Here is a 115,067-nt window from a genome sequence, read left to right on the forward strand (position 1 = left end):
GGGCGGTGCTCTCCCAGCTGAGCTAACAATCCATGGGATAAGTCTTTTACATCAAATTTGGTGGATTGTACTGGGTTTTAATCAGTGTCCACCGTCTCGTCGTGAAGAGCGGGCGGTGCTTTTCATGATAAGACATCAAGTGGTGGATTGTACTGGGTTCGAACCAGTGACCCCCGCCTTGTAAGGGCGGTGCTCTCCCAGCTGAGCTAACAATCCACGCTGTTTGATGGCGCTCATTATAGGGAGCATGAAAAAGCTGTCAACATTATTTTGGCAATTGTGGTTTGCCTGCTGCAAAAGTAAACATTCTGCCGTGCTTTAACGCAAAACAGATGCAGCCGCTCCGCCTTAGCGGGTGCATCCGGCGCGCGGCATTGTTACAATAGCCGCCATTATTGCACTATGATGGATAAACTATGTCTCTTGTTACCCGTTTTGCTCCTAGCCCAACCGGTTATTTACACGTTGGTGGCGCCCGTACCGCCTTGTTCAGCTGGTTATATGCCAAAAAGAAGGGCGGCAAATTTATTTTGCGTATTGAAGATACCGACTTAGAGCGTTCTACCCAAGAATCGGTTGATGCCATTTTAGAAGGCATGAGCTGGCTGGGGCTGGATTACGACGAAGGCCCGTATTACCAAACCAAGCGTTTTGATTTATATAAAGAAGTGGTAGCGCAGCTGGTGGCTGACGGTAAAGCCTATAAGTGTTTTTGCACCATAGAAGAAGTTGACGCTATGCGCGAAGCGCAAACGGCCGCCGGTGAAAAACCGCGTTATAACGGTATGTGGCGTGACCGTACCGATCATCCGGCGGATAAACCCTTCGTGATCCGTTTTAAAAACCCGCAAAGCGGCACTGTGGTCATCGATGATTTAATTAAAGGCCGCATTGAAATTGCCAACAGCGAGCTGGACGATTTAATTATCGCCCGCAGCGACGGTACACCAACTTATAACCTTACCGTGGTGGTTGACGACTGGAAAATGGGCATTACCCATGTGATCCGCGGCGATGACCATGTTAATAACACGCCAAGGCAGATGAATATTCTGGCCGCGTTGGGTGCAGATATTCCCAAATATGCCCATGTGCCAATGATTCTGGGCGATGATGGCAAGCGCTTATCCAAACGCCACGGCGCTGTGGGCGTAATGCAATACCGCGACAACGGCTTTTTACCCGAGGCCTTGCTGAACTATTTAGTGCGTTTGGGCTGGTCACATGGCGACCAGGAGATTTTCAGCAAAGACGAGTTAGTGCAGCTGTTTGACCTGGATAGCTGTAACCGCGCGCCGTCGGCATTTAACACCGATAAACTGATTTGGCTAAACCAGCACTATATGAAAACCCTGCCAGCAGAGCAGGTAGCAGCGCAGCTGCAGTGGCATATTGCGGAGCAAGAGCTGGATATCAGCAATGGCCCGGCGTTAACTGAACTGGTGAAAGCTCAGGCTGAGCGGGTAAAAACACTTAAAGAAATGGTTGAAGTAAGCCGCTATTTCTATGAGGACTTCAGTGAATTTGATGCTGATGCTGCAAAAAAACATTTACGTCCGGTCGCATTGGAACCTTTGCAGGCCGTTGCAGCCAAACTGGAAGCATTAAGCGACTGGTCAGTATCGGCCATTCACGATGCGATAAACGCCACGGCGGAGCAGCTGGGTGTGGGCATGGGCAAAATTGGTATGCCGCTGCGGGTGGCGGTAACCGGTGGCGGAAATTCTCCGGCTTTGGATATTACGCTGGCGTTGATTGGCAAAACACGCAGTCTGGCGCGGTTGCAAAATGCGATTACAACTGTGCAGCAACGCGCGGCGCAAACAGAGCAATAAGCGTTAAAAGCCCGGATAACCCGGTTCAGTCTCACTGGGCAGGGTTATGTTGGCTGATACAATAAAAAAGCCGAAAGGCAGGGAACAAATAATAACAACCGGGATGGCAATATAACTCATGGGTAACTAATCATACAAAAGGAGTGACCAGACGGAATAATGCCTTCTTTTTACAAAGGTATCAGCGCTGTGCTGATGCTTTGCTTGTATGGGGTACAAGCGAGCGAAATAGAACACTTGCCCAGTAGCGAAGAGCCACTGCAGCCGATAGGCTTCTTTGGCACCGTGACAGGTGATGTGGAGCTGGGGTTTTTGCTGACATCAGGCAATACTGACTCTTTTGCTATTCGGGCAAACAGTGAACTGGTGCATGAGCTGGAATATTTTCGTAACCGGTATCAGTTGCAAAGCCTGTTGCAAAAAAATAACGTGACCAATGCCAGCACCGGTGACAAAAACCAGGTTACCACAGCCAGCCGTTATGGTTTTACCGGCCAGAGCAACTACAAAATTGTTACTGGCAGGAAAACGGTGTTTGGTCGTGGTGCTTATCTGCACGATAAGTTTGGTGCGTTTACAGAGCAGGCTTCTTTGGTGGTGGGGTATGGTAACCGGCTTTATGAAAAACAAAGCGATTACTTTGATCTGGAAACCGGCCCCGGTTTCGGTCATCAGGAAGCGGCGTCGGGTAACGCCAACACCGGCCTGATCTGGTATCTGGCGGCGAATCTGGATTATCAGTTGTACGATACCACTAAGTTTCGCCAGGCACTGGAAGGCACTATGTCACTAAATGGTGAAAACTCTACCCTGCTAAGCCGCAGCAGTTTGACTGCTCAGTTGGCAGGCAGCCTGTCAATGCGGTTTAATTTTGTGCTGAAGTTTAACTCTGATCCAGAAGGGGAGCGTAAGCAGATGGACACTGAAACGTCAGCTTCGCTGGTGTATACGTTCTGATGTAAAAAGCCGGTGAAAACCGGCTTTTTTGTCTTTGAGTTTTACTGCCGAAAAATCAGTGTAATACGCGGGCGCGTAAGGTTCCCGGTATGGTTTTTAACTCGTTCAGTGCCTGCTCTACATCGTCTGAATCAATATCAATGACGACATAACCTATATCAGCATTCGTTTGCAGGTACTGGCCGGCAATATTGATATTCAGCCGGGCAAAAGCTTCGTTAATCTTGGTCAGTACACCGGGTTGGTTTTTATGCACATGCAACAAGCGCGAACGGCCTCTATGTTCTGGCAGTGAAACTTCGGGGAAATTCACTGCAGACAGGGTTGAGCCATTGTCGCTGTATTTCACCATTTTACCGGCTACTTCAAAGCCAATATTCTCCTGTGCTTCCTGGGTTGAGCCACCGATGTGCGGTGTCAGGATCACGTTGTCAAAGGCACGCAGTGGCGAGATAAACTCTTCGTCGTTACCTTTAGGCTCAACCGGAAACACATCAATAGCGGCACCAGCCAGCTTTTTGCTATGCAGCGTCTCAGTTAACGCATCAATATCCAGCACAGTACCGCGCGAGGCATTAATTAAAATACTGCCAGGTTTCATTAACTCAAGTTCGGCTTCACCAATCATGTTTTTGGTTTGCGGGGTCTCTGGCACATGCAGGCTTATTACGTCTGATGTTTTTAGCAAGGTGCCAAAATTTACCTGAGTGGCATTACCCAGCACCAGCTTGTCTTCTATATCGTAAAACTGCACCCGCATACCGATATTCTCGGCCATAATGCTTAGCTGAGTGCCGATATGGCCATAACCGATAATGCCGAGGGTTTTACCACGCGCTTCAAAAGAGTTATTCGCCGTTTTTTGCCATTCACCACGGTGGGCGGCGGCGTTACGCTGCGGAATACCGCGCAGCAACATAATAATTTGCCCTAAAACCAGCTCGGCTACCGAGCGGGTGTTGGAGAACGGCGCATTAAATACCGGGATAGCGCGTTTTAATGCTGCGGTTAAATCTACCTGATTGGTTCCGATACAAAAACAACCAATAGCGACCAGCTTGCCGGCGGCCTCCAGTACTTTTTCTGTCAGTTGGGTGCGCGAGCGGATCCCGATAAAGTGGGCATCTTTAATGCGTTCGATCAGCTCGTCTTCCGGCAGGGAGGTTTTTAAATACTCAATATTGCTATAGCCCTGATTTTTAAAACTTTGCACGGCGCTTTGGTGCAAGCCTTCTAATAACAATATCTTAATTTTGTCTTTGGCCAGCGAAAATTTTTCCATGTCACGTCTCTTCAATAAATTAAAAATAAAATCAGTTGGTTAGTTATTGTTGTTATAGTTTTTCGTGGCCTTGAGCTGTTATTTAGCGAATAACCTGTGTACCTGTGGCACTGCCTACCAATACCATGTCGGCAGCGCGCTGCGCAAAGATGCCATTGGTGACTACGCCGACAATATTATTAATTTGTTGCTCCAATACCAGTGGCTCAGTAATAGCTAAATCGTGTACATCGAGGATCATATTGCCGTTATCGGTGATCACACCGGCACGTAATACCGGCCGGCCACCCAGCTTACTTAGCTCACGCGCCACATAGCTGCTGGCCATTGGGATCACTTCTACAGGCAACGGAAATTTACCCAGCACTTCAACCTGTTTGCTTTGATCAACAATGCAAATAAAGGTATCGGCGACAGCCGCCACGATTTTTTCACGGGTAAGGGCAGCACCGCCACCTTTAATCATATGTTTTTGCGCGTTTATTTCATCGGCACCGTCAACGTAAACACTAAAACTGTCAATGCTGTTTAAATCCAGCACCTCGATACCCAGTGCTTTGAGTTTTTCGGAAGATTGTACCGAGCTGGACACCGCACCTTTAATGTCATACTTAATGCTGGCCAGGGCGTCGATAAAATGATTTACCGTAGAGCCGGTGCCCACGCCAACCACGGTATTACGCGGGATAAACTCCAGCGCAGCCCAGGCGGCATTTTTCTTCATTTCATCTTGTGTCATCAGCTGTTCCAAATTCATTTAGCCATACAGATGGATATTATATCGAAAGGGCCTGCCGACAAAAGGGCAAAAACGGAAAAAGGCAAAACTGTTTTACAGCATGGGTTAGGTGTATATGTCGCCGGCCACAATACGCCCTCTGGCTCGCCACAGCAACTCGCCCTAATGCCTGCGGCAGGGCTCAGACACTCTGTGGCGACCAGACCGCGTTTCTGGCCTGCTTTCTTGGGTTAAGCCTTAAGCACTCAGCGAAAATCAAAATATTTCCCCGGCGTAATAATCTGCTTTAACGGAATATCCCAGGCCTCACCTGGCACGGCATCTACCTGCTGGCAGTTATGCGCCAGACCGATAACCTGACAGTGGCTTTCAGGCGGCAGTTGCGACAAAGTGCGATCATAAAAACCGCCACCCATACCCAGGCGGTTACCGGCTGCATCAAAGGCGACCAATGGCGTAAAAATAATATCCAGTTGCTGCAGCGGTATCAGTCGGTGGCAGGCTGGAAAAGGCTCTGGTATGCCAAATTTATTCGGGGAGAGCAAGGTGTCTTTATCGTAGCGCACAAACAACAAATAACCGGCTACAAACGGATGCAACACCGGCAAATACACGCTTTTGCCCAACTGCCATAGGGCCTGAATAAGCGGATAGGTATCCAGCTCGCCGTCATTGGCTAAATACAACGCTATATGCTGGCCTGGCGCAATAATATCGCTGGCGAGCACCTTTGCGGCTAAATCAGTAGCAGCTTGTTGCTGGGCCCCGGCGCTTAGCTGTTGCCGCCTTTTACGGATCAGACTTCTGAGTTGTTGGCGCTGGCTTGTTGTATCGGGCAAAACAGAGTTCAGTGTGGCGGTAGTCATATAATTGAGTATGCCTGAACGGTGGCAGAATAAAAGAGGTTCTCCAAATTGCCGTGTCTGGTGTTAGCCCTTGAACCATAGGTTCAAGGCGGGAGTCAGATGGCTGCCTCAGGCTTCCCGGTACGGGCCGGGCTTGCACACTGGCAGCGCAGAAGAATCCCTATGTAAAAACAATTATCGGCTCAGGGACATCCACCTGATCACCAACAATCCAGAGAACAGGCTTGAGTATAACACCGCAGTTTGCCTTGTATAAGGTTATTCATCGCAGTTTTGTGCCTGCGGATGTTAGTTGCATGGTTTTTCAGCAACTTTTGTTTACGCTTTACGCCATGATTAAAACTGCAGTGCGAAGGTTGGCGCTTTTTCGCCGGGGTGGTAGCATAAAGGCAGGTAATCACAGCACGAACAGTTATATGAGCAGCCCTTTTTTATTAAGCTACGACGAGTGGACCTACAAGCTGGATCAGGCTTATGTTATGGCGTCTGCAGCCGAAGTACACGGTTTAATTGCCGGTTTGTTAAGCGCCGGAGTAGAGCCCGACGCACAACAACTGCTGCCGGTGCTGCACGATTTTCTCAATGATGGCCAGGCATTACCAGCAGATGTAAAACAGCATGTGGCAAGCTTAATTGACGTTACCCACAAAGAGCTGGCGCAAAACGATTTTAGCTTCAGCATGTTACTACCAAGTGACGACGACAGCCTGCCAGAGCGCCTTGACGCCATGGTAGAATGGACCCAGGCATTTTTGGTTGGCTTTGCTGTACAGCAAACCGATTTGTCGCTGGTATCAGATGATGTGCGCGAAGCACTGGATCAACTGAGCGAAGTTACCCGTATTGATATTCACACCACCGATGATGGCAGCAGCGAGGAAAACGAAGAAGCATATTTTCTGGTGCTGGAACATATCCGTATTATGGCGCTGGCCTGCTACACCGAAGTGGGGCAGAAATTTAGCCCTAAACCGGTCGGCAATAAGACATTACATTAAATGACACAGACTGCTGTAACTTCAGATCTCCCGCTGTTTGATATAGTGATCAGTGGCGGCGGCATGGCCGGTAGCACTTTGGCCTGGGCGTTACTGCAGGCTAACCCGGCACTTAAGCTGGCAATTATTGAACAGCAGGCTGAAACAATCAGCCAGGCCAGTTTTGACAGTCGCAGCATAGCGCTGGCCGCAGCCAGTGTTAATTTGCTGCAGCAATGGGGGTTATGGGCAGACATTAAGCCCAAAGCCTGTGCTATTGAGCATATTCACGTATCTGATCGCGGCCATTTCGGTAAAACCCGGCTTGGTGCGGCGGAATATCAGCAACAGGCGCTGGGTTATGTGCTGGAAGTAGAGCATTTAGGCGCGCTGCTGTCAGAAAAACTGGCAGGCTATAAACAGTTGCAACGCTTTGCCCCCAATACCCTGACGGCAATAACGCCAACTCAACAACAGCAGGTGCTGACATTAAATGATGGCACAGTACTGCAAGCTAAATTACTGCTGATTGCCGAAGGTGGTTTATCGCCCAGCCGCAGCATGGCAGGTTTTAGTGTGCTGGAGCGTCAGTATCAGCAGCATGCTGTGATTGCCAATCTGGCATTAGCACAGGGGCACCAGCACACAGCCTTTGAGCGTTTTACTGAACATGGCCCCATCGCATTATTACCGCTTACCAGCCAGCGCTATTCGCTGGTATATACCGCCACACCGGATGAAGCAGATAGATTAATGCGGCTTAATGACACTGCTTTTGTAGCACAGGTACAGCAGGCATTTGGCTACCGCGCCGGTATCTTCAGTGGGGCAGGAAAGCGGGCTAGCTACCCGCTTAGTTTACGTGTCAGCGGCGATATAGTGCGCCATCGTACGGCGCTGTTAGGTAACAGTTTGCATAATGTGCACCCGATAGCCGGCCAGGGCTTTAACCTGGCACTGCGCGATATTGCTGAGCTGGTACGTCAGGTTAGCGCCGCGCCGCACGATATTGGCGGTTATGCTATGCTGCGCGCCTACCAGCAGGCCCGCCAGCTAGATATCAACACCGTAACCACCGCCACCGATGCTTTGGTGCGTATTTTCTCTAACCGCTCGCGCTTAATGGCGCTGGCGCGTAACACCGGTTTACTGGCGATGACACTGTGCGATGAATTAAAACGCCCTGTGGCCGAACAGGCCATGGGGCTGCGGAGCTAAAATGCAAAATGTTGATATTACTATTGTCGGAGCCGGCAGCGCCGGGTTAACCCTGGCTTTGCTGCTGGCACCGCTTGGCCTGCAAATTGTTATATTGGAGCAGGGCGATGCGCCACATAGCAGCAATATTAACCATCAGCGGGTTAGCGCGCTTAACCTGGCCTCTATGCGCGTGCTTAGCCATATTGGCGCCTGGCCAGCTATTGCCGCCACGGCACAAAGTTATAACCGTATGCAGGTATGGGATGCTGACAGCTTTGCCAGAATTGAGTTTGATGCACAAGCTGAGCGTTTATCTGAACTTGGCTGGATTTGCGACAACGAGCAAGTGCGTGTGGCGCTGTATCAGCAATTACAGCAGCACACTAATGTACGCTTAGAGTTTAACTGCACGATCAACAGCCTGGCACAAAGCGAGCGCGATGTGCTGATTAATATTAACCAGCAGCAATTACTGCTAAGCCGCTTACTGGTAGGTGCTGATGGCGTAAATTCTATGGTGCGCACAACTATGCAGCTACCGCTTACCCACTGGGATTATGAGCAGCAGGCTATTGTGGCAACCATTAACACCGCACAGCCACACGAGAGCACAGCAAGACAGGTGTTTTTACCGACCGGGCCGCTGGCGATGTTACCGCTGCCTGATCCACAGCAATGCTCTATTGTCTGGAGCTGCAACCCAGAGCGCGCTGCACAACTGCTGGCACTGGACCAGCATGGCTTTAACCAGGCCCTAACTGCTGCCAGTAACAGTGTGCTGGGTTTACTGCAACTGCATACTGAACCCAAAGCCTTTGGCCTGAAAATGCGTTATGCCAGTAGCTGGTTGCGCGGCCGGGTAGTGCTGGTAGCCGACGCCGCCCACAGTATTCATCCGTTGGCGGGGCAGGGCATGAATTTAGGCCTGATGGACGTTGCTGCATTAGCAGAACTAATCAGTGAATATGTGAGTGACAATAAAGACTTTACCGACAACCGCCTGCTGCGCCGGTATGAGCGCTGGCGTAAGGCAGAAGCGCAAACCCTGATTGCTGCGATGGAAGCTTTTAAGCGTGGTTTCAGTAATTCGCAGCCGTTGCTTAAGCTGGTAAGAGCTGTTGGCATGAGTGGTATTAATCAATTGCCGTGGTTAAAAGGTCAGATTATTGCCGCAGCCCTTGGTAACAGTGGCGACTTGCCTAAGCTTGCCCGGCCTCAGGCAAAAACTGCGCGTAGTGCCTGAGTTAGTTTTTTTGGTAATTACGGCCGTCGCATTACAAAAACTAATTAATCTGGGGCTGTTGGCAACGGAAGCCTTGCGTTATAATCCGAGCGCCTTTTTATCCGCCGATGCTGCATAAGTTAATTAAAACTAAACAGCGGCGCTGAATTTCCGGCGCCATGCGGGCCTTACATTAAGCAGGACATAACAATGGCTAATCAAACTGCGTTACATGGCAAACACCTCGAAGCGGGTGCCAAAATGGTTGACTTCTTCGGCTGGGACATGCCCATCAACTACGGCTCTCAAATTGAAGAACATCACGCGGTACGCCGCGACGCTGGTATGTTCGACGTTTCTCACATGACTATTGTTGACTTAAAAGGCGCCAGCACCCGCGCCTTTTTGCGTTATTTACTGGCCAATGATGTCGCTAAACTGACCGTGCCGGGCAAAGCGCTGTACAGTGGCATGTTAAATGAAGCCGGTGGCGTGATTGACGATTTAATTGTGTATTTTCTGCAGGAAGACTTCTTCCGTCTTGTGGTCAATTCGGCCACCCGTGAAAAAGATTTAGCCCACATCAACAACGAAGCCAAGGCTTTTGATGTAACCGTAACTGAGCGTCCTGAGTTCGCCATGATTGCCGTACAGGGCCCAAATGCCAAAGCTAAAGTCGCCACCTTATTAAGCGCTGAGCAACAAGCTGCAGTTGCTGGTATGAAGCCATTTTTTGGTGTGCAGGCTGGTGACTTGTTTATTGCTACCACCGGTTACACCGGTGAAGACGGCTACGAGATTGCCTTACCAAACGGGCAGGCCGCCGATTTCTGGCAAAAACTGCTGGATGCCGGTGTAGCCCCGGCTGGTTTAGGTGCGCGTGACACTTTACGTTTAGAAGCCGGCATGAACTTATACGGCCAGGATATGGACGAAACCGTATCGCCACTGGCAGCCAATATGGGCTGGACCATTGCCTGGGCACCACAAGAGCGCAACTTTATCGGCCGTAAAGCTATTGAACAACACAAAGCCGAAGGTACCTTTAAATTGGTTGGCCTGGTAATGGAACAAAAAGGCGTATTACGCCATGGCCAACGCGTAGTGGTAGAAGGCGGCGAAGGTGAGATTACTTCAGGTACTTTCTCGCCAACATTAGGCTACAGTATTGCCATGGCCCGCGTACCTGCGACTGCAGGCGATACAGCCGAAGTGGATATTCGCGGTAAGATGGTTGCGGTTAAAGTAGTAAAGCCTGCCTTTGTTCGCATGGGCAAGAAAGTTATCTAAACTGTGACAGTAATTAAAAAAACAGACTAAATAAGACGACACCAGCTAAGGATTAAACAATGAGCTCAATTCCTAACACATTGAAATACGCCAGCAGCCACGAGTGGGCGCGCGACGAAGGCAACGGTATCTACACTGTAGGTATTACTGAGCACGCCCAGGGCCTGCTGGGTGATATGGTGTTTGTTGAATTACCCGACGTAGGCGATGCCGTAACTCAGGGCGATGACTGCGCAGTAGCCGAGTCAGTAAAAGCCGCCTCTGATATTTATGCGCCGCTGTCAGGTGAAATTGTCGAAGTAAACGAAGCGCTGGCCGACTCACCAGAGCTGGTAAACAGCAGCCCGTACGAAGATGGCTGGATGTTTAAAATTAAAGTGTCTGATACTGCTGAACTGCCAGCATTGTTAGACGCTGCCGGCTACAAAAACTCTATCGACGAGTAAGCCAACTTAGCCAATCCGTTTAAGCCCCGTGCCCGTAGTAGTTAAACGTTAAGCCACGGGGCTTAGCTTTTAGTAGCAACAAAACCTTACCAGGACATTCCAGGCATGACCAACTCCGCTGTGAAAACCCTGTCGCAACTTGCGAACCACGACGAATTTATTCAGCGCCATATCGGCCCGGACGCGGCAGAAACCGCTGCCATGCTAAGTGAGCTGGGTGTAGACAGCATTGAAGCGCTGATTGCCCAAACGGTACCGGCGGATATCCGCCTGACCACACCACTGGCCACCGGCCCGGCCCGTACTGAAGCCGATGCATTAGCTGTGTTAAAACAAGCTGCGGCAAAGAATAAAATGTTCAAATCTTACATTGGTATGGGTTATCACCCGACGTTAACGCCCAATGTGATCCTGCGTAATGTGCTGGAAAACCCGGGCTGGTACACGGCGTACACGCCATACCAGCCGGAAATTGCCCAGGGCCGGTTAGAATCGCTGTTAAACTTCCAGCAATTAACGCTGGATTTAACTGGTATGGAGCTGGCCAGCGCCTCGTTGCTGGACGAAGCCACCGCCGCTGCTGAAGCCATGGCATTAGCCAAGCGTGTTACCAAGAGCAAGTCTAACCTGTACTTTATCAGCGATGATGTACACCCGCAAACTATCGACGTGGTAAAAACCCGCGCCGAAATGTTCGGTTTTGACATCCTGGTAGGTAAAGCGGCCGATGCTGCTGCGCACGACGTATTCGGTGCCTTAATTCAATACCCAACTACTAACGGTGATATCCGTAACGACAGCGAATTAATAGCGCAGTTACAGGCGAAAAAAGCCATAGTTGCCGTTGCTACCGATCCTATGGCACTGCTGCTGTTAAAGGCGCCGGGCCAATTAGGTGCTGACGTAGTATTAGGCAGCGCCCAGCGTTTTGGCGTACCTATGGCCTACGGCGGCCCGCACGCGGCATTTTTTGCTACCCGTGATGCTTATAAGCGCTCTATGCCGGGCCGTATTATCGGTGTGTCGAAAGACCGTCGCGGTAATCAGGCACTGCGTATGGCAATGCAAACGCGCGAGCAACATATCCGCCGCGAAAAAGCTAACTCGAATATCTGTACTGCTCAGGTGTTGCTGGCCAATATGGCATCGTTCTATGCCGTGTATCACGGCCCGTTGGGGCTGAAAAATATCGCGCAGCGTATTCACCGCAATGCCGATATTTTTGCTGCCGGCCTACAAGCCAAAGGCGTGGCTTTAGTTAACGCGCACTGGTTCGATACCGTTACCTTTAAAGTAAGCGACCGTGCTGCTGTGGTTAAGCGTGCCTTAGCGGCTGGTGTTAACCTGCGCACCGACGTAGCCGACTCATTAGCGGTAAGCTTCCATGAAGCCACCAACAGCACTGACATCGCAGAGCTGTTTGATATCGTTCTGGGCGCAGGCCACGGCTTAAGCGTGGATGCACTGGACAGCGCTATTGTTGAAGACGGCAGCAAGTCTATTCCTGCCGATTTAGTGCGTAACGACAGCGTGCTGGGCCATCCGGTATTTAACCAGTATCACAGTGAAACTGAGATGCTGCGTTATATCAAAAAGCTGGAAAACAAAGACTTATCATTAAACCACTCGATGATTTCGTTAGGTTCATGCACGATGAAGCTAAACGCCACTGCCGAGATGATCCCGGTAACCTGGCCTGAATTTGGCTCGCTGCACCCGTTCGTGCCGCGCGACCAGGTTGATGGTTACTACGAGATGATTAACCTGCTGGGCGACTGGCTGGTAAATATCACCGGCTACGACAATATCTCTATGCAGCCAAACTCGGGTGCCCAGGGTGAGTACGCCGGTATGGTGGCCATTCGTAAGTATCACGAGAGCCGCGGCGAAGGCCATCGTAATATCTGTTTAATTCCGGTATCGGCGCACGGTACTAACCCGGCCACTGCCGCCATGACCAGCTACGACGTAGTGCTGGTAGAGTGCGACAAGCGCGGCAATATCGATATGGCGGATCTAAAAGCCAAAGCCGCAGAAGTGGGCGACCGCTTAGCCGCTATCATGGTTACTTATCCATCTACCCATGGCGTATTTGAAGAAAGTATCCGTGAGCTGTGCGACGTTATTCACAGCTACGGCGGCCAGGTGTATATGGACGGCGCCAATATGAATGCTCAGGTAGGCTTAACGGCACCTGGCTTTATCGGCTCAGACGTATCGCACTTAAACCTGCACAAAACCTTCTGTATTCCACACGGCGGTGGCGGCCCGGGCATGGGTCCTATCGGTGTGAAAAGCCATTTGGCACCGTTCCTGCCTAACCACGCTGTGGTTGGTATCGACGGTACCGGCAAGGATAACGGCGCCGTATCTGCCGCGCCGTTTGGTAGTGCCGGTATATTGCCAATCAGCTGGATGTACATTGCCATGATGGGCGGCGAGGGCTTAAAACAAGCTACTGAATACGCCATCCTGAATGCTAACTACATGGCAAACAAACTCGACCCGTTGTTCCCGGTACTGTACCGCGGCACCAACGGCCGTGTGGCGCACGAATGTATTATCGACATTCGTCCGGCTAAAGAAGCCAGTGGCATTACCGAGATGGATATTGCCAAGCGCTTAATGGACTTTGGTTATCACTCACCAACCATGAGCTTCCCGGTAGCCGGCACGCTGATGATTGAGCCAACCGAGTCTGAAAGCAAAGCCGAGATGGATAAGTTTATCGAAGCGATGAGCACCATCCGTGCCGAAATTGCCAAGGTAGAAGCAGGCGAGTGGACAGTGGACAACAACCCTCTGGCCTACGCACCGCATACCATGCAAGACATTTTCGACCCGGCATGGGACCGCGCCTACGAGCGCCAGTACGCCGCCTTCCCGGCAGCTTACGTGGCAGAGAACAAGTTCTGGCCAACGGTTACCCGTATTGATGACGTATACGGCGACCGCAACCTGATGTGTTCGTGCCCAAGCCCGGAAGCGTATCGGTAAGCGGTTAGCGCTTTGATCACGACATATCTAGTTGGATACTGATCCTATCTAGTTGGAAACCGACCAAACTAGAAGGAAACTCGTGTGAAACACTGATAAAAAGAGGCGAACTTAGGTTCGCCTCTTTTTTACGTCTGAATCAGGCTCGACCGTTCAGTAGAGATCATCACTAAAAATCATCGTGCTGGCAGGATCATTTGCGTGTGTGATGAGTTCTTTTAATGTTGCCTGATAATGCGGAGTTCTGGCTTCAAAGTGGCGTGTCATAGCATACAAAATTGCTCTGTCTGACTGATCAAGTTCTTCGGTTTTTCCAGAGGATATTTTCTGCCATGTGGAGGTGGGAATATGGTTAGACTTTCAGTAGAAATAGCATCTTCACTGACACAATATCTATAGTATAGTCTGGTGCTCCTCAAGGAGGGATTACATAGACTGCGTTTAGACCAGAGTAAAGGGGTTAATAAAATGCACTACGCCGAATTCAAGCAACACGACCCATCACTTGTCTTGGAGATGGTCAAAACATTTCCATTCGCGACAATCTTGGTGAATGGCGACAAGGGACCACTCGTAGCGCAAGCTCCACTTACCCCACGCACCGGACAAAATTCAGCGGGAGCGGTTGAGTTTCACTTAGCATTAGTGAATCCCATTGCAAAGGCGATGATACCCGATGTGCCTATCACGATAATGGTTCAGGGGCCTGGGGCAGCTATTTCGCCCAGTTGGTATACGGCAAGTTTTCAAGGTGAAAATCAGGATAGGAGCCAAACAGCACCTACCTACAACTACTTGAGTTTGGTTATTCGTGGTCGTCTAGAGCTGATTGACGATCTAACGCTCCAGAACCAAATCAGGGATCTTGTTTTAGCGAACGAACCGGCCAATGGTTGGCGTACTGAGGAGCTTGACCCTCAGTTGTGGAACGGTTGGCGTAAAATGATTCAGGGGTACCGGCTAGAAATCGCTGAATACGATCTGACAGCTAAGATTAGCCAAGGGGACTCTCCCGGTGATAAGCCCGGACTGGTTGAAGGTCTAAAACAAAGAAACTTGCAGCAAGACGGGATGATGGCAAAATTGGTCGGCGGATATGACGGCACTCCTTCATCACTTCATGCGCTGTTGAGGAACCTAAGAGAGCAGTAGCGCGTTCTATCGACTGCGCTACCAGCGGGTTCAGATGGACCGGTGGGAGTGTAGTCGATTAGAAACATAGCTTTCAGTTAGTGAGCTGTGTTTAGAGCTTCTGTGCAGTTTCAGATTCATTAAGTGCTGCTGCCACAGGACAATTGACGCAAGCAGCAGGATCACAAAGCCTGCAAACGCAGTAGGCCTCATCCAAATTGTGCACCTGATTTTTAAGTAACTTCTCAGCTATTTTTCCAAGGGCTTCCAGCTCATGCGGATCCAGAACTTTCAAGGCACATGAGATACGCTGTTGGCGTACAGCAAGAATTGCTGCGCACTTTTCTTCACCACTCTTCGTCAGGTGAAGCGCAACGGCCCGACGGTCCTGTTCTGATGAGTGCCGTTCAATCACGCCTCCGGCAACGAGTCTATCGACAAGCCGGACAGTCCCGGAATGAGACAAACCTAATGCACGTCTGAGTCTCTCAATCGGCATACCTGGTTCGTGCCCTAGTAAAGCCAAGGCTGCTGCGGCAGGCCCCAGTTCAGGAGCCAGTTCCTGAGTCGCCAGCATAAAGGAATCCGACAATGCCAAAGCCAAAGCTCCTACCGTATTTTCAATTTTGTGAACCGTCATAGTACCCAACTGTATGCTCAAAGCATATAAATGTCATTAGTTATGCATTAATATTATATGCGCAATGCATACAAATCAAGTTTTATGATATATGCTTGAGTCATACATAATCCCAGGAGAGCACCATGCAACACACAAATATCGACACCACAACTTCAACTCGTATCGCTCAAGCACAAAAGCTGGCGTCAGTATTGACAACAGCAGGACGCACTGTCGCATTAGCTGGAGTTATCATCCCACTGTTTATGATAGGTATTCTGAAATTTACCGCAGTGGAGGTTGAAGTACTTAAACCGCTCATTAGCGGAACGCCCTGGCTTGCTTGGCTTTACCCTGTTTTTGGCGAAGCCGGAGCATCTTACCTGTTAGGTGTAGTCGAAGTTATTACTGCAATCTTACTTATTGCATCGCCTTGGTCAGCACGTGCAGCAGTAGTCGGTGGTGCACTAGCTTCAGGTATCTTCATAACAACCGTTTCAATCATGTTTGCTTTACCTATATGGGAAGGTGCGTCAGGAGGTTTTCCATGGCTAGACGCCTTAGGCTCATTTTTGATTAAAGACATAGCGATGTTAGGTGTGAGTCTGGCTGTTCTTGCCGAAGGACTTACAACGTTATTAAGCAAAGGACGTCAGCAATAGCAGTGATATAAAAAGTTGTCTTTGCCGCCCCGATCAGGCTTTACGGGGCAACTCAGTCTCACCAACCCAACAATTCAGATGGTTCCGATTTTTCCAGTGTCAAATTGATTCTCAATACGTAATACAAAGTCTATGTACTGCTTTAATTATTTATTCAACCCTAAGGAATATAGTTATGTTTAAAATCAAAAAACTTTATAGCGTCCTGTTAGCTTTAGCTTTAGCAAGCAACTTGGTGTCGGCAGATGTACGCCAGACAGATACTACTGAACAGAGAAAAAATGTTAATCAGTTTTACGGCGCAGATATTGCCAGGTTTAGAGTAGGTAATATTGACGTCGTGGCATTGAGTGATGGAACTACCCCGCTTAATATTCAAGGATTACTTAATGGTGTATCACCAAGCGAAATTAAAACATTATTGACTCGTGCTTTTCAGGTTACGCCTACGGAAACGTCGATAAATGCCTTTCTGCTTAAAACTGATAATAAGGTAATTCTGGTAGATACCGGTGCGGGCGAGTTTTTTGGGGAAGTAGGGGGCCGTTTACCGCAAAGTTTGGCTCTTGCTGGCTTTAATCCGGCTGACATCACGGATATATTGATAACTCATATTCATACGGATCACTCTGGCGGACTTGCTACTGGCGGTAAGATAATGTTTCCTAATGCCACTGTTCACGTCCACAAAGCTGATGTGGACTTCTTCCTTGATCCAGCCAATTTAAAAAGAGGATTGTTACCGCAATATCATCATGAGGCCAAAGCAACTATTGGATTGTACCAAGCGATGGGAAAGGTAAAGACGTTTTCAGAAGTTGCAACCTTATTTGACGGAATAACCGCTATTCCAACACCGGGACATACACCCGGCCATAGCTTTTTCAGGCTGGATAGTCTAGGTGAAGTAATGGAATTTTGGGGGGACATTGTCCATATTGAATCAGTGCAGATGCCAAAGCCTGATGTTACGATTAATTTTGATGTTGACCAAGATGCAGCTCGAGAGCAGAGAACTAAGCAATTTGATCGGGGAGCCAAAGAGAGGAAACTGATCGCAGCACCACATTTGAATTTCCCCGGCGTAGGGTATCTACGCAAAAATAATCAAGGGTATGACTGGGTACCAGCAGTCTATCGCAACAGAGATTAAATTCGTACAGAAAGTGACCTATCCCCCAAATTTAAGACCATGACATTGATGAGATTTCTAAAGCTGAAAATATCATCGCGGGATTGGTACTAATTCAATTTAGGGGATAGGTCAGATTTGTAATAATTCTTTTACGCGAGCAGCTGGAAGTTCTCTTTTAGTTATATGCGCACAAGATTGATCTGCAATTGCTCTAATTTGGACAGTAGACCTTGTGAAGATTCACCTTCAACAATCAAAGTGGATATCTCAGGCTTCGCACACATGCACAAGCTCAGACTGCAACTCTCCCTGAAACGTCAACACGTTCTAAGCAAAACGAATGTTATCCAGAGTTTTCTTTTCTAAGGAAAAGTACTCGTAGTGACGTTCACCCCCGTTCCCAATAGGAGCTTGCGCAACCAGCCCTACTTTAACAATGTCTTCAACAGGTAAAGTAAAGACTCGTGTCATGTTAAATTTTTCGCCATCAACAGAATAATGAAGCGCAAAAGACTGGCCTATTCGCACTACTTTTAACCAGACACTATTACTGTTGATATTGCAGCCGTTAGCATCATCTGTTACCTGATTCATGACTACACTGACCACTGCATTTGTACCGAAGTCAGTTCTCTCAAAACAGGACTTCACCCAAACATGGTCATTTTTCATCACCATAACAGCAGCTGCGTCATAGGTATCCATAAAATCAACAGAGACTTTCACCGTCAAGACAAAGTCTCCTGCAACTTCCGTGAAATAAAATGGGGCATTGCTGAGATTTTCGGGGGTAATACCTGTTTCTGCTGAGGTATTGTTATTGTAGAAAAAATCACTTTTAGCAGGAGCTACTAACGTGAGACGGCCATTCTGAATGGTCGCGTGGCTCTCGTTAAGCCATTGAAATCCATCAAACGGGTGATGATCTGCCATAGTACCTCCAATTAATATTGGTTTTATTTTCGATGTTAAGAAACACAGCAAACGGATCTGGACTGTTGTTTTAAGCGTCAACCGTCAGGACTTGTCCGGAAATGAATCCATCAACAGAGCGTTGGAACGCTTTGCCAACCAGTGTCGCTGGTACAGGCTGGAAGCCTGGCATCATCTCACCGTAAACGTCCCATGATTCCTCTAATACCGTTGGGTTAATGACGTTTACACGAAGGCCACGTGGCATCTCAAAAGCGACACATTTTGCGAAGGTTTCGATGGCACCACTTGTTGTTGCATCAGCAATCGCAAAAGGGATGGGTTTAACCGACAAAATACCTGAGATGAGAGTGAAAGAACCGCCTTCTGTAACGTAGTCACTGCCGATACGCACTATATTCATTTGGCCTATAAGCTTGCTATCGATAGTTGTGCGCCATTGCTGATCGGTCATCTCCAGAAATGTGGCGTATTCACAATAACCTACTGTATTAACAACAGCATCAATGTTACCAATGGTATCAAAAAGCTTTCGTAAAGATGCTTCACTTGTGATATCCACAGTATGATCCGCTCCATTTCCTGAGCGATTTGCAGTGATGATTTTATGATGAGACAGGCCAGATAACGCGGCTTTTCCCATGCTTCCAGTCGAGCCGATGACAAGAACAGTTTTCATTACTAGACCTCAATACTTTGTGATACATAAAACACATTTGATTAAGTTACCTTTAGTAACTTAATCCGGGCATGCTATCTTTCGCGTTATTATCTGTCAACAAGATACTGAGCTTATGCAAAAAAAACGAATGAGTGCCTCGCAGCGTTTTGAACAGTTGCTTGAATGTGCATTAGAAGTTCTAAAAGAGGAAGGTGCTGATGCCTTGTCTTTAGGCCGAGTCGCACAAAAAGCAGGGGTTACTAAGCCTATCGTTTATGGACATTTTGAGAGCCGTGCGGGTCTGTTGACTACGCTTTATCAGAACTACTGTCAGAGTCATCTGATAGCAACACAGAAAGCGCTGGCGTATGCTGAAGACTCCACATCAGCGGCAAAGGTGTTAGCGCATTGTTATATTGATTGTGTCTTGTCGTCGGATTCTCTTTCACTGGCTGTTGATGCAGCTTTAGACGGTTCAGCGGAAACAGAGCAAGTGAAGCTAAATTGTGACAATAACATGCTAGCGTTTTGGGAAGCGTCCTTGAAAAAGTTCGACGGGCAATCGGCTAGCAAGCTGGCATTTATTGCTTTTGCAGGTGCCGCAAAGTCTTTATCTAAAGCTGTGGCTGATGGGCAGGTTCAGCAGCACGAAGCCGAATCTTTCCTGGCAAGTTTGTTAATGAAGTAAAAGGCATGGAGTCAACTCCCCTGACTGGGAGCTGACTCACATTGCGGTGGTGTTCTACACTCTATTTGATCAGGTTTTTGACGCAGCAGTACTCAGAAACTCGATCACCTTTTTCGCCGTGGGTTTGGCAGAAAACGGATTCTGACCGGTAATAAGTGCACCATCGGCTACGACGTAAGGAACAAAGGGAAGGAAGGTTTTGACGTAGCGGGCACCATTATCCTTTGCGATTTTCTCGGCATTATAGGGGACATACTTAGCTACACCTGCTGCTATCTCTTCAAACCATGAATAACCGGTGATAGTCTTGCCATCAATCAGGCGAGAGCCATTTGATAATCGAATATTTAACAAACCTCAGAAACCGTGACACACGCTTGATACGACGCCACCATGCTCAAATATGTTACGGGAAATTTCCTGAAGCTTAGAATCGTTCAGAAAATCCCACATCACACCGTGACCGCCTGTGTAGTAAATGGCGTCATAATCACGCCAATCCACATCAGCAATAGCCAGTGTGTTATCCAGCAAGTCCATAAACGTCTTGTCGTTTTGGCGTGCACGTATTGATTTATCGACAGCCATACTTCCCAACGAACGTGGATCAATAGGTGTCCGCCCACCTTTGGGGCTGGCAATATCCTGCTGGTAGCCTTGTTTTTCGAATTCGTCGTAAGCATGAGTCAATTCACCGAGCCAAAGACCCGTAAGTTTGTCAACGGTTTCGTACCGTTCGACATTAGTCACGATGTGCAAAATCTTCTTTTTCATAAGTATCTCCCGATATTGACGGATGGCTTGACGTCCCAGCTAAGTAAGGCCCACACAACATTATGTGGCTACTGTTAATTGATTAAGTCAGTAGCCACTATATACCTATCAAGGCTTAAGCAAAATCTTACCTTTGCGCCCTAGTAACCGTGTTGCGCGAGCAGCTTCAGCCACATCAGCCACATCAGCCACATCAGCCAGATCGTAGATTGCCTCAACAGGTAATCGCAGTTCTCCGCTAATGGTGCGTTGGAACAATTCACCTATACAGGCCATAAATTTGATTAAGATACACGTTCATTTTGAATCTGCTCGATTAACGCAATTCAACCCAAGAGAGTAACTGATGACTGATAAAATTCCTGGCTTGCAAGACTGGCTAGGTTACAAAGACGATATTGATTCCCGCTTTGCTTTTGAGATTTTCTTCGGCAAAACGCGTGCAGAACTGCAACCCCTGTTCAAACGAAATGTGATTGAGCGTACCGATGAACTGCGGTTTATGCCAGTTAGAGCTTTTCAGTATTATATTTTTGCGTTACGTGACTATATCGTGGATGAGCATTACAGTTCCGACGACAGTGATTGTGCCGTCGATTGTTATTTTAGTCTGGTTCAAGAAAAGCTTGATGCTGCGCCAGAGGCTATTTTACCGGTGATGGAGCTGTTGCTGCCTTCGCTGCATTTTATTTCCGGCAATGTTGCAGCTTATCAGATCGATGAAGATATCTATGGTTCCATACCACAGAGGCTGCAAACTCTGTTACAACGCTATCGGCAATTACGCTGCTGATCTGGAAGTACTGCACACCTCGCTAAGTGAGTAAAATCATAGAACGAGGTGCCAATGACAGCTCTAAATAACTGCAAGACCTAATTTTCCAATGATCAAGGCCAAGCAGATGTGTCAAGGTACAAGACATTGTCAGTTATGGGGCAACTAAAACCCTTGTGGAATAAGACCTCCAGAGGAGTTTCCAACTAGTTTTGATTTTACTTAGGAAATTTGACATAAGAAAACTGGCTAAGTTTCCAATTAGGTTTGCTCATAGTGTATTTATAAGTCATTGAAAAATATGGCTATAAAGTTTCCAACTAGTTGTGTCGTGATCACGTTTATGTAGTAACAACTGAAACCCCGGCCAGCGAGCCGGGGTTTTTCTTAGTCATCTTCTCCTCATGCCGGATACAACACTCTTCTTCACTCGCCGAGGCAAGTATGCAAGGCTTCCTGCGGACCAGCTAAAGCTGTTCAAATTCCTTCCTGACGATATTTGTCGCTCGTTAGGGGCTCAGACACTTTCTGGCTCCTTCAAAAGAGGTTCTATCCTTCCAAGACCAGCTGTACCTATAAGTTGTTGTAAATTTTAAGGGAGCGGTGTAGTGTTCTGTACATTAATTTTATAATGACTGGTTAACTTGTGCTTAAGTAGCGGGGATACCCACTGAATAAGCCCTAGGCTCGAAAGGAATCTGAAATTCGACTGTAATTGAAACAAGTATTTCTATAATGGGGTCAATAGCCAAATTACTATGGGGTAATTTTCGAAAATGGAATTGAATGTTTTACTAGTATCACTACTTCCGATGGATGAAGAGTTATTTATTGAACAAGGCCAAGCCAGAAACATAACTTTGTTTGAAAAAGCCTTAGATAGAGCAAAAGAAAGGGATGATGAATACTCAATCAAGGTTTATATAAATGACCACATAAATGGTTACATGGCTGGAGTTATTTCAAGAAAATCAAGTGTTAAACTTCACGATCGTAATTTTGAAATACACAATGAGGAAGATTTTCCGCCAGTAGTCTGGCTTTGGGATAGAAGTGAGCAAGTTATTCTTGTAGAAAACAAAAACTCAGTCTTTAGCAGTGCTAATGTTGCCGCGAAGGCATTTTCAAATATATCAAATAATATAATCTTAGCTGAGTGTGGGGTTAGAGCTCATATTAATCCAAAAACAGTAGAAAGTGCTTTTTGGGAAGTATTTAAATCTTTTGAGTATGTAAGTGAAGTTAAGTTTAATCTTGCTGCACCAAACCTATTTGGAAGTACAAAGAAAGAAATCGGAGAATTTCTTCATGAAGTCGTTGACCAAACAAACGCATCTGAATTTTCTCCGGTGTTTAAAAATCTAGATGGAAATCTTAATTTGAAACCATCTGGTTGGTTAAACTCAATGATTGATTGGGTTAAAGATGGCGCAGGAACTTGGAATATCCGAGGGAAAAGATCGCTTAAAGATAGATATAGAAGCATTGGGAGTAAAACACGTGCTAAATTGCTTGTAATCGACGGTAATATTACAGAGCTTGAGTTGGAGAATTATAAACCTCAAGACGTTGCCGAGATAGTTGAAATGATCAGGCATAGGTATACATTCAAAAAATGAAAACAATAATCTATTTATCCTTATTGATATTAATAGCTTTTTTATTTTCTAGTGTTGAAATTAATTCATATCAAATTCTAGAGCGCTCATTGCCACCTGTACTAGGTGCTTGCTTAGGTGGTGTTCTTGCTTGTACTTCAATTGTGGTGAGTGTTCTGTCAGGATCATCTAAAGAAACTAAACAAAAAGCTAAAACTAGTCAAAAATATTCAAGGTTTATTGCAAGCTTAGAGAAGGATGTAAAAATACTTGTCATTTGCTTGTGCTTCATTGTTGCATTGCCATATCTAAGGACATTAGATTATCCTTTAGCTTTAAGTATTTTTGACTTGCCACCCGAGTATCTAAAACAAAAACTATTTTCAAGTTTAGAGATTTTTATCGCAAGTATTGCTTTCATGGTTATTTATGAACTTGTTACAGTTTTAATTACAATACTAAAAAATATGATGGTAATTCATGACACGGATAGTTGATAAGTCGTTTTGAAAGGACAAGAAAGGTGTGACTTGCCCCTTCTTTTAGCCAACAATTTTCCTACATCTTAAGGTGGCGTGGTATGACCTCTAAAGTCAAACATGTTGGGGATAACTCAGCGTTCGAATAGACTTGATATTTATATAGAAGTGTTGTAATGGGGATGTTCAGACGGATTATTAATAACGTAATGGAACATAAAAATAAATGAAAAAAAGTGAAGAGTCTCTGTTCGGCAGTTCGTATGATCCTCATGATAATGACGATCCTAACATATTGAATGCATTGGATTTCAAAGAGCGTTCTTACGATAAAGAGAAATCAAATATAATACTGGATTACAGGCCGGAACAATTTCCTGGCATGAGGAATTCCGGGCAAGTACAAAATATGAATGGTTACTCAGTTGCTGAGTATGAAAATAGAGGACTTAGGCTTAAATCTGTTGCCGAAAAGATCGCTCGAGTAATAAGTGAGCATTTTGTATTGTATGATTATAAAGGAAGTGTTCAAACAAACAGTATAAGCGCTAAAAATTTATTGAAAGGCTTGCTTTCCTCTGGAGCCTTAAAAATTGAAGGTGATGATTTACATATAATTGATGATTTACTTTATTTTGAGGCGGCAAGGCCAGAACAACTTAGAAATTCAAATTTTTATTCAGGCTTAGATTCATCCCTAAATCAAAATGAAAAAATTAAAGCCAAAAATTCAGTCGAGATTCCTGATAGTATAAACTTTAGAGAGGCGAAGCCATCTTTTTACGTCAGTGAGTTAGCAGAAGCCTTATCTTCGATTATTAAAAAATTTCCAGATAGAAGAGGAATGATGGTTGGTATTTTTGGTAAATGGGGCAGGGGTAAAACCTACCTTTTTGACAAAATATGGGACTGTCTAAAAATCGGTTCTAAATATAAGAAAGTTAGTTTTTCGGCATGGAAATATCAAGATACAAAGGAATCATGGGCCTATTTATATGAATCAATTTTGAACGAGTATTTATTGTTTGAGGACGACTCTGGCTTCCTACTTAGAAAAATTAAGTACTACAAAAAATTGTGGGTTCTAAACCTTCAAAAGAATCAGTGGACACCATTGATGATTTTCGTTGTTGGTTTTTTTTCAGCAATCTATTGGACGTTTTTTGTAGATAAAATTACGTTGTTTAAAACATTGGTGAGTTCAATAGGTGTATTTTTTTTAGTAAAAATTACTGTTCTGTACTTTAAGCAAAGAGCTTCTGCGATGGGAATGATTGCGAAGTATTTCAGTAAGCCAAGTTACGAAAGCTACTTGGGCTTTCAAGCTGAAATAGAACGAGAAATAGAAAACCTCTTGGTCGCATGGATCCCAGAAGACAATGAAGAAGAAAAAGTAATATTATTTGTAGATGACATCGATAGATGTACGATTGAAAAAGTTTTACCCATTATTGATGGCTTGAGGGTTATATTGGAAAATCCTAAAATTCATAAAAGGCTAATAATTATATCTGCAATAGATGAAGAAGTTATTGGGCAAGCTATTGCTTTACGGTATTTTAATTTTGGTGTAGAAAACAAAAATAAAATCATCAAAGAATACTTAGAGAAAGTTTTTATAATTGGGTTAAAATTAAACTTGCTTAAATCTTATGAGGTAGAAGAGTTCTTTTTAAATGTATTAAATGAGTCAAGAATAAGAATTAAAGAGGATGTTGTAAATTATAGCTTTGATGCTGGAGTTGCAGTTAATGTCGAAGTGCCTATTGAGCATAATCAGGAAATAAACGAAACGTTTACTGATAATTTTAATGAAAATTCACCTACTTTATATGATCAAGAATTAGCTACAATAAATTCTGATTTTGAATTATCTTTAGGTGAAAAAGATCACCTCATACGATCTGTTGTTGCTTTAAAACATCCAACTCCAAGAAAGCTTAAAATATTTTTCTATAAGTATATGATTTTTAAAAAATTATTTAAGATTCATTTGGAAGGTAAGAGTCTTTTGGACATCTGGATAGAAAACGGAAATGATAAAGTTATTACTGAGATACTCCTCCACGTAAGTAATGAAGAGCATAAAGAGTTCGTGTTTGATGACACCATTCCTACAGAGTTAAGAGACGTATTAAGTCACTGTGCAAAAATGTTCTCGCCTTTGTAGAAATTATACACGGCACGAAAATGCACGAAGATTTAAAGGCAGAACAAAATTATTGTGCAAGCAGTACCTCAGGGGCAGGTCTTGATTCTCGCCACTTAAAAACGCGAGCAACAAGACCTGCCCTTGATTGCTGAGCAAGCTGTGTTTTAAGCTACCGCAGGCTTCTTTGGTGGAGTAAGGTTGATGCATCGCGGGGTAGCTTTCTAAAGCGCGAGTTTCGCGTCTCTGGCTGCTTTTAGCAGAGCATCCCAATTATCCGGCGGATTACCCGATCTAAGCGTCTGGACGAAAACTGCCGAGGCGCAGCTACAAAGATTGACAATCTTTGTAGCTGCGCCCAGCATTATTGCCTTTAATACTTACCCTTGGAGGCCATTATGCATGTATCCCTGACGCCCGAATTAGAGTCTCGCATTAAAGCCAAAGTTGATAGCGGCTTATACAACAATGCCAGTGAAGTTATCCGCGAAGCACTGCGTTTTATGGATACTCATGAAGACTGGATCCACGAAGTGAAACTGGCCCGCCTGCGTGAGCAGCTAAAAGTAGGCACCGATCAATTGGACCGTGGCGAAGGTATCGCAATTGAATCAAAGGCGGCGTTGGACGTACTGTTTGACGATATAACACGCTAAACTCTTGTCTTTGCGCAGACTTGTTATTGCGCGTACTGCTAAAATGGATCCGAAAACTGCTTAACGTTGCCGGGAACCTTTTGGACATTATTGATAATTTTATCGCACCGCCCTGTAAAGACCTCGTGCATGTTTTATATCAGGATGAAGCCATCTTATTGATAAATAAGCCTTCAGGCTTGCTGAGTTTATCCGGTAAAAACCCGCTTAACCGCGACTCGGTGCACTTTCGTTTAGTGCATGGCCAGCTGCTGCACGGCCCGCTTGGCGTAAGCCCGGCATTTGCAGACGCTAAATTACCGCACCGGTTAGACTTTGGTACCTCGGGTATGATGCTGGTCGCACTGACCCCGCATGCCACAGCGCAGCTTAATAAGCAGTTTCAGGATGGCTTCGTGCAAAAGCATTACACCGCTATGTTGGAAGGCTGGGTTAGTGCAGATGAAGGGCTGATAACAGCGCCTATTGCTAAAGATAAAAGCCAGTTTCCGCTGGTGAAAATTTGCCATAGCTGCGGCAAAGCAGCGAGCAGCCAGTTCAAAGTGTTAGAGCGGTTAAGCGAACCAAAGCGCAGCCTGGTGCAGTTTACCCCGCTTAGCGGACGCACCCATCAGCTGCGCATTCATAGCCTGAGCATTGGCCATCCGATCCTGGGTTGTGATTTGTACCACAGTGCAACCAGCCAACAACTGGCGAAGCGGTTATTACTGCATGCCAGTGATATCTATTTTACACACCCGCTAACTGGCGAACCATGCCACGGCCACTTTGCCAGCCCTTTTTAGGGTTCTGTCCTCTTTGGCAAGAGCTTAGCGATCCTCTCAATTAATTCTGTGTTTTCGTGTCGTTAAATGCTTTTTCCCCACAGCGGCACGGCTGAAAAGCTGTGCTTAAAGCTGCCGCAGGTTTCTTTGGTTGAGTAGGGCAGCTCCTGCGGTATCAATAGAGTAAGAAGAAAGCCTCATATTTTGCTGTTTATATTCCTATGCCGTTATCTCCGGTACGAACCGCGATACCAGAGGTTACAGATACCACCTGACGTAACCCGGAGAACGTATAACCTATGGCAGTTTGTTCTCCTGCACGGGGAGAATCTATAGCGATTTCCAGGCTGGTTCCCGCTTTAGGGGTGTAACTACCAAAAAAACTGGCTACAGTGCCGATATAGCATTGGTTAGCGATCCATACCGGGATCAGGCCTACCTGTTCCATCGAATAATGCATTGGGCGCCCGGCGTAATAAGCCTGCTGCAGGTTCGCATTTGTTCCTTCCGGTACCGGACATATGGCCTGCCCGGTCACATTCCTGCTATCAGTATCTATAGCAAATTTACCGGGTAGCCCGGCGATGGCCTGCAATAGCTGCTGCTGTTCCTGTGGGTGTTGTGTAGGGCTATTTTCATGCCATTGCTGCTGTAATTGCATATTATATTGGTAACGTACGGTGATTACCGGAAGCTCCTGCTGGTGTAAAAATGGTCTCAGCAGATAGAGTCGCTCCATACTGAAATGTCCATCCAGCCATACTGCATACACCTGTCCCAGTAATGTTATCCACCAGGAATGCTGGTTAGCTCCTCTGCCATTTTGCGAGAAAAACCCACCTGGAATCATCTCATCGGCTTGCGGGCCGGGATTAGTAGAATAAAACCGGTTTTTGCCCCTTTTCAATACTCCGGTATAGCTGAACAGCCCGGTTCCACCAATATAGCTCTCAATAATCAAATCACGGCGACCATCTCCATTCAGGTCAATCAGGGAAAAATCGGCCTTTGTTGCTTCTCCGGCAGCAGTTAATAAATCGGTACGTAAAAAAGCCTGCCATTCATCATCAGTAATTTCAGCCACAGGTTTCTTGCGGGAAAGAGGCTGGTTACTGTCGTAATCAAGGGAGAAATGGGTAATGCCTTGCGAAACCTGCAACTGATTCAACGCGCTATCCAGCGACGATAACAATAACTCCGGGTCCTGCTGCTGCAGGTTTTCCAGAATAGCGTGTAACTGCAGCAATGCCTGAGTATCAATTACTGCCATTTCAGCTGCTGTTTTAACGACAGGTGCTGTTGGTACCGTACTTTCATCTTTATTACCGGGCTGGATAAGCGCACCGGTAGTATTAAGGCGTCCCTGAAATTCATCCATTTTCAGCAGAACCGCATTAGACCCTGCAGTAGACAAGCGATACCGCTTATCGCCAATCAGTAACGCTGTATCCTGATCCTGCTTAAGTGCCGCCAGCACAGAGGCCACTTGTGATGCAGATAAAAGAAACTGCCCTGCGGAAAGCTGCAATGCTCCGGCAGGCTCGCCATTAATATGCAATACTGCGGCTAATCCGGTGAATTCATTATTACGGCTAATCACCCGGCCAGAAACGGCTTGGTTTGGTCCAGCGTGCCGGCTTAATTCTACTTTGACATCATCGCCGCTATGCGCAATACAGGCCCCATTGTCATAACACTGGATGGCCCAGTCTTTGTAAAAAAATTCAACTTCTGTTATTGGTAATGCCCAAAGCGGAGAGCCAACAACACCAACAAAGACAGATATCAGAAAACGGTACATGTGCTTTCCTAAAATATAACCATCATTCAAAAATAACATTATGCTCAGACAGCATGTTTCTGTCTACGCGTGGTAAATACTACAGAAATCAATAAACAAAAGCCCGGCATATGAATTAATGTGCCGGGTTTCAGTTAGCGTTCAAAAAACAGGCTTTATTTGCTGCAGGTTTTTTTGCTGGAGTGGGGCAGATGCATCAGAGTTTGGTTTTTAGCATTGAAAATGCCGCTTTGCAGGCAAAGCAATACGTGGCATTGACGCAGGCCTGGCGCAAAAATCAATAAAGCATAATTAATTGCGCACTGTCACTGCACCATAAACTTTTGTTCCCCACATCGGCACGGTAGATAAGCTGTGTTTAAAGCTGCCGGAGTTTTCTTTGGTGGAGTAGGATAAATCAAAATGGGCAGGTTCATTGATAACCAGCTAAATTGCTTTTACTGGAATATCAATGAGTCTGCCCCTATCCATTCGGCGGTATATCTAATCCTTCGCCGTTACTGCTAAGTGATTAAATTGTTCCAGGAACCCCGGGTTTCTGGCTAAGTATTCCTTCGAGAAATAACAACTGAATGGCTGAGTCGATTGGGTTGTGTGATGCACCAGACTCGTTTCTACACCCGCTTCGGTTAGGGCGTGCCAAAATACATCCGCGGACAAGAATACCGCATCCAGTCGTTTGTTTGTCAGCATCGTGATCAGAGTTGAAGCCTCGCTGGTTTTAGCTGCTACCAGGTGGTCATTGTCTAGTAACCACTGATAGGTATTGGTATTTAAACGCGTACCTATCTTTGCCTGAGCACGAAAGTGAGGGCTCGCTGGCGAGAGGGGGTTGTCATGCAGATAAAACCAGGTCCATTTGTTGTACATTACGGCGGCGCTTATTACCCCTGCCTGGTCTCTGGCCTGATTTTGTGTGGCCAGAAAAAAACCGTCTACCAACCCTTTCTGCGTTAAATCCGCTGCGACACCATGATTGGCCACTACCCTGAACTGGTATTCAAGCCCCATGGATTCAAGTAGCTGTTTTACCTTTGTAGTACCACTGCCGGTTAATTGTTGTTGTTCATCAATGTAGGTGTAAGGAGGAAAAATAGGAACTGCAAGCACAAGTTTTTCATAGGCAAAAATTGTCTTGGTATTTAGTGCGGCCCCAAAGCACAGTAACAAAAAAGGCAGTCGTGTGGACAAATTTGAATGTCTCATAAGATTATTAACTTCTGCACTACATTGTACTGAGGCTGTCTGTAGGATTGATATCAAACCATAGGCAGAGCATTTTCTTCATTCTTATGTTTTGTAGTGTGGCACACTAAGGTTAACATTTCTAATTCTGCCTGGAATAAGGGCAAGGGTTATGCAAGGCTAACCACCTGCCAGTTTACACGTTCGTTATTGAACCTTCGCGCTATAGGCATCTGTACCCCACAGCGGTACGGTAGATAAGCTGTGTTTAAAGCTGCCGGAGGTTTCTTTGGTGGAGTAAGACAGATACATCAGGGTTTGATTTTCAACGTCGAGAATACGGCGTATTTTCATGGTTTTAAAGAAGATGCTTTTTGATTTGGTAAACAGTACCTCACCGTTTTTACTCTTATCTATTTTGGCAATCATATCGGCTGTGATGGGGCCGGTTTGGCGACAGGCGATAGAGCTGTCAGACGGGTCGGACAGGTTAAGGTTGGCTTCGATACTGGAGACATGACAGGTAACGCCTGTTATCACCGGATCGACAATGGCATCGAGCTTGATATCCTTGGTGGTAAAAACGCCCAGCGATACGTCGCCCACTTCATTTTTGTTACAACCTGCCAGCATCAGTAGTAGTAATACACAGTAAACAGCGCGCATGGTGTGGCTCCTTGGGGTAAGTCAGTCCAAACTATAATTGATGCCATACTGGCACGTTGGCAGTTGGAAAAAAAGCCAAACCGGGGTTTGGTATGACTGATAGTAGCGAATGTTGCAGGTAAAGTGCAGATAGTGGCAGTTATCTTTGCTTTATCCATGTACAATGCGCGGTTTATTAGCGCGTTCAGCTTTTGAGTGCACACCTGTAGGAATTTTGATGAAAAAAACATTCGCTTTAACTCACTCTAAGCTGAATACGGCCCGTTTAACTGATGCCATTAAACACGAGATTAAAAAGTATCTGGCAAGAGAGCGGCGCAAGGCGCTGCCTGACGGCACGGATTACTGGACGTTCGATTGCCGTTTTGGTGCCTCAGCAGAGGTGGCCGAAAAGATTTTTACCTCTGAAATCAATAAACATATTGATGCTGCCGTAGCACAAGAGCTGCCGGAATTTTATGTCGAAATTCTGGCCAGAGCCTGCCAGCATAAGCCACGTTTACATGACGAAGCCGCAGACTGATTTTTATCACCAGCTTCCCCCTTATTTTGACTGTGGCTGTGCTACAGAGGAACTTTTATGCAATTTTCATCGTTAGATTTAGCGCCGGATTTACTGCGCGCGCTGGTTGAATGCGGTTACAGTGAGATGACACCGGTGCAGGCTCAGGCCATAGTGCCGGCGCGGCGCGGTAAAGATTTACAGGTTACCGCGCAAACCGGTACCGGTAAAACCGCCGCCTTTGCTATTCCGCTGCTGCAACGCATGCTGGATACCCCTAAAGAAACAGAAGCGCGCCGCCCGCGGGCGTTAGTCCTAACGCCAACCCGCGAATTAGCCGAGCAGTTAGCCAATGCTATCAGTGCCTACGCGCAGTTTTTGCCATTAAGTGTTACGGCATTATACGGTGGCGTAAAAATGGGTGGCCAGGCAAATAAATTAACCGCCGGTGTTGATATGGTGATAAGCACCCCCGGCCGGTTGTTAGAGCATCTGGCCCTGGGTAACGTGATATTAAGTGATGTGGAATTTGTGGTGCTGGATGAAGCCGACCGCATGCTTGATATGGGCTTTAGCACTGATGTGCTTAAGTTGCTGCAAATGACAGCCACTAAACGCCAGACGTTGCTGTTTTCTGCCACCACTTCACCGGCGGTAAATGAGCTGTCGCATAAAATTTTAAATAATCATCAGCAAATCCGTGTGGCTAAAACCAATAGTGCGGCCGATACGGTAAACCATGTGATGTATCCGGTAGAAGAAAACCGCAAAATTGAATTGTTTGAACAGCTGCTGGCCGAAAATAACTGGTTTCAGGTACTGGTATTTACCAGCACCAAAGAGCAGGCCGACCAACTGTTAGCTGGCTTGCAACAGCGCAAAATTGATGCCGCAGTATGCCATGGCGATAAAAGCCAGGGCGCCAGGCGCCGTGCTATCGCTGATTTTAAATCGGCAAAGTTACAGGTGTTAATTGCTACTGAAGTAGCGGCCCGTGGTTTGGATATTCAGGGGCTGGATTATGTTATTAACTTTAACCTGCCTTATTTACCGGAAGACTACGTGCACCGTATCGGCCGCACCGGCCGGGCAGGCGCAGCTGGTACTGCTATTTCTTTTGTCAGCCGTGAAGAAGAGCAAAGCTTAGAGCGTATTCAAAAGCTGATGGGTAGCGCTATTAAGCGTATCGTTAAGCCGGGCTTTGAAGTGAGTAACCGGGGTTCACTGCTCAAAAGTATCTCGCGCAAGGTACTAACCGGGCGCTCCAACAAAGCAACCGAAACCGTGATAGAGCTGGAAAACTCAAACAAGACCAAACCTAAAACAAAACCACAGCGCACTAAGTAAATTAGTCAGGCCATGTTCATAATTTTGTGCCACGCTTAATAGCGTTTAACGGTATTAAAACTGACATCTTTAAGGAGAAAGTTATGAATACGTCAGGAAAACCTATTATTGCGTTGGGCTTAGTTTGTGTATTGGCCGCTGGCGTGGCGGGCTGCGAAAAAAACGTTATTAATGAAAAAACCGGTGTGCCTACAACTGATACCGTGGTGAAAGAAGGGCTGGCTGATGATGCCAACGTATCCAGTGCGGTAATGGAGGCGTTGCAACGTGAAGAGCAGCTTAAGCCATTTAACTTTCATATTGAAACGCGTAAAGGCGATGTAACGCTGATGGGGAAAGTGAATACGGCTGAGCAACGCATGCTGGCCGAGCAGATCACCTTAGCCACAGCGGGCGCACATACGGTGCAAAATAAAATTGAGGTTGAAAACAACTAACATTGCAGCGGTGTTTCTGGCTGATGTGCTGGTGTTTTAAGCGTGAATTTGTGATTGCTGCTTTTGTTTAGCGCTGTTTTTCTATAGGTTAGCCTTACTTAGCGGAGTAATGGAATTAACACCTATGAAATTAAGCGGTTATTGCAGTGCCTTTTACGGTATCACCGTGCTGTTTGGCAGTATTACGCTGTTGCCGGGCATTGCACAGGCACAAAATGTTAGCCCTGCACAGATTGAGCATTCGCTGTCGCTGCGCGATAACTGGATTAACCTTACCCGCAACCTGATGCTGGAACCGCAATGGGCCGCCAATGGCCACAGCTTTCACTACAAGCTAAGCGTGGAAGGCGGTTTTATGTTCTACCGCGATACCGTAGCGGCGGCAAAACCTGAACCTGCTTTTGATCATCAGTTGATAAGCCAAGCGCTTGGCACGGCAACAGGACAGCGGTTTAGCGCGCTGCAACTGCCATTTGATAGTTTCCGCTACAGCGACAGTGGCCAGCAGATCCAGTTTTATTACGATAACCAAAGCTGGCAGTGCGCGCTTAACGGCACAGCATGTGAAAGCTTAACCCGGCAACATCAGCCTAAAGCTTTTGGTGTGGTCAGAGATTTACGCACGCCAGCGCACAATCCGGCACGTAAATCGCCCGATGCAGCTTATCAGGCGCAGGTAATAGCGCATAATCTGGTGGTTACGGCAGCAGATGGCACGGTTAAGTACCAAAGCCAGGACGGTAACGCAGCGCAGTTTTACGATGCTGAATCTATCCGCTGGGCGCCCGACAGCTCGGCTTTACTGGTGATGAAAGTAAAACCCGGCACCGCACGCTTTGTTAGCCGGGTTTTGTCATCGCCGCAAGATCAGTTAGAACCCAAAACCCTGACTCAGCTTTACCCCAAACCCGGTGATGCAGTAGATATTGACCAGCCGGTACTGCTACAGCTAAAAACCGCTAAGGCAACCCAGATAGACAATCAGCTGTTCAGCCAGCCTTATATGCTGGACAACGTGCAATGGCAGGCCGACAGCAGCCGCTTTACCTTTCGTTATACCGAACGCGGCCACCAGTTGGCGCGTATTATTGCCGTAGATGCCAAAACGGCGCAGCCAAAGGCACTACTGACAGAGCGCAGCAATACCTTTATTGATCAGTGGTCGGCATTTTATCAGCCACTGCAAACGCCGGAGCAGGGTTTTATCTGGCTGTCAGAGCAGGACGGTTGGGCGCATTTGTACTGGTATAACAAAGACGGCAAGTTAAACAACCCGATCACTAAAGGCGACTGGCGGGTGCGCGAGGTGCTGCATATAGACGAGCAAGCGCAGCAGCTGTGGTTTGCTGCCAGTGGCATGAATACCGGGCAGGATCCTTATTTTGTGCACTATTACCGCATTAACTTCGATGGCAGCGGCCTTACCGCCCTTACCAGTGCCAATGCTGACCATCAGCTGAGTTTTTCGGCAGATCGGCAATATTATATTGATCTGTATTCGCGGGTAGATTTACCCAATGTGGCTGAATTGCGCCGCGCCAGTGACGGCAAATTGCTGCGCACCCTGGCCAAAGCGGATATCAGCCGTTTAACCCAGGCTGGTTTTAAAGCGCCGCAGTCGTTTGTGGCGAAAGGGCGTGATGGTAAAACCGATATCTGGGGTTTAATCGTTACGCCGCAAAACTTTAACCCTAAGCTGCAATACCCGGTAATTGAAAATATTTACGCCGGGCCGCACGACAGCTTTGTGCCCAAAAGCTTTTGGCCGTTTGGTTTTCATTCTGGCGGCGATAAAGTTATTGGTATGCAGGCGTTGGCTGATTTAGGCTTTGTGGTGGTACAAATTGACGGTATGGGCACCAGCAACCGCTCTAAGGCCTTTCATGATGTTGCCTGGCAAAACCTGGCCGATTCCGGTTTTCCGGACAGAATTTTGTGGCATCAGGCCGCAGCTCGGCAATTCCCCTGGTACAATATGGCCGCAGGTATAGGCATTTATGGTGCTTCGGCCGGTGGCCAGAGTACGGTAGCGGCGCTGCTGTTTCATCCGGATGTTTACACCACCGGTGTGGCGTTTGCCGGCTGTTATGACAACCGTATGGATAAAATAAGCTGGAACGAACAGTGGATGGGCTACCCGGTAGGGCCGCATTATGCTGCCTCGTCGGTAACAAAACATGCAGAAAAACTGCAGGGCCAACTGTTGATTATTAACGGCGAGCAGGACAGCAATGTTGATCCGGCCTCTACCATGCAACTGGTTAATGCACTAATTAACGCCGATAAAGATTTTGATTTACTGCTGGTGCCGGGCGGAGAGCACAGTACCGGGCGCTCCAGCGGCCCCATTCGTTATATACAGCGGCGCCAGTTTGATTTTTTTCTGCGTCATTTACAACAGCAGCCAACACCTGACTGGAATACTCTGGGTTCTGGCCAGGCTGCAAAAGCCGGGATTTAACTATGTTTAAAGTGTCTTTCTCTTTATTTGCGCTATCAGCAGTGGCACTGAGTGTGGTGTCTTGTGCTGTCAGCACACCACCACAGGCGGTAACGGTAAAACTGCGGGTGCTGGAAACCTCTGATCTGCACGCCAATGTCATGGACTATAACTACTACACTGCCGCCCAGGATCCCAGCATTGGTCTGGCGCGCACAGCCAGCCTGATAGCAGCCGCCCGGCAGGGGGCCGTTAATACCGTATTGGTGGATAACGGTGATTTAATTCAGGGCAGCCCGATGGGCGATTATGCTGCAGACAAAGGCCTGGCTGACGGCGAGGTACACCCGGTGTTTCAGGCCATGAATGTACTGCAATACGATGTGGGCAATATTGGTAACCACGAGTTTAATTACGGCCTGGATTTTTTGCAAAAAGCACTGGCCGGTGCCGCTTTTCCGTATATTAATGCCAATGTGTATTGCGCACAGCCGCAGTGCTGGAACGGCATAAAACAGGGCGGGCATTTATTTACGCCTTATCTCATTAAAGACACGGTGGTAACAGATACCGCAGGTAATCAACACAGTATAAAAATTGGCTATATTGGCTTTGTACCACCCCAAATTTTGCAGTGGGACAAGCAGCATTTAACCGGTAAAGTACGTGCGGCCGGCATTGTGGAAACGGCAATAAAACTAGTGCCGCAAATGAAAGCGCAGGGGGCCGATCTGGTTATTGCTATCCCGCACTCGGGCATTGGCTCCAGCGAGAGCCCTGGCGATACTAACGCGGAAAACGCAGTGTATGCCATTACTCAGGTGCCGGACATTGATGCGGTGCTGTTTGGCCACAGCCATTCTGTTTTCCCCTCAGCCCGTTACAGTGATCTGCCGGGCGCAAATATTGAAAAAGGCCTGCTTAACGGCGTTGCCGCAGTAATGCCGGGGCGTTGGGGCGACAATATGGGCCAGGTAGATTTCACCCTTAGCCTGCAACACGGCAAATGGCAGGTAACTGATGCTACTGCCAAAGCTGTAGCTATTTATGACGGGATTAAAAAAGCGCCGCTGGTGGCGGCTGATAAACGTATTCATACCGCAGTACAGCAGGCACATCAGGGCACGATTGACTTTATGCAGCGCCAGATTGGTGTGGCATCGGCCGATATGTATAGCTTTCTGGCCCAGGTACAGGACGACCCTACAGTGCAAATTGTAGCTAACGCCCAGATAGCCAAAGTTACTGCTATGCTCCCCGCACAGCTGCAGCATATGCCGGTTCTGTCGGCAGCATCGCCGTTTAAAGCCGGCGGAAGGCGCAGTTCACCGACAGATACACAGCAGTACATTCAGGTATCAGCCGGTACGTTAAGCTTTCGCAATGCTGCAGACTTATATCTTTACCCCAACACTGTGGTGGCGGTAAAACTCAGCGGTGTTGAATTAAAAGACTGGCTGGAATGCTCGGCCAACCAGTTTAACCGCATTGATGTGACCAGCAGTGCGCCACAACAGCTGATTAACTATGAACACCCGACCTACAATTTTGATGTGATCGATGGCGTAAACTATCAGATAGATGTTACCCAACCAGCCAAATTTGGCCCAGACTGTGAGCTGCTAAACGCAACCGCCTCGCGTATTGTTAACCTGAGTTATACCGACAACAGCGGTAACGTTGTCAGCGGTAAAGCATTGGCCGAAAAGCAGTTTATAGTGGCAACCAATAATTACCGCGCTTTTGGTGGCAGTTTTGCCGGTACCGGCAGCGAGCATGTGGTAATGGAGCTGCCCGACAGCAACCGTGAAGCGCTGGTAAGTTATATTGAGCAGCAATCCGGCTACGACGCGGCCAGCGGGCAATACACCGGTCAGGTAAACCCGGCGGCCGACAATAACTGGCGTTTGTTGCCTGTTGCCGGTAGCGTACCGCTGGATATCCGCTTCAGCACGCAAGACAGTAAAACAGCAGAAGACTTTGTCCGCCGCTATAAGCAGTGGCCCATGACCAAGCTGGGCACCGACGAGCAGGGGTTTGCCCAGTACCGTATTGAGCTGCAGTAGATGCGAGCTGAGCGCAATAGTAGAAAAGAGTGAAAGAGTATGTTGAAAATTGCCGCAAGTAACAGGCTGAGTTTTACCCTGCTTTCTGAACAGGATGCAGGGTTGCTGTTTGAAGTAGATCAGGATCAAGAGGTTATGCGCTACCTCAACGGTGGCAAGCTTACAACGATGCAAAGCATTGTTGATGTATTTATACCGAGGATGATGCAGTATCGCAGCCCGGCCCAAGGCTATGGTATTTGGCAGGTGCGGCGGTTAGAAGATAACGCTTATATCGGCTGGGTATTAATACGACCGATGGGGTTTAACACCGCAGCGCCAAGCCACGACGACGTTGAAATTGGCTGGCGTTTTAAGCGGCAGTACTGGGGGCAGGGTTATGCCAGTGAGGCAGCCCGGGCTGTGGCTGACGCGGTGCTGGCAAATAATAGCAATGTCCGGTTTTTGTCGGCAATTGCCATGCCGGATAACGCCGGCTCAATTGGCGTTATGCGTAAACTGGGTATGCAGTTTGTAAAACGCTATCTGCACCGCGATGCGCTGGGGGATGTAGATGCCGTTTTGTACCGGAAGACGGTTAATACGGCAGTAGCAACGGAGTAAGCCGCGGCAGGCTGTTGGTGTAAGTAAAAAGCGCTGCAGCTTTTCCGGTTGCAGCGCTTTTGCCTGATGGTGCTTATTAACGGTCCAGGTTCATTACCTTAGTCCAGGCTTTGATAAAGTCGTCAACAAACTTTTGTTTCGAGGTGTCAAAAGCGTACACTTCGGCCACGGCGCGCAGCTCCGAGTTTGAACCAAAGATCAGATCAACAGAGGTGGCTGACCACTTTTTGTTGCCCGATTTACGGTCAAAGCCTTCATATATACCCTCAGTAGCTGATTTCTTCCAAACGGTGGACATATCCAACAGATTAACGAAGAAATCGTTATTCAGCGTACCTGGCTTAGCTGTGAACACGCCGTGCTTTGAGCCCTGGTAGTTAGCGTCCAGCGCACGTAAACCACCTATCAGCACGGTCATTTCCGGTATGCTCAGGTCCAGTTGATCAGCTTTATCTACCAGCATCTCAGTCGGTGATTTGTAGCTTGCCGTTGCGTCGAAGTAGTTTCTGAAACCATCAGCTGTCAGTTCAAGCAGGCTAAAGGCATTAACGTCTGTCATGTCCTGAGTGGCATCACCACGGCCCGGTGTAAACGGCACTGTAACGTTATAACCGGCGTCTTTGGCGGCTTTTTCAATTGCTGCCGTGCCGCCCAACACGATTAAGTCAGCCAGTGACACTTTTTTACGGCTGGTATTAAAATCTTGCTGGATGGCTGTTAGCGCTTTGATTACTTTTGCTGTTTCAGCCGGGTTATTTACTGCCCAATCTTTTTGTGGCACCAATGCAATGCGCGCACCGTTAGCACCACCACGCATATCGGTGTCACGATAGCTGGCAGCAGAGCCCCAGGCTACACGCACCAACTCAGGCACGGTTAAACCAGATTTTAAAATACTGGCTTTCAGTGCTTTAACATCACCGGTTTTAATGTTGGACTGGGTTTTTTCGTCAATCGGATCTTGCCAAATCAGCACGTCTTTCGGTACTTCTTTACCCAAAAAGTTACGTGGTGGCCCCATATCGCGGTGCGTCAGTTTGTACCAGGCTTTGGCAAAGGCTAAGCGGTATTCTTCCGGGTCTGCTAAAAAGCGCTCGGCAATTTTGCGATACTCCGGGTCAAACTTCAGCGCTAAATCCGCGGTGGTCATTACCGGTGGGTTAAACTTACCTTTGATATGCGCATCGGGCACTACTTTATGCAGTGACTCATCGGTTGGCACCCACTGAATAGCACCCGCCGGGCTGCGGGTTTGTTTCCACTCGAAGTTAAGCAGGTTGCTTAAGTATAGCGATGTCCATTGCGTTGGAGCCTGAGTCCAGGCACCTTCTAAGCCGCTGGTAATCGTATCTTCAGAATGGCCTTTGCCACAGTTGTTTTTCCAGCCCAGGCCTTGTTCTTCAACGCCTGCTGCACCAGGCTCAGCTTCCAGACAATCTTTGGGTTTATGTGCACCGTGCATTTTACCAAAGGTATGGCCACCGGCGATTAACGCCAGGGTTTCTTCATCGTTCATGGCCATGCGCTCAAAGGCGATACGGATATTTTTCGCTGAACCGAGCGGGTCTGGTACGCCTTTAGGGCCTTCCGGGTTAACGTAAATCAACCCCATGTGGGTCGCGCCCAGCGGGCGTTGTAGCTTACCGTCTTTATCTTCACGGTCGCTAGCCAGCATTTCAACTTCCGGCCCCCAGTACACTATATCGGGTTCCCAGTCGTCGGCACGGCCACCGGCAAAGCCGTAGGTTTTAAAACCCATGTTCTCCAGCGCCACATTGCCGGCCAGCACAATAAGATCTGACCAGGACAATGCTTGCCCGTATTTTTGTTTTACCGGCCATAATAAGCGCCGCGCTTTATCGAGGCTTGCGTTATCCGGCCAGCTGTTTAGCGGGTCAAACCGCTGCTGACCACCACCGGCGCCACCGCGGCCGTCCAGAGTGCGATAGGTACCGGCGCTATGCCAGGTCATGCGAATAAAGAACGGGCCATAGTTACCAAAATCCGCTGGCCACCAATCTTGTGACTGCGTTAACAGAGCGTTGATGTCTCGCTTTACACTGTCTAAATCCAGTTTATTAAAAGCGTCAGCATAGCTGAAGTTATCGCCATAAGGGTTAGATCGTGTATCGTGATCGCGCAGCACAGACAAATCAAGTTGCTGTGGCCACCAAAACAGGTTAGTTCTTACTGCACCCTGCTGAGCACTCCCATGACCTGAGGCACCAGCTGGTTTAGTCATGGTTTTGTCACTGGCAAAGGCGGCACCGGATACCAGCAACATGCTTATCATGCCAGCCAGCGCTCTGGTTTTAAAAGTTTGTCTATTCATTGTCAGCTTCCTTTTAGTTAACGTTTTATTATTATCTGCAGTGCTGATGCTGAAGAGGATCAGACACTGAGTTAAACAACCGCCAAACTAGTATAGTAAGAAGCTAATTTGCTGATGTGAATTAAAACGATGATGCTAATCGGTAAACTCGATGAGCCTGTCACCAAATATATGCTTTATGCTGCCATCTGCGGTCATTGCCGCAATACTTTGTTGTATCGCTTGCGAGATTTTTGGGCACTTACAGCTTTTGGCTAAGCCGATATACACTGGCTGTGGCACAACAATATTAAGTGGAAAACTGACTTCTCTAATCTGGGGGGCCAGCTCCGGGTTTTCCTGCAATACGGCGCTGACCTGGCTTGGCGGCAGCAGTGCTGCTGTTACGCGGTGTTTGGCAACAATTTCAAGCGCGGAATAGATAGAGTTTACCCGTATAACCTGGTTTGGCGGCATGGCATTAACTATTGCTGTAACTTTAGGGTGAAAACCATAGTTGCGTATTGCTGCCAGCGTCATGGTAGATAATTCAGTAACTTGCTCTAGCCTACGGTTGTCTGTTGCAGACAAATAAACCCGATCCGGTTGGCGGGCCCCATAAGGGATATATTCAATTGCCTCTCTGCCATCACCAGTTTTAAGAATACCTACTACCAAATCGCTGTCGCCATCGGCAAGTTCTTTCAGACAGCGGCTGGAGGGGGTAGCTTTGCTGATTGATAGCTCAAAACCGGCGCGACGTGCCATTTCCTGCATAAAATCTACTGAAACACCCTGCGCTGTTTTTGCTGGGTTATTGAAATTAACATTACCTGGAAATTCCCAGACACACCACCTGAGTTGCTCTTTAGCAAATAACGGAAAAGCCGCAACTAAGCAACATAATAAGGCTGGCAATTTGACCATCGTTGTAACACCTCCGTTGGATATTGCAGTATCAGTTGATGGTATAAATTTTGTTAACAAACTGACGTCATGGCTGATACTGTAGCAAGGAAGCGGCTGATATTGTGCAAAACTGGAGAAATAACGGAAAAATAAGCAGATTAAGTATAGTGGCTAATTTTAGCGGGCAGCTTTTGCTGCCCGCAGAGGGCGCGTTTTAATATTGCCAGCGCACACTTAATGTTAACTGGCGGGGTTTGCCGTAATTGGCGTAGTCGATATTGGCCCAGTACACTTTGTCAAACAGGTTGGTAACGCTAAAGGTGCTGCTGAGCTTGTCGTTAAACTGCCAGCTGGCGAACAGATTAGCCAATATATAAGCATCTTGCGTATAGGTAACGCCGGCAGCTTCTGTTGGATGGCTTACGCCATAACCCACCGTTTCGCCCTGCCAGTTAAAGCCACCACCCAGCATCAACTTTGCCAGCTCGCCGCTGAACTGATAATGCGTTGATAGCTGCGCTGAATGTTTCGGCAGGTTGGTCCAGATTTTATCGTTGTCATGGCGTTTGGTATCAACATAAGCATAACCTGCATTAAGCAACCAGCTTTCAGACAAATGGCCGCTGGCGCTGATCTCAAATCCCTGGCTTTCTGTGCCGTTTACCCCGCGATAGGCCGAGCTGCCATCAGGCAGGCTGTTTTCCGGTTGGCTCAGGTCACGCACGGCATAGTTGTCCTGGCGGGTTTTAAACAGCGCAGCGTTAACTGATAACTGGTCGTCAAACAGGCTGCTTTTAATGCCCAGTTCCAGGTTTTCCCCCAGCACCGGTGCCAGTAAATTGTTGTCTTTATCTTTGTAATTCTGCGGGCTGAAAATGTCGGTATAGCTGATATACAGGCTATGTTGCTGCGACAGATCCCACACTAAGCCGACATAAGGGGTTACCTCATTGCTTACCTTATACGCGCCGGAGGTAGCGGTATATTGGCCGCCGGTGTCAAAGCTGTCCGTTGCGGTTTCCCAGTTGCTGAGGCGGGCGCCGGCTATCAGTGACCAGTCTTCATGTAGCCTGAACCTGTTAGCAAGGTAAAAACCGCGCTGTTTAGTGGTGGCCAGCCGGTAAGCGCCGGTTTTGCTGTACTGTGGCATTGGTGCGCTGCCATCATAGTTCCTTGCATCCGGAACAGCGTAAGACCAGTCGGCTACTGAGCTGAACAGTGTAGTTTCGGCGTCCAGCTCTGACACTGAGGCACCGGCGATGAGATCGTGTTCCCGGCCCAACAGCATATAACTACCGGTTAAATACAGATCAAAACTGTTGCGGGTATCTTCACCGGCACCTACACCGGCCAGCAGGGTTAAACCACTGCCATCAGTGGGATTCGGAAAACCGCTGGCATATACCCGCAAACTGGACACTTCGCCTTTGGTTTGGTTAATAGCGGCTTTGAGGTGCCAATTATTGTCAAAACGGTGGCTGATATCGCTAAACAGCGTATAGCTGTTGCGTTGCCAGTGGGTCCATGTCGGCGCATAGCTGGTAGATACCGGCAGGTTGGCCTCGCTGCCATCAGCGGCAAAAATGGGGATGGTGCCCCAAATAGTGCCTTCCGGCTTATTGTCCTGGCCTTGGACACCAACAGTTAGCGTGGTGCTGTCGGTTAAATCGGTTTCGGTAATAAATAATCCGGCGAGTTTCTTTTCCTGGTAGCGGTCACGGAAACTGTCAGCATCTAACCCGGCTATTACTAACCGGCTGCGTACAGATGCATCTGCGGTTAGCGGCGTACTCACGTCAGCCACTGCGCGGCGCATTTGCCAGGAGCCAATACTGGCCGATAACGACGCGGCAAGCTCTTTACCCGGCCGTTTACGCAGTAAATTTACCGTAGCTGAGGGTGAACCGACGCCGGAGAATAAGCCGTTGGCGCCACGGATCACTTCAACGCGCTCATACAGCGCGGTGTCATATTCCTGATTGGTACTGCCACTATAAGTAGGAATACTATCAACCTGAAAATCTGTGATCTGAAAGCCGCGGGCAAAGTAGAGCGGGCGCTGGGTGTCGTACAAGGTAACATTTACGCCAGGCACGTTCATCATTACATCATTGATATCAATCATATTAGCGGCAGCCATCAGTTCGGCAGACACTTCGCTTATCGATTGCGGAATTTCGCGCGCTGTTAGCGGCATACGGGTCGGCGTGCTTTGCTGCAGTCTTTTGCCGTTAACGCGGATTGTCTCGACAGACGATTCAGCTTGTTCTGTGTCGGTTTGTTCGTTTGCTGCTGCTGCCACAGTGCTTAACGGTGACAAAGCCAGGCTCACCGCCAGGGTTAAAGGCAGCAGCCGCAAAGCCGGACGGCTGCAAATCTGTGATTGGGCAGTTAATGTTGCTGCAGTGCTATGAGCAGAAGCGGAATGAGTGGAAAGCAGGTGGTAACGCAAGCTGAGACTCCTTGTTATAAATGTTAATGCGAACTATTATCATTGGCATTGTAATCATATGTTGGAGTCAGCACAAGGTGTTAAAACAAATAGCGCTCAGCACTCAATGGCTATACTGCAGTAAAAGATTAGCCGCCAAGCAGCGCTAAAGTTTGCTGGTAGGGCAGGCGCAGGGCGTCGATGGCTTCCTGCTCTGATTTAATATTGGTATAACCAATAACCAGGCCGTAACGTTTGCTTTTACCGGCATACCAGGCCGATAGCGGAAACACCAGCAGCTGGTGCTGTTGCCAGATATTGGCCAACTGTTCGTCCTGATTACCGGTTTTTAAAAACGCGACTACATGCATGCCGCCGTCTGTCAGTTCGACATAAAACTGTGTCGGGTAAACCTGCTGCAAGGCGTTTAGTACCATTTGCCGGCGGGCCTGATACAGCGCACGCATTTTTTTTAAATGCTTAAAAAAATGTCCCTCAGAAATAAAGCGGCTGAGAATTTGCTGCGGCAGCAGCGGTAGGCTTGTTTCGACAATTTCTGCGGCTTCATGAAAGCGGTTGACCAACGCTTTGGGCAGTACGATGTAACTGATGCGCATGGCCGGCATAATGGTTTTGCTGAACGTGCCGACATAAATCACTCTGTCGGCGCTGTCCTGACTTTTCAGTGCCGGCAGCACTTTTTTGGTATAGTGGAATTCGCCATCATAATCATCTTCTACTATCCAGGATTGCCGCTCTTGTGCCCACTGCAACAACTGCTGACGTCTTGGCAGCGATAAAGTCACGGCCAGCGGGCTGTGGTGTGCCGGGGTGGTAATGACAAAGCGGGCATGCTGATGGTGTTGCAGCAAATAATCAACATGCAACCCGTGGCGGTCAACCGGCACATAGTGCAGGTTTTCAACGATGCGTTTTAACAGCTTCTGGCCGAAAAAATAACCGGGATCTTCATACACTACCTTATCTTGTCGTGTCGCCAGCGCTTGCAAAATTAACGCGATACTGTGTTTGTAGCCACTGGTTATGCACACCTGGCTGGCGCTGCAGTTAAGCCCGCGCGAAATATTGACATAATTGGCAATGGCTTCACGCAGCGGCGGATGGCCCATTACCGGCGGCGTTAGCATTTGCTCGGGTCGCATGGCACGGATGGCTTTACCGGATAACAGCAGCCACTTTTTATACGGAAACTGATCCAGTGACGGAATACCCAAGCGGAAAAAGCCAGGGTTGTCGCGTAAATCAATTAAGTTCTGTAGTTTGCTATCTTCAACCGGCACGGTTATCGGCGCTTTAGTAATATTCAGCTGCAGATCAGGGTTAACCTGAGTGCCGAGTGCACCTTTGCTGACAAGATAACCCTCACCAATCAGAATATTATAAGCCGTTTCCACGGTTTTTTTCGCTACGCCTAAATCAGCGGCCAGTACGCGGATCGCCGGCACTTTTTCACCCGGTTTCAAGTTTCCGCTTAAGATCTGCTGTTTATAGCGCTGATATATAGCCTGATAACCGGTCATTATGTCCTACCTAAATACGTGGTTTTTGTATCTTTCAAATATGGCATGAAAGGCTAGACTTTGCACATCAGAACAGCACCGTAAGCCGAAATTAGCCGCGGCTTTATCAGGAGAAAGTATGAAACTGTTACATATTAAGGTCAGCCCGAATTTAACCGGCTCGGCGTCCAGAATTGTTGCAAGCCACCTGTTAAGCAAATTACAGCAGCGCCACCCGGCGTTAAGCGAAACAGTGCTGGATTTGGCACAGCAGCCGCTGCCGCATCTGGATGCGTTAACCGTTAGTGCCTTTTTGACCAAACCTGAATTGCGCACAGAAGCACAACTACAAGCTGCAGCGTTGTCTGAGCAACTGGTTGATCAGTTGCTGGCACATGACACCTTGCTGATTTCTTCACCAATGTGGAACCTGGGTTTACCGTCAGTGCTAAAAGCCTGGTTCGACCATATTACCCGCGCCGGACGCACCTTTGCCTTTACCGCCGAAGGCGAAAAAGTCGGCCTGGTAAGCAATAAAAAAGTATTGGTGGTGATGGCTAACGGCACACCTCTTATTGGCCAGCCCAACGAAGCAGACGACCAGTTTACCCCTTATATCACAACGGCTTTGCGCTATATCGGTATTACCGATGTGCGTTTTATCCGGGTGGATGGTACCCATCACCCGCAAACGAGAGCAGCAGCTGTACCTGAAGCCTTAGCTGCTATTGATTTTCTGCCACTTTAACTGAAAACCCCGGAGCAATAACTATGACTGCACGACTGAACCACTTTGAAACCACACCGACTTTAACCAAGGCGCTGATGGATGCCAGCATGGCGGCGTATAAAACCTCGATTGACCCGTTGATCAAAAGCCTGATCGATATTCGCGCATCGCAGTTAAACGGCTGTGCTTTTTGTCTGGATATGCATATTAAACAGGCCAAAATTAAAGGCGAACGCGAGCTACGCATTTACCATGTGGCTATCTGGCGCGAATCACCGCTGTTTAACGCCAAAGAAAAAGCTGCGCTGGCACTGACAGAAGCACTGACTAAATTAGCGGATACCGGAGTAAGTAATGAGCTGTATCAGGCGACAAAAGAGCATTTCAGCGATGTGGAAATTTCTGAGCTGACCTATAGCATCGGCCTGATTAACTTCTGGAACCGGATGCAAATTCTGGCGCTGATGGAACCGGGCTCGCAAGATGCCGCTTTTGGTTTAACTAAAGCCAGTTTGAACTGAGTAAAGGCATGCCAGCGATGTTGGTCGCTGGCATGTATAACAGCATTAATATGTCAGCCGGTAAGCCGCCACCGAATTACCGAAAAAAGTCGGTACGTACAGGGTGTTCGTTTTGGCATCCCAGCCGATATCGGCGGTATTGAGTTTTTGCTGCTGCGTGTCCAGTACAGGTTCCATCCGGCCATCGGCGTAAACATAGTAGATAATACCGGCCCAGCAGCTGACAATAAAATCACCGTTACCTACCGGTTCCAGGCCGTCGGCGCGTTGTGAGAAGCCTTTGGCTATTTGCGTTAGTTCGCCGTTTTTATCTGCTTTTAGCAGCAAGTCTGCCGCAGCTATGTACAAGTCGCTGCCGATACTCTTTAAACCATTAGCTGCAATAACATCTTCCAGCCAGATACTGATAACACCATTGGCATATTTATACACGCGGTTTTTGCGCGTATCAGAGATATACACCACGCCGTGCTCATCTACCGTTACGTCATTTAAAAACACCGCATCCGGCGCGGGAATTTTTGCTGTTACCTTAGCGGTGGCAATATCAATAATCACCAGCTCGGTTAAGTCTGCTACATAGAGTTTGCCCTGGTATTGCGCCAAACCTTTAGGCGCATTCAGGCCCCGTAGCCAGTTATGCTCACGCATGGTGCCATCGGTATTGAGCAGGGCTACACCACCTTCGCCATCGGCGGCATTACCTTCACCATCAATTTCAGACACAAATAAAAACTTATCGTCTTGCTGTGTATACACCAATACCGACTCGGGCACCCGAAAGCCCTCAGTTTGCCACAATAGTTCCAGTTGTGGTTTAGCCAATGTTGGCAGGCTAACCATTAAAGCAAGCATTAGCATTATTCGCATCTGTGAGTCTCCTTAGCGTATTTAGCGCCAGAGTATCGCTTAGGTGGTGTACTGACGAGAAAATCCTGGCTTTTTTAACCGTATACTGTGGTTTTTCCATATCTGAAACAGTTGGATATCTCTGGCATTGCCATTATCAGCGGCCATAAATTATATTTTGTTGTTAATTTAGAGTCGGGTATATTATTTGCCATATATTAACAATACCGGAAAGGATTCAGCGTGTTCAGAATATTTGGCTTGTTACTAACATTGGTTTTTCTGCAGGGATGTAACGTCGCAAACGAGATAGAAACCCTGAGTGATAACACCGGGCAAGAGCTGGTATGGACTTTTATTCAGTTTAACGTGCCTGAAGAGGGAGGTAATATAGAGTCTTATTACTACTTTGCTGAAGTAGCAAAACCGTTGCTGGAAAAAATCAACAGCAATAAGCTGACTAATGGTTTTATCTATTTGCAAAATGTCCATTACTGGGGTTCGGACGATGTTATTTATGCGTTTAAAGATAAAGAGAATGCGGGCAGCATTCTGTTTCGCATAGAAGATATCCGCAAACTAAAAACGTTGAATACTGCGCCTATTATTGGGCAGGGCATTGAGCAGTATGCTGAAGATGTTGTAGAGCAGCTAAAAGATCTTGATCCTGCCAATGCGCAGGGGTAATGCGAATACAATAAACAGGCTATTAAGTTAAAGCCAAAAGCGCTTCAGTTATCAGCGTTTTACACAGGCAAATAAGGCGTTGCCGGAGGTAGTATCCCACGGGGATATTTTGTCGTAGTCGTGCGCCAATATATGTACTTCAAAATAAGGGCTTAATAGCGCCTGCAACCGGGCAAAGCTGATGGCGACCATAGGGTGTTCATCCTGCCACAGCTGGACATTTTCGCCGCGGGTTCTGGCGATGCGCAGTTTAAGCGCTTGTTGCTCGCCATCGCCACTGTAGTGCCACAGCGATTCAAACACAAAGTGACTATCATCGTGTGTGGTGCTGTGGCGCACTGCGCTGTTGTTGCAAATCTTGTCTTTATCTACCGCATTAAAACAAAACATTCCGCCTGCGTTCAGCGCTGCGTACACACTGGCAAGGCATTGGTTTAGCTCAGCAATATTGGCGCTGTAATGAATGGAGTATAAAAAGCAGGTAATTAAATCAACCGGCTGCTCCAGTGTAAAGCTGCACATATTTTGCAGCATAAAATGGGCCTGCGGGCAGCGCGCCTTTGCTAAGTCGAGCATGGGTTGGTTTAAATCCAGCCCGCTGCTTTGGTAGCCATAGTCGATAAAATGGCGAATGTGCGGGCCGGTGCCACAGGCTAAATCGAGGTGAGTTTTGCCGCCGTTGCCCAGCAGCTGGTGCAGCCGCTGTACCGTGTTACTTTGCGCCGGGTAGTTGATGTCGCAACACATTAAATCGTAAAAACCGGATAAATCCGTGTATAACGCATTGGATGGCATCATCGCTGCGTACTGCTCAGGCGAACTTAGGGTGGCGCATTTTATAGCAGTTCAGCTGTTTTGGCTATCCGCTGTAGCGGCAAAACGCTGCTGTAGATAAGCGATAATTTCAGTTGATTCATACAGCCACTGTGCGTCGCCGGCAGCAGTTTCAATGCGCAGGCAAGGCACTTTTATTTTACCACCGCCATTTTCCAGCTCGCTACGATATTGCTGATTATGCTGTGCATCGCGCTTGCTGATATTCAGCCCCAGCCGCGCTATTTCTTTGCGTACTTTAATGCAAAACGGGCAGGCACTAAACTGATACAGCGCCAGTTGTTGGCAGGCGGCATCCACGGCAGCTTGTTCAGCCGGGCTGCGTACCATTGCCTTGGGTGTTGTCAGCTTTTCGGCTAACAGCATAAAAGGGGTTAAAATCAGACGGATTAAGCGGAAAAATAAACGCATATACTACTCTGCTGGTTAAGATGTTTATCGGCCAATACGGCAATAGCGGCGTTAGTGTACCATTTTGTCGCTGGTTATGCCTGTGCTGCGGCCTGCTGTAACAGCTTAACCGCAGCACTGCATATTAGCGGTGATAAGCGCCTTCACGCTCTGGCTGGTATAGCACTTCGTCTACCGTGATAGTTGACATATCGCCACCTGGCAGGGGCCAGTTAATGCTATTGCCCACGCGCAGGCCCAGTAAAGCGCTACCTACCGGCGCCAATATTGAAATGGCACCACTTTGCGCTGCGTCTTTAGGGTATACCAGTGTTAAGCAACTGCTTTTACCGTCGCCAAAGCTAAAACGTACCGTAGAATTCATACTCACCACATCGCCAGGCAGTTGCTGAGGCGCTACTACAATGGCGCGTTCCAGCTCCTGGCGCAGGGTGTCGCTGCCAATGGTATCGCCAGATAGGCTGTTAAGCAGCTGATCCAGCCGGTCAAAGTCGATGGTAGATACGGTGATATCGGGTGTTTTCATTAAGATCTCCTGGTTTGTCGGTGTGTTACGTTCAGTACTGTCAGCACGCGAAAATGCAGACGCTGGCGCAGCACGGTTAACTGAATACCGGCGTCAGGAGCTTTGCCAATCAGCGCAGCCCCTAACGGCGATACAATTGAAATACAGCTTCGGCGATAGCAGGCTTGTGATGGATAAACCAATTGCAGCCAGCCGCGCTCGTCGGTGTCGGTATTATGCAGCTCAACTGAACTGCCGGGCCGGATACAACTGGCATTGGTGTTAAGCCGGTGCCTGGCCGTATCGTCGGCAATAAAATGCACAATGTTTGCCAGCTGCAACGCACTAAGTGGTAACAGTTGCTGGCAGGCTAGTGCCGCAATAGCGCGGCCAACGGCGCCGAAAGGCCGTTTGGGGTAACAGAAAAACATCGAAGCTCCGGATCAGAGAAGCAAAAATGACATCAAGGGTTTAAGCAGAAAAAGTGTTCAGCCGGCTTTGCGCAGGGCAAAACCGGCCCAGGAATGGAAGGCGATAGCGATATTGCAAGTGCGCAGCACGCATGGCGTGGTAGCGGTGAAACGTTCAGGGATTTGCATGGCGATACCATAGTGGATCTTGGGCTAAAGTTCAATCTGCTAAACCACGACGGTAAGTAAATAGCTAACAGAATAATTGAAAATAAGTAAGTAGTTTATTTTGTTTGTTGTTAAATAAAGGTGTTTATTTGCTTAAATAAAACCATTAAAGTATGCGTCAGTATTTAACATTAAATAACGGAGTATAAATGTTGCGCATGTTACCGCTTTCCGCCGCAGTTATGGTGGCGCTATTATCAACCGGCTGTGTCAGTACTTCAAAAAACGACACCTCAGCAAGTTCGGCGGCGGTAAACGCCGAAACGGCCAAGCCACAAACCGTGTTTGCCGCCAGGTTGCAACCTGTTGCGGGCGTAACAACGGCTGAGCTGGCCGATAACCGTATTAAAGTGTCTTTTCCGGGCATCACGGCGTTTTCGCATGACGGAGCCAGTATCAGCGATGAATTACAACGCCAGCTTAGTGCAGTGGTAGAATCGCTAAAAGGCACAACGTATCAGAATGTTACAGTGCTTGGGCATACCGATAGCTCTGGCCAGTTGGCCTATAACAACAAACTATCGCAGCAGCGGGCAGAGCAGGTTATGGCCTTTTTGCAGCAGCAGGGTTTAACGGCAGAACAACTTGTAGCCGAAGGCCGTGGGCCGTCAGAGCCGATAGCAGATAACAAAACGGCGCAGGGCAGGGCAGCAAACCGCCGGGTAGAAATTGAAGTAGCGTTTTAATCGTCACTGTTAAGCATAAACAACAACGGCTGCCTGCGGGTGGCCGTTTTTATTTATGGCGGCAAGCCTGTTGTTGATGGCAGAACAACAGGCTTGCCGCGCCAGACAACGCTTTTGCATTGCCTGTGGCGGTGCGATCAGTTAGTGTTAAACACTATTAACGAAACGGAAGAACCAATGCTATCCAGTTTTACTGCGCTAACTGTAATATTGCTGTTACTTACCCTGTTACCTCTTAGCCGCATTAAACACTGGTTAGTACGCGGGCTGGACTTTCCCCGTTTGCAGCTGGCCGTGCTAAGTGGCTTGCTATTGGTTATGCAACTGGCGATGCTTGATCTAACCAAAGGTAGCAGCCAGTTGCTGATATTACTGGCGCTGGGCTGTCTTGCTATACAGGCATGGTGGATTTGGCCATACACCCGCTTACACCGTACAGAGGTACCCTTAACCAAAGCAGCCAGTGCTGACCGGCAAACGGTGTCAATAATTACGTCTAATGTACTGATGACAAACCGTAATGCCCCCGCCCTTATTGAGCTGGTACAGCAGCATAAGCCCGATGTGCTGGTAACGCTGGAGTCTGATATCTGGTGGCAGCAGCAACTGGACGCGCTAAGTGCTGATTACCCACACAGTATAAAGTGCCCGCTGGACAATTTATATGGCATGCATGTTTATTCACGCTTACCACTACATAATGGCGCAGTGCAGTATTTGGTTGAGGCTGATGTGCCTTCTATTCATGCTGAAGTAGAGCTAAACAGTGGTCTGCGGGTGGTGCTGCATTTTGTCCATCCGGCGCCGCCAAGCCCAACTGAAAACGAAAGCTCTTCTGAGCGCGATGCTGAACTGCTGGTATTGGCGGTTAGCGTGGCGAAGTGTAAACAACCGCTTATTGTTACTGGTGATCTGAACGATGTTGCCTGGTCAGAAACCACCCGGTTATTTCGTAAAGTCAGTGGGTTACTTGATCCGCGTATCGGCCGGGGCATGTTTAACAGTTTTCATGCCGCTTATCCTTTTGTCCGCTGGCCGCTGGATCATCTGTTTCACAGCCGACACTTTAGCCTGCAGCAAATAAAGCGCTTACCCAGCATCGGCTCCGATCATTTTCCGCTGTTAATCACCTTATGTCTGGAAGGAAAAACCACCGGTGAACAAACAGTAACGCTTGAACCTGAAGATATGCAGCTGGTGAAAAGTGATTTAGCTGAGCAGGCAGTATCACCAGAGCAAGTGCACCGGCCAGAGCGATCTGCCGGTGCACCAGTAGCTTAGTTAGTTAGCATCCAGCCGTTGTCTGCCATGCGAAGTGTCAGGGTTTGTTGTTTTACCTGATACTCGTCACCGGCTTTAAAATCGCCATATTGCAGTTTTAACATACCGGCAGACATACCCGTCGCCATTTTTTCCAGTGGGTTGCCGGGCCGCTCTGTTTGCTCGTCCATAAAGGCTTTAAACGACTTTTTAAACACTATGTTGTAAGCCACTTCAGCGCTGTAGTGGCTATCATTGTCCGACCAGCCGTTAAGCTTCTTTAGCCCGTTAATCTCAACTAAGCCTTCGAATTTGGCATCATACTGCTGTTGTAGCAGCTGTTTTAGTTTAGAGTCACCCGGGGTGTCAGAGCAGGCGGTTAAGGTGACGGCTAACAGGATAGCCGTGAGAATACTGATAATTTTCATCATTACGCTTCAGTTAAAAAATAAGTGCAGCGATTATGATACAAAACGCCTCACCACTGCCAGTAACCGCTGACTAAATTATCAGCGGGCAAATCACCCAACAGGGTTAATCATCCATAAAGGGCTCAGTATTAATATCGTTACGGTAAATAGTGGTAAAAGTGTTATTAGCAATTTTGGTCCACTTTTCACTGACATTATCCAGCGGCTCTGACACCACTATGGTGCTGCCAGATGGAATGGGGTGGGTACCGCCTTCAAACTCGGCCATGCAACGGCTGTCTGTGGAGACAAACTGCGTCATCGGTGCTTCGTTGTATGAATAACGCAGAGTATAAAGCTTGGTACCATCGGATATAGCACAAGACAAATTCAGTACACCGTTTTTATCAACCTGGTTTAATGCCTGTAATACTTCTCTGACCATTTTCTGCATTGCGGCTTTGGGGTTGTCGAGTAAACCGTAGGTGATCGCCAGCAAAAAAAATGTTTCGCTATCGGTAGTGCCTTGTAGTTGCGGGTATAACTCAGGCGCAATTTTCAGCTGTAATTGGCGGCGCAGCTTAGGAAAATGGCTGATATGGCCGTTATGCTGAAACAACCAGTTTTTATACCTGAACGGGTGGCAGTTAGTACGTTGGATATCCCCTGTGGTGGTGGCCCTGATATGCGCCATAAAGGTATGCGATTTAACCTGATGACATAAACTATTCAGGTTGGTATTGTGCCAGGCGGGTAAATCATCTTTAAACAGGCCAGGGCTTGCGCGTTTGTCATACCAACCAATGCCAAAACCATCGCCGTTTATGCTCAATAACTGGCCACTGTTGGTGTAGTTCATTTGGCTGTGCTGGCTTTGAACTACCAGCGAATGATCGGGTTTGGTGACCAGTGTATCCAGATATATCGGTTTACCGGTATAGGCTATCCATCTGCACATATAATACTCCGCGAAGATTCAAGCACCCGGGCGCTGCTATAGCGTTGCTCATAAAAACTATGTACCTGTGACACGGCAAAATCGATGATGGCATCGGCAATGTTAATGCCGGTTACCTTCTCAATACCCTGTTCACCGGTAAAGTCGGGTGACACATTAATTTCCAGTAGCAAAGGCCCCTCACTGGAGCGGACAAAATCCACACCGGACACATTGATACCAATAGATGCGGTGGCAGATAACACCATTTGCTCTTCTGCTGCGGTTAGCTGATAAGGCTCTGAGCAACCGCCAAGCGCGACATTGGATCTGAAATCGCCATCCTGTGAGCGGCGGCGCATGCTGGCTACTACTTTGCCACCCACTACAAAGGCTCTGATATCAGTACCGGATGCTTCTGCTACAAAACGCTGAATAATATAGGACGCCCCCAGCTGGCTAAAAGTTCTGACGATGTTATCCATCTCTTTTATGGTATTAACCAGAAAAATACCGGTGCCCTCAGAGCTTTCAATCAGTTTAATAATCATTGGCATACCTATTACTTTAGCCAGTTGGCGAAAACCTTCTGGTGTGTAGGCAATACCGGTAGCAGGAAAGGGTAAACCCCGGGCCAGCAGATACTGCAGGCATTTTAATTTGTCGCGCCCCAGGCGCAGCGCAGCAGGTGACTCACTAACGTAAGTGCGGCCGCAAATAAATTGCTGTAATACGTTGGTGCCGTAATCCGTAAAGTTAACGTTTAAGCGCGGAATAATGGCATCGAAGGTTTTGGTAATGTCTTTATCGCGCCAGCAAATAGTGGGTTTGTCGGTATCCAGCACCATACTAATGTCACGGATATTATATAATTCTGCAGTATGGCCTTTGGCCCTGGCAGCCTCCAAAAGCCGGTGGTCGTCTTTCTCCTGATCGGTCGATAAAATGCAGATATTCACGTCAACTATACCTCAGTAATTGTTGCTTAAAAGTTAAGTGTAGCACAGCGGAATTGGTGTATTGCCCGGTAAGGGCCGCCAATTAAGGCTACACTTAAAAAGTCTGTATCTGGCTTGGCGTAATGTCAAAGCCGGATAAAGTGGTAAGACATGCTGAAATTCAGGGCAGGCCGGGCTGCTTAAACCGGCTGTCATAAGCAATTAATGCAGAGGATAAGTATGTGCGGAATAGCAGGAGAAATCAGATTTAACGGGAAGGCATCAACGCATTATGTTGATGCAATGTTAGAAGTGCTGGCGGCGCGAGGCCCCGATGGCAGAGGCGTAGCAGCACAGGGTAATGTGTGTTTTGGCCATCAGCGCCTTAAAGTCATTGATTTAACCGCTGCCGGGGCGCAGCCGATGCATGATGCCGGGCTTGGGCTAACGATAGTGTTTAACGGTTGTATTTATAACTACAAAGCACTGCGCCATGAGCTGGAGCAACTGGGGCATCAGTTCTTCTCTACCAGTGATACTGAGGTTATTTTAAAAGCCTACGCGCAGTGGCAAGAGCACTGCCTGACAAGGTTTAATGGCATGTTTGCCTTTGCTATCTGGCACCGTGATAGCAACAGCACCTTTTTCGCCCGTGACAGGCTGGGTATTAAACCCCTGTATTATCATCATAACGGCAATGGGTTGTGGTTTTCATCTACCTTACCCTCGTTACTAAAGTGTGCCGAGGTACCCAGCCAGCTTAACCCGCTGGGAGTGCATCAATATATGTCGTTTCGCGCTATTGTCGGCGCCGACACCTTGTTTAGCAGCGTGTATAAGCTGCTGCCGGGGCATTGGCTGAAAGTCAGTGCTGATGGCGGCTTACAGCAGGGCAGCTATTGGCAGTTGCATGCCGACGTGGATAACAGTAACCAGCGCAGCGAGCAGGATTGGCAGCAAGCTTTGAAAGAGGCGTTGTTTACCAGTGCCAAACGCCGGTTAGAGGCCGATGTACCGGTTGGGGTATTATTGTCCGGTGGGCTTGATTCTTCGTTACTGGTTGGCATGCTTAGCGAGCTGGGACAAAAGCAGCTGTATACCTTTTCTATTGGCTTTGACAATGTGGCAGAAGAAGAAGGCAACGAATTTAAATATTCCGACATTATTGCCAACCACTACGGCACCCAGCACCACAAAATTCATGCCCGTCATAGCACCTTACTTAACCATCTGCGTCCCTGTATCGATGCGATGTCAGAGCCGATGGTAAGCCATGATGTAATTGGTTTTTATCTACTGGCACAAGCAGTAAGCCAGCACGTTAAAGTGGTGCAAAGCGGGCAGGGCGCCGATGAAGTGTTTGCCGGGTATCACTGGTATCCGCCGATGACCGATGCCACTGACAGCAACGCAGCACAGCGCTATGCCGATGCTTATTTTTCCTGGGACGAATCGCAGTTATCGCAGGTAATGGCGCCTGAGTTCTGCCTTCGTAATTATTCGCTAAATTATATTCAGCAGTATTTTGCCAGCTGTGATGCACGCCTGCCGGTAGATAAAGCATTACATCTGGATACTACCGCTATGCTGGTAGACGATCCGCTGAAACGGGTCGACAACATGACCATGGCATTTGGCCTGGAAGCGCGGGTACCGTTTTTAGATCACGAACTGGTAGAACTGGCATTTCAGATGCCACACCCGCTGAAGCTACGTGACGGTGGTAAATATTTATTAAAACAAGTGGCCAGAGAGATTATTCCGGCTGGAGTGATTGACCGGCCCAAAGGTTATTTCCCGGTACCTGCGCTACGTAAAATGCAGGGCGAATATCTGCAGCTGGCCAAAGAAGTATTCAGCCAGCCCGCAGCGCGCCAGCGCCAGCTATTTAATATGGATTACATTGACACTATGTTAGCGCAGCCAGAGCAATTCACCGGCCGGTTTGGTTCTAAGTTGTGGCAGGTCACATTGCTGGAAATGTGGTTGCAGCAGCATAATATTCAGTAACTGATAGTAAGTAGCAGATAATAAAAAGCCCCGGCGGCTTTAGCAGACGCAGGGGCTTGGTCAGCAATTACATTAATGCTTTAGTGGCGGGTTGATTTTTTCAGCGCCCGCATTTCGTCATGGCATTCTTGCATAGTTGCCATAGATTGCAGCAGTGCTGCTTCATATTGCGGCGGCTGTTTTTCTTTCAGCGCAGCCCGGAATTCTTCAAGGGTTTTGTCCTCAACTTCTTCCAATTGGCTGATATAAGTGTGATCTTTGTCTGAAGACATCGCGCCAATCACTTTGGTATACACTTTACGGGCTTCAACTGAAAAGGCTGAACCTTCTTCGCGCTTACCATCATCTTTAATGGCAAACGGCTGTAACTGCTCTTTTACCGTGCGACGCGCATTTACCATGCGATCGAAAAACTGAACCAGATGTTGATCTTCAACTTTTTCTTTGGCATCGCTGTAGAATTCTATGCCGCTGTTCAGTACCTGAATAATATCGGATACATGCTTCATATCTGGGGTATTTAACTGTGCCATAGTAGGTTCTCCTTAATAAGTAAAACTTCAACGGCAACCCATATTGGTTACCGGTAGTGAACGTGTCCAGGCAGCAGGACAATAGTACAGTTGCAGTATGTGGGCCAGACTGAAAAACAACGCAAAAATAAGGCGGGAATTATTTTTAATTAATTGATTTTAAACAGTTAATTTGATGTCTGTCTTTTTGGGTGGAGCTCGCACGTTGCCGGTTAGCCAGAATATCCAAACGTATTTATTTCATATTTTTATTAACATACAGGTAATTCTTACCTCCCGGTTGCCTGTGCCTGGCTATTGGGCTAAGGTGCCGCACAGGTGATCAAAGCCGGTGTACAGAAGATAAAGAGGCCGTTATGCAATATTCCGTTTTAGGCAACAGTAAGCTTAACGTATCAAGAGCGTGTTTAGGTAGCATGACCTGGGGTTGTCAGAACAACCAAACTGATGCCGACACCCAGCTTAACTATGCGCTGGCGCAAGGCGTAAATTTTATTGATACCGCTGAAATGTATGCTATTCCGCCTACTGCCGACACCTACGGCAGCACAGAGCGTATTATTGGCAACTGGCTTAGCCGTAACCGCAGCAAACGCAGTGATATTGTGTTGGCAAGCAAAATGGCAGGTAATGGCCTGGCGCATGTGCGCGGTGGCGGCGATATGACTCCGGCTACCTTGTTGCAAGCGGTGGATGCGTCACTTCAGCGTTTAGAAACCGACTATCTCGATTTATATCAGCTGCACTGGCCCAACCGGGTGTCGCCACATTTTGGCAAGCATCATGTTGGCCGCATTGGTTTTTCTGCCGTTAACAGTGAGCAGCAAACCGAGCAGATACTGGGTTTGCTGCAGGCGCTGGATAGTTGTGTTAAATCCGGTAAGATCCGCTTTTGCGGCTTATCGAACGAAACGCCCTGGGGTATTAGCCAATATCTGCAGTTAAGCGCACAGCACACACTGCCGCGCATGGTATCCATTCAGAATGAATTTAGCCCGCTGCACACCAAAGACTGGCCCTATTTAATTGAGCAGTGTGTGCACGAAAACATTGCCTACTTACCCTGGTCGCCGTTGGCAGGCGGTGCTTTAAGCGGCAAATATCTGAATGGCGCCCGCCCATCCGGTGCACGCTGGAGTATGTTGCAGCGCAACGGTTTGTTTCGCGATACGCCGCAGTCGAACAGCGCCATAGCGACGTTTACTGAATTAGCACAAAGCCATAATGTCAGTGCCACCAGTCTGGCGTTGGCGTGGGTTAATAAAGTCGAGGGGGTTACCTCTACCATTATCGGCGCTACCGATATGGCGCAGCTACAGCAGAATATCGCGGCGTTTAGCCTGCCGTTAACCCAGGCCATGCTGGATGATATGGCGCTGTTTTTACAACAACACCCGGCGCCGTTTTAGCGACCAGCAGCGCTGACGCTTTTTACTTAAACAATACCGCCGCGCCACGGCGTAGCGGCCAGGCCAGCGTAAGGCCGCGCAGCAGCATAAATACGCACAGGGCAAACCACAACGCATGGTTGCCGGCGCTTTGCGCCAGTGCGTAACACAGGGCAAAGCCGCCGAAAGACAGTAACATGCTGTTACGCATGCTGCGCCCTTGTGTAGCACCGATATAAATGCCATCCAGCAGGTAGCTCCATACCGCCACTAAGGGCAGGGCAATAAGCCAGGGCAAGTAAACTGCCGCAATGTGTTGCACCTCTGTAATAGAAGTAAGCAGTGCAATCAGCGTCGGGCCGCGCAGCCAAAACAGCAGACTAAACAATACCGCCAGCAACAGGCCCCACTGCGCCAGTATGGCAAACAGCAGCTGCAATTCACTGTGATCTCTGGCGCCCACCGCTTTTCCGGTCATGGCTTCGGCGGCATAGGCAAAGCCATCCAGCGCGTAAGACACCAGCATTAAAAAGCTCAGTAGCACGGCATTGGCGGCTACTACGCTATCGCCAAAGGCAGCACCGCGAAAGGCGATAAACACAAATACCAGTTGCAGGCACAGGCTGCGGATAAAAATATCGCGGTTTAGCGCAAATAAACGGCCGTAGCCGCTAAGTTGTTGCAGGTTTAGCAGGCTTACCGTGCCAAGCTGCTGTTGCCGCCACAGCCGGCGCAGTAAATATAACCCCAGCAGCAAGGTACTGTAATCGGCAATTACCGACGCTGCCGCCACACCGGCCACATTCCAGCCAAAACCCGGTACAAATAGCAAGTCCAGCACGATATTCAGGCTTTGGTTCCACAGCAGTAGCCACATGGGGTAGCGGGCATTGTGCAGGCCTAAAAACCAGCCCAGCAACACCATATTCAGCAGCGCCGCCGGCGCACTCCAGATGCGGATTTGAAAATAAATACCGGCTTGCTCCAGCACGTCGCTGCCGGCATTGCTGAACAACTGCACCAGCGGCATAACCGCCGGGTGCAGCACTAATAACAGCAGGGCCAGCACCAGCGCTACCAGCCCGGCCTGCAACAGGCTATTGCGTATAGCATTGGCATCTTCTGCGCCAAACGCCTGCGCCGTTAAGCCGGTGGTGCTCATGCGCAAAAAGCCCAGCAGTAAAAACAACAGGCTGATAAGGCTGCTACCCAGCGCCACACCGCCCAAATACCACGGGTGTTCAAGGTGGCCAACCACGGCGGTGTCCACCAGGGATAGCAGCGGAATAGTCAGGTTAGAGGCAATCATCGGCAGGGCAATTAACAGCACCTGTTTTTGTTTGGGCAGGAAGAGATTCAGCAAAGCGTGTGTTTCATCAAGCAGTTATAAGTGTTTTGTATACTAACATAGGCATGGAATGCTTTGTTGCCGGACAATTAGCTGTAATGTCATTTTAAAGCAGCAGCCGGCACCGTTTCAGGTGCCGAGTGGCTGGCGGTATAAATTACTAAGATGGTAGACGCCCGGCAAACTGCCGCATAACGCTTTTTTCCTGGTTTAACACTGTTATGTCGTAGCATTTGTTTTCATCAGGTTTGATAGTTACAACACTGTTGGAGGGTAGCGGTATCAATTTATCTGATTGCCCGACATAGTAGTAAAGTCCGTTAATCGTTGTACTCAATTCCAGGCTGTTACGCTGACGCTCGAGTTTGATCTGGCCATTACCTGTTTCACCTTTAATACGACGATGAAACCCCTCTGGCCCCATCAACTGTATATCAAAGCGGCCATTGTGACGTAACCACTCTGCATCAAGCTTATTGTTACCCGCGAGGGTATAGCGTTTAGGTATTGCGTCAAGATTTAACCTGTCGTAAATATGTACTACCAGCGCTCTGCTACCACGATTATGTAGCTCTATCTTTGACAAGCGTTGTTGTTCATCTGACTTTTCGGTGACTTCCAAATTGTATAATGATGGACATTTCTTTTTCTGGCCAATGTGTTGTTTTACCGGTAACGGGTGTTCCGGAACAGGTGGCAGCGTGCGTTCTGTATAGGTGGCTGCCCGCACCGCATCCTGATAAGGCTCGGGTAACATAGGAAACTGCGCGTTATTAGGATCGGCAAAATTAAACGCGCTGAGAAAATCACCACAAACCGCTCTTCTCCAGGCACTGATATTGGGCTCAGCTACACCAAAACGTAGTTCGAGAAAGCGAATAACGGAAGTATGGTCCAGCACTTCTGAGCAAACCTTACTTCCCCGGCTCCAGGGCGAAACAACATAGGCAGGTACTCTGGGGCCTAAGCCATAGGGACGCGCCTTTAGCGCCTCACGTTCTTGCTTTTGATCAGCGAGAGAGGTATGTAAGTGATATTCACCTAAAGTACTAATCTGTGAGTGACCCGCGAAACTGTCCGGTTTTTGGGGATCAACTGAGGGTGGAGCCGGCGGTGGTACATGATCAAAGAAACCGTCATTTTCATCAAACATGATAAACAGTACCGTTTTGGCCCACACCTGCGGATTTGCTGTTAACGCATCAAGCACATCAGCAGTATAGGCAGCACCCTGAGCCGGGCTTGAAGGGCCCGGATGCTCTGAACCTGCCGCCGTAGCAATGATGTACGAGACGGCAGGCAGTTTATCGTTTAATACATCCTGCTTTAACTGAGCCAGGGTTCGCGTGCTCAAGGCGCGCTTTCGCAGTTCATCATTTGCGTCCGGGCGCAGTGCTGCAGCATCCCGGTATGCTTTGAAACCCACCAGCGGATTGTCAGTAAAATTATCCTCCATATCCTGATAAATCATCCAGTCTATGCCAGCTGCTTGCAGCCGCTCCGGATAGGTAGTCCAGGTATAATCGTCTGCGGCACCACCTTTTTCCGGCAGATTATCGTGAGAATTACCAATAGCAGGACCACCATTTTTCGCTAAGCCATCATTGGTACCTGACCACAGAAACAGCCGGTTCGGATTGGTGCCGCCCTGAAAAGAGCAATGATAGGCATCACATACTGTAAATGCATTGGCCAGAGCGAATTGAAAAGGGATGTCTTGCTGCTCAAAATAGCCCATTGAATGAAGTTGTTTAGCATCAGGCCAGTGGTCCAGCCGGCCATTATCCCAGGCAAGCTGTGCATCTGGCCAGGAGTGCGGTGTTCCTTCAACGCGCATATGTTCGAAATGACGCCTTGCGTTAAGGGGAAATGGCGCAATGTGTTTGGGTCCTGGTTGAGAAGTATTGTGCTGAGTAAATACATCATTCTCTGCCACACCATCTACCGATTTTACCGGTGCCGGGTACGGATCTGAAAAGCCTCTGACACCTTGCATAGTTCCGAAATAGTGATCAAAAGAGCGATTTTCCTGCATAAGAATGACGACATGTTCAACATCTTCGAGAGTACCGGTACGTACGTTGGCGGGGATGCTCAATGCCCGGGTTATTTGTGGATAGGCCATAGCCAGCCCGGTAACAGTACTGCCAACCAGAAACTGTCTCCTGCTTATATGTTTCATATTATTTCCTACTACGAGAGATACAGATGCGTCAGATAAAAAGACCGCTGCCACGTGCAAAATGGCAACGGCGTTGATGGTTAATGCCTAAAAATCTGCAGTGATTGACAACGTCACTGTGCGCGGGGCTGCCGGGAAAACAGAGCCGCTGTACACACCACTGATAAACTCCCGGTCAAATAAGTTATTCACGTTTAGCCGGGCAGATAAACCTTTAAGACTTTTTGAAACATCGCCCAGATCTACGCCAACATATAAGTCTGACACCGTGTAGGATGGTGCAACTTCAAGGTTATCGTAATTGATATATCGGTCACCCACATAACGTACTGACATACCTGCACTTATCACGTCACCCATGTAATCAGCCGCTATTACAAATTGTGTTTCGGGCGAGCCATGTACGTGATTGCCCGGTACAACCTCAGCTTCTTCATCCAGAGCATCAGAACCGGTTCCAACAAAAGTTGCATTGTTGTATGTGTACGAACCGGAAAGTCTGAAGCCATTGCCTAGATGATAAGACGCCAGTGCCTCAACACCGTTACTTTCGATACCACCCAGGTTATAGTACACACCGTCCAGCTCGCTAAGATAGTCGATTCCGGTAACAGCGCCGTCTTCAACAAATACAATCCTGTTTTCAAAGGTAATATCGTAATACGTCAGAGCAAAACGTAAATTTTGTTCCTCGTACCTAAGCCCCAGTTCAATATTTTCAGCGGTTTCTGGTTTAATCCTGGACAGCCCTTCGGCAGATGAGCCTCCCACTCGGTCTTTGCTGATAGCTGAGAAGTTCTCTGAGTAACCGGCAAATACTTCTAAACCATTAAGTGGTGTTAAGTAGTTAAGACCAAAAGATATCAGTGGATCTGAGCTGGATGAATGCGATACCGGCTCATCAGAGCCTATTGGCTGATGGTAGTCTGTATCAACCTTAAACTTTTTAACGCCAAGACGGGCGGTAACACTGCCTATTTCTGCAACCTCTTCCAGATAATACATAACCTCATCAATTTGATATTCGCTTTCATACTGCACCCAGTATGGTTTGGCATCAAAAGCCGGGCCTACCAAAACGTTGGTTATTTTATGCCAGTCACGTATGCTGGACGACTCTCCATCTTCATACCAAATACCGCCGCGCAAAGTATTGTTAATGCTGCCCAGGCTAAAGTTGTACGTGACATCAGCAGTCAATCCGAGCCGGTCGTTAACATAGTGGGTGTGGCGATAAGACATTACCGGTAGCACATTATTAGCATAACAAGCACGGTCATTATCTTTGTTAAAGCCAAAAGTAGGGGTGCAGTTTTGGTTTGGCGTAGCGCTACTACCATCAGGATTCACAAAAAAGAACCGATCAATTTGGCTACCACCATATACCGTCTCACCGCCCAGAAACTCAGATTGAGGTAAACCAGGACCGTCATCTTTAACATTTACCAAATACGGTGGCACCCAATCGCCACGGCCTTTCATACGATGTTTGTAGAATGCAGTTTGAAAATCAACAGTACCGAAGTCTTTTTCTACTTTAGCGTAGGCAAACGTATTCTCCCGCAGTGCTCTCCATCCGTCCCGGTAGTACTCATTTATCACCGGGTTATCAGTCCAGTTCATGTGCAGCGCGTCATTGCGCGGGTTGTTGTTAAAATCTTCCAGCGAGATGGTTTCAAACTCGTGCTCATTAGCATCATTGTAGGAAATAAAACCTGTCAGCTTATAGCCATTTATCTCCGAAGTGATTTTGGCCAGAGCGTAATCACGGGTAACTGTGGCGGCATCATTTATCCAGTCTTTTACCGATGATGTCGAGGCGCTGACAAAGGCATAAGTGTCCCTGGCTATTTCTCCCGTGTCGTAACGCACGTAATATTTGCGTGCATCTTGATCGCCGGCCGCGGCCACAAAGCGAAGCCCGGACTCCTGCTGAGGAGAGCGTGAAATAAAGTTTAACGTACCCCCTAAAGCTTCATTGGAGCGAGAACTGATATCTGCAGTACCCTGGCCCACCTCAACAGTATCAAGATCAAGTACATCAAAGTAACGGTTTGCTTTACTCCCGCCGCCATAACTAGAACCACCATTAGGTAACCCATCAATAGTGGTACCAATTTGATTTGCACCACCACCCGTGTTAAAGCCCCGCATAAAAATAGCTGTCAGCCAATCTGAGGCCCCAAAATAGTCACCCTGCGTCACTAATACACCGGGTAGTTCGTTCAGAACATCATTAACCGACGCTACTGCAGACTGGCGCTCAATCATGGTTTGCGAAACATGAGAAGTCGCATAAGTTTGCTTTTTAGCATGCACCGCAATCTTCTCTATATCCTGCTCATTCTTGACCGCGTTCTCTTCAGCAAAGGCACTTTGGCTGATAATCAACGTAAAAACTGATAAAGCGAAGTTTTTAACAGGGGCTGGCATTTCTTTTTCCTCAGTAAAATTCAGAATGAACTTTATAGAGATCAAAAATGACAACCACATGTGTTTTATATTGAAGTTTTCTGACGTGTTTAATCGCTCAGTATTTTGATTTAACTGAGCGATTAGGTGGCCTTGGCCAGGTATGACGCTATGGCTATTCTGGTTTAGTGTTAATGCTGTGATCCAAAAACTGCAGCATCTGTGTGGCGATTTCACCGCCATGAGTTTCAATGGCGAAATGGCCGGTGTTAAGGAACTGCACCTCAGCGTTTGGGTTATCACGTTTAAAGGCATTGGCGCCTGCCGGCAAAAAGAACGGGTCTTTTTCACCCCAAATAGCCAGCAGCGGTGGCTGGTAACGGCGAAAATAGTCATGCAGCCGGCTGTACTGCTTAATATTGTTGCCATAGTCGACTAACAAATCCAGTTGTACTTCCACGCCAATACGCTCTATTGCTGCGTGGGCCAACTGGTAGGTTTCTGGCGCAATCAGCGACGTATCTGTCACGCCTTCGGTGTACTGCCATTTCAGCATGTCAGCGTTATTAAAGCTGCGCAGTGCTTCACGGTTTTCCGCCGTAGGGTTAGCCCATGCTTTTTGCATATCAGCCCAGCCGGCGCTTAAACCTTCTTCGTAGCCATTGCCGTTCTGGCTAACGATGGCGGTAATTTTTTGCGGGTTGTTTACCGCCAGACGCCAGCCCACCGGAGCTCCGTAATCGAACACGTACAGGGCATAGCGGTCCAGCTTTTTCGCCACGGTGAAGGCGTCAATAACAGCAGCCAGATTGTCGAAACTGTAGCTAAAGTTGACGCCGCTGTTAACCGTAGTTTGGCCAAAACCCGGCAAGTCCGGCGCGATAACATGATATTTCGTTGCCAGTTGCGGTATCAGCTGACGAAACATATACGATGAGGCACCAAAACCATGCAGCAGCAACACTGTAGGTGCCTGTACTGAACCGGCTTCGCGGTAAAACACCTTTACACCCTGTATTTCTATGGTCTGGTGGTGCACCTGTGGCGGATTTTGTGCACTGTTGGCATACAAAGAAGCGGTTAAGCTTGCTGCGGCAAGCAGCATTTTTGGCGTTGTCATGATGGCTCCGTATAGTTTGGCTTGAGATAAATTGAGTAACCATTAAAATTGATTTTTAGTGGTTACAGTGCAAGTCTGACGCACTTGTGCTAACCTGTCAAATTAAATTTTAGGGGTTACTATATGGCTGCTTCTGCAAAACCGCACGACGACAACCTGAACGACGCACCGATGCTGGGTGACCACCTTGCGATGGACCTGCTTAATACCGAAGCGCGTAACGACGACAAGGCCGTTGAATACTGGCACAGTGATGCAGATGTACTGCGCTGGCTTGCACAACACAACATCGTTCCGGCTGCAGGGGGCGGCGCATTCGCTGCGGGTGAATTATTAGCGCAGGCCAAAGCACTGCGCAGCCTTGCCAAAGACTTAATTAGCGCGTTTAAAGCAGGAAAGTCATCAGATATCAGCGGCTTAAATGAGTATCTGCATGCGTACCACAGCACACTGCATTTAGCGCCCGACAATAACGGCAAGCTGGCGTTAAGCCGTATAGCCAGCGGCGCAACTATAGCGTCGCTGCTGGGGCCGGTAGCAGAAGCCGTAGCGCAGTTGTTAGTTGAAGCGAATGTTGAGTTGGTTAAACAGTGCGAACACCCGGACTGTATTTTGTGGTTTTATGATCGCACTAAAGCGCATAAGCGCCGCTGGTGCAGTATGGCGTTATGCGGCAATCGCTATAAAGCGGCGCAGTTCAGAAAAAGAAGCAGTAGCTAAGCTGGCTTACCAAAACAAAAGCGTTATCACGTGGCTATTGCTGTGTGATCCGGTTTAGCACTGCGGTACATGTCGCAGCTAAGCGGCAAACCGGCGCTGGCGGTGAGCTGCTAATGTTCCGATAGTATATACTCGCCGCCTTGTTACATTTACCAGTCGCCGGAGAATTATGACAGGCGTTACCAAGGCTGCGGCGTCTTTAGCTGCAGCACCTGCTGCACTGGCCCTGCCGGTAGTTGGGGCAGTCAGTTTTGTACATTTGCTAAACGATCTGATCCAGGCGGTATTACCGGCCATTTATCCGATGTTAAAACAGCAGTATCTGCTTAGTTTTACCCAGATTGGCCTGATCACGCTGATTTTTCAAATCACCGCGTCGCTGCTGCAACCCGCTGTAGGCTTTTATACCGACAAACACCCTAAACCGGGCTTACTACCGCTTGGCATGGTATTTACGCTGTTGGGCCTGGCAATGCTGAGTATGGTAAACAGCTTTAGCATGTTGCTGCTGGCATCAGCGATGATTGGCCTGGGTTCATCTACCTTTCACCCTGAAGCCTCAAGGGTGGCTCGTATGGCCTCCGGTGGCCGCTACGGTTTGGCGCAGGCGGTGTTTCAGGTGGGCGGTAATGCCGGTTCGGCGCTGGGGCCATTACTTGCAGCCATTATTATCATTCCGCGCGGCCAGGGCAGCATAGGCTGGTTTTGTTTGTTTGCCATTTTGGGCATCATTGTGCTGCAGCGGGTTAGCCGCTGGGTTATTGCCTCACATGCCACGGCGCACAAGCGCAGCAGCGTTGTTGCAGGTAACGGTTTATCGCCGCGGCAAACCAAACAGGCATTGCTGGTATTGGCACTGCTGGTGTTTTCTAAGTATGTGTATATGACTTGCCTGAGCAACTTTTATACCTTTTATCTGATTGAAAAATTTGCCGTATCGGTTGCTGACTCGCAGTTATTTTTATTTCTGTTTTTGGCGTCAGTGGCTGTTGGCACCGTAATAGGCGGCCCGGTGGGCGACAGAATTGGCCGAAAACCGGTTATCTGGGTATCTATTTTAGGCGCCGCGCCGCTTACCTTGCTTTTACCCTACAGCAATCTGTTTGGCGCTGCCGTGCTAACGGTACTGATAGGCCTGGTTATGTCGTCGGCGTTTTCTGCCATCATTGTATTTGCACAGGAGCTGGTACCGGGCAACATTGGTATGATCTCCGGTATTTTTTACGGCATGATGTTTGGCTTTAGCGGCATTGCCGCCGCAGTGCTTGGCATAGTGGCCGACGCCACCAGCATTACCTATATCTTTAAACTATGCGCCTGGTTGCCGCTACTGGGCATGCTGGCAGTATGGCTGCCGGATATGCGGCATAAAAGCGCGCAGTAGCAGCCAAGCTCTATGAGGGCGTTAATGGATTTGCACGGTGTTACGCAGAGTGAATTTGCTAAACGAAACGTGCTACCACTTCCTACTGATATAAAAACAACTGCAGCCGCCCATAATAAACATGGCGCCTAAAGCAATGAAGACGTAATGAGGGGTAGGATTGGGATAGTTTTTTTCTTGTGTGCGATAGAATCGTCTTTTGCCACCGTCAAGGTCGGTATCATAAAATGCGCCACGATCGTAGTTCCAACTGCTTTGTTGATAATCCAGCCTTGAAAACAGTGGGTGTTCTGCCAGTTTTATTCGCTCTGGCTCACTGCGCATTTTTGCTTCAAACCCCCGATAGCCCGGCATTTCGGTAAATAAGGTGATGGGCTCATTTTCTTTGATCAGGCCTTTAGATTCATAAAAATATGACACGTAAGAACCATCTTTCATGACCACACCGGCTGAAAATATCAGACTGCCCAACATAGCCATCACGAGGCCTGCTATCAGCCATTTTCTCTTGTTGGCGCTGTCAACCCTTTTACTGGTAACAATAAACTCGCGCACCATCACAATGTCTTTAAGTCTGTCCAGTTCAGTACTATTTACCTGTTCACTGATTTGTTTAATGCTGAACTGATACACTTGCATCAGCCGATCAAAAATCTCCGCCGAAGGCACGGCTTTGTCGTTTTCCAGCTTTGACAGGTAAGATTGCTCTATTGCTATCCTGTTAGCTGCTTCGGGTTGCGTCCAGCCTGCACTTTCCCGCTGTGTTTTTAAATATTCACCAAATTTCATGCTCTTCTCCTCATTGCTGTAATCAGCACAATATGTTGAATTAACAGCTAAATTCTTGAGTATTCCAGCCAGGAAAGCGAGGTGAATAATAAGTGATATTGATGAATATGCAAAAATATTGATTAATTAAGGGGAGCAGTCGATCAGTCGGGCTGCCCTTAAACACCTCATTGGTAAACGAATCAACCTGATAAATATTTACTTCTATTAATGTTTCCTGATTGAGAGTGATACTGGCCTTATTGCAAGGCTATTGGTGTTGCAGCACATTAATCAACGTACCAAAGGGGTCGCGAATATAAAACCGGCGTACGCCCCAGGGTTCAATCACAGGGCCGTATTCAATTGGAATATGCTTCGCCTTAACTGTTTGCAGCACTGCCTCCAGGTCATCCACTTCAATAGATAGCCCGGGTACCGCAGTGCCAGAGCCACCCTCTGAGGCTATGCTAATTTGTGCAAGCATTTTCTCACCTGAGCTAAAGGTTTTAATCCAGCCGTGGTCCATTACCAGCTCAAGGCCGAAGACAGATTGATAAAATGTTGTGGCGTCAGCAGGGTTTGATGCCGCTATGTTTGCAATGATGCGTTTTACTTGCATTTTTATAGCCTCATATATTTTGTCGCCACAGACAGGCGATACCGATATTACCCATGCAGCAGGCCGGCAATCCAGTTTAAAAAGGTATGGGTATTTCTGCTGTCAAAGCTTGGTTTATCAGGTACGTAGTAACATAAGTCAGATTTGACGGGGGAGGTGCCAAACTGCTGCAACAGGTTGGCGTTTAGCAGTCGCTTCGTCAGGGTTGTCGAACAAAACACCAGGCTGTTTTCTGTCATGGCTTGTTGAATACCAAACAGCTCTTGGTCAAATTTCTTCAGAACAATATTTGCTCCATCCAGGCCATTTGCTGCCAGCCAGGCGGCTAATGGCGGCGCGGGCAAGGCGGCATTTTTCCATTCAGTGGTAAAAAGTGTCACCGGCTCAGCAGACCAGCACGGCGGCTTCATGCCACGAGCACCAAATACGTCGAACAGCTCATGGCTGATAATATCGCCGGGCGCAACGCTTGTGGCGTCACCGTAGCGAATAGGAATGATATAGGGTTGGTTATCCACCGCTTCACCTGTTGCTACTTCAACAGCAATATTCGGATAAGCTTGCGAGAATTCCTGCAGGGCAGGGATCAGCAGCATGGCGGCGAATGATGATGTTGTCGTTACCCTTACCACGCTACCGGCTGTTTTAACCTCTGCCAGGGCGTTGTCAATTTTGCGAAAGCCTTCAGTCGTGGCTTTAGCCAGAATTCTGCCGGTTTCGGTTAGTATTATCTGCCTGGTCTGTCGATGAAACAAATTAACATTTAACCGGCTTTCCAGGTTGCTGATGTGGTGCGATACCGCCGTTGGCGTTAGCGACAGCTCTTCTGCTGCCAGTTTAAAACTGCCCCGGCGCGCTGCCGACTCAAATGCTTTGAGCGCCTGTAACGATACCTGCAATGTCACTCTCCTGAACAGCAATGTATTTAGTTTGCTTAGTACACACTATAGATGACTAAAACTCATCTGTTAATGTGTTTTTCTCGTTTGTGCATATTTACCGTTCGATACAACATAGCCTTCGTTGATAACACACAATTTAACTAACGAAGGTAATGAATATGAGCACTATATTGCATATAGATTCGAGCGTAAGAGCGATTACGAACCCAAACCCAAACCACAATTCTATCTCGAAAAATATTGCGCTGCGGTTTATTAATACCTGGCGTGAGATGCGCCCTACAGATGAGTATATCTATCGTGATGTAGGCATGAACCCACCAGGCTTTATTACCCAAGACTGGATAGGCGCCGTGTTTACGCCTGAAGAGAAAAGAACCCCGGCACAAAAAGACATTTTAGCGTTATCGGATCAGTTGATCGCTGAAGTCGCCATGGCCGATATCATTGTCATTTCCACACCAATGTATAACTACGGCATGCCAGCTCAGCTAAAATCCTGGTTCGATCAAGTCGTGCGGATACACAAAACCTTTGACTTCGACCTGGCCCGCGGCGACTTTCCGTTACAACCTTTATTGTCTGGCAAAACACTGGTTACAGTTACTTCCAGCGGAGAATTCGGCTTTGAAAAAGGTGGCATAAGAGAAAATGCCAGCCATTTACAACCGCACCTGCGCACGCTGAGCAAATATTTGGGGGTAGAAACCATCTATGAAATCGCCGCCGAATATCAGGAGTTTGGCGATGATCGGCATAGAACCTCTGTTAGCAATGCCAACAACCGCGCGCACAGCCTGGCGACAGAACTTGCAGATGCTGCCGTAGCGGCATCGTCACAGCGGGAGGCTGTTAATGGGTAATCCTAACCAGCTGCCAGCCCTTACGCAGTGGGGGGAAAGAGCTATTGACCTGGCGATCAGTAATGTAACAGCCGGTGGTTTGCCGTTTTCCGCGGTGATTATTAATCAGCAGGGGCAGGTTATCGGCGAGGGGGTAAATCAGGTGGCCGCACAGCTTGATTGTACCGCGCATGCTGAAATTCAGGCCATAAGAAATGCCTCACAACATGAGAAAAGCGTTTTATTGCAGGGGGCAACCTTAATTGCATCAGGCGAACCTTGTGCACTGTGCTATATGGCCATTCTGCTGGCAAAAATAAGCCGGCTGGTTATCTTAGCCGACAGGCACGAGGCAAAAGCGCATGGGTTTGACTATCTGTGGACTTACGATCATCTAAATAGCAATTCACTGGGGCAGCTCAGGGTCGTCAAGTTAGACACCGACAGAAACACGCTGCCGTTTAAGCTCTGCCAGGTTCGTATGGAAGATACTGGCTTGTAGTGAAGTCTAAATAATCCATACCTCACCGTACAACGGTAACAGGCATCCGGTAGCGGGTGCCTGTTTTTATGCATTAAGATGCTGTTTTCGCCACAGAACCATTCGCATTATCAAATCTTCAGGCATGGCGTTGTTAAGCGGAAACTGCACCGATCCCTTAGCATATTTATAATCGGCTAACTCATCAGCAAAGGCTTCTATGGTAGTGGGGTGGGGATAAAACCCAATATGCTTGGCGTAACCTGCGATCATAATTTGTTGCTCGCGCTTACCGCCAGCAATCAGCGTAAAAGCGGGTATGTTGTAGTTCAGCAGTTGTTCGGTGTCTGGCAGCGCCTTGAGGATCAACGTTCTAACTTGCTCCAGCGCAGCTGCTACCTCGGTGGGTTGATCGGCAATATATTCATCTATGCTTTGGTAAATTTTTTTCTGCACCATTAGTCACGCTCCTGTTTTAGTTTAGTTAGCCATTTGTCGGCATGTTTTACTCTGACGTCCGCTGTTTATCCTGGCGCAGAAGCCTGGTAGTTATCATAGCTTTGTTCTGAACCGGGGTATAATTTTAACCAACCAAATGACATGTATAAGCAGCTCTTTTAAAGCGGATTTGCCGGCTTATAAACCTGATACTGCTGCAAAAAATCAACGAAAGCGGTAACCCGGGCAGGGCGGAAGCGGCCGGGGGGATACACTGCATAAATACCGCCGCTGCTTAAAGACCAATAGGGCAGCACCCTTGTCAGCGCACCTTGCTGCACCAGATCCTTTGCGCTGTAATCGGGTAATACACCAATACCGGCACCAGCGAGCATTAGCGCGGTAATCGTTTGTGTTGAGCTGCTTTTATAAGCGGCGGTTAGCTGTACTTCAACCTGTTGCGTTTTCTGCTGAAGTTGCCAGGTCAGTGGCTGGCGCAGTGCGGTAAAAGCAATAAAGCTGTGCTGGCGTAGCTGCGCGGGAGTAACAGGATTGCCTGCTTGCTGCAGATAGGCAGGTGCAGCAAGCAGCCACTGTTCAAAGTCACCCAGTTTACGTGCTGTCTGGCTGGAGTCGCGCAGCCAGCCGATGCGTATTGATAAATCTATATTTTCTTTTACCGCGTCTTTTACCTGATCACTGCTGCGAAACTCAAATTCCAGCGCCGGGTGCAGCTGGCGAAACGCCACTACTGCCGGGGCCAGCACGCGGTTGGTGTAGTCTTCCGGTGCGCTTAATACCAGCTTGCCCTGCAATACCTTGTCGCTGCTTTGCAATTGCTGTAGCGCTTGTTGCAGCTCGTCCAGCAGTGGCAGGCAATCGCGCAGCAGCTGCTCGCCGGCGCGGGTTAAGCTGAGCTGGCGCGTGGTGCGGCGAAACAGCGCGACCCCCAGTTGCTGCTCCAGCGCTTTTAACTGCAGGCTAATAGTAGTTTTGCTGCAGCCCAGTTGCTCGGCCGCCGCGGTAAAGCTGCCGGCCTGCTGTAAACGCTGCACCAGTTGCAGGCTATTTAAATCCGCTTGATTTGGCATGATTGTTTTAATTTATTAAACAGTGATTTTAATATTAAGCTATTTTTCTATGTTAATCGAGCCGCGATAATGCCTGCACATTAATTGTTAAGACAGCAATCTTGTGAGGAAAACAGTATGGAATTAGTAATTTTAGGTGCATCAGGTTTTATCGGCTCGGCCATTACCGCAGAGGCATTAAGCCGCGGCCACACGGTAACCGCAGTGGTAAACCGGCCGGAGCGCGTAGCGGCTAAAGCGGGCTTAACGGTGGTAGGGCTGGATATTAACGATACGCCGGCGTTAACCAAACTGCTTAGTGGCAAAGCTGTGGTGATCAGTGCCTTTAGCGGCCACGCGCAGCAAGATGTAAAGGGCTATTATTTACAGGCGTTTAATTCGGTATTTAACGCGGCAACGGCAGGCAAGGTCGGCCGTTTGCTGGTAGTCGGTGGTGCGGCAACCTTACTGCTACCCGATGGCAGCCGCTTACTGGATAGCGCGGATTTTCCGGCAGAATACCGTGCTACTGCCGAAGGTGCGGCAGAGGTACTGCAGCAGCTGCGCGGGCAAAGTACGCTCAGCTGGAGCTTTTTATCACCGGCGGCAGAGATTTTTCCGGGCGATAAAACCGGCAACTTCCGGCTGGGGTTAGATAATTTACTTACCGACAGCGAGGGTAAAAGCCGTATTTCTAATGGTGATTATGCTGCAGCTATGCTGGATGAAGTTGAGCAGCCGCAGCATATAAACCGCCGTTTTAGCCTGGCGTATTGATTAGCCGACATTGCCCATAGTTAATGGATTAGCCAATAAAACGACAGATGGCTGGCGCTGACTACCAGCGTCAGCTGATTGCGCAAAGCACGATAGCCTTTGCTGTACTGGCGGTTGATACCGAGGCGGTATTCGGTTAAACGCAGCAGTACAAACAAACAGGCCTGAGCAAGTAAGAAGTATTCAACCGCGGTAAATAAGGCGATAAAACTCAGCACCGGAAAGATTACCGCCGCTATGGCTAAACGGTCGGCTTTTGCAGTGGTTGTAGTGTTGCTATGCAGTACAGGCCACAACACGCCGGCCATAAAGCCTAAAATCAGTGCACTGTACAAGCTGTAGAGCTCAAGTGCCTGTGCCGCACTGAGATAAAAAGGTTGCAGGTACAATAGTGGCAGGGCAATAAAAGGCATTAAGCCGGCATAACCCAACACGGATAAGCGTGACATTATAAGCCCTCCATTAAAATAGCCTGGCGCTCGTCTTCGGTTAAAATACCCACTAACACTGTGCGACGGCGTAGTTTATTCATCCGTTCGCCGCTATCCAGCAGTGCCGCCTTAAACAGTTCCGGCTGGTTAATACAATCTAAAATACTGAACCAGTGAATATAGCCACTATGGCGCAGTAAACCGGCCTGATAACGTTGTTCAAGCGTGTTTAGTACTTGAGCCAGCCGCTCGGGCTCTGCCAGCAGTTTGTCTGCCATGGCGTTGTGCAGGCGTAAAATCTGCGCATTGGTTGCTGCGCTTTGTTTGGTTAAGGTTCGCCGGCGCATGGTTAGAGTGTGCAATCGCCGCTTGAGCAATTACTGCGTTTGGCGGCCCAGTAAGCATAAGCTTTGCTGGCCAGCCAGTAGCAGGGTGGCAGGCGCAACAACGCTACCAGCAAGCTGTGCCCGGCCAGCTGCCAATAGTGCAGGCTGGCGTCGATGCCGATTAAGAAATGATCCTCCCGCCACAAGTGAATTTGTTGCATCATGGCCGCTTTATTTGCCCCGGCAAAGCCGCTAAAGCCCTCTGTGCTGATATCGATAAGCTCTAAATGCGGCTTAAGTTTGGGGGCCAGCCAGTTAATTTCGCGCCGGCATAAAGCACAGCTGCCATCAAAAAACAGTTTTTGCATCTTTTGCCTCTTTTGCACAGCTACGTGCTTAATTGCGCTGTTGGCTAAATACTGTTGCTGCGGTTACGGCTGGCGCGCATTATGGATCAGTGCGTTTAATCACTATTGCTGCTTGACCTTGCCATGATGGTAAGGTTCATACTGCTCTTAATGTGATGCAGCAGGAGACAAAAATGAATATTGGTCAGGCAGCCACGGCAACCGGCCTTAGCGCAAAAATGATCCGCCATTATGAGCAAAGCGGGCTGTTGCAGCCTACGCAGCGCAGCGAGGCCGGTTACCGGCAATACCAGCCAAAAGATATTGAAATACTTAAGTTTATTCGCCGCGCCCGTGTATTGGGCTTTTCACTGGCCGATATTGTCGGCCTGCTGGCACTGTGGCAAAACCCGCAGCGCTCTAACACTGTGGTAAAGCAGGTGGCGCAGCAGCATTTAGCCGAGGTAGAGCTAAAACTGCAAGAGCTGCACGCCATGAAACAAACCTTGCAGCAGATGATAGCGCAGTGTGCTGCCGATGGTGGCGCACACTGTGCCATTTTACAGCACCTGGCGAAGCCAACGCGTAGTTAAACCAGCAGCGGAGACAAACTAATGTCGAAAATAATGTCAAAAATCACGCTTAATATCGGTGATATGCACTGCGGCTCTTGTGTTGGCAAGGTAGAAAAAGCCTTACTGGCGGTGCCGGGCGTGCACTCTGCCAGTGTTAACCTGGCCACCGAGCAGGCGCAGGTAGAGGGCAGCGCCGCTGTGGCGGCTTTAGTGGCAGCGTTACAGGGCGCCGGTTATAAAGCTACAGCGCTGGAGCCAGAGGCGGATAAACAGGCTGCGCAGCAGGATAAAACGGCAAAAAAGCAGGCAGAGCAAGCTCTGTTGCTGCGCGATCTATGGCTGGCTGCTGTATTAACTTTACCGGTATTTATCCTGGAAATGGGTGCTCATCTTGTTCCGGCGTTTCATCACTGGTTAATGGCCACTTTGGGCCAAAGCCTGAACTGGCAACTTCAGGCGGTGCTGACCACGCTGGTGTTGCTGGGGCCGGGCCGACGTTTTATTCAAACCGGTATTCCGTTGCTGTTAAAAGGCCAGCCGGAGATGAATTCTTTAGTGGCGCTGGGCACCTTATCGGCCTGGGGCTTTTCGTTGGTGGCCACCTTTATGCCGCAGCTGCTGCCGGATGGCACGGCGCAGGTGTATTTTGAAGCCGCAGCGGTAATAGTGACACTGATTCTGCTGGGGCGTTACCTGGAAGCGCGCGCTAAAGGCCAAACCGGCGCGGCGATACAGCAGTTACTCAGTTTGCAGCCATCTACGGCAACGCTGCTGATAGACGGCAGCCAGCATAAAGTTGCGCTGGCGCAAATTAAACCCGGCGACCTGTTATTAGTGCGCGCTGGCGAGCGTATTGCGCTGGATGCCAAAGTAGAGCAGGGCGAGTCCTATATCGATGAGTCGATGCTAAGCGGTGAGCCGCTGGCCAAAGCCAAGCAACGCGGTGATGCGGTGTATGCCGGTACGGTAAATAAGCAGGGCGTGCTGCAGGTGCGCGTGAGCAAAGCCGCCGGTGATACCGTGTTGGCACAAATTATTGCTCTGGTGCAGCAAGCGCAAAGCGACAAATTACCCATTCAGTCGCTGGTAGATAAAGTAACGGCGATTTTTGTGCCGCTGGTTATGTTGCTGGCGGCTGTTACTTTTGCCGCCTGGTTGCTGTGGGGGCCACAGCCGGCACTTAGCCTGGCGCTGGTAAATGCTGTAGCGGTACTGATTATTGCCTGCCCCTGCGCCATGGGCCTGGCCACACCGACATCAATAATGGTGGGCACCGGTCGCGCTGCACAGCTTGGCATCTTGTTTCGCCAGGGCAGTGCACTGCAAACGCTGCGCGATTGTAAGGTTATTGCGCTGGATAAAACCGGCACCCTAACCGAAGGTAAGCCGCAACTGACCGACACCTTAATACTGCAACCCGGCCTGAATGAGCAGGCTATGCTGGCGCTGGCCGCGGCACTGGAGCAACAATCTGAGCATCCGCTGGCTGAAGCTTTAGTGGCTGCCGCGGCGGCGCAGCAACTAACATTGCCGCCGGTAAGCGACTTTAAAGTGCACAGCGGCATGGGGGTAAGCGGCACGGTTAACGGCCAACAGGTTGCCATTGGCGCCGACCGTTTTATGCAGCAGCTTAAGCTGGAGGTAACCGCGCTGGCGGCTCAGGCCGATACGCTGGCCAAAAGCGGTAAAACCGTATTGTATCTGGCGCTGGATAACAAGCTTGCGGCAATGCTGGCGGTGGCCGATACGCTAAAACCCGGCTCAGCAGACGCGATAACGGCTATGCACCAGTTGGGCTTAAAAGTGGCAATGATCAGTGGCGACAACCGCCATACCGCTGAAGCGATTGCCAAACAGTTGCAAATTGATACGGTGGTGGCCGAAGTGTTGCCGCAAGGCAAGGTTGATGCCGTAAAACAGCTACGCGCTGAGTTTGGTGCTGTGGCTTTTGTCGGCGATGGTATTAACGATGCACCGGCGCTGGCAGAGGCCGATATTGGCCTGGCGGTGGGTAACGGCACCGATATCGCGATAGAAGCGGCCGATGTGGTGTTAATGCGTGCCGATATTATGGGTGTAGTTAATGCCATAGCGCTTAGCAAAGCCACCTTGCGCAATATCCGCCAGAATTTATTCTGGGCCTTTGGCTATAACGCGCTGCTATTGCCGGTAGCGGCCGGGGCGCTGTACCCGGCCTTTGGCCTGCTATTATCACCCATGCTGGCCGCCGGCGCTATGGCGTTATCCAGCGTATTTGTGGTAACTAACGCGCTGCGGCTGCGCCGCTTAGCGCTTTAACCCGGCAGCTTTAAGCTACCTGGTTTTAACCTGCCCGCGTTAACCGGTTAGCGCTGTGATCCAGCTTAAATAAAGCGGCAGCCCGATCAGTACATTTAGTGGGAAGGTAATGCCCAGAGCCGCCAGCAGGGCCAGGCCGATATCGGCATCAGGTATGGCGGCGCGGATGGCAGCCGGGGCGGCAATATAAGAAGCACTGGCTACCAGTGCCGCTAATATCAGCATACTGCCACTGCTTAACCCCAGCAGCAGGCCCAGGCCAATACCCAGCCAGGCCAGCACAAAGGGCGCCAGCAGCGCAAACAGCATTAGCCGCCATTGTTTAACCGGCAATGGCGAGCATACTTTGGCGGTGCACAGGCCCATTTCCAATAAAAACAGCGCCAGCAGGGTGTTAAAGCCGCCCAGCAATACCGGTGTAATCGCTGATAATCCGTCATGGCCGTATAGCCAGCCAATCAGTAAGCCGCCACCAAGTAGTAACACGCCGCGGCTGGTTAAGGCTTCATGCAGTATGGCTAAAGAGCCCGCCTTACTGCCGTTAACATAACGGTACAACCACAGCATGGTAACAATGGCAGGGAGTTCCAGCAGCACCAGATACAGTGTGGTTTGCGGCTGCATCGGCAAGTTGTGTTGCATTGCCAGCGCCATTGCTACAGCAAAGGTACCGGCGCTTACCGAGCCATAATGCGCCGCAACACTGGCGGCATTGGCGCTGCTAAGGCGCACCAGTTTGCATAGCAGCGGATACAGCATTAGCGGCAGCGCTACGCCGGTGGCGGCAATCAGGCCAAGCTCGGGCAATATTGGCATCAGCGGTACCCCGTGCAGCGCCATACCGCCTTTTAAGCCAAGGGTTAGCATCAATAAAATCGACAGGGTTTCGTATATTGGCAGCGGGACTTTTAGATCTGATTTTACCAGCCCGGCCAGCAGGCCCAGGGCAAAAAACGCTATTACAACATCAGGCATGACACTCTCCGAAAATTAAAACTGGCGCAGTGTGCCGAAAAAGTTTTCTATTGCCTAATTAATAATATCGGTGTTTTATATAGATAATTATCTATGGGTTTATTTGTCGATGTAATTGAAAGAGGGCGTAATGGACGTACGGCAATTAAGTTTTCGCTTGCTGCAGGTGTATATCAAGGTGGTGCAACTGGGTAGTGTTTCCGCCGCGGCGCGGGCACTGTATTTAACCCAACCGACGGTATCGCTGCAGCTGAAAAAACTGTCTGAGGTGTTAAACGAGCCGTTATTGCAAAACCACGCCGGCACCTTGCAACCCACTGCTGCGGGCCAGGCGTTGTATCAGGCGGCCTGCGATGTGTTAAGCCGGTTTGATGATTTAGATAGTGAAATCAGTGAGCTGCATGCCGGGCGGCGCGGCAGCTTAAGCATAGCGGTGGTGAATACCGCGCAGTATTTAATGCCGCGCATTTTGGGGCCGTTTTACCGGCGTTTTCCGCAGATTGAGGTGACCCTGCACATTGGCAACCGCGCGCAAATTTTAAGCCGTTTTGAGCAGCAACAAGACGATATTTACCTGTTTAGCCACCCGCCCGGTGGTGAGCATGTGCTGGCCACACCGATAGTGAAAAACCCGCTGCAGCTTATTGCACCGCTGGATCATTGGGCTGTGGGGCAGCGACAGCTGAGTTTTGCAAAGCTAAAACAAGAGCGGTTTTTACTGCGAGAACCCGGTAGCGCCACACGGATGATGTTTGAAGCCTGGCTTAGCAGCCAAGGGATACAGCTTAGCCACAGTATGCAGATTGAAAGCAACGAAGCGATACGGCTTAGTGTAGCGGCGGGGCTGGGGTTGTCGGTGATTTCCGGCCATACCTTGCTTGAGGGGCGGGAAAAACTGGCGGTGCTGGATGTAGCCGGTTTTCCGCTTAACAGCCATTGGTATCTGGTGCGTAATGCCGATAAACGCTTATCTTATGCCGCGCAGTCGTTAACCGGCTTTATTGCCGCGCATTTGCCAGACTGTATCGAGCCCGACTGGTTGTTAGATGCAGTTAAAGCGTAACAGTGGGGCTGCGGCAAACGCAACACCACTGTTATGGGCTGTTATGCTACGGTTGTAGCTATTTTAGTATTTCATCAACCGAGCCCTGCGCCAGCGGGTGGTAACCGGGGCGGGCTTTTTCGTATACGGCACGGGCAAATGCCAGGCCTTCGGGCGTAGTGGCAAGCTGTTTATACAGCGGAATAATCAGCTTACGCCTGCCAATACCAATCAGATATTGCTCCAGCGGGGCGGCAATTTCCTGATAGCCGGTTTTAAGTGCCAGCAAATACCAGGCATGAGCAATTTCGCTGTTGCCCGATTGCGTCAGGCTATAGGTGGCGTCCAGCTCGGCCAGTTGCTCCGGTGTTATAGTCAGCGGCAGATTATTAATAAAATACAGCCATTCGTGTACTGTCCAGTTGTCGGTAGGCAGGCTGCTTAGCTCACTGTTACCGGCCAGCCAGTTGTTGGCGTGTTGCTGTACCTGATTAAACGCATCTGACTGCGGATCGGGTGTGCCCGCTGGCAAGCCAGACTGGTAAATCCAGCTTTTTGCCTCGTCCAGCGACACTATGCCCGGATATTTTTGCAGTAAGTGGGTATTTAAATAGGTTACAAAGCGTGCGGTATCCAGGCTTTGAAAGGCATGGTCGTCAAAGTACTGCCGTACAAAGGGGTCAAACTTGTCACGGCCGAATTTTTGCTCCAGAAACATTAAAAACAGCTGGCCTTTGGTGTAAGGCACACCGCTAAAAGCGTCATCCGGATCACGGCCGTGCAGGTCAAGATGCAAAATGCTGTCGTTAGCGGGTAGCTCTGCCAGCTCATCTTTTAAACCCTGCACCGATAGTGCTTGTTCCATCACGGCGCGATCGGTACCGAACACTTGCTCCATAATGCGGTTTTCAACATAGGAGGTAAAACCTTCGTTGAGCCATAGATCACGCCAGGTGGCGTTAGTTACCAGGTTACCCGACCAGGAGTGCGCCAGCTCGTGGGCAATTAAATTCACCAGGCTGCCATCACCGGCCACCACGGTTGGGGTAATAAAGCTCAGTACCGGGTTTTCCATGCCGCCAAACGGGAAGCTGGGCGGTAAGATCAGTAAGTCGTAACGGCCCCAGCGGTAGTCACCGTACAGCTGTTCAGTGGCATCGATCATTGCCTGGGTGCTGGCAAATTCTTCGGCCGAGGCGTTAAGAATATAAGGCTCGGCATAAATGCCGGTTTGCTCACTCATGGCTTTAAATTCTAAATCACCGGCGGCTATGGCAATTAAGTAAGCCGGAATAGCCTGCGGCATAACAAACTGGTAATCGCCATCGCGAATCATGCCCGGTTCATTATTGGCACTCATAATAGCCAAAACATCGTCACGGGTTTGAATGCGTGCGCTGTATGTCATGCGCACGGCCGGGGTGTCCTGAATGGGGATCCAACTGCGGGCATGAATGGCCTGGTTCTGGCTAAACATAAAGGGCGTGGTTTTACCGGCGGTTTGCTCTGGCGTTAACCACTGCAGGCCAGAGGCTTTATCGGTAGAGCTGTAGTAAATACGCAGCGTTTGCGCCTGAAAGGTCGGGCTGATTGTAAGCTTGCTGCCCAGCACCGCATCGCGCTGCCCCAGTGTAAAAGGCACTTTTTGCCAGTTACCGTCGGCACGTTTAGCGTAAATACGGTCGATAACCAGATCACGGGTGTCCAGATATACCGTGTTGCCAGTGTTGTTTAGCCAGTTAAGTTGTAAATCGGCAAAGCCGGTTAGGGCTTTTTGCTCAAAGTTAACGGCTAAATCCAGGTGCAGGTGCTTTACTGTTACGGCATCAAAGTTGGCGTAGGTATAGGCATCGGTAGCGGCCAGAGTATCGGTAGCGACAAAAGCATAGCTGCTGCAGAGCAGGGCCGTGCTAAGGGGAAGCAGGCGTACAGACATGGTGTTTCCTTAAAATCGAAAGAAAGCAGAGTGTAAAGGCAAACTCAGGCCAAATACAACTGTACAAATAGTAACAACTTAAACGGCAAAGCTTTGCTGTAATGCGCTTTAAACAAAACACGAGGTTTATATGAAATTAGCCACTATTACTGCCGCTTTGGCATTTACGCTTACTGGTGCTGTACAGGCCAGCCCGTTACCGGATTTTCCGTTTATTAATGTTACCGGTGCTGCCAAACTGGAAGTTGCACCAGACAAAGCCCGCATTCAGTTTGTGATCCGCCAAACCGCAGATAAAGCCGATGCCGCTACTGAAGCTGTGTACAAACAGGGCCGTGATTTAATGCAGTTTCTGGCCAAGCAAGGCATTACCGAAGCCGACATTGACGCCGCCCAGATTAACAAAGAAGCGCTGTTTAAAGACTACAACGACAGAGCCATAACCGGCTACGAAGCCAGCCAGCCTATAGTGGTAACGCTGAACCAATTGACCAACTATGTTGCGGTAATGGATTACTTGTTTAAACAGCCGCAAATTTTTTCTATCAGTGGTAGTTTTGACAGCAGCCAGCGCGAACAATACGAGCAGCAGTTAAGTGAAAAAGCCGGTGCTGATGCCCGCAGCCGGGCCAATAGTTTAGCTGCGGCGCAAGGCGTTAAAATCAGTTCTGTATTTGCTATCAGTGAGGCATCAGGCTGGGGGGCTATGGCCGGTGATTTTGGTTTTGGCGCCGGCTCGGTAAGCTATGGCGCTATGCGTAAAGCCGACATGGCAGAAAGTAGCAGCAGTAACTTAATAGTGCCAAAACATATTCAGTTAGAAAAATCAGTGAATGTAATTTATAAAATTAAGCCCTGATCCAGGCTGTTTGTCTCAATGCTGTCGTGTCCGGGCCGGCAATAGGCTAAGGTAAGTACTTATCTTAGCTTATTTGAGGAAACCTGATGACACTTCAGTTCGGCCCTTTGCTGGTAACTGCGGTTACCGCCAGCCTGTTAGTGGCGTCGTGTTCAAAGCAGAATACGCCGCCACCGCCACCGGAAGAGCAACCCCTGCTACAAACCAGTTTTAACGCCAATTTCGCCGGTTATTTTCAGAAAATTGCCTCAGATGAAATGCAAGGCCGCGCCCCGGCGACTAAAGGTGAAGAAAACACCGTGCAGTATCTGGAGCAACAGTTCGCCCGCATTGGTTTAACACCGTACAGCGGTGACAGCTATCGCCAGAGCGTACCCGTGGTGCAAATAGACCCGGTTAAAGTATCGGCATTAACGCTGACCGATAACAGCGGCACCAACACTACACTGACTTATAAAACCGATATGATGGCCTGGTCTACCCGGATGTTGGGGCAAATTGATGTTGCTGACAGCGAAGTAGTGTTTGTCGGTTATGGCATAGTGGCACCGGAATATAACTGGAATGATTACGCCGGTTTAGATGTAAAAGGCAAAACCGTGGTAATGCTGGTAAATGACCCCGGCTACGCCACACAAGACCCAGAGCTGTTTACCGGCAACGCCATGACATACTACGGCCGCTGGACGTACAAATACGAAGAAGCCGCCCGCCAGGGTGCCGCTATGGCGCTGATAGTGCACGAAACCGATGCTGCCAGCTACGGCTGGAATGTGGTGGCGGGTACTTCGCCAATACGTTTTGAGCTGGCTAACGACAACAAGAACCTGCATAAAACCGAAGTAGAAGGCTGGCTATCACTGGATGCTGCCGAAAAACTGTTCGCAGCCAATGGCACTTCACTGGAGCAACTGCGTCAGCAGGCGCTGAGCAAAGATTTTAAGCCGGTACCACTTAACGCCAAAGCGGCGGTTAGTATTAGCAATAATTTGCGTGAGCTTAGCTCCAGCAATGTTATTGGCTATATCGAAGGCAGTGAAAAGCCCGATGAAGCCGTGATTTATATGGCGCACTGGGATCATTTCGGCCTGGATTTCAGCCGCCCGGACGATAAAGTATTTAACGGTGCTCAGGACAATGCCGGTGGCGTTGCCGCCTTACTGGCCCTGGCCGAGCAGTTTAAAGCCGGCCCGCCACCTAAGCGCTCAGTCGCGTTTTTAGCGGTAACGGTAGAAGAGCGCGGCCTGCTGGGTTCAGCCTGGTATGCGAATAACCCGTTATTTGCCTTAGATAAAACCGTTGCCGGTATTAATATGGATGTGATTAACGTATACGGCCCAATGCGCGATGTGATGGTGTTTGGCTATGGCAGCTCAGAGCTGGAGCCGATACTGGAAAAATACGCTAAAGCACAAAACCGTTATACTGCACCAGAGCCGACACCGCAGGATGGTTTTTACTACCGCTCAGATCACTTTAACCTGGCGAAAAAAGGCGTGCCTATGCTGTATGCCCGCGGCGGTGTAGACAGCTTTGAACATGGCAAAGACTGGGGCCTGGAGCAGCGGCGTATTTATGTGCGCGATTACTATCACAAAGTAAATGATGAGTTTGACCCCAACTGGGATTTACGCGGTGCGCAGCAGGATTTACACCTGTACTATCAGGTAGGGCACGAGTTGGCCAACAGTAATAGCTGGCCAAACTGGCATCAGGGTAAGGAGTTCCGCGCCGTGCGTGATGCGTCTTTACAGCAGTAATAACGCCAATGGCACCTGTGGGCAGTTTGCTGCAGGTGCCCCGATGGTTTGTGAAAAGTATTGTTTGTAAAACGCATTGCCGCTGAAAAGCACAACATAAAAAAAGGGCTGAATCATGGTGTCGAAGTTGGGCTGGCAGTTAGTACAGCTAGGTCGCAAGTTGTGGGTACGTACCGTGGCTTTTGCTGTGCTGGCACTGTTTTCAGCGTTAGTTGCTGTGCTGGTTCAGGATTATATACCAGAAGCGCTGTCGGACATTATCGGCGCCGGTGCTGCTGGAAATATCCTTAATATACTGGCCTCCAGTATGCTTACTGTTACCACCTTCTCACTCAGTGTAATGGTGGCGGCGTATAGTGCATCCAGTAAAGATGTATCGCCGCGTGCGACCCGTTTGTTAATGGAAGACAGCACCACACAAAATGCACTGGCAACTTTTGTTGGTTCGTTTTTATTCAGCATTGTCAGCATTATTTTGCTTAATACCGAAGTGTATAATCAACGTGGCCGGGTGGTGCTGTTTCTGGCTACTATTTTAGTGATTGTGCTGATTGTTGTGATGATCCTGATTTGGATCAGTCATTTATCCAGCCTGGGTCGGGTAGGCGAAACCGCCGGTAAAGTGGAAGATCAGGCTTATGCTGCGTTAAAACGGCACAATAAATATCCCTGGATGCAAGCACAGCCGCTACAGAGTTTGCAGCAGATCCCAAAGGATGCCAAACCTGTGCTGACAAATACCATCGGCTATTTACAGCTTATTGATATTAAAGCCATTAATAAGTGGGCAGCAGAAAACAACTGCCAAGCCTATGTGGCAGTGCGCCCCGGCGTATTTGTTGAACCCTGCCGGCCACTGCTGTGGCTTAGCCCGGCACCGGCAGATACCAGCTCGGTACCGCTGGATGCGTTTTGCATCAGTAACTACCGCACTTTTGATCAGGACCCGCGTTTTGGTTTGCTGGTACTGGCTGAAATTGCCTCTAAAGCCTTATCACCGGCGATTAATGATCCCGGTACTGCCATCGAAATTATTGGCCGGGGTATGCGGGTGTTAAGTAACTGGCAGGCCCCATCGATGGATAACGCAACGATACAATATCCGCAGGTATCGGTGTTACCGCTGTCACTCACCGATTTATTTGATGATTTTTACACCCCGATTGCGCGTGATGGCGCCGCTATGCTGGAAGTGCAAATTCGCCTGCAAAAAAGCCTGCTGGCATTGGCCGGGCAGCGGGCAGAGTTTCGCCCGCATACACAACGCCATTCGGCAGCCGCGCTGGCCCGTGCTGAACATGCAATGGCCTACAGCGAAGATATTAAAACGTTAAAAGCGCTGCACCAGCAGCTGTGCGATAGCTAGCGCCATAACTCATTCCGCATTTAGCGCCACAGCCGTAAAGCGCCGCCAGCCAATGCTGTATTGCCTGTTGCATAAGCTGTACCTTTGTCTGCTGCCGGTTTTAAGTATAGGTATGTCAGTGAAAACAGCTGGTAAAGCGAGTTAAAAACGCTATAGTTTTGGTACGTCTAAGCTAACAAGAACAATACGTTATGCAAAAATATCTGACGGAAATACGCTGGGGCATTATTTTTACCGCTGTGATGCTGCTGTGGATATGGGCCGAGCAGTTGACAGGCCTGCATGGCCGGCATATTGCGCAGCACGCCACCTACACGAATTTATTCGCTATACCGGCAATACTGGTTTATGTGCTGGCGCTTAGGCAAAAAAAGCAGCGCGATTATAATGGCATTATGAGCTGGAAGCAGGGCATGCAAGCGGGGTTGCTGATTACCTTAGTGGTGGTATTGTTAAGCCCGGCTGCGCAGTGGCTTGCGCATATGGTTATTAGCCCGAACTATTTCCTCAACATGCAGGCCTATGTTGTAACACAAGGCATGATGACGACGGAGCAGGCTTTAGAGTACTTTAGTTTAACTAACTATATGCTGCAAAGTGTAATCGGCGCCGCCATTATGGGCGTGCTTACCTCGGTGATAGTGGCGTTTTTTCTGCGTAGTAAAGGTTAACCCTGATGTTGAATGTCGCTCAATTAATGAGTACCAAACCGGTGAGCGTATCGCCGGACGATACCTTATCGGTGGTAAAACAGATTTTTGATAACGTTAAATTTCACCATGTGCTGGTGGTGGAAAAAGGCATTTTGCTGGGAGTGTTGTCTGATCGTGATTTATTTAAAGCTTTAAGCCCGCATATTGGTACCGCTGCAGAAACACCGCGCGACTTAGCTACATTAAATAAAAAAGTGCATCAGGTTATGCTGCGAAAGCCGGTTACTTTGCAGCCACAGGCGAAAATAATGGACGCTATTCATCTGTTTAACACCGAAGGCGTATCCTGTATTCCTGTGGTAGACAGCCAAAACCGGCCGCAGGGTATTTTAAGCTGGCGCGATATTATCCGCACGCTGGACCGCACCGATAAGCGCACTGCGCAGTAACTGCTTGTTGGGGGTAGCCAGATTTCTGGTGAGGGAACCAATTTGCTCTAAGCTAACCGTTGCAGGCCAGGATGGCCGAATCGAGCCCCCATGGATGGGTTTACGGCGTGTTAGCGTGGGCAAACTGGTTTCCGCCACACCGAACTACAATGCCTTTACTGCTTTATCACCGCCCGGCAGTGAATAGCGCATAATGCGTAAAAACACCGTGCTGTATTGGCGCACAAAGCTGCCGGTATTGTATGGAATAGCATATTTTGCCGCTATTGCCTGCACCTGCTTTGCCATAGCAGGGTAGTGCCGTGCCGGGATATCAGGGAATAAATGGTGCTCTATCTGGCAGCTTAAATGGCCGGTTAAAATATGCAGCCAGGTAGGGCCGGTAAAATTAGACGAACCCAGCATTTGCCGATAGTACCACTGGCCACGGCTTTCGCCCTCGCACTCTGTAGCATTAAAGGCATACACCTCTTTGGTAAAGTGGCCGCAAAAAATCACTGTGGATGTCCACAAATTGCGGATTAAATTCGCCAGCAAGTTACCGCACAATACCCACAACCACATGGGCCCGGCGATAAGCGGGAAAAATACATAGTCTTTAACCAACTGCCGCGCACCTTTGCCAAAAAACGCTTTTTTCAGTTCGCTGTCGCTAACCTGAGTGTGGCGATCGGCCTTCTTTTTACCGGCAAAAACGCGCTGCGCTGCCAGTTCGTGATACGACACGCCCCATTGGAATAACATGCTTAGCAGCAGGTAAGTGCCACCTTGCCACAGGTTACGCAGCCGCCAGCGAAAATCATTACTTAAGCGCAGCAGGCCGTAACCAAAGTCGCGGTCTTTGCCGATAATATTAGTGTAAGTGTGGTGCTCAAAGTTGTGTGTGCGCTGCCATGAGCCAGCATCGCAGGCAATATCCCACTCGTAACGTTTGGAATGCAGCACCGGGTCATTCATCCAGTCATATTGACCATGCAGCACATTGTGGCCAATTTCCATATTGTCGAGAATTTTTGCCAGCGCTAACAGCAGCACACCTGCCAGCCAGAGCCAGGGCGTAATAAAGCCCAGCACCAGTAAAATACGACCGCTGAGTGCGCTTAAGCGTTGTACCAGCAATACACGGCGGATATAGCGTGCATCGGTATCACCCAATTGCGTCTGCACCTGCTGTTTTATATTATCCAGCTCTTGCTCAAGCGCGGTAAATTGTTCGGTGGTTAGTTTCATAAAAAGTCCTGTTACAGCTTAATCACTAATTCGGTTACCGGTTGGCTGACACACAGCTGAATTTGTTCGGCGCCGTGGCCGCTTAGAGCACCGCTGCGGATATCACGCACCTGGCCTGACACTTTGTCGCACACGCATTGAAAACACACGCCCATACGACAGCCAAAACGCGGCGCTAAACCATGCTGCTCGGCGTTTTGTAATAAGCTCTGCTGTGGGTTTAGCGTAACCTGGGTGCTGATGCCAGCGCGGATAAAGCTGGCGCTTAACTGCAGGCCAGCCGCCATGTGTTCTGCAGGCGCTGCTATAGCTAAGCCAAACTGCTCTTGCCGGATCTGCGCTGCACTTACGCCGCTATTAGTAAGCGCCGTGCGTATCTGCTGCATAAAACCCGCCGGGCCACACAGATAAAACTGCTTGCTGCTGTTAGTCATCAGCTGTTGTTGCAGGGTTTCAGCAGGCTCGGTGCGGCTGTCAGATAACGTTAAGGTAAATAGTGGTTGGCGTGCTGCCAGCTGTGTCAGCTCGCTAAGCAAGGCGGCGTTTTCACTGCCGCGACAGCGATAAAACAAGCTTACCGGCGCTAACCAGTGGCGCTGGCTTAACAGCATGGCAGCAACGGGCGTTATGCCAGATCCTGCGGCCACAAATACTGCGGCCGTGGCCGGTTGTTGCCAGTAAAAATCGCCCTGCGCTTTGCTGATATTGACCACAGCACCATTTTTCAGCTGATTTAATAACGGCGTAAATTCACCGGCGCGGTTAATTTTGCAACACAGCTGTATGTGTTGCTGGCTTTGCCACAGGCTAAGTGGCGAGCAAATACTAAAAGGCCGGCTGATATAGCGGCCATTGTGCTGCAGTGTTAATAACACATGTTGCCCCGGCACAAAGCCTGGCCAGCGGCCTGACACGTTAAAGCTAAGCTGCAGCATATCTGCCGTTTGCCATTGCCGGCACAGCAGGCTGGCACGGTATTGGCCAGGTAAAAAGCCCGATGCTAAGCGCTGCAATAGCGGCAGAAAGTACAGCGTTAACGAGCTCTGGTTGCCCAGCATTAAACAAAAGTTACGCCAAAGGCGGGATAAAAATGGCTTCACTACGGGATCACGCTATTAGTTTATTTCAGCGTACAGTTGTACACTAAAATGGCTGGTTTGGCCAGTTCGTAGTGGCGGTGCTTGGTGTTTATTGGATTAAGTTACTGAATATGATTAGTTAATTTTTTTAATTTGTGATGCTAAAGAATTTTTTCAGCGAACGATTGTGCGCTGTGGTTGTTATCCGTTGTATGCTGAAGGTGTTGGGTTTAGCTTAAAACCGCCCCAACTATTACAACTGCTTAGCTAGCGATTTAGTCTTGGCAGCAAAACAACTTGATTGCAATGGCCACCCGGTTTAGCGTATCAACAGAGTTGACAGGGGGCCGGTAGTACTTAAGGTATAAAAAATGCAAACAGTACAACATTGCAAAGTGTTATTTGAGGATCATTCATTGCGGGTGATATCAAAACGTTACGCTGCTTCCACCATTTTTAAACCACACTATGATAAGCAGTCACGTATTACCTTAACACTTAACGGCGCAGTAGCAGAAGATGTTGCGCAGCAGTCGGCGGTGGTGATGTCGGGTGACATCCTGTTGAAGTCATATCAGACGCGCCATGAAAACCGCTATTGCGCGGCGGGTGCCACCCATATCACCATTGAACCGCAAATGCATGGTGACGACGGTCTACATGACAAAGTGGATATAATTGGCTGGCAGTTGCAAAAGGGAAACCTGGCTTTATTACATACTGCAGCAGCTATTGACGCTGCAGTGGCGGGCAACGGTGCTGCACTGCACGTCACCATCGGCGATATCTGTGCTGCTGCCGTGGGCATGTTACAACGGCGGCCTAAGCCACCGGCCTGGCTTAATCTGTTAAAAGCACAGATAGAGGAGACGGGGCTGGTTGGGATCAACATATCAGATTACGCCAGCTCAGTTGGAGTGCATCCGGCACATATATCCAGGTTATTTCATAGTTGTTTTGGTACTTCTATCACCCTGTTTGCGCAGTCTCATGCCGTTAAGCGGGCACTACAACTGCTGCTAACTCAAACCAGTCTGGCGGACATTGCAGTTGCGGTGGGATTTTATGATCAAAGCCATATGTGCAGGGTGTTTCGCCGTGCAACGGGCCATACGCCCGGCTATTATCAGCGTCTATGGTTGCAGGCTGACTGTTAAGATCGTCCTATACCCTGGGGATAAAACTGGCATTATTACGACCTGATCATGCCTAAAAGGAAGAGTTATGTTTCAATTCGGTCGCCTTATTGTACCCTGCTTGATGATATCTTTGCTGTCAGCCTGTAGCTATAAATCGTCAGCGCAGCCTAAACAGCTAATGGTTGCGTCAGAAGTGGATACGTTGATAAATAGTTTTCTGGCGCAAACTGGTGTATCTGTTGGGGTTGGGGTGGCAATTTATACGCCTGAAGGAGTTTATGTTCAGGGCTTCGGTCAGGCCAATGTCAGCGGCGAAGCAGTAAAACCGGATACTGCATTCTATATTGCTTCTTCAACCAAGTCGTTTGTGGCGCTGAGTATGAACAACCAGCACCAGCAAGGCAAAATTAATCTCGATAGCAGCTTAGCCACCTTTGCACCTCAAGTTCCATGGCCAGCGGCTATTAAGCCGGAGCAGGTAACATTAAGATCACTGCTGGCGCATACCTCGGGCATAAAAAATGATGCCATTGCTATTCGTAGTGCTTATACCGGCGATTCTACCCCTGAGGTGTTATGGCAACTTTTGCAGACATCTTCAGTTAATACCAATGCACCACTGGGCACATTCAAATACACCAACACGGGTTATAACATCCTGACGACACTGACTGATAAACAGCTGGCAACCCACTGGCAGCAGCTTATTACGGCAGAAATTATCCAGCCCGCAGGTATGACACATACAACAGCCTATATGTCGGAAGCCGTAGCCGCAGGCTGGTCAATTGCCAGCCCCTTTTTGCTAACGCCAGATGGTAAGTCGGTACAAGCGTTGGCATTAGATAAGCAGGACAATACCATGCACTCCGCTGGAGGTATGCTAATGAGCTCCGCTGATGCTCTGTTATGGCTGGAGCTGATGATTAGGGAGGGCTGCGTCGGTAGTAAGCAAATATTGCCAGCCGCTGTTGTCCGGCAAACCCGTTTGCCATTGGCCAGCGTGGACCAGACATTTGGCGATTACCAACGTGAGGATTATGGACTTGGTTGGTATATTGCCCGTTACTCCGGACAGCCTATGTTACAGCATTTTGGCAGTTTCTCAGGCTTTCGGTCTCATGTTTCTTACCTGCCAGAGCGTGAGGTCGGTGTGGCTGTATTTACCAATGAGGCTTTGGTCGGCTCTTTCCTGCCAGACGCGATTGCCAACTTTGTTTACGACAAGCTTGCAGGCTCGTCCCTCGGTGCTACCGAACGTGCTACACAACTGACACAACAATTTCAAAAGCTGGCAGCGGGTTATGTCAAATCACAGCAGGCTATGGCAGAACGAAAATGGGCGCTTACTTTACCGGTAGAGCATTATGCTGGGCGTTATGTTCACCCTCAGTTAGGTACCTTGTTTATTGATGCAGATGGCAACGTTTTAACAGCAAGGATTGGGTTGTTACAAGGTGTTGCCACAGCTTATCCGCAGGCAGATACAATACGGTTAGCGCTAATACCACCAGGCGGAGAGCTCGTTACCTTTGAATTAGAAAACAGAGCCGTGATCAGCGCTACACTGTTCGATATGCAGTTTGAAAAACAACAGAACTAACACGGATTTATTGCTCTGCCTGCTCCAGGATCACCGGCCCGGTACCTTGCGCTCCCAGCCTGTCTTGCGGATTATACAACGGGCATTTGGTCATGCTCAGGCAGCCACAGCCAATGCAGCCGGTCATGTAATCGCGCAATTTTTGCAGGTAAGCAATCCGCGCATCCAGCATTTGCTGCCAGTTGGTTGATAACAGCTGCCAGTCTTCCACGGTGGGCGTGCGGCTATCGGGCAGGGACAAAAATGCCTGCTTTACCTCTTCCAGGCTAATGCCAACTTTTTGCGCCGCTTTAATCACCGAAATGCGCCGCAGCACCTCTGGCTTGTAACGGCGCTGGTTGCCGTCGTTGCGCCAGCTTTTAATCAGGCCTTTTTGCTCGTAAAAGTGCAGTGTACTTACCTTAACGCCACAACGCTTTGCCACGCGCCCGACACTCCAGGTCGCTTCTGTCGTCTTGCTTATTTCAATCATAGAGTGCCCCGGTATATTTTTTAATTGAATATCAAAAAAGTGCTTTACCTTAACTTAGGTTAAGGTTTTAACCTGCCGGTCGACTTAATGCAAGGAGACAAACTATGTATTTAGAACACGTTAACCTGGTAGTGGCGGATATTGACGCCATGCTGCATTTTTACCGCGCTGCTTTTCCACACTGGCATATCCGTGATGAGGGGCGGGGCGAATGGTATGGCAAGCCACGCAAATGGCTGCACTTTGGCGACGATTATCATTATTTAGCGCTAAGCGATCACGGCGAAGGCGAAAACCGCGAGCTGGCGGGGCATAGCGTTGGTTTTGCCCATTTTGCCTATGTTACTAACAACCTGAATGCCGTTATCGCCCGGCTGAATACCGCAGGTTTCGCCATTGCCAAGCCGGGTGCAGACGATCCTTACCGTAAAAACGTCTATTTCGTTGACCCGGCCGGGTTTGAAGTGGAGTTTGTTGAGTATTTAAGTGATATACCGGCCGAGCGCAATTTAAACCAGGAAAAAGCACGTAAGGAGGCACTATGAGAATTCTTGCTTTTGCTGCCAGTAATAATCCGCAATCGATTAACCAACAACTGGCGCTTAGTGTGGCGCGGTTGCTGCCGCAGGCAGAGGTTTTTAGCTTAAATATTGATGATTACGAGCTACCCATTTATAGCGAGCAGCGCGAGGCCGAGCTGGGTGCGCCGGCAAAAGTAACGGCGTTTTTGCAGCAAATAGCAGAGGCCGACGGCATTATCGTGTCTTTTGCTGAACATAACGGCACTTTTACTGCGGCATTTAAAAACTTGTATGACTGGGCCTCGCGCAGCCAACGGCATATCTTTCAGCATAAACCGGCCTTGTTTTTAGCGGCAGCGCCGGGGCCGGGTGGCGCTCAAAGTGTGCTGCAAGCGGCGGTGCAAGCTGCGCCGTTTATGGGCGCTAAGCTTACCGGTACAGTGTCAGTACCCAACTTTCATCAGGTGTTTGATGCACAGTACCAGCAGGTGAAGCACACGGCGCTGTTTTTGCAACTGCAGCAAGCGGCCCTGACGTTACACCAGCATATTATGCAAAGCAAAGCCGCTTAACTGCGGCTTTTTAAATTACATAATTGAAAGATATAGCCTTGATCAGGATGGCAGTGATAAGGAGAGTTAAGTGATAAAAGTCGCAGTGGTATTTCACTCAGCCAGTGGCAGCACCAGGCAATTGGCCAAAGCGGTAGCTGCCGGCACACTTTCAGTGCAGGGCGTCGCTGTGATTCAGGCCGAAATTATCGGCACCGATATTAGCGCAGGGCGGTTTCGCAATAACCGATTGCTTGAACAATTAGACAGGGCGGATGCAATAGTATTTGGCTCACCCACTTATATGGGTTCTGTATCGGCGCAGTTTAAAGCCTTTGCCGATGCCACCAGCGAGCGCTGGGAAACGCAATTATGGGCCAATAAAATTGCCGCTGGCTTTACCATAGGCAGCAACTTTAGCGGTGATCAGCTGCATACTCTGCAGTACCTGCAAGTGTTTGCTAATCAGCATGGCATGCTATGGGCCGGGCTGGATATTCCCGGCAACCAGGACGGCGGCGGGCTTAACCGGCTGGGGGCGCAATCCGGCGTTATCGCCCAATCAGCAGACGGGGTGTTACACGAAACCGATTTACTTACCGCGCAATACTTAGGCCAGCGTGTAGCGCAAGTCAGCAAAAAATTTGCCGGGTAAAGGTGCTGGGCAAACGTATTGATGTGTTGAATTCGTCGGCCACGGCACATACTTACGTTATAGCTAATGCTAGTTTTTTATTTTGGGTGTAGTGAATCACACTTAACTGCATTGCCCCCTTAAAGATTGGAGATTGTTATGGCAGGTGGTTGGTCACGGGATGGCGCCATTCAGGATCAAATAGACGCCAGCGTTGACGAAGCTGTGCAGCGCGCACGCAGCCGATTAAGTAATGGTGAAAGCGCGCTGAACTGTGAAGAATGTGATCAGGTTATTCCAGAACAACGGCGTAAGGCAATTCCCGGCGTGCAGCTTTGTGTTGCTTGTCAAACCGCACTGGAAAAGCAGGATGCGCAGTCGGGTGGTATTAATCGCCGTGGTAGTAAGGATAGTCAACTGAGATAAACTTATAAGCGTTGATTCTTACACATAAAAAAACTACATATAAAAAAACCGCTGCCCGGCAGCGGTTTTTGCGTTACATGCTAAAGGTTATAAACCCAGCTTTTTCGGCATAGCCGGGGCTTTGCTGTGATCTTTTGGCGGGTTGGCTTTTAGCTCTTTTAGCGTATGCGCTATGGCACGCTCTAACTGCACATCACGGCCTTTGTTTACCGCTATCGGATCCAGTTCTACCTCGATATCCGGTGCTACGCCTTCGTTTTCTACCCGCCACTCGCCATCTGGTGTATAGAAACGGAAGAACGGCACAACGTGGAAACCACCATCTATCATAGCGGGGTTAGTGGAAATACCAATTAAGCCACCCCAGGTGCGTGTACCGATAGTTTTACCCAATTCCAGGCGTTTAAACGCCCAGGGCAAGAAGTCACCGCCTGAACCGGCGTCCTGATCAATCAGCATGGTTTTCGGGCCGTAAATGCCGCCGCCTGGTGTGGTAAACACTAAACCATCACGGTCTTTCCAGCCAGATAAAAACTGCCGGCCAAGAATTTCAGTAATATAGTTTGCCGCCTGGCCGCCACCGTTTTTACGCTCGTCAATAATCACTGCCGGTTTATCGGTTTGTGCGAAGAACATGCGGTTAAAAAAGTAAAAACCGCCATCTGCTGTGTTAGGCAGGTAAACGTAGGCCACTTTACCATCGGTTTTTTCTGCTACCAGTTGACGGTTTTGTTCTACCCAGTGCCATAAGCGCAGCTGGCTGTCGTTGGCTACCGGCTCTACGGTAATGTTGCGGCGGTTTAATCCTTTGTCATTGTCGGCAATGCTTAGCACTACCTGTTTGCCCAGGGTGTTATCCATAAAGGCGTGGATATTGTCAGAGGCGTTAAGCTCTCTGCCGTTAACGGCCAGCAGGTAATCACCGGCTTTGGCACTGGCGCCCGGTACATTTAGCGGTGCTTTTAAGAATGGGCTCCAGCGATCGCCCTGATAGATGGTTTTAAACTGATATTTACCATTGCTTATAGCAAAATCGGCACCGAGCAAGCCAGCTTTGGTCGCGCTTTCCTGGTGTACATCGCCACCACCAATGCGGTTATGGCCAACCTGTAACTCTGCAATCATTTCTACCAGTACATCGTTTAAGTCTTCGCGCCGCTGTACATGCTTTAGCATCGGCTGGTATTTGTCATATATGGCCTGCCAGTTTATGCCGTGCATTTTTGCATCATAAAAGTACTCTTTTTGCATGCGCCAGGCGTCGTTAAAGATTTGCTGCCATTCCTGTGCAGGGTCAACAAAGCTGCGTACTTCAGCCAAACCAACCGCTTTGGCGTCTGGTTTGGCTTTGGCATCGCCTACCTGCAGTGCATTGGGCATGCTTATTAGTAGCAGCTTTTTGCCATCGTCGCTCAGGTTGTAGCTGGCCAGATTGTCTTTAACCTGTTTGGCTTCTTTCTCTTCAAAGTCAAAGCGATATAAGCTGCCATTGTTCGGACTGCGCTGAGCCGGCGGCTCATTGCTGATACCGGGTTGCGTGCGTTCTACATAAAATAGCGCACCGTCATCCGCCACGCTTAAACTGTCGTAGTTGCGCTCGGCTACCGGTAAGGCGACGATACGGTCTTGCAAACCAGAAAAATCAATTTTCACCGCTTTTACTGCTGCTTTGTCATCATCTTTATCTGTTTTGCTCTCTTTTTTATCTGCTTTGCTCTCTTTTTTATCTGCTTTTTGCAATGGCTCATCACCGGTTTTCGGTAGCAAAGGCGATTTACCATCGGCGGCCAGTACATAGGCATAAATGGCTTTACGTACTGGTCGCTCCTGGGTGGATAAATCTAATCCAACCTGAGACGGGCCTGTGTTTACTGAAGCGGTAAAGTACAAGTAATCCTGAGTAAATACCGGGTCGTCTGCGTGGCTTAAACCATCGGTAATTTGGGTAGCTTTATTGGTGTTAAAATCGAACAGCTTAATCTGGCTGAAATAGTTTGCGCCCGATACGGTGTAAGCTAAATAGCGGCTGTCGGGTGAGAACGATACATTAAAGCCGTCGCGCCGCGCTGAGGTATCCAGCTTTTGGCTGCGTTTGGTTTTAAGGTTAAACGCATACAGGTTTAAATGGTTGTCGTGATAAGCAATCAGGTTACCGTCTGGCGAGAAGCTTAGCAGGTTAAAGTAACCGCTATCTGACAACGCAAAAGTTTCTGCGGCGCTTAAGCCATCCTGTGCCTGCAGCACCAACTGGTGTTTGTTGCCAACATCAGAAATATAAGCCACTTTGCTGCCGTCGGGGCTCCACAGGCCATCAAATTCATTAACGCCACTGCTTTGCGTAAGATTACGGCTGCTGCCATCTTTTACCGGCACGGTAAACACGTCGCCGCGGGCGCTTAGCACTACACGTTGGCCGGTAGCCGACAAACGGGCACGGGTAAGAGTTTTGCTGGCGTCTTTCCACTGTGGCCGCAATTGGGCTGACTGGGTATTAATATTTACTGTTAATGGTGAGCTTTGGCCGCTGCTGATATCAAGCTTGTGCAAAAAGCCACCGGCTTCATACACTATAGTATCGCCGTGGCCTGCGGCGCTGCTTAAATCCCAGTCGGTATTGTTAGTCAGTTGCGTTACCTGTTTATCGCTGTAACGGAACAGGTTAACGGCTTTATTATCGCGATCTGACAGGAAATACACGGTATTACCCAGCCAGAATGGGTTAAATTCATTGGCGTTAGGGTGGGGGATTTTCTCCAACTGCTGTTTTTCTAAGTCGATAATCCAAACCGGTGGTGTACTGCCACCGCGGTGTAAACGCCAGCCACTGGCGCCGCTGTACGCCATATTGTTGGGTCGGTACGCCAGCTTTTTGCCGTCACTGCTTAAATCGCCCTCAAATGCTACCGCTTGCATCAACTGCTGTGGGTAGCTACCGTCAACACTTACCTGATACAACTGGTTGCTGCGGCTGTTAGCAATTTCACGGTTAGAGGCAAAAATAACGCTTTTGCCATCCGGGCTCCAGCCGTTTACGGTATCTGCGCCCGGGTGAAAGGTCAGCCGTGTGGCTGCGCCGCCGCTAACCGGCATAATGTACACATCGGTGTTATTGTCATAACTGGCAGAAAAGGCAATCCAGTTACCATCGGGAGAGAACTTCGGTGCAAATTCATTGGCTGGGTGGCTGGTTAACTGACGTGGGTTCTGGCCATTTTTATCGCTAAGCCAGATGTCGCCGCCATAAACAAAAGTAAGGTGATCTGCTGAAATATCCGGCTGATGCAGCAAGCGGGTGCCATCATTGGCAAAGGCGGAGCCGCTGGCCAGCGCACAAAACAGTGCAAGGTAACGTGGTTTAAACATGATGTATCCTTGTTATGGTTCTGATTCGAGCACAAGTAAAGCACATTGTGTTGCTGCGGCAAAACATCAGGTTGTAACAGTTAGTGTCAAAGCGGAATCTTTTTCTGCTGCGATAGTCAGATAGCTGGTATAGATTAAAGGAAGCAGAAATATGAATACAAAAGGCTTATTGGATCAGTTATTTAAGCAAGGTTCTGAGTTACTGTCTGGTAAAGGCAGCAACCCGAAAAGCGCAGCAAGTGGTTTAGGTGGCTTGCTATCCGGTAAAGGCGGTGCTGCGCTGGGCGGCGGGGCTTTAGGGCTGCTGCTTGGCAGCAAAGCTGGCCGTAAAATGGGTGGCAAAGTGCTAACGTACGGTGGGTTAGCTGCACTGGGTGTAGTAGCTTATAAGGCTTACAGCAACTGGCAGCAACAACAGGGCAATAGTGTGTCGCAGGCACAGCCGCAAACGATTGACCGCTTACCGCCACCGCAGGCCGAGCAACATAGCCACGCTATTTTGCGTGCCATTATTGGTGCAGCCAAGGCCGACGGCCATGTCGATGATAAAGAGCGCGAGCTGATTGATAACGAAATAGCCCGTTTAACCAATGATGGTGAGCTACAACACTGGTTTGATGCCGAACTGAAAAAACCGCTGGATCCGGCTGAAATAGCCCGCAGCGCTACAACGTCTGAAATGGCAGCAGAAATGTACCTGGCCAGTGTGCTGGTAGTAGATGAAGAAAACTTTATGGAGCGCAGTTACTTAACCGAGCTGGCTAACCAGCTGAAACTGCAACCGGCATTAAAAACAGAACTGGAACAACAGGCCAGGCAAGCTGCGGCGGCTGATCGTTTTTCCTAGTATTTTATCGCTTATTTTGTCAGCTTTATTTACAATATAAGCCAAGGGTTGATTTTTCTTGGCTTATATTATTGATTTTTAATAATTTATAATTGTGGCGCGATATTTGCTTAAATATGGCAGTAGTAATTCAGTAGTACATAAGAAGGATGCTGTTTATGTTGAAGAAAGCCATTGTTTCAATGTTGTTATTGTCTGTGTCATGCTTTTCCTACGCTGGCCTGATCGGTGCCGATTTCCGCGCAGATTCCGACTTACCCGATAATAGTTCACGAGGTGCTAAAAGTTACCAAAGCCTGGCTCAGGTTATTGGTGCCGGTGCTGAGTTAAACTCTGATGATTTCGTTGCTAACCCTTCAGGTTGGGGCGGTGGTGTGGTGTGGATGGATTTTGATCCGTTAAACAGTGTGCTGACATTAACTTCGCAAGACAGCTGGGACTTCCAGACATTTGATGCCTGGATGAGCAATATCGCTTTTAGCCAGCCTGGAGAGTTTATTACCGGTCTTTCTCTGCTGAGCAATAACCTGGTAACAAACGGTATTCAGCCAGTGTTGTTATACACTGCCAACAGCCTGCATATTTCTTACAGCAGCGAGTCGGTCTTTAATTTTACCGGTGGCCAGGCAACATTTTTGGTGCAAACTGCGCTGCAGCCAGCCGCTGTACCAGAGCCTGCGTCGCTGGCAATTTTTGGCCTGGCATTATTAGGTTTAGGTGTTGGCCGCAGAATGTCACGCCGTTAATTAATGCACCCGCTTATTAATAAAAAAGCCCCCGTTTTTCGGGGCTTTTTTATGCCTGGCGGTTTTACCTTATTATGGCGCTGTTTTGCATAGTTATTTCATCAAATATATACTGCAACAGCTTTTTACAAATCTTCATATTTATTCTATTCCGCTCGGTAAAAAATATGCTATTTTACTGGCGTTTAATCTTATTTCCTCTGCTTATTACATAACATTCCCGCGTGATCCTGCCGCAGCCCGTATTACTGCTTGCAGTTAAAGGCGGCCAGCTTAAAGGTACTTGTATGACAAGAACGTCATTATCTTCCGGTGCAGCTAAGTTAACAGCTGTCGTGTTTTCACTGGGCTTGCTGAGTGCCTGCTCGGAACCTTCTGTAGTGTCAGATGCCGGCGCGGGTGGCATGCCGCCAGCGACGGTAAATGTGCAAACCGTAGAATTAAAAACAGTACCGCTGCTGATAGAAAGCCCGGCTTTACTGGCAGGTTCACGCGAGGTAGAAATTCGTGCCCGGGTGTCTGGTATTTTAGAAAAACGTAATTTCACCGAGGGTGCGACGGTTAAAGCTGAACAGACATTATTCAGCCTTGATGCGGCGCCTTTTCAGGCGGCAGTTAACCGTAATAAAGCTGAACTAGCGGCGGCACAAGCACGCCGGGCGCAGGCCGAACGCACACTTAAACGGCTGGATAAACTGCGCAAAGACGGCGCAGTATCTCAGCAAAGCTATGATGATGCGTTGTCGGCATTAGATGTTGCCGGTGCAGATGTGAAAACGGCAGAGGCCATTTTGCAGCAGTCACAGTTGCAGCTGAACTATACCGAAGTGCGCTCGCCAATCAATGGCGTGGTTAGCCGTGAGCTGGTATCAGAGGGTACTTTGGTATCAGGCCCTGAGCTGCTGTTAACTCACGTTACCCAGTTAGATCCGATGTATGTGCGCTTTTCTGTAGCAGAGCGCGACCAACTGAAACTGCGCGCTGAAGCGCAAAACGGCATGGTTGATTTACCTGAACAATGGCAGGTTAAGCTGCTGCTGGCTGATGGCTCGGTGTATAACCAGGCTGGCGTGGTAGATTTTTCTGATGTCCGCATTAATACCCAAACCGGCACCAGTGAAATGAAAGCTGAAATTGCCAACCCCGATACCTTACTACGCCCTGGCCAGTTTGTGCGCATTCAACTGGAGGGCGCAGTGCGGCATAACGCCATTGTGGTGCCACAAAAAGCCGTGCTGGACAGCGGCACCGGCAAATTTGTGTATCTGTTAGCCGATGGTGAGCAGGGCGGTAAAGTGGCTTTGCCTGCGCCGGTTGAAGTTGGCGAGTGGGTAAAGCTGGATAACGGCAACGGCTGGGTAATTAAAAGCGGCCTGAAAAGTGGCGATGTGGTGATCATCGAAGGTATGGCCCGCATTTTCTTCCCCGGTATGCCGGTGCAACTGGCTGCATCAGCAGCTGACGCAGGTTAACAGGCAAGGATCAGCGTATGTTCTCTCGTTATTTTATTGATCGGCCTATCTTTGCCCTGGTGATAGGTATTTTTATCTGTCTGGCAGGCCTGGCAGCTATGCGTAGCCTACCGGTAGCGCAATACCCCGAAATTGCACCGCCTGTGGTGCAGGTAATGGCAGTGTACCCCGGTGCCTCTTCAGAGGTACTGGAGCAAACGGTAGCGGCGCCGCTGGAAAACGCCATTACCGGGGTAGAGGGCATGATGTATATGTCGTCTACTTCTACCAGTTCAGGCATTACCACCATTTTTATTACCTTTGAAATTGGCACTGACGTTGATCAGGCTGCGGTAAATGTGAATAACCGCGTTAGCAAAGTAGAAGCACGTTTACCTGAGGAAGTTCGCCGCCAGGGCATAACGGTAGAAAAAGGCTCATCGAGCTTTTTACAGGTGTTGGCGTTTTATTCACCTGATGGCAGCCGTGATGATTTATGGACGTCAAACTATGTAACGTTAAACGTGCTGGACCGGTTAAAACGTATTCCTGGTACCACTAACGTGCAGATTTTTGGTGCCAAAGATTATGCTATGCGTATCTGGTTGCGGCCGGATCAGATGAGCCAGCTTAAAGTCACGGTGCCGGAAGTTGCGGCGGCGTTAAGTGAGCAAAATGCCCAGTTTGCTGCCGGTAAAATTGGCGCCACACCAACCTCAGGCGACGCGCAGGAACTGGTATACACCGTTACTGCGCAGGGGCGTTTTTCTACTGCTGAAGAGTTTGAAAATGTCATTATCCGCGCTAACCCGGATGGCAGTACATTACGCATAAAAGATATTGCCAGGGTAGAGCTGGGCTCACGTGATTATGACTTTGTTGGCCAGTATAACGGCCAGTCATCTACGCTGGTGGGTATATTTTTGCAGCCCGGTGCTAATGCCCTGGATGTAGCAGATGAAGTTAACCGAACTATTGCTGAATTAAAGCAGCGTTTTCCAAGCGGCCTGGCTCAGGCGACGCCTTATGACACCACCCGTTTTGTTGAAGTGTCGATCAGTGAAGTGGTAAAAACCCTGGCCGAAGCCATGCTGCTGGTATTTCTGGTGGTGTATCTGTTTTTACAAAACTGGCGTGCTACGTTAATTCCAATTCTGGCGGTACCTATTTCGTTGCTGGGTACTTTTGCCGGTTTGTATATGCTGGGTTATTCGATAAATACACTGACGTTGTTTGGTATGGTGCTGTCGATAGGCATAGTGGTTGATGATGCCATAGTAGTACTGGAAAACGTTGAACGTATTATGCACGAAGAGCATGTATCGGCGCGTGATGCAGCAATTAAAGCCATGCAGGAAGTGTCGGGCCCGGTGGTGGCAATAGTGATGGTATTGTGCGCGGTGTTTGTGCCGATTGCCTTTTTAGGCGGTTTAACCGGTGAGCTGTTCCGCCAGTTTGCCGTAACAATTTCTATCGCGGTAAGTTTATCCGGTGTGGTTGCACTGGTGATGACACCGGCACTGTGCGTGATGATTTTGCGCCATGAACATAAACAAACGGCGAAATTCTTCCTCTGGTTTAACGATTTTTTCCAGCGTATTACCGGTAAATATGTTTCAACTGTGGGGTTCTTCCTGCGCCGTGGTTTACTGGCACTGGTACTGGTAGGCGGCATGATTTTTATCACTGCCGGTATGTGGAAAGCTACACCGGGTTCACTGGTGCCGGATGAAGATCAGGGCTTTTATATAGCCGCAATCTTTTTACCTGACGGTGCCTCACTTGAACGCACGCAAAAAGTCACCGAGCAGGTTATTGCTGCTATCCGCTCTAACCCGGCCAATAAAGATGTGATCAGCTTTGCCGGTTTTGACTTTATCGGCGGTGGTTATAAAAACAGTGCCGCTACTATATTTGTGACCCAGCAAGACTGGAGCGAGCGTGATATCAGTGCCAGCGACCTGGTAAACGAGCTGTTTATGAAAACAGCGGGTATTAATGAAGCATTAGTGCTGGCATTTAACCCACCGCCTATTTTTGGCCTGGGTAATACCGGTGGCTTTGAGTTTTATCTGCAAAACCGTGGTGATGGCGGGCCGGAAAAACTGGCAGAAGCTATGGGTATTATGCAGGGCGCAGCCGGGCAAAGCCCGGTGCTGGCCGGTGTGCAAACACTGTGGCGGCCTAATACGCCGCAACTGAAGGTAAACCTGGACCGTGAGCGCGCCAAAGCCCTGGGTGTGCCGGTAAATGATGCCTTTAACACCCTGGCTGGTACGCTGGGAACTTACTACGTAAATGACTTTAATAAGTATGGTCGTGCCTGGCAGGTGTTAATGTCGGCTGATGCACAGTTCAGGATGAAACCAGACGACATTAACCATATTTACGTTAAAAGCCAAAGCGGTGAGATGATCCCGATGTCGGCACTGGCCGAAATTCAGTACAGCTCGGGTCCGGACAATATGGAGCGCTACAATAACCTGCCCGCGGTAAAACTGCTGGGCAATGCCGCGCCTGGTTACAGCTCTGGCCAGGCGATTGCCGAAATTGAACGTATTGCCAACACTATGTTGCCACCGGATATCAGTTACGACTGGACCGGCAGCGCCTTTCAGGAAAAACGCAGTGGCGGTACTACCGGCTTAGCGCTGGGCATGGCGGTGGTAATGGTGTTTTTAATTCTGGCGGCGTTATATGAAAAATGGTCATTACCACTTTCAGTGTTGCTGGCCATGCCATTTGGTATCTTTGGTGCGCTGGTTGCCGTTTGGATAGCCGGCTTAACCAATGATGTGTACTTCCAGATAGGCCTGGTAACCTTGCTCGGGTTAGCGGCAAAAAATGCCATCTTAATTGTTGAATACGCGCTGATGAAAACGCAGCAGGGTTGGAGTACAGGCACTGCTGCGCTGGAAGCCGCACGTTTGCGTTTCAGGCCCATTATTATGACGTCACTGGCGTTTATTCTTGGCGTTGTGCCGTTGGCATTTAGCAGTGGTGCGGGTGCCGGAGCGCGTCATAGCGTAGGTACAGGCGTAATGGGCGGTATGATGGCGGCAACCTTCCTGGCGGTATTCTTTGTGCCGTTGTTTTTTTACTGGCTAACCGAGCTGCGCATCCGCGAAACCCGCAGTAAACAGCAACTGGCCGATGACATTGCCGAACACCACCGCCAGGAACATCTGGACACCAAAGAAGGCCTGTTGTGAACCCGGACTGACATGGCGAACAGTTAAACAAAATGGCGCAGCCTTATGCTAAGGTAGCGCCATTGTTATTTTTGTCACCTGCTAACTATGTCTGACACTTTGCCTGATAACACTTTACCCGGTAAAAAAACGCCGTCGCATAAAAGGTCCTGGTTTGGCCCTGCCACCTTAGTTACTGCCGCCTTTATTGGCCCCGGCACTGTTATTACGGCATCACTTGCCGGCGCGAATTACGGTTATGCTTTAGTGTGGGCGCTACTGTTTTCTGTATTTGCCACTATGGTGCTGCAGGAAATGGCCGCACGGCTGGGTATTGTTACCGGCCGCGGCCTGGGCGAAAACCTGCGTGAACTGGTACGCCAGCCACTATTGCGCTGGCCGCTGTTGCTGCTGGTGGTAGCTGCTATTGTAATTGGTAACAGTGCCTATCAGGGCGGTAATATCAGCGGTGCTGCGCTGGGGGCCGATGCAATGTTTGGCCATCTGCCACTGATCCAGCGCTGGCACAGCAGTACCGGCATTAACCTGTGGGCGCTGTTGCTGGGTGCTGCAGCGGCAGTGGTACTGTGGTTTGGCCAGTATAAACTGATAGAGCGTTGTCTTATTGCGTTGGTGCTGCTGATGAGCCTGGCATTTATTGGCACTATGCTGCTGACTAAGCCAGATTTGGCAGCGCTGTTTAAAGGCGCTTTTATACCGGTCATTCCGCAAGGTGCTTTATTAACGGTAGTGGCGCTGATTGGTACCACGGTAGTGCCATATTCGCTGTTTTTGCATGCAGCCAGTGCTGCCCAGAAATGGCCGAAGCAACAGATAGATACTGATACCGCACTGAGGGCGTCACGCCAGGATATTGCGCTGGCTATTCCGCTTGGTGGCCTTATTTCTATTGCTATAGTATCAACGGCAGCGGCAGCATTTTTTGGCCGTGAGCAACAGTTGGAAAACGTAGCGCAATTAGCACAAAGCCTAACGCCGCTGTTTGGTAATGCCGCTACCTGGTGCCTGGCGCTGGGCCTGATGGCTGCCGGTTTATCATCAGCTATTACTGCGCCATTGGCGGCGGCTTATGCGTTGTCAGGTATTTTAGGCAAACCGCTTAACCTGAAACTGCCGCTGTTTCGCCTTACCTGGCTGTTTATTATTGTTTGTGGTGTGCTACTGGCGTCACTGGGGATCAGGCCGGTAAGTGTGATTTGGTTTGCCCAGGTGGCTAACGGTATTTTGCTGCCACTGATTTGTTTATGTTTGTTGTTGGCGATGAATCACCATTTGCTGGGGCAATATAAAAACAACCGCTGGCAAAATGCACTGGGTGCTCTGGTGTTGCTGGTAAGCCTGCTGTTAAGTGGTCGCAGCCTGGCGCTGGCATTTGCGCTGTTATAAGCATTAACTGCTAGGCATATAAGGGACGCTGATGCTGCAATGTTAAGCGCTGCATGGCACGGGTGCACAGCCGCAGTTTGGGCTCCTGGGTGTTTGCTGCCAGTATCGGCCATTGCTGCGCTTGTCCTCCCAGCCAGTCGGGGTGCTGCAGTATATCCAACCGGCTGTGAAAATAGGCAGCTAAAGTACCAACGTCGCGCCAGTAGTGCGGCAGGCTTTGCTCGCCCGGTAACTGGTTATTGCTAAAGTCGTACACACAGGCTTGTTGCTGGTGAAATAGCGTAGGCAGCAGGTCATGACCAAAATCGACCGGTTGCGACGGGTTGGTATTATCCAGCAACTGATACAGGCTATCGGCATGAAATAAATAGTTACCCATAGACGCCAGTGCGTAGCCGGGCTTGCCCGGTATTTGCGGCACTTCGCCCTGTGGCTTTTCAATAAAACCGCAAATACGGTGATTATCGTTTACGGTAAAAATACCAAACTGCCGCGCCTGAGCCACCGGTACTGCTATGGCTGCAACTGTTACGGCAAGCTGTTGCTGTTGATGAAAAGCCAGCATTTGGCGGTAATCCATTTTATAAACGTGATCTGCACTTAGTACGGCGACCACATCAGGGCGCTGATCGCGAATGACACCAAGCTGGGCGGCAACAGCACCTGCTGTACCCTGGCAAACAGACGCAGGCGCCTGATACCATTGCAACAAACCGTTACGGTTAAATACAGGTCGCCAGAATTGCTGTAAGTGCTGGTGCAGGCTGCGGGGTTTGTATTGGGTTAGCACCAGTAATTGCCGAAAACCCGAATGCCATAAATTACTTAATACAAAGTCAATAACACGCCGGTGCTGAATAAAAGGTAACGCCGGTTTGGCCTGCTTTAGTGTCAGTGGTTGCAGCCTTTTACCGGCACCACCTGCCAGCACTATGCTGAGCACTTTAGGCATTGATGCATTTGTCATAGCGTGGCTCCGACAGTAATGATTTGCTCAATAAATGTACATCACGCTGGCAGGTAGCGTGTGATATGTATCAAATGAATTTATGATAACCAGGGCGAATTACTGCATTTTCAGCATTACTTTGCCGGGCAGTTACTATTCTGTTTGAATATTTTCAGGTAGTTAGCAGGTTTGGTCATACAACAGCGCTATACTAGCGCCATATGTCAGTGCTTTGGGCTGATGCTGTTATACAGGAGAGAATATGTCGACGCTGGAATATATGTTGCTGATGCTAGTGCTGGTTGCCAGCAGTGCATTTTTTTCGGTATCTGAAATTGCATTGGCTGCATCGAGAAAAATGCGCCTGCGGCTGATGGCAACAGAGGGAAATGTGCATGCCGAAAAAGTGCTGGCGCTGCAGGAACACCCCGGCAACTTTTTTACTATCGTGCAAATTGGTTTGAACGCAGTGGCTATTTTGGGGGGTATTTTGGGTGAATCGGCGTTTACCCCTTACTTTACTGCTTTGTTGGCACTGTTTTTTAGCGGCGCCTGGGTGCCCAATGCCGGTTTTGCGCTATCGGTATTTTTTGTGACGTCACTGTTTATCCTGTTTGCCGATTTAATGCCCAAGCGGCTGGCGATGATCGCACCGGAGAAAATTGCCACTAAAGTGGTTAGCCCAATGCTGTTTTTGATTATGCTGCTAAAACCCCTGGTTTGGCTGTTTAACAGCCTGGCTAATTTGTTTTTCAGCCTGTTTAATGTGCCCACTATGCGCAAAGACGACATTACGCCGGAAGATATTATTGCCATGATGGAAGCTGGTGCGCAGGCTGGCGTATTACAGGAACATGAACACCAGTTACTGGAAAACGTGTTTGATATGGAATCACGGACGGTTACCTCGGCCATGACCGCGCGTGAAAGTCTGATCTTTTTCACCAACAATGAATCACAAGACAGCATTAAGGCGAAAATTGCCGAGCATCCGCATGCTAAATTTGTTGTTTGTGACGAGGTGCTGGACAAGGTAGTCGGTTATGTTGATACCCGCGATATTCTGATGCAGGTGTTGCACGATCAACCCATCTCGTTGAAAAAAGAAGGCATAGTGCGCCTACCGCTTATTATTCCCGATACGCTGTCGTTGTACGAAGTGCTGGAGCACTTTAAATCAGCCGGGGTAGATTTTGCCATTATTATGAACGAGTACGCGCTGGTGGTGGGCATTATTACGCTAAAAGATGTGATGAGCATTGTGATGGGGGAGCTGGTAAATTCTGAGGAGGATCAAATAGTAGCGCGGGACGCCAATTCCTGGTTGGTCGAAGGCTTAACGCCGCTGCAGGATGTGATGCGGGTGCTGGATATTGATGGTTTTCCCAGCCCGGAAAACTATGAAACCATTGCCGGTTTTATGATGTATACGCTGCGCAAAATTCCCAAACGTACTGACTTTGTGCTGCACGGTGGCTTCAAGTTTGAAGTTGTCGATATTGACAGCTATAAAATTGACCAGTTGCTGGTAACCCGTGTTGTTGCCGCTGAGCCAGCAGTAAAGCCCTGACAGCTAACTGCAGCGCTGCAGTTAAACTTCAGCGCTGTCATCAGGTTGGACAGGGTTAGCGGCCAGCTCAAGCATTTTGTCGCGAAAGCTGTTTAACCCCTGCATAACTAAACCATAGGTTTTGTCTACGCCGCTTTCTACTTCGCCTTCATACACTTTTAAGCCTTTAAGAATATCTTTGGCATCGCTAAAACCTTTTTCGATACCGCCACCGATTATTTGCATAAAACTATCCAGCGTTTCTTCTTCTGATTTGCCCGGGTTAAGCTCTTTGTAACGGCTGTAAAAACCGGTAGCAAAGGCAACGATACGATCTGCTGTGGCTTCAGGTGAGGTATCAATGCCGGAATCATAAATTTTCTGCGCGGCGTTTTCGCCCATTATCGGTTCCAGTTCGGCATTTATGCCTTCCAGCGCGGTTTTGTACAGTAAGCTCAGTGAGTCGTTATTACTGCGCAGCGACACCTGTTCGTTGGCGCGTAAAATAGCGGCGTTTTGTGCCTGCTTCGCCAGCGCAGCCGGATTTTTAATCTCGCGGTTATCTTCAGCTTTTACGCTGGTGGTATTGGGTTTGGCAGCGCCCACTACTGAGGCGCTATTGCCGGAAGTAATTGACATAATATTGCTCCTGAAAATTTAGTTTTAATCTGGTGTCAGTATAGCCCGTAACAGTTTAACGGCAGAGACTGGCTAAACTTTAACCTTTTTTGCAATTATTACGGCAGACAGAAAGCGGGTAATACAGGTTGTATTGGTTTAAGCCTGCTCGTGCGATGTGGCAAATAGCTTTATACTAGCCGCACTTTTATAAGTCAGGCCCAGTGTTGTGATCGAGTACAAAAGCCCGGCGTTTTACCGTGCTACCTTTGCGCTGTGTTTAGCAGCCGTGGTGGTATTTGCCAATCTGCATTTGCTGCAACCTCTGTTACCGGTGCTAAGCCGCGAATTTGCTTTAACGCCATTGCAAACCACCTGGGCCTATACCAGTGGCACTTTGTGCCTTGGTTTGTCATTACTGGTTTATGCTGCGCTATCTGATGCCTGGGGCCGTAAAAAACTGCTGCTGCTTACCCTTATTGGTATGACGCTAAGCACGCTGGCGTTAACCCAGGTAGAGAGTTTTGCTGCTCTGGTGTTCTGGCGCGCCGTACAGGGTATTTTTCTCGGCGGCTTGCCCGCTGTGGCCATTGCTTACATGGGCGAAGAATACAGCAAGCCGGCGCTGGTGGCCGCTGTGGGCTTTTATATCAGCGCTAACTCGCTTGGCGGCATAAGTGGCCGGTTAATGGCCGGAGCGCTGGCCGATATTGGCCACTGGCAGTGGGTGTTTTGGCCGGTAGCTGCACTGGGTGTTGTTAGCTGTTATCTGATCTGGCGCCATTTACCGCCGGCAAAGCGCTTTGTTGCCAAGCCGTTTGCGTTAAAGCAGGCTTTGGCCGATAACCTGTTTCATTTGCGCCAGCCATTACTGTTGTTAACCTATCTTATTGGCGGGCTTAACTTTTTTATTTTTCTTAACCAATACACCTATATTGCTTTTGTGCTGTCAGATGCACCTTACAGCTTATCCAGCTTCTGGATTGGCTTGCTGTTTATCACCTATTTTACCGGCACTATCGGCTCGGCCATTTCCGGCAAAGTAGCACTGAAAATGCCGGTGCCGCTGGGTATGGCACTGGGTGTACTTATTTTAATGCTGGGCACCTTACTGACATTGGGCAGCAGTTTAGGCTTTATTGTGGCCGGTTTTTTTATTAACGCCTTTGGCTTTTTTCTTACCCATTCGCTGGCCAGTAGCTGGGTAAACCAGTGCGCCAGTAGGGCTAAAGCCAGTGCTAATGCACTGTATTTAGTGTTTTATTATGTTGGTGCCAGCACCGGTGGCTTGTATTTACAGCCCTTTTGGCAATGGCATAGCTGGCATGGCGTAGTGTTGGGTGCGTTACTTATGTACGGCGTAACTCTGCTGTTATGTTTATGGCTGTGGCAGCGCGCTAAGCAGCTGTAGCTGGTGTAACTCGGCACGGCTTAGTGGCCGCATTTGCCCTTCAGGTAGTTGTGCCAGCTGTAAATTATGCAACCGGTCACGTTTTAGCGCGGTAACCCGGTAGCCCTGAGTTTTACACATATAGCGTATTTGTCGGTGCAGGCCCTGAGTTAACACAATATAAAACTGCTGGTTGCCGGTTTGTGTTATCTGGCACGGGCGCGATTGATATAGTGTTTCACCCAGTTGCCAGCTTACCCCCGCAGCCATATTGGCAATAAAATCGGCAGTGATGTTTTTATCCGTATCTACCTGGTAGCCTTTTTCATGGTAAAAGGCCGGGTGCATCAGGCGCTGGCTAAGGGCGCCATCATTGGTTAACAGCAATAAACCGCTGGAGTCTTTATCCAGCCGGCCCACTGCAAATAAACGCTGTGGTAATAACCTGAGCAGCTGATACAGGCTGGCCGGGTTATCCGGGCGGTTATTGCAATCAATCCCAAGCGGTTTATGGTACAAGAAATATTGCAAGGCCGGTTGGGTCGGTAACGGTTGGCCGTGAACACTCACCTGATCCAATACGCTAACGCCATCTGTATGGCGTGCTACAGCGCCATTTATGCTAACTACGCCCTGGGTAATTAACCGCTCGGCCGCCCGGCGCGAGCAATAGCCGCTTTGGGCAATCCATTTTGCCAGACGCTGTGGAGCAGGGGATACCATGGAATTAAACCGCCAGAATAAAGATGTCGATAATAACCGATATAGCGGTGCAAGATCATCTGGCTGTAACACTTAGCAGGCACACTAAGCACTGCCTGCAAGGCAAACCTGTTCCTCCTAGTGCTTCAAATTCGCCGGTCTTTATGGGCCGGTTTTTTTATGTCTGCTATCGCCGCTTTAGTGTTGCTGAAAAAGGTTTAATAAAAGTATCGCCAAGTTGTAACACAACTGACACCTGCACCGGGCAAAATGCACAGCGTTACACCTTCCTTCCTGGATTATTAAACACTATTTAGTGGCGGGGGCCTTGGCTCCCGCTTTATTTTTTCTGTAAAAACCAGCCTGCAAAAACCTAGCTGTAAAAAACATCTGTAAAAAATTTTGCTGCCTTTAAACCTTTCGCTTTACCCTGCCGACTAACCTGACAATTAATACAATAACTTTGGTATTTAAGGGCGTTTATGGCAATGGAGATTGCGCAGGCAGTCACAGCTGCGCAAAAGGGCGACAAACAAGCCTTTTACTACCTGTATCAGCAGTATGTCGGCCGGGTATACGCAATTTGCTGGCGCTTACTGGCCAATAAGCAAAAAGCTGAAGATGCCAGCCAGGAAATTTTTATTAAAGTGTGGCAGCAACTGGCAGGGTTTCGCGGTGACAGCAGCTTCGCCACCTGGCTACACAGTATTGCCACCCGCACGGCTATTGATATCTGGCGCCAGGAAAAGTACCTGCGCTTAACCGACAGCAGTGACGAACAACCAGAGCTGGCTGAGCAAACCGTAGAATGCGCCAGTGAAGATGCGCCGCTGGAACAGGCGATACAGCGTTTACCCGCGCAGGCCAGAGCCGTATTTGTATTATTTGCTCTGGAAGGTTATCAGCACCAGGAAATTGCGACTTTGCTGGGTATCGCCGAAGGTACCTCTAAAGCACAGTATTTCAGAGCCAGACAACTGTTACAGGAGTGGTTAGCAGATGAATGATCAGCAACTTGATAACGCTATCAGCAAGCTGGCACCGCAGATAGCACCACAACGTGATTTATGGTCAGACATAGCCGCACGGATTGAGCTGGCCGCGCAGCATGAAACAACGGCACGCCCTGACGCCGTCGAGACCCCGGCAGGCAAGGCCAGAGCCACGCGCTGGTATTGGGGCGTCGCCGCCATGCTGGGGCTGCTGAGTGTATTTGGCTGGCAGCAGGCACTGTTGCCCGGTATCACTGGCACCACCGCGGCGATGCCGACCGCAGAGCTGATGTTGCTGCAGGTGTATGAGCAGCAAAAAGCCACCCAGCTAAGCCAGATGGTGGCAGTGGCCGAGGGCTTTGATAACTGGCAGCAACAAATACGCGTGTGGGACCAGGCCATCGCCCAGGTACGGCAAGCATTAGCATTTTATCCGGATGAACCGCAGCTGTTAGCGCAGTTGCAAAGCTTGTATCAACAGCAGCTGTCTTACCTGCAACAGGCGACACTGCAACAACCTTTAGTAATAAGTTAGGAGATAACACATGAATACAGTAGCAAAAACATGGGCCTTTGGCCTTGGCAGTTTAGTGTTGTTAGGCTTTAGCCAGCTGACATTAGCCGATGCGCGCGAAGCAGTAAATGAAAGCCGTGCAGTAAGCGCCAACGAGAAAATTTATATTGAAGTAATGAGCGGTGAAATAACCATTAATGCTGTAAGTAATAACCAGTTTAAAGCCAGCGGTAAGCTGGATGAAAAAGCCACCGGTTACACGCTGGACAGCAAAGACGGCTTTACCCGCTTTGAAATGACCATGCCACGCCAGGTAAACTACAACTGGCGCGACAAAAGCAACAACGCCGAGTTAAGCTTTGATGTGCCGGTAGGCAGCAGCGTTGAATTTAAAGGCGTAAACGGCAATGTTACCGTAACCGGTATTCACGGCAGCAGCCAGATCAGTACGGTAAATGGCGATATTAAAGCCTCTGACTTACGCAGCAGTGTAAAACTGAGTACGGTAAATGGCGAAATTAAAGTAAAAGGTGCCAGTGGCACGGTAGAGCTAAGCTCAGTTAACGGCAAAATAGACGACGAAGGTTCCAGTGGCCGCCTGAGTTATGATGTGGTTAACGGCAAAATTGAAGTGAAAAGCAACGCAGACGAAGTGAGTGTCAACACAGTAAATGGCGATGCCGAACTGGAGCTAAACGGCACCAAACAGCTGAAACTAAGCACGGTAAACGGTGAAATTGATGCCAAGCTAAAAGGTTCAGCCAGCCCCCGCGTCAGCGGCAGCAGCGTAAGCGGTGATATCGAGCTTAAGCTGGACAGCAATGTTAACGCCCGCTTTGATATTAAAGCCTCAGCCGGTGGTAGTATCGACAACAAACTGAGCAACGACAAAGCCAACAAAGCCAAATACGGCCCGGCTCGCAGCCTGCAGTTTACACTGGGCAGCGGTGATGGCAGCGTAGAGCTAAGCACAGTAAGCGGCGATGTAGAACTGGATAAGTTATAAGCCGCTTTAAAACGTAATGTTTCCCTGTAAACAAAGGCCGCTTTTGCGGTCTTTGTTATTTACAGTAACGAAAAATGATACAGGATAAAAATTCTTGATTTACATTTAGATAGCAGCATAGACTGGCTTCAATTTTGGGACTTGCTGACCCTGAACCACAAAACAAGACAGTAAAACCTTCAGTGTAAGTTTTTGGGTTAATAAAAATATTTAAAACGGAGTTTGCTATGAAAAAGCTGTTACTTGTCATTTTATCGGTTGGTATGGCAGCACTACCCGTATTTGCAGCAGAGCCAGAAATAGACTTAAACGCCTTTGCCAGGCAGTATTTTGCTGCAATGGTGGCGACGCAGGCACCCGATGCGACAGAACAAGATCTTGAAAATTATCTGGCGCTGTTAACCGATGATATTGGCCATTCGCATTTGCCTTATGTGACTGACGATTCGCGTGAACCCGATGGTAAACAAGCGATGCGAAAGGGCATGACGTTTTATCTTGGTGCCCACACCGAGCATAAAGCTGAACTGCTGGATGTGTTTACGTTTAACCAGTCAGCTGTTGCCATCCGCTATAGTAACAGCGCCAAAGGTATTCACCCGCAGCATAAGCAAGCCATTTCTTACAGCCAGATCATGATGGAGGTACTGGAAATAGAAAATGGTAAGGTGGCGGTGATCCGTAAGTATCATCAGTAATAGGTATTTTGCGGCGCACGGCTGCGTCAAAAGTTGCTGTTGCACATTAGGTTAATCAAATGAAATTGTTAATGCTGGCGGCTTTACTGCTATTTTGTTTTGAGGGAAACGCCTCTGATGCTTACGAAATACCGCGAAGTGTCGTTATTGAGCTTAAGGAGCAACCCAGCAACCGCATTTACCCGGTTTTTATTCAGTTGCCTGCATCCTACGCCAGCCAAACTGACAGGGTTTACCCGGTCATTTACCTGACAGATGCGCATTACAGCTTTCCATTGGTAAGCGGCGCCACACGTTTCCCTATGAACAGCGGCGTAATGCAGCAGGCAATTATCGTGGCTGTGTCATATGAGCAAGGTTCAAAAGGTGCCAGTAGCAGAGTTCGTGATTATACGCCATCAAAAGCGAAGGCCTGGCAGCAGGAAACCGGTAATGCTAAAGGGCATATGGCTTTTATACGTGATACGGTTTTTCCGTTTATTGAGCAAAACTACCGAGGCAGCAATACCAACCGGACTTTTGTCGGTAACTCGTTAGGTGGCCTATTCGGCGCTTATATGTTGTTCACTGAGCCTGAGCTTTTCTCAAACTACATACTTGGCAGCCCGTCAGTGTGGTTTGACAACAATATGATTCTGGCGGTGTCAGCAGTTAAACCCAGGGCTGCTACCAGGGTGTATATCTCTGTCGGAGAATACGAAACACCGGCTTACGGCGAAGGTGAGGATATGGTTATCGGAGCTAGCTGGTTAAGAGATAAAGTTCAGGCAATTGACAGCGGTAATATTAAATTGCGTTTTTCTGTTGTGGCGGGAGCCAGCCATGCCACAGCATTTCCGACGAGCGCAATTCAGGGGCTGGATTGGATTTATGGTGTTAAAAAGCAATGACGATTAAACCGATACAGTTGTGGTATGCAGTAGTACTTGCCGTCATGTTGCTACTTCAGGTTTCAGCGACTGAAGCCGGTAAGGGAGAGTATCAGGTGCTTAGCGATGCGCAGACACAGCGCGATATTCCCATCCACATCAGTTACCCGCAGGACAGGTCGGTTTGCAGCAGCAGAAGCCCTTGTCCGGTGGCGCTGCTAAGCTCCGGTTATGGCGTGGCTTATGACAATTATACGTTCATTAGCAACACCTTAAATGCAGTTGGGTATTTGGTAGTGGCAGTACAACATGAATTACCGGGCGACCCGCCGTTGGCAGTGCGTGGCGATCTTTATACCGCGCGCCGTGAAAATTGGCAGCGTGGCGCCAACAGCCTTGAATTTGTGCGCACTGAACTACAACAGCGCATGCCAAACTATAATTTTGCCGGCATCACTCTGGTGGGGCATTCCAATGGTGGTGATATTTCGGCCTGGTATATTAATAGTGGCCTGACGAGCGTGAAGCAGTTGATAACGCTGGATCATCGCCGGGTGCCCTTACCTCGGCTTGAAACTGTGGCGGTACTGTCAATTCGTGGTAGTGACTTTTCGGCCGATGACGGTGTGCTGTATACAACAGAA

The 115,067-nt window shown here is 48.8% G+C and carries 109 protein-coding genes, 1 tRNA gene and 1 other RNA gene (1 of these 111 only partly in view); 64 read left to right on the forward strand and 47 right to left on the reverse strand.

The annotated features are described in order from the left end of the window. Positions 1-140: 140 nt before the first annotated feature. A tRNA-Val gene (locus MJX74_RS03770) sits at positions 141-216 on the reverse strand. Positions 217-416: 200 nt separating this feature from the next. On the opposite strand from MJX74_RS03770, the gene gltX reads away from it, so the two are divergent. Both gltX and MJX74_RS03780 read left to right on the forward strand, forming a co-directional pair. Further along, positions 417-1,835 (forward strand): glutamate--tRNA ligase, encoded by a 1,419-nt coding sequence (gene gltX, locus MJX74_RS03775; protein ID WP_240221000.1) that lies wholly within the window; start codon positions 417-419, stop codon positions 1,833-1,835. 159 nt (positions 1,836-1,994) lie between these two features. After that, positions 1,995-2,792, forward strand: coding sequence for a DUF481 domain-containing protein (locus tag MJX74_RS03780; RefSeq protein WP_240221002.1), 798 nt, complete (start codon positions 1,995-1,997; stop codon positions 2,790-2,792). Positions 2,793-2,847: 55 nt separating this feature from the next. Here MJX74_RS03780 and serA read toward each other — a convergent pair whose 3' ends face one another. From serA to ssrS, 4 genes are all read right to left on the reverse strand, one after another. Beyond that, positions 2,848-4,074, reverse strand: coding sequence for a phosphoglycerate dehydrogenase (serA, locus tag MJX74_RS03785; RefSeq protein ID WP_240221004.1), 1,227 nt, complete (start codon positions 4,072-4,074; stop codon positions 2,848-2,850). Between the two features lie 82 nt (positions 4,075-4,156). Continuing rightward, positions 4,157-4,813, reverse strand: coding sequence for a ribose-5-phosphate isomerase RpiA (gene rpiA, locus MJX74_RS03790; protein WP_240221006.1), 657 nt, complete (start codon positions 4,811-4,813; stop codon positions 4,157-4,159). A 245-nt stretch (positions 4,814-5,058) separates the two neighbouring features. Beyond that, positions 5,059-5,679 (reverse strand): 5-formyltetrahydrofolate cyclo-ligase, encoded by a 621-nt coding sequence (locus MJX74_RS03795; RefSeq protein WP_240221008.1) that lies wholly within the window; start codon positions 5,677-5,679, stop codon positions 5,059-5,061. A gap of 36 nt (positions 5,680-5,715) precedes the next feature. Continuing rightward, positions 5,716-5,900: non-coding RNA, 6S RNA (gene ssrS, locus MJX74_RS03800), on the reverse strand. A gap of 195 nt (positions 5,901-6,095) precedes the next feature. Here ssrS and MJX74_RS03805 point away from each other — a divergent pair. From MJX74_RS03805 to MJX74_RS03835, 7 genes are all read left to right on the forward strand, one after another. After that, positions 6,096-6,677, forward strand: coding sequence for a UPF0149 family protein (locus MJX74_RS03805; protein ID WP_240221010.1), 582 nt, complete (start codon positions 6,096-6,098; stop codon positions 6,675-6,677). Then, entirely contained in the window at positions 6,678-7,874 is a 1,197-nt protein-coding gene (gene ubiH, locus MJX74_RS03810; RefSeq protein WP_240221012.1) for a 2-octaprenyl-6-methoxyphenyl hydroxylase, read from the forward strand. It begins immediately after the preceding gene. A 1-nt stretch (position 7,875) separates the two neighbouring features. After that, positions 7,876-9,099, forward strand: a complete 1,224-nt coding sequence (locus MJX74_RS03815; protein WP_240221014.1) for an FAD-dependent monooxygenase — start codon at positions 7,876-7,878, stop codon at positions 9,097-9,099. A gap of 189 nt (positions 9,100-9,288) precedes the next feature. Next, complete coding sequence (gcvT, locus tag MJX74_RS03820) at positions 9,289-10,368, forward strand: glycine cleavage system aminomethyltransferase GcvT (RefSeq protein WP_240221016.1); 1,080 nt, start codon at positions 9,289-9,291, stop codon at positions 10,366-10,368. 59 nt (positions 10,369-10,427) lie between these two features. Then, a complete protein-coding gene (gcvH, locus tag MJX74_RS03825; protein WP_240221018.1) occupies positions 10,428-10,814 on the forward strand; it encodes a glycine cleavage system protein GcvH in 387 nt (128 codons plus the stop codon). Positions 10,815-10,919: 105 nt separating this feature from the next. Further along, complete coding sequence (gcvP, locus tag MJX74_RS03830) at positions 10,920-13,811, forward strand: aminomethyl-transferring glycine dehydrogenase (protein WP_240221019.1); 2,892 nt, start codon at positions 10,920-10,922, stop codon at positions 13,809-13,811. Between the two features lie 468 nt (positions 13,812-14,279). Beyond that, entirely contained in the window at positions 14,280-14,963 is a 684-nt protein-coding gene (locus MJX74_RS03835) for an FMN-binding negative transcriptional regulator (RefSeq protein WP_240221020.1), read from the forward strand. A gap of 91 nt (positions 14,964-15,054) precedes the next feature. Here MJX74_RS03835 and MJX74_RS03840 read toward each other — a convergent pair whose 3' ends face one another. Continuing rightward, positions 15,055-15,582: a MarR family winged helix-turn-helix transcriptional regulator gene (locus MJX74_RS03840; protein WP_240221021.1), complete on the reverse strand. Its 528-nt coding sequence runs from the start codon at positions 15,580-15,582 to the stop codon at positions 15,055-15,057. A gap of 125 nt (positions 15,583-15,707) precedes the next feature. Here MJX74_RS03840 and MJX74_RS03845 point away from each other — a divergent pair, with 125 nt between their 5' ends. After that, positions 15,708-16,226, forward strand: coding sequence for a YkgB family protein (locus tag MJX74_RS03845; RefSeq protein ID WP_240221022.1), 519 nt, complete (start codon positions 15,708-15,710; stop codon positions 16,224-16,226). 175 nt (positions 16,227-16,401) lie between these two features. Beyond that, positions 16,402-17,379, forward strand: a complete 978-nt coding sequence (locus MJX74_RS03850; RefSeq protein ID WP_240221023.1) for an MBL fold metallo-hydrolase — start codon at positions 16,402-16,404, stop codon at positions 17,377-17,379. Positions 17,380-17,688: 309 nt separating this feature from the next. Here MJX74_RS03850 and MJX74_RS03855 read toward each other — a convergent pair whose 3' ends face one another. Then, positions 17,689-18,294 (reverse strand): DUF1349 domain-containing protein, encoded by a 606-nt coding sequence (locus tag MJX74_RS03855; protein ID WP_240221024.1) that lies wholly within the window; start codon positions 18,292-18,294, stop codon positions 17,689-17,691. A 70-nt stretch (positions 18,295-18,364) separates the two neighbouring features. Then, positions 18,365-18,973, reverse strand: coding sequence for a short chain dehydrogenase (locus tag MJX74_RS03860; protein WP_240221027.1), 609 nt, complete (start codon positions 18,971-18,973; stop codon positions 18,365-18,367). A gap of 115 nt (positions 18,974-19,088) precedes the next feature. On the opposite strand from MJX74_RS03860, the gene MJX74_RS03865 reads away from it, so the two are divergent. Continuing rightward, positions 19,089-19,643 (forward strand): TetR/AcrR family transcriptional regulator, encoded by a 555-nt coding sequence (locus MJX74_RS03865; RefSeq protein ID WP_240221029.1) that lies wholly within the window; start codon positions 19,089-19,091, stop codon positions 19,641-19,643. Between the two features lie 69 nt (positions 19,644-19,712). On the opposite strand, the gene MJX74_RS21995 is transcribed toward MJX74_RS03865, so the two are convergent. Together MJX74_RS21995 and MJX74_RS22005 are read right to left on the reverse strand one after the other, a co-directional pair. After that, on the reverse strand, positions 19,713-19,997 hold the full coding sequence (locus MJX74_RS21995; protein ID WP_240221031.1) for a type 1 glutamine amidotransferase family protein: 285 nt from the start codon (positions 19,995-19,997) through the stop codon (positions 19,713-19,715). 3 nt (positions 19,998-20,000) lie between these two features. Further along, entirely contained in the window at positions 20,001-20,417 is a 417-nt protein-coding gene (locus MJX74_RS22005; RefSeq protein ID WP_240221033.1) for a type 1 glutamine amidotransferase domain-containing protein, read from the reverse strand. A 346-nt stretch (positions 20,418-20,763) separates the two neighbouring features. On the opposite strand from MJX74_RS22005, the gene MJX74_RS03880 reads away from it, so the two are divergent. The 6 genes from MJX74_RS03880 to MJX74_RS03905 all read left to right on the forward strand — a co-directional run bounded on the left by MJX74_RS03880 (position 20,764) and on the right by MJX74_RS03905 (position 26,859). Beyond that, positions 20,764-21,210 carry a hypothetical protein gene (locus MJX74_RS03880; RefSeq protein WP_240221035.1) on the forward strand — a complete coding sequence of 149 codons (447 nt, stop codon included), beginning with the start codon at positions 20,764-20,766 and terminating at the stop codon, positions 21,208-21,210. A 758-nt stretch (positions 21,211-21,968) separates the two neighbouring features. After that, positions 21,969-22,811, forward strand: a complete 843-nt coding sequence (locus tag MJX74_RS03885) for a hypothetical protein (protein ID WP_240221037.1) — start codon at positions 21,969-21,971, stop codon at positions 22,809-22,811. Beyond that, a complete protein-coding gene (locus tag MJX74_RS03890; RefSeq protein WP_240221038.1) occupies positions 22,808-23,287 on the forward strand; it encodes a hypothetical protein in 480 nt (159 codons plus the stop codon). The genes MJX74_RS03885 and MJX74_RS03890 overlap by 4 nt, the downstream gene beginning before the upstream one ends. Positions 23,288-23,495: 208 nt before the next feature. After that, complete coding sequence (locus MJX74_RS03895; RefSeq protein WP_240221039.1) at positions 23,496-25,439, forward strand: P-loop NTPase fold protein; 1,944 nt, start codon at positions 23,496-23,498, stop codon at positions 25,437-25,439. 377 nt (positions 25,440-25,816) lie between these two features. After that, on the forward strand, positions 25,817-26,074 hold the full coding sequence (locus MJX74_RS03900) for a type II toxin-antitoxin system ParD family antitoxin (RefSeq protein ID WP_240221040.1): 258 nt from the start codon (positions 25,817-25,819) through the stop codon (positions 26,072-26,074). An 80-nt stretch (positions 26,075-26,154) separates the two neighbouring features. After that, the gene (locus tag MJX74_RS03905; protein WP_240221041.1) at positions 26,155-26,859 is read left to right on the forward strand and encodes an RluA family pseudouridine synthase; all 705 of its coding nucleotides are present in this window, start codon (positions 26,155-26,157) and stop codon (positions 26,857-26,859) included. Between the two features lie 190 nt (positions 26,860-27,049). Here the strand turns inward: MJX74_RS03905 and MJX74_RS03910 are convergent, their stop codons facing one another. The 3 genes from MJX74_RS03910 to MJX74_RS03920 all read right to left on the reverse strand — a co-directional run bounded on the left by MJX74_RS03910 (position 27,050) and on the right by MJX74_RS03920 (position 30,490). After that, entirely contained in the window at positions 27,050-28,639 is a 1,590-nt protein-coding gene (locus MJX74_RS03910; protein ID WP_240221042.1) for a DUF1176 domain-containing protein, read from the reverse strand. 483 nt (positions 28,640-29,122) lie between these two features. Further along, positions 29,123-29,845 carry a substrate-binding periplasmic protein gene (locus MJX74_RS03915; protein WP_240221043.1) on the reverse strand — a complete coding sequence of 241 codons (723 nt, stop codon included), beginning with the start codon at positions 29,843-29,845 and terminating at the stop codon, positions 29,123-29,125. 186 nt (positions 29,846-30,031) lie between these two features. Then, positions 30,032-30,490, reverse strand: coding sequence for a CreA family protein (locus tag MJX74_RS03920; protein WP_240221044.1), 459 nt, complete (start codon positions 30,488-30,490; stop codon positions 30,032-30,034). 217 nt (positions 30,491-30,707) lie between these two features. On the opposite strand from MJX74_RS03920, the gene MJX74_RS03925 reads away from it, so the two are divergent. From MJX74_RS03925 to MJX74_RS03950, 6 genes are all read left to right on the forward strand, one after another. Beyond that, entirely contained in the window at positions 30,708-31,013 is a 306-nt protein-coding gene (locus MJX74_RS03925; protein WP_240221046.1) for a DUF6172 family protein, read from the forward strand. A 57-nt stretch (positions 31,014-31,070) separates the two neighbouring features. Beyond that, the gene (locus MJX74_RS03930; RefSeq protein WP_240221048.1) at positions 31,071-32,339 is read left to right on the forward strand and encodes a DEAD/DEAH box helicase; all 1,269 of its coding nucleotides are present in this window, start codon (positions 31,071-31,073) and stop codon (positions 32,337-32,339) included. A gap of 83 nt (positions 32,340-32,422) precedes the next feature. Further along, on the forward strand, positions 32,423-32,776 hold the full coding sequence (locus MJX74_RS03935) for a BON domain-containing protein (RefSeq protein WP_240221050.1): 354 nt from the start codon (positions 32,423-32,425) through the stop codon (positions 32,774-32,776). Positions 32,777-32,900: 124 nt separating this feature from the next. After that, on the forward strand, positions 32,901-35,237 hold the full coding sequence (locus tag MJX74_RS03940; RefSeq protein ID WP_240221052.1) for a DPP IV N-terminal domain-containing protein: 2,337 nt from the start codon (positions 32,901-32,903) through the stop codon (positions 35,235-35,237). Positions 35,238-35,239: 2 nt separating this feature from the next. Beyond that, positions 35,240-37,282, forward strand: a complete 2,043-nt coding sequence (locus MJX74_RS03945; protein ID WP_240221054.1) for a bifunctional 2',3'-cyclic-nucleotide 2'-phosphodiesterase/3'-nucleotidase — start codon at positions 35,240-35,242, stop codon at positions 37,280-37,282. A gap of 39 nt (positions 37,283-37,321) precedes the next feature. Continuing rightward, on the forward strand, positions 37,322-37,885 hold the full coding sequence (locus tag MJX74_RS03950) for a GNAT family N-acetyltransferase (protein WP_240221056.1): 564 nt from the start codon (positions 37,322-37,324) through the stop codon (positions 37,883-37,885). Between the two features lie 76 nt (positions 37,886-37,961). Here the strand turns inward: MJX74_RS03950 and katG are convergent, their stop codons facing one another. From katG to pdxR, 4 genes are all read right to left on the reverse strand, one after another. Then, positions 37,962-40,217, reverse strand: coding sequence for a catalase/peroxidase HPI (gene katG, locus MJX74_RS03955; RefSeq protein WP_240221058.1), 2,256 nt, complete (start codon positions 40,215-40,217; stop codon positions 37,962-37,964). Positions 40,218-40,352: 135 nt separating this feature from the next. Continuing rightward, positions 40,353-41,123: a substrate-binding periplasmic protein gene (locus MJX74_RS03960; protein WP_240221060.1), complete on the reverse strand. Its 771-nt coding sequence runs from the start codon at positions 41,121-41,123 to the stop codon at positions 40,353-40,355. Between the two features lie 196 nt (positions 41,124-41,319). After that, a complete protein-coding gene (locus tag MJX74_RS03965) occupies positions 41,320-43,557 on the reverse strand; it encodes a TonB-dependent siderophore receptor (RefSeq protein ID WP_240221063.1) in 2,238 nt (745 codons plus the stop codon). Between the two features lie 128 nt (positions 43,558-43,685). After that, on the reverse strand, positions 43,686-45,077 hold the full coding sequence (gene pdxR, locus MJX74_RS03970) for a MocR-like pyridoxine biosynthesis transcription factor PdxR (protein WP_240221065.1): 1,392 nt from the start codon (positions 45,075-45,077) through the stop codon (positions 43,686-43,688). Between the two features lie 118 nt (positions 45,078-45,195). Between pdxR and MJX74_RS03975 the strand changes: the two genes are divergently transcribed. Both MJX74_RS03975 and MJX74_RS03980 read left to right on the forward strand, forming a co-directional pair. Beyond that, on the forward strand, positions 45,196-45,804 hold the full coding sequence (locus tag MJX74_RS03975; protein ID WP_240221067.1) for an FMN-dependent NADH-azoreductase: 609 nt from the start codon (positions 45,196-45,198) through the stop codon (positions 45,802-45,804). A gap of 23 nt (positions 45,805-45,827) precedes the next feature. After that, positions 45,828-46,307 carry a carboxymuconolactone decarboxylase family protein gene (locus MJX74_RS03980; protein ID WP_240221068.1) on the forward strand — a complete coding sequence of 160 codons (480 nt, stop codon included), beginning with the start codon at positions 45,828-45,830 and terminating at the stop codon, positions 46,305-46,307. A 45-nt stretch (positions 46,308-46,352) separates the two neighbouring features. Here the strand turns inward: MJX74_RS03980 and MJX74_RS03985 are convergent, their stop codons facing one another. Beyond that, the gene (locus MJX74_RS03985) at positions 46,353-47,177 is read right to left on the reverse strand and encodes an SMP-30/gluconolactonase/LRE family protein (protein WP_240221069.1); all 825 of its coding nucleotides are present in this window, start codon (positions 47,175-47,177) and stop codon (positions 46,353-46,355) included. A gap of 222 nt (positions 47,178-47,399) precedes the next feature. On the opposite strand from MJX74_RS03985, the gene MJX74_RS03990 reads away from it, so the two are divergent. Then, complete coding sequence (locus MJX74_RS03990) at positions 47,400-47,843, forward strand: hypothetical protein (protein ID WP_240221070.1); 444 nt, start codon at positions 47,400-47,402, stop codon at positions 47,841-47,843. Positions 47,844-47,894: 51 nt separating this feature from the next. On the opposite strand, the gene MJX74_RS03995 is transcribed toward MJX74_RS03990, so the two are convergent. The 4 genes from MJX74_RS03995 to MJX74_RS04010 form a co-directional block, all read right to left on the reverse strand. Then, positions 47,895-48,641 (reverse strand): class I SAM-dependent DNA methyltransferase, encoded by a 747-nt coding sequence (locus MJX74_RS03995; protein ID WP_275692661.1) that lies wholly within the window; start codon positions 48,639-48,641, stop codon positions 47,895-47,897. Between the two features lie 48 nt (positions 48,642-48,689). Further along, positions 48,690-49,088 carry a glutathione S-transferase N-terminal domain-containing protein gene (locus MJX74_RS04000; RefSeq protein ID WP_240221071.1) on the reverse strand — a complete coding sequence of 133 codons (399 nt, stop codon included), beginning with the start codon at positions 49,086-49,088 and terminating at the stop codon, positions 48,690-48,692. Between the two features lie 124 nt (positions 49,089-49,212). Further along, positions 49,213-49,614, reverse strand: a complete 402-nt coding sequence (rnk, locus tag MJX74_RS04005; RefSeq protein ID WP_240221072.1) for a nucleoside diphosphate kinase regulator — start codon at positions 49,612-49,614, stop codon at positions 49,213-49,215. Beyond that, on the reverse strand, positions 49,614-50,024 hold the full coding sequence (locus tag MJX74_RS04010) for a GreA/GreB family elongation factor (RefSeq protein WP_240221073.1): 411 nt from the start codon (positions 50,022-50,024) through the stop codon (positions 49,614-49,616). Before MJX74_RS04010 ends, rnk begins: the two co-directional genes overlap by 1 nt. A 93-nt stretch (positions 50,025-50,117) precedes the next feature. On the opposite strand from MJX74_RS04010, the gene MJX74_RS21720 reads away from it, so the two are divergent. The 3 genes from MJX74_RS21720 to MJX74_RS21870 all read left to right on the forward strand — a co-directional run bounded on the left by MJX74_RS21720 (position 50,118) and on the right by MJX74_RS21870 (position 52,198). After that, positions 50,118-50,252 carry a hypothetical protein gene (locus tag MJX74_RS21720; protein ID WP_275692662.1) on the forward strand — a complete coding sequence of 45 codons (135 nt, stop codon included), beginning with the start codon at positions 50,118-50,120 and terminating at the stop codon, positions 50,250-50,252. A 128-nt stretch (positions 50,253-50,380) separates the two neighbouring features. Continuing rightward, positions 50,381-50,917, forward strand: a complete 537-nt coding sequence (locus MJX74_RS04015) for an OmpA family protein (RefSeq protein WP_240221074.1) — start codon at positions 50,381-50,383, stop codon at positions 50,915-50,917. Positions 50,918-50,956: 39 nt separating this feature from the next. After that, positions 50,957-52,198 carry an endonuclease/exonuclease/phosphatase family protein gene (locus MJX74_RS21870; RefSeq protein WP_240221076.1) on the forward strand — a complete coding sequence of 414 codons (1,242 nt, stop codon included), beginning with the start codon at positions 50,957-50,959 and terminating at the stop codon, positions 52,196-52,198. Here MJX74_RS21870 and MJX74_RS04025 read toward each other — a convergent pair. The 3 genes from MJX74_RS04025 to MJX74_RS04035 form a co-directional block, all read right to left on the reverse strand. Continuing rightward, entirely contained in the window at positions 52,195-52,608 is a 414-nt protein-coding gene (locus MJX74_RS04025) for a hypothetical protein (RefSeq protein ID WP_240221078.1), read from the reverse strand. The genes MJX74_RS21870 and MJX74_RS04025 overlap by 4 nt on opposite strands. A 103-nt stretch (positions 52,609-52,711) precedes the next feature. Then, positions 52,712-53,545: a class II glutamine amidotransferase gene (locus MJX74_RS04030; RefSeq protein ID WP_240221080.1), complete on the reverse strand. Its 834-nt coding sequence runs from the start codon at positions 53,543-53,545 to the stop codon at positions 52,712-52,714. Further along, positions 53,530-54,483 (reverse strand): ATP-grasp domain-containing protein, encoded by a 954-nt coding sequence (locus tag MJX74_RS04035; protein ID WP_240221082.1) that lies wholly within the window; start codon positions 54,481-54,483, stop codon positions 53,530-53,532. The genes MJX74_RS04030 and MJX74_RS04035 overlap by 16 nt, the downstream gene beginning before the upstream one ends. A 219-nt stretch (positions 54,484-54,702) precedes the next feature. Between MJX74_RS04035 and MJX74_RS04040 the strand changes: the two genes are divergently transcribed. Continuing rightward, positions 54,703-56,472, forward strand: a complete 1,770-nt coding sequence (locus MJX74_RS04040; protein WP_240221085.1) for an N-acetylglutaminylglutamine amidotransferase — start codon at positions 54,703-54,705, stop codon at positions 56,470-56,472. Between the two features lie 80 nt (positions 56,473-56,552). On the opposite strand, the gene MJX74_RS04045 is transcribed toward MJX74_RS04040, so the two are convergent. Beyond that, entirely contained in the window at positions 56,553-57,005 is a 453-nt protein-coding gene (locus tag MJX74_RS04045; RefSeq protein WP_240221087.1) for a ferritin-like domain-containing protein, read from the reverse strand. A 356-nt stretch (positions 57,006-57,361) separates the two neighbouring features. Between MJX74_RS04045 and MJX74_RS04050 the strand changes: the two genes are divergently transcribed. After that, positions 57,362-58,414 (forward strand): aldo/keto reductase, encoded by a 1,053-nt coding sequence (locus MJX74_RS04050; protein ID WP_240221089.1) that lies wholly within the window; start codon positions 57,362-57,364, stop codon positions 58,412-58,414. Between the two features lie 22 nt (positions 58,415-58,436). Here the strand turns inward: MJX74_RS04050 and dinF are convergent, their stop codons facing one another. The 4 genes from dinF to MJX74_RS04070 form a co-directional block, all read right to left on the reverse strand. Further along, a complete protein-coding gene (gene dinF / locus MJX74_RS04055) occupies positions 58,437-59,756 on the reverse strand; it encodes an MATE family efflux transporter DinF (RefSeq protein WP_240221091.1) in 1,320 nt (439 codons plus the stop codon). 145 nt (positions 59,757-59,901) lie between these two features. Continuing rightward, the gene (locus tag MJX74_RS04060) at positions 59,902-61,923 is read right to left on the reverse strand and encodes a phosphocholine-specific phospholipase C (RefSeq protein WP_240221093.1); all 2,022 of its coding nucleotides are present in this window, start codon (positions 61,921-61,923) and stop codon (positions 59,902-59,904) included. Between the two features lie 87 nt (positions 61,924-62,010). Continuing rightward, positions 62,011-64,356 carry a TonB-dependent receptor gene (locus MJX74_RS04065; RefSeq protein ID WP_240221095.1) on the reverse strand — a complete coding sequence of 782 codons (2,346 nt, stop codon included), beginning with the start codon at positions 64,354-64,356 and terminating at the stop codon, positions 62,011-62,013. A 154-nt stretch (positions 64,357-64,510) separates the two neighbouring features. After that, the gene (locus MJX74_RS04070; protein ID WP_240221097.1) at positions 64,511-65,455 is read right to left on the reverse strand and encodes an alpha/beta fold hydrolase; all 945 of its coding nucleotides are present in this window, start codon (positions 65,453-65,455) and stop codon (positions 64,511-64,513) included. A gap of 123 nt (positions 65,456-65,578) precedes the next feature. Between MJX74_RS04070 and MJX74_RS04075 the strand changes: the two genes are divergently transcribed. Together MJX74_RS04075 and MJX74_RS04080 are read left to right on the forward strand one after the other, a co-directional pair. Beyond that, positions 65,579-66,175, forward strand: a complete 597-nt coding sequence (locus MJX74_RS04075; RefSeq protein WP_240221099.1) for a CGNR zinc finger domain-containing protein — start codon at positions 65,579-65,581, stop codon at positions 66,173-66,175. A gap of 169 nt (positions 66,176-66,344) precedes the next feature. Further along, positions 66,345-67,559 (forward strand): MFS transporter, encoded by a 1,215-nt coding sequence (locus MJX74_RS04080; protein WP_240221101.1) that lies wholly within the window; start codon positions 66,345-66,347, stop codon positions 67,557-67,559. 72 nt (positions 67,560-67,631) lie between these two features. Here MJX74_RS04080 and MJX74_RS04085 read toward each other — a convergent pair whose 3' ends face one another. The 3 genes from MJX74_RS04085 to MJX74_RS04095 form a co-directional block, all read right to left on the reverse strand. Continuing rightward, on the reverse strand, positions 67,632-68,348 hold the full coding sequence (locus MJX74_RS04085) for a helix-turn-helix domain-containing protein (RefSeq protein ID WP_240221103.1): 717 nt from the start codon (positions 68,346-68,348) through the stop codon (positions 67,632-67,634). A gap of 250 nt (positions 68,349-68,598) precedes the next feature. Next, on the reverse strand, positions 68,599-68,949 hold the full coding sequence (locus MJX74_RS04090) for a VOC family protein (RefSeq protein ID WP_240221105.1): 351 nt from the start codon (positions 68,947-68,949) through the stop codon (positions 68,599-68,601). A 47-nt stretch (positions 68,950-68,996) separates the two neighbouring features. Beyond that, positions 68,997-69,848, reverse strand: a complete 852-nt coding sequence (locus MJX74_RS04095; RefSeq protein ID WP_240221107.1) for a LysR family transcriptional regulator — start codon at positions 69,846-69,848, stop codon at positions 68,997-68,999. A 161-nt stretch (positions 69,849-70,009) separates the two neighbouring features. Here MJX74_RS04095 and MJX74_RS04100 point away from each other — a divergent pair, with 161 nt between their 5' ends. Both MJX74_RS04100 and MJX74_RS04105 read left to right on the forward strand, forming a co-directional pair. Then, on the forward strand, positions 70,010-70,714 hold the full coding sequence (locus MJX74_RS04100; RefSeq protein WP_240221109.1) for an FMN-dependent NADH-azoreductase: 705 nt from the start codon (positions 70,010-70,012) through the stop codon (positions 70,712-70,714). Then, positions 70,707-71,195, forward strand: coding sequence for a nucleoside deaminase (locus tag MJX74_RS04105; RefSeq protein WP_240221111.1), 489 nt, complete (start codon positions 70,707-70,709; stop codon positions 71,193-71,195). Before MJX74_RS04100 ends, MJX74_RS04105 begins: the two co-directional genes overlap by 8 nt. Before the next feature lie 66 nt (positions 71,196-71,261). On the opposite strand, the gene MJX74_RS04110 is transcribed toward MJX74_RS04105, so the two are convergent. Further along, entirely contained in the window at positions 71,262-71,633 is a 372-nt protein-coding gene (locus MJX74_RS04110) for an iron chaperone (protein WP_240221113.1), read from the reverse strand. A gap of 158 nt (positions 71,634-71,791) precedes the next feature. Further along, complete coding sequence (locus MJX74_RS04115) at positions 71,792-72,703, reverse strand: LysR family transcriptional regulator (protein ID WP_240221115.1); 912 nt, start codon at positions 72,701-72,703, stop codon at positions 71,792-71,794. A 117-nt stretch (positions 72,704-72,820) separates the two neighbouring features. Here MJX74_RS04115 and MJX74_RS04120 point away from each other — a divergent pair, with 117 nt between their 5' ends. Then, the gene (locus MJX74_RS04120; RefSeq protein WP_240221116.1) at positions 72,821-73,459 is read left to right on the forward strand and encodes an NAD(P)-dependent oxidoreductase; all 639 of its coding nucleotides are present in this window, start codon (positions 72,821-72,823) and stop codon (positions 73,457-73,459) included. Between the two features lie 20 nt (positions 73,460-73,479). Here the strand turns inward: MJX74_RS04120 and MJX74_RS04125 are convergent, their stop codons facing one another. Genes MJX74_RS04125 through MJX74_RS04135 form a run of 3 tightly spaced genes read right to left on the reverse strand, consistent with a single transcriptional unit; the run spans position 73,480 to position 74,584 of the window. Then, the gene (locus MJX74_RS04125) at positions 73,480-73,908 is read right to left on the reverse strand and encodes a DUF3429 domain-containing protein (RefSeq protein ID WP_240221117.1); all 429 of its coding nucleotides are present in this window, start codon (positions 73,906-73,908) and stop codon (positions 73,480-73,482) included. Then, complete coding sequence (locus MJX74_RS04130) at positions 73,908-74,237, reverse strand: hypothetical protein (RefSeq protein ID WP_240221118.1); 330 nt, start codon at positions 74,235-74,237, stop codon at positions 73,908-73,910. Before MJX74_RS04130 ends, MJX74_RS04125 begins: the two co-directional genes overlap by 1 nt. Positions 74,238-74,239: 2 nt before the next feature. Next, positions 74,240-74,584, reverse strand: coding sequence for a thiol-disulfide oxidoreductase DCC family protein (locus tag MJX74_RS04135; protein WP_240221119.1), 345 nt, complete (start codon positions 74,582-74,584; stop codon positions 74,240-74,242). Between the two features lie 173 nt (positions 74,585-74,757). Between MJX74_RS04135 and cueR the strand changes: the two genes are divergently transcribed. Further along, positions 74,758-75,156 carry a Cu(I)-responsive transcriptional regulator gene (gene cueR, locus MJX74_RS04140; RefSeq protein ID WP_240221120.1) on the forward strand — a complete coding sequence of 133 codons (399 nt, stop codon included), beginning with the start codon at positions 74,758-74,760 and terminating at the stop codon, positions 75,154-75,156. 21 nt (positions 75,157-75,177) lie between these two features. After that, positions 75,178-77,436: a heavy metal translocating P-type ATPase gene (locus MJX74_RS04145; RefSeq protein WP_240221121.1), complete on the forward strand. Its 2,259-nt coding sequence runs from the start codon at positions 75,178-75,180 to the stop codon at positions 77,434-77,436. 39 nt (positions 77,437-77,475) lie between these two features. Here the strand turns inward: MJX74_RS04145 and MJX74_RS04150 are convergent, their stop codons facing one another. Then, positions 77,476-78,411: a sodium-dependent bicarbonate transport family permease gene (locus tag MJX74_RS04150; protein WP_240221123.1), complete on the reverse strand. Its 936-nt coding sequence runs from the start codon at positions 78,409-78,411 to the stop codon at positions 77,476-77,478. A gap of 130 nt (positions 78,412-78,541) precedes the next feature. Here MJX74_RS04150 and MJX74_RS04155 point away from each other — a divergent pair, with 130 nt between their 5' ends. Further along, complete coding sequence (locus tag MJX74_RS04155; protein WP_240221125.1) at positions 78,542-79,474, forward strand: LysR family transcriptional regulator; 933 nt, start codon at positions 78,542-78,544, stop codon at positions 79,472-79,474. 58 nt (positions 79,475-79,532) lie between these two features. Here the strand turns inward: MJX74_RS04155 and MJX74_RS04160 are convergent, their stop codons facing one another. Further along, positions 79,533-81,389, reverse strand: coding sequence for a M1 family metallopeptidase (locus tag MJX74_RS04160; RefSeq protein ID WP_240221127.1), 1,857 nt, complete (start codon positions 81,387-81,389; stop codon positions 79,533-79,535). 130 nt (positions 81,390-81,519) lie between these two features. Between MJX74_RS04160 and MJX74_RS04165 the strand changes: the two genes are divergently transcribed. The 5 genes from MJX74_RS04165 (at position 81,520) to MJX74_RS04185 (ending at position 86,476) form a co-directional block, all read left to right on the forward strand. After that, positions 81,520-82,248 carry an SIMPL domain-containing protein gene (locus MJX74_RS04165; protein WP_240221128.1) on the forward strand — a complete coding sequence of 243 codons (729 nt, stop codon included), beginning with the start codon at positions 81,520-81,522 and terminating at the stop codon, positions 82,246-82,248. 86 nt (positions 82,249-82,334) lie between these two features. After that, the gene (locus MJX74_RS04170) at positions 82,335-84,008 is read left to right on the forward strand and encodes a M28 family metallopeptidase (RefSeq protein WP_240221129.1); all 1,674 of its coding nucleotides are present in this window, start codon (positions 82,335-82,337) and stop codon (positions 84,006-84,008) included. 115 nt (positions 84,009-84,123) lie between these two features. Continuing rightward, complete coding sequence (locus tag MJX74_RS04175) at positions 84,124-85,374, forward strand: DUF2254 domain-containing protein (protein ID WP_240221130.1); 1,251 nt, start codon at positions 84,124-84,126, stop codon at positions 85,372-85,374. Between the two features lie 191 nt (positions 85,375-85,565). After that, the gene (locus tag MJX74_RS04180) at positions 85,566-86,045 is read left to right on the forward strand and encodes a DUF4199 domain-containing protein (protein ID WP_240221131.1); all 480 of its coding nucleotides are present in this window, start codon (positions 85,566-85,568) and stop codon (positions 86,043-86,045) included. Positions 86,046-86,050: 5 nt separating this feature from the next. Beyond that, positions 86,051-86,476, forward strand: coding sequence for a CBS domain-containing protein (locus tag MJX74_RS04185; protein ID WP_240221132.1), 426 nt, complete (start codon positions 86,051-86,053; stop codon positions 86,474-86,476). Positions 86,477-86,620: 144 nt separating this feature from the next. Here the strand turns inward: MJX74_RS04185 and MJX74_RS04190 are convergent, their stop codons facing one another. Both MJX74_RS04190 and MJX74_RS04195 read right to left on the reverse strand, forming a co-directional pair. Further along, positions 86,621-87,706: a fatty acid desaturase family protein gene (locus tag MJX74_RS04190; RefSeq protein WP_240221133.1), complete on the reverse strand. Its 1,086-nt coding sequence runs from the start codon at positions 87,704-87,706 to the stop codon at positions 86,621-86,623. 11 nt (positions 87,707-87,717) lie between these two features. After that, positions 87,718-88,806, reverse strand: a complete 1,089-nt coding sequence (locus MJX74_RS04195; RefSeq protein ID WP_240221135.1) for a flavin reductase family protein — start codon at positions 88,804-88,806, stop codon at positions 87,718-87,720. A gap of 350 nt (positions 88,807-89,156) precedes the next feature. On the opposite strand from MJX74_RS04195, the gene MJX74_RS04200 reads away from it, so the two are divergent. Further along, positions 89,157-89,942 (forward strand): AraC family transcriptional regulator, encoded by a 786-nt coding sequence (locus MJX74_RS04200; protein ID WP_240221137.1) that lies wholly within the window; start codon positions 89,157-89,159, stop codon positions 89,940-89,942. 67 nt (positions 89,943-90,009) lie between these two features. Continuing rightward, entirely contained in the window at positions 90,010-91,527 is a 1,518-nt protein-coding gene (locus MJX74_RS04205) for a serine hydrolase (RefSeq protein WP_240221139.1), read from the forward strand. A 7-nt stretch (positions 91,528-91,534) separates the two neighbouring features. On the opposite strand, the gene soxR is transcribed toward MJX74_RS04205, so the two are convergent. Then, complete coding sequence (gene soxR, locus MJX74_RS04210) at positions 91,535-91,999, reverse strand: redox-sensitive transcriptional activator SoxR (protein ID WP_240221141.1); 465 nt, start codon at positions 91,997-91,999, stop codon at positions 91,535-91,537. 104 nt (positions 92,000-92,103) lie between these two features. Here soxR and MJX74_RS04215 point away from each other — a divergent pair, with 104 nt between their 5' ends. The 4 genes from MJX74_RS04215 to MJX74_RS04230 all read left to right on the forward strand — a co-directional run bounded on the left by MJX74_RS04215 (position 92,104) and on the right by MJX74_RS04230 (position 94,131). Beyond that, the gene (locus MJX74_RS04215; RefSeq protein ID WP_240221143.1) at positions 92,104-92,544 is read left to right on the forward strand and encodes a VOC family protein; all 441 of its coding nucleotides are present in this window, start codon (positions 92,104-92,106) and stop codon (positions 92,542-92,544) included. Further along, positions 92,541-93,092: an NADPH-dependent FMN reductase gene (locus MJX74_RS04220; RefSeq protein ID WP_240221145.1), complete on the forward strand. Its 552-nt coding sequence runs from the start codon at positions 92,541-92,543 to the stop codon at positions 93,090-93,092. The genes MJX74_RS04215 and MJX74_RS04220 overlap by 4 nt, the downstream gene beginning before the upstream one ends. A 70-nt stretch (positions 93,093-93,162) precedes the next feature. After that, positions 93,163-93,726, forward strand: a complete 564-nt coding sequence (locus MJX74_RS04225; protein ID WP_240221147.1) for a flavodoxin family protein — start codon at positions 93,163-93,165, stop codon at positions 93,724-93,726. Between the two features lie 138 nt (positions 93,727-93,864). After that, positions 93,865-94,131, forward strand: coding sequence for a DksA/TraR family C4-type zinc finger protein (locus MJX74_RS04230; protein WP_240221149.1), 267 nt, complete (start codon positions 93,865-93,867; stop codon positions 94,129-94,131). Positions 94,132-94,218: 87 nt separating this feature from the next. Here the strand turns inward: MJX74_RS04230 and MJX74_RS04235 are convergent, their stop codons facing one another. Beyond that, positions 94,219-97,494 carry a S41 family peptidase gene (locus MJX74_RS04235; RefSeq protein ID WP_240221152.1) on the reverse strand — a complete coding sequence of 1,092 codons (3,276 nt, stop codon included), beginning with the start codon at positions 97,492-97,494 and terminating at the stop codon, positions 94,219-94,221. A gap of 151 nt (positions 97,495-97,645) precedes the next feature. Between MJX74_RS04235 and MJX74_RS04240 the strand changes: the two genes are divergently transcribed. From MJX74_RS04240 to MJX74_RS04260, 5 genes are all read left to right on the forward strand, one after another. After that, complete coding sequence (locus tag MJX74_RS04240; protein ID WP_240221154.1) at positions 97,646-98,341, forward strand: tellurite resistance TerB family protein; 696 nt, start codon at positions 97,646-97,648, stop codon at positions 98,339-98,341. A gap of 158 nt (positions 98,342-98,499) precedes the next feature. Continuing rightward, a complete protein-coding gene (locus MJX74_RS04245) occupies positions 98,500-99,087 on the forward strand; it encodes a PEP-CTERM sorting domain-containing protein (protein ID WP_240221156.1) in 588 nt (195 codons plus the stop codon). Between the two features lie 287 nt (positions 99,088-99,374). Next, complete coding sequence (locus MJX74_RS04250) at positions 99,375-100,559, forward strand: efflux RND transporter periplasmic adaptor subunit (RefSeq protein ID WP_240221158.1); 1,185 nt, start codon at positions 99,375-99,377, stop codon at positions 100,557-100,559. A gap of 17 nt (positions 100,560-100,576) precedes the next feature. After that, the gene (locus tag MJX74_RS04255) at positions 100,577-103,750 is read left to right on the forward strand and encodes an efflux RND transporter permease subunit (RefSeq protein WP_240221160.1); all 3,174 of its coding nucleotides are present in this window, start codon (positions 100,577-100,579) and stop codon (positions 103,748-103,750) included. Between the two features lie 87 nt (positions 103,751-103,837). Next, on the forward strand, positions 103,838-105,136 hold the full coding sequence (locus MJX74_RS04260) for an Nramp family divalent metal transporter (RefSeq protein WP_240221162.1): 1,299 nt from the start codon (positions 103,838-103,840) through the stop codon (positions 105,134-105,136). A 10-nt stretch (positions 105,137-105,146) separates the two neighbouring features. On the opposite strand, the gene MJX74_RS04265 is transcribed toward MJX74_RS04260, so the two are convergent. Next, positions 105,147-106,103, reverse strand: coding sequence for a sugar phosphate nucleotidyltransferase (locus tag MJX74_RS04265; protein WP_240221163.1), 957 nt, complete (start codon positions 106,101-106,103; stop codon positions 105,147-105,149). Between the two features lie 244 nt (positions 106,104-106,347). Between MJX74_RS04265 and paeA the strand changes: the two genes are divergently transcribed. Then, entirely contained in the window at positions 106,348-107,655 is a 1,308-nt protein-coding gene (paeA, locus tag MJX74_RS04270; protein ID WP_240221164.1) for a polyamine export protein PaeA, read from the forward strand. Positions 107,656-107,676: 21 nt separating this feature from the next. Here paeA and MJX74_RS04275 read toward each other — a convergent pair whose 3' ends face one another. Continuing rightward, complete coding sequence (locus MJX74_RS04275; RefSeq protein ID WP_240221165.1) at positions 107,677-108,273, reverse strand: DUF5610 domain-containing protein; 597 nt, start codon at positions 108,271-108,273, stop codon at positions 107,677-107,679. Positions 108,274-108,481: 208 nt separating this feature from the next. Between MJX74_RS04275 and MJX74_RS04280 the strand changes: the two genes are divergently transcribed. Then, positions 108,482-109,663, forward strand: coding sequence for an MFS transporter (locus tag MJX74_RS04280; protein WP_240221166.1), 1,182 nt, complete (start codon positions 108,482-108,484; stop codon positions 109,661-109,663). Here the strand turns inward: MJX74_RS04280 and MJX74_RS04285 are convergent. Continuing rightward, positions 109,631-110,365, reverse strand: coding sequence for a pseudouridine synthase (locus MJX74_RS04285; protein WP_240221167.1), 735 nt, complete (start codon positions 110,363-110,365; stop codon positions 109,631-109,633). The genes MJX74_RS04280 and MJX74_RS04285 overlap by 33 nt on opposite strands. 461 nt (positions 110,366-110,826) lie before the next feature. Between MJX74_RS04285 and MJX74_RS04290 the strand changes: the two genes are divergently transcribed. From MJX74_RS04290 to MJX74_RS04315, 6 genes are all read left to right on the forward strand, one after another. Then, positions 110,827-111,351: an RNA polymerase sigma factor gene (locus tag MJX74_RS04290; protein ID WP_240221168.1), complete on the forward strand. Its 525-nt coding sequence runs from the start codon at positions 110,827-110,829 to the stop codon at positions 111,349-111,351. Beyond that, positions 111,344-111,871, forward strand: a complete 528-nt coding sequence (locus tag MJX74_RS04295) for a hypothetical protein (protein ID WP_240221169.1) — start codon at positions 111,344-111,346, stop codon at positions 111,869-111,871. Before MJX74_RS04290 ends, MJX74_RS04295 begins: the two co-directional genes overlap by 8 nt. A gap of 10 nt (positions 111,872-111,881) precedes the next feature. Then, positions 111,882-112,856 carry a DUF4097 family beta strand repeat-containing protein gene (locus MJX74_RS04300; RefSeq protein ID WP_240221170.1) on the forward strand — a complete coding sequence of 325 codons (975 nt, stop codon included), beginning with the start codon at positions 111,882-111,884 and terminating at the stop codon, positions 112,854-112,856. Positions 112,857-113,083: 227 nt separating this feature from the next. Continuing rightward, positions 113,084-113,554, forward strand: a complete 471-nt coding sequence (locus MJX74_RS04305) for a nuclear transport factor 2 family protein (protein ID WP_240221171.1) — start codon at positions 113,084-113,086, stop codon at positions 113,552-113,554. A gap of 59 nt (positions 113,555-113,613) precedes the next feature. After that, positions 113,614-114,444 (forward strand): alpha/beta hydrolase, encoded by an 831-nt coding sequence (locus tag MJX74_RS04310; protein ID WP_240221172.1) that lies wholly within the window; start codon positions 113,614-113,616, stop codon positions 114,442-114,444. Further along, positions 114,441-115,067, forward strand: the 5' portion of a protein-coding gene (locus MJX74_RS04315; RefSeq protein ID WP_240221173.1) for an alpha/beta hydrolase. It continues 165 nt past the right edge of the window; the window shows 627 of its 792 coding nt (coding positions 1-627); the start codon lies at positions 114,441-114,443; the stop codon falls past the right edge of the window. The genes MJX74_RS04310 and MJX74_RS04315 overlap by 4 nt, the downstream gene beginning before the upstream one ends.

It is taken from the genome of Rheinheimera hassiensis (assembly GCF_022436675.1).
In the GTDB taxonomy this organism is placed as follows: domain Bacteria; phylum Pseudomonadota; class Gammaproteobacteria; order Enterobacterales; family Alteromonadaceae; genus Alishewanella; species Alishewanella hassiensis.

Bases quoted from the DNA above. Each gene is read 5' to 3' on its own strand.
- gltX (WP_240221000.1), top strand. From the start codon at position 417: ATGTCTCTTGTTACCCGTTTTGCTCCTAGCCCAACCGGTTATTTACAC.
- MJX74_RS03780 (WP_240221002.1), top strand. From the start codon at position 1,995: ATGCCTTCTTTTTACAAAGGTATCAGCGCTGTGCTGATGCTTTGCTTG.
- serA (WP_240221004.1), bottom strand. From the start codon at position 4,074: ATGGAAAAATTTTCGCTGGCCAAAGACAAAATTAAGATATTGTTATTA.
- rpiA (WP_240221006.1), bottom strand. From the start codon at position 4,813: ATGACACAAGATGAAATGAAGAAAAATGCCGCCTGGGCTGCGCTGGAG.
- MJX74_RS03795 (WP_240221008.1), bottom strand. From the start codon at position 5,679: ATGACTACCGCCACACTGAACTCTGTTTTGCCCGATACAACAAGCCAG.
- MJX74_RS03805 (WP_240221010.1), top strand. From the start codon at position 6,096: ATGAGCAGCCCTTTTTTATTAAGCTACGACGAGTGGACCTACAAGCTG.
- ubiH (WP_240221012.1), top strand. From the start codon at position 6,678: ATGACACAGACTGCTGTAACTTCAGATCTCCCGCTGTTTGATATAGTG.
- MJX74_RS03815 (WP_240221014.1), top strand. From the start codon at position 7,876: ATGCAAAATGTTGATATTACTATTGTCGGAGCCGGCAGCGCCGGGTTA.
- gcvT (WP_240221016.1), top strand. From the start codon at position 9,289: ATGGCTAATCAAACTGCGTTACATGGCAAACACCTCGAAGCGGGTGCC.
- gcvH (WP_240221018.1), top strand. From the start codon at position 10,428: ATGAGCTCAATTCCTAACACATTGAAATACGCCAGCAGCCACGAGTGG.
- gcvP (WP_240221019.1), top strand. From the start codon at position 10,920: ATGACCAACTCCGCTGTGAAAACCCTGTCGCAACTTGCGAACCACGAC.
- MJX74_RS03835 (WP_240221020.1), top strand. From the start codon at position 14,280: ATGCACTACGCCGAATTCAAGCAACACGACCCATCACTTGTCTTGGAG.
- MJX74_RS03840 (WP_240221021.1), bottom strand. From the start codon at position 15,582: ATGACGGTTCACAAAATTGAAAATACGGTAGGAGCTTTGGCTTTGGCA.
- MJX74_RS03845 (WP_240221022.1), top strand. From the start codon at position 15,708: ATGCAACACACAAATATCGACACCACAACTTCAACTCGTATCGCTCAA.
- MJX74_RS03850 (WP_240221023.1), top strand. From the start codon at position 16,402: ATGTTTAAAATCAAAAAACTTTATAGCGTCCTGTTAGCTTTAGCTTTA.
- MJX74_RS03855 (WP_240221024.1), bottom strand. From the start codon at position 18,294: ATGGCAGATCATCACCCGTTTGATGGATTTCAATGGCTTAACGAGAGC.
- MJX74_RS03860 (WP_240221027.1), bottom strand. From the start codon at position 18,973: ATGAAAACTGTTCTTGTCATCGGCTCGACTGGAAGCATGGGAAAAGCC.
- MJX74_RS03865 (WP_240221029.1), top strand. From the start codon at position 19,089: ATGCAAAAAAAACGAATGAGTGCCTCGCAGCGTTTTGAACAGTTGCTT.
- MJX74_RS22005 (WP_240221033.1), bottom strand. From the start codon at position 20,417: ATGAAAAAGAAGATTTTGCACATCGTGACTAATGTCGAACGGTACGAA.
- MJX74_RS03880 (WP_240221035.1), top strand. From the start codon at position 20,764: ATGACTGATAAAATTCCTGGCTTGCAAGACTGGCTAGGTTACAAAGAC.
- MJX74_RS03885 (WP_240221037.1), top strand. From the start codon at position 21,969: ATGGAATTGAATGTTTTACTAGTATCACTACTTCCGATGGATGAAGAG.
- MJX74_RS03890 (WP_240221038.1), top strand. From the start codon at position 22,808: ATGAAAACAATAATCTATTTATCCTTATTGATATTAATAGCTTTTTTA.
- MJX74_RS03895 (WP_240221039.1), top strand. From the start codon at position 23,496: ATGAAAAAAAGTGAAGAGTCTCTGTTCGGCAGTTCGTATGATCCTCAT.
- MJX74_RS03900 (WP_240221040.1), top strand. From the start codon at position 25,817: ATGCATGTATCCCTGACGCCCGAATTAGAGTCTCGCATTAAAGCCAAA.
- MJX74_RS03910 (WP_240221042.1), bottom strand. From the start codon at position 28,639: ATGTACCGTTTTCTGATATCTGTCTTTGTTGGTGTTGTTGGCTCTCCG.
- MJX74_RS03915 (WP_240221043.1), bottom strand. From the start codon at position 29,845: ATGAGACATTCAAATTTGTCCACACGACTGCCTTTTTTGTTACTGTGC.
- MJX74_RS03920 (WP_240221044.1), bottom strand. From the start codon at position 30,490: ATGCGCGCTGTTTACTGTGTATTACTACTACTGATGCTGGCAGGTTGT.
- MJX74_RS03925 (WP_240221046.1), top strand. From the start codon at position 30,708: ATGAAAAAAACATTCGCTTTAACTCACTCTAAGCTGAATACGGCCCGT.
- MJX74_RS03930 (WP_240221048.1), top strand. From the start codon at position 31,071: ATGCAATTTTCATCGTTAGATTTAGCGCCGGATTTACTGCGCGCGCTG.
- MJX74_RS03935 (WP_240221050.1), top strand. From the start codon at position 32,423: ATGAATACGTCAGGAAAACCTATTATTGCGTTGGGCTTAGTTTGTGTA.
- MJX74_RS03940 (WP_240221052.1), top strand. From the start codon at position 32,901: ATGAAATTAAGCGGTTATTGCAGTGCCTTTTACGGTATCACCGTGCTG.
- MJX74_RS03945 (WP_240221054.1), top strand. From the start codon at position 35,240: ATGTTTAAAGTGTCTTTCTCTTTATTTGCGCTATCAGCAGTGGCACTG.
- MJX74_RS03950 (WP_240221056.1), top strand. From the start codon at position 37,322: ATGTTGAAAATTGCCGCAAGTAACAGGCTGAGTTTTACCCTGCTTTCT.
- katG (WP_240221058.1), bottom strand. From the start codon at position 40,217: ATGAATAGACAAACTTTTAAAACCAGAGCGCTGGCTGGCATGATAAGC.
- MJX74_RS03960 (WP_240221060.1), bottom strand. From the start codon at position 41,123: ATGGTCAAATTGCCAGCCTTATTATGTTGCTTAGTTGCGGCTTTTCCG.
- pdxR (WP_240221065.1), bottom strand. From the start codon at position 45,077: ATGACCGGTTATCAGGCTATATATCAGCGCTATAAACAGCAGATCTTA.
- MJX74_RS03975 (WP_240221067.1), top strand. From the start codon at position 45,196: ATGAAACTGTTACATATTAAGGTCAGCCCGAATTTAACCGGCTCGGCG.
- MJX74_RS03980 (WP_240221068.1), top strand. From the start codon at position 45,828: ATGACTGCACGACTGAACCACTTTGAAACCACACCGACTTTAACCAAG.
- MJX74_RS03985 (WP_240221069.1), bottom strand. From the start codon at position 47,177: ATGCGAATAATGCTAATGCTTGCTTTAATGGTTAGCCTGCCAACATTG.
- MJX74_RS03995 (WP_275692661.1), bottom strand. From the start codon at position 48,641: ATGATGCCATCCAATGCGTTATACACGGATTTATCCGGTTTTTACGAT.
- MJX74_RS04000 (WP_240221071.1), bottom strand. From the start codon at position 49,088: ATGCGTTTATTTTTCCGCTTAATCCGTCTGATTTTAACCCCTTTTATG.
- rnk (WP_240221072.1), bottom strand. From the start codon at position 49,614: ATGAAAACACCCGATATCACCGTATCTACCATCGACTTTGACCGGCTG.
- MJX74_RS04010 (WP_240221073.1), bottom strand. From the start codon at position 50,024: ATGTTTTTCTGTTACCCCAAACGGCCTTTCGGCGCCGTTGGCCGCGCT.
- MJX74_RS21720 (WP_275692662.1), top strand. From the start codon at position 50,118: ATGGAAGGCGATAGCGATATTGCAAGTGCGCAGCACGCATGGCGTGGT.
- MJX74_RS04015 (WP_240221074.1), top strand. From the start codon at position 50,381: ATGTTGCGCATGTTACCGCTTTCCGCCGCAGTTATGGTGGCGCTATTA.
- MJX74_RS04025 (WP_240221078.1), bottom strand. From the start codon at position 52,608: ATGATGAAAATTATCAGTATTCTCACGGCTATCCTGTTAGCCGTCACC.
- MJX74_RS04030 (WP_240221080.1), bottom strand. From the start codon at position 53,545: ATGTGCAGATGGATAGCCTATACCGGTAAACCGATATATCTGGATACA.
- MJX74_RS04040 (WP_240221085.1), top strand. From the start codon at position 54,703: ATGTGCGGAATAGCAGGAGAAATCAGATTTAACGGGAAGGCATCAACG.
- MJX74_RS04045 (WP_240221087.1), bottom strand. From the start codon at position 57,005: ATGGCACAGTTAAATACCCCAGATATGAAGCATGTATCCGATATTATT.
- MJX74_RS04050 (WP_240221089.1), top strand. From the start codon at position 57,362: ATGCAATATTCCGTTTTAGGCAACAGTAAGCTTAACGTATCAAGAGCG.
- MJX74_RS04060 (WP_240221093.1), bottom strand. From the start codon at position 61,923: ATGAAACATATAAGCAGGAGACAGTTTCTGGTTGGCAGTACTGTTACC.
- MJX74_RS04065 (WP_240221095.1), bottom strand. From the start codon at position 64,356: ATGCCAGCCCCTGTTAAAAACTTCGCTTTATCAGTTTTTACGTTGATT.
- MJX74_RS04070 (WP_240221097.1), bottom strand. From the start codon at position 65,455: ATGACAACGCCAAAAATGCTGCTTGCCGCAGCAAGCTTAACCGCTTCT.
- MJX74_RS04075 (WP_240221099.1), top strand. From the start codon at position 65,579: ATGGCTGCTTCTGCAAAACCGCACGACGACAACCTGAACGACGCACCG.
- MJX74_RS04080 (WP_240221101.1), top strand. From the start codon at position 66,345: ATGACAGGCGTTACCAAGGCTGCGGCGTCTTTAGCTGCAGCACCTGCT.
- MJX74_RS04085 (WP_240221103.1), bottom strand. From the start codon at position 68,348: ATGAAATTTGGTGAATATTTAAAAACACAGCGGGAAAGTGCAGGCTGG.
- MJX74_RS04090 (WP_240221105.1), bottom strand. From the start codon at position 68,949: ATGCAAGTAAAACGCATCATTGCAAACATAGCGGCATCAAACCCTGCT.
- MJX74_RS04100 (WP_240221109.1), top strand. From the start codon at position 70,010: ATGAGCACTATATTGCATATAGATTCGAGCGTAAGAGCGATTACGAAC.
- MJX74_RS04105 (WP_240221111.1), top strand. From the start codon at position 70,707: ATGGGTAATCCTAACCAGCTGCCAGCCCTTACGCAGTGGGGGGAAAGA.
- MJX74_RS04110 (WP_240221113.1), bottom strand. From the start codon at position 71,633: ATGGTGCAGAAAAAAATTTACCAAAGCATAGATGAATATATTGCCGAT.
- MJX74_RS04115 (WP_240221115.1), bottom strand. From the start codon at position 72,703: ATGCCAAATCAAGCGGATTTAAATAGCCTGCAACTGGTGCAGCGTTTA.
- MJX74_RS04120 (WP_240221116.1), top strand. From the start codon at position 72,821: ATGGAATTAGTAATTTTAGGTGCATCAGGTTTTATCGGCTCGGCCATT.
- MJX74_RS04125 (WP_240221117.1), bottom strand. From the start codon at position 73,908: ATGTCACGCTTATCCGTGTTGGGTTATGCCGGCTTAATGCCTTTTATT.
- MJX74_RS04130 (WP_240221118.1), bottom strand. From the start codon at position 74,237: ATGCGCCGGCGAACCTTAACCAAACAAAGCGCAGCAACCAATGCGCAG.
- MJX74_RS04135 (WP_240221119.1), bottom strand. From the start codon at position 74,584: ATGCAAAAACTGTTTTTTGATGGCAGCTGTGCTTTATGCCGGCGCGAA.
- cueR (WP_240221120.1), top strand. From the start codon at position 74,758: ATGAATATTGGTCAGGCAGCCACGGCAACCGGCCTTAGCGCAAAAATG.
- MJX74_RS04145 (WP_240221121.1), top strand. From the start codon at position 75,178: ATGTCGAAAATAATGTCAAAAATCACGCTTAATATCGGTGATATGCAC.
- MJX74_RS04150 (WP_240221123.1), bottom strand. From the start codon at position 78,411: ATGCCTGATGTTGTAATAGCGTTTTTTGCCCTGGGCCTGCTGGCCGGG.
- MJX74_RS04155 (WP_240221125.1), top strand. From the start codon at position 78,542: ATGGACGTACGGCAATTAAGTTTTCGCTTGCTGCAGGTGTATATCAAG.
- MJX74_RS04160 (WP_240221127.1), bottom strand. From the start codon at position 81,389: ATGTCTGTACGCCTGCTTCCCCTTAGCACGGCCCTGCTCTGCAGCAGC.
- MJX74_RS04165 (WP_240221128.1), top strand. From the start codon at position 81,520: ATGAAATTAGCCACTATTACTGCCGCTTTGGCATTTACGCTTACTGGT.
- MJX74_RS04170 (WP_240221129.1), top strand. From the start codon at position 82,335: ATGACACTTCAGTTCGGCCCTTTGCTGGTAACTGCGGTTACCGCCAGC.
- MJX74_RS04175 (WP_240221130.1), top strand. From the start codon at position 84,124: ATGGTGTCGAAGTTGGGCTGGCAGTTAGTACAGCTAGGTCGCAAGTTG.
- MJX74_RS04180 (WP_240221131.1), top strand. From the start codon at position 85,566: ATGCAAAAATATCTGACGGAAATACGCTGGGGCATTATTTTTACCGCT.
- MJX74_RS04185 (WP_240221132.1), top strand. From the start codon at position 86,051: ATGTTGAATGTCGCTCAATTAATGAGTACCAAACCGGTGAGCGTATCG.
- MJX74_RS04190 (WP_240221133.1), bottom strand. From the start codon at position 87,706: ATGAAACTAACCACCGAACAATTTACCGCGCTTGAGCAAGAGCTGGAT.
- MJX74_RS04200 (WP_240221137.1), top strand. From the start codon at position 89,157: ATGCAAACAGTACAACATTGCAAAGTGTTATTTGAGGATCATTCATTG.
- MJX74_RS04205 (WP_240221139.1), top strand. From the start codon at position 90,010: ATGTTTCAATTCGGTCGCCTTATTGTACCCTGCTTGATGATATCTTTG.
- soxR (WP_240221141.1), bottom strand. From the start codon at position 91,999: ATGATTGAAATAAGCAAGACGACAGAAGCGACCTGGAGTGTCGGGCGC.
- MJX74_RS04215 (WP_240221143.1), top strand. From the start codon at position 92,104: ATGTATTTAGAACACGTTAACCTGGTAGTGGCGGATATTGACGCCATG.
- MJX74_RS04220 (WP_240221145.1), top strand. From the start codon at position 92,541: ATGAGAATTCTTGCTTTTGCTGCCAGTAATAATCCGCAATCGATTAAC.
- MJX74_RS04230 (WP_240221149.1), top strand. From the start codon at position 93,865: ATGGCAGGTGGTTGGTCACGGGATGGCGCCATTCAGGATCAAATAGAC.
- MJX74_RS04235 (WP_240221152.1), bottom strand. From the start codon at position 97,494: ATGTTTAAACCACGTTACCTTGCACTGTTTTGTGCGCTGGCCAGCGGC.
- MJX74_RS04240 (WP_240221154.1), top strand. From the start codon at position 97,646: ATGAATACAAAAGGCTTATTGGATCAGTTATTTAAGCAAGGTTCTGAG.
- MJX74_RS04245 (WP_240221156.1), top strand. From the start codon at position 98,500: ATGTTGAAGAAAGCCATTGTTTCAATGTTGTTATTGTCTGTGTCATGC.
- MJX74_RS04250 (WP_240221158.1), top strand. From the start codon at position 99,375: ATGACAAGAACGTCATTATCTTCCGGTGCAGCTAAGTTAACAGCTGTC.
- MJX74_RS04255 (WP_240221160.1), top strand. From the start codon at position 100,577: ATGTTCTCTCGTTATTTTATTGATCGGCCTATCTTTGCCCTGGTGATA.
- MJX74_RS04260 (WP_240221162.1), top strand. From the start codon at position 103,838: ATGTCTGACACTTTGCCTGATAACACTTTACCCGGTAAAAAAACGCCG.
- MJX74_RS04265 (WP_240221163.1), bottom strand. From the start codon at position 106,103: ATGACAAATGCATCAATGCCTAAAGTGCTCAGCATAGTGCTGGCAGGT.
- paeA (WP_240221164.1), top strand. From the start codon at position 106,348: ATGTCGACGCTGGAATATATGTTGCTGATGCTAGTGCTGGTTGCCAGC.
- MJX74_RS04275 (WP_240221165.1), bottom strand. From the start codon at position 108,273: ATGTCAATTACTTCCGGCAATAGCGCCTCAGTAGTGGGCGCTGCCAAA.
- MJX74_RS04285 (WP_240221167.1), bottom strand. From the start codon at position 110,365: ATGGTATCCCCTGCTCCACAGCGTCTGGCAAAATGGATTGCCCAAAGC.
- MJX74_RS04290 (WP_240221168.1), top strand. From the start codon at position 110,827: ATGGCAATGGAGATTGCGCAGGCAGTCACAGCTGCGCAAAAGGGCGAC.
- MJX74_RS04295 (WP_240221169.1), top strand. From the start codon at position 111,344: ATGAATGATCAGCAACTTGATAACGCTATCAGCAAGCTGGCACCGCAG.
- MJX74_RS04300 (WP_240221170.1), top strand. From the start codon at position 111,882: ATGAATACAGTAGCAAAAACATGGGCCTTTGGCCTTGGCAGTTTAGTG.
- MJX74_RS04305 (WP_240221171.1), top strand. From the start codon at position 113,084: ATGAAAAAGCTGTTACTTGTCATTTTATCGGTTGGTATGGCAGCACTA.
- MJX74_RS04310 (WP_240221172.1), top strand. From the start codon at position 113,614: ATGAAATTGTTAATGCTGGCGGCTTTACTGCTATTTTGTTTTGAGGGA.